Origin of the sequence: Mucilaginibacter rubeus, assembly GCF_014643835.1 — a bacterium.
In the GTDB taxonomy this organism is placed as follows: Bacteria; Bacteroidota; Bacteroidia; order Sphingobacteriales; family Sphingobacteriaceae; genus Mucilaginibacter; species Mucilaginibacter rubeus.
The window spans coordinates 115,343-230,685 of the sequence record NZ_BMKD01000002.1 but is presented as its reverse complement, the minus strand read 5'-3'; the positions used below and the strand labels follow the sequence as shown (position 1 = coordinate 230,685).

General features: G+C 42.6%; 84 protein-coding genes, 1 tRNA gene and 1 riboswitch (2 of these 86 running past the window's edge). Of the genes, 51 read left to right on the top strand and 34 right to left on the bottom strand.

Annotated features, from left to right (window positions below):
- The 14 genes from IEX80_RS07465 to IEX80_RS07400 all read left to right on the top strand — a co-directional run.
- Positions 1–328, top strand: the 3' end of a protein-coding gene (locus tag IEX80_RS07465) for an alpha/beta hydrolase (RefSeq protein WP_176627391.1). It extends 503 nt beyond the left edge of the window; the window shows 328 of its 831 coding nt (coding positions 504–831); its start codon lies off the left edge, out of view; its stop codon occupies positions 326–328.
- 285 nt (positions 329–613) lie between these two features.
- Positions 614–2,365: a RagB/SusD family nutrient uptake outer membrane protein gene (locus IEX80_RS07460; protein ID WP_188832522.1), complete on the top strand. Its 1,752-nt coding sequence runs from the start codon at positions 614–616 to the stop codon at positions 2,363–2,365.
- 25 nt (positions 2,366–2,390) lie between these two features.
- Entirely contained in the window at positions 2,391–2,834 is a 444-nt protein-coding gene (locus IEX80_RS07455; RefSeq protein ID WP_129570902.1) for a DUF5004 domain-containing protein, read from the top strand.
- A 24-nt stretch (positions 2,835–2,858) separates the two neighbouring features.
- Positions 2,859–3,863, top strand: coding sequence for a DUF4961 domain-containing protein (locus IEX80_RS07450; protein WP_188832521.1), 1,005 nt, complete (start codon positions 2,859–2,861; stop codon positions 3,861–3,863).
- 96 nt (positions 3,864–3,959) lie between these two features.
- Entirely contained in the window at positions 3,960–7,058 is a 3,099-nt protein-coding gene (locus IEX80_RS07445; RefSeq protein WP_188832520.1) for a SusC/RagA family TonB-linked outer membrane protein, read from the top strand.
- Positions 7,059–7,086: 28 nt separating this feature from the next.
- Positions 7,087–8,793 carry a RagB/SusD family nutrient uptake outer membrane protein gene (locus IEX80_RS07440; protein ID WP_188832519.1) on the top strand — a complete coding sequence of 569 codons (1,707 nt, stop codon included), beginning with the start codon at positions 7,087–7,089 and terminating at the stop codon, positions 8,791–8,793.
- Positions 8,794–8,834: 41 nt separating this feature from the next.
- On the top strand, positions 8,835–11,927 hold the full coding sequence (locus tag IEX80_RS07435; protein WP_188832518.1) for a SusC/RagA family TonB-linked outer membrane protein: 3,093 nt from the start codon (positions 8,835–8,837) through the stop codon (positions 11,925–11,927).
- Between the two features lie 83 nt (positions 11,928–12,010).
- Entirely contained in the window at positions 12,011–13,186 is a 1,176-nt protein-coding gene (locus IEX80_RS07430; protein WP_188832517.1) for a prolipoprotein diacylglyceryl transferase, read from the top strand.
- 10 nt (positions 13,187–13,196) lie between these two features.
- Positions 13,197–14,396, top strand: coding sequence for a DUF5005 domain-containing protein (locus IEX80_RS07425; protein WP_188832516.1), 1,200 nt, complete (start codon positions 13,197–13,199; stop codon positions 14,394–14,396).
- A gap of 47 nt (positions 14,397–14,443) precedes the next feature.
- Positions 14,444–16,720: a GH92 family glycosyl hydrolase gene (locus IEX80_RS07420; RefSeq protein WP_188832515.1), complete on the top strand. Its 2,277-nt coding sequence runs from the start codon at positions 14,444–14,446 to the stop codon at positions 16,718–16,720.
- Positions 16,721–17,030: 310 nt separating this feature from the next.
- Positions 17,031–19,997 (top strand): discoidin domain-containing protein, encoded by a 2,967-nt coding sequence (locus tag IEX80_RS07415; protein WP_188832514.1) that lies wholly within the window; start codon positions 17,031–17,033, stop codon positions 19,995–19,997.
- Positions 19,998–20,065: 68 nt separating this feature from the next.
- Positions 20,066–21,301 carry an L-fucose:H+ symporter permease gene (fucP, locus tag IEX80_RS07410; RefSeq protein ID WP_090527285.1) on the top strand — a complete coding sequence of 412 codons (1,236 nt, stop codon included), beginning with the start codon at positions 20,066–20,068 and terminating at the stop codon, positions 21,299–21,301.
- A gap of 109 nt (positions 21,302–21,410) precedes the next feature.
- On the top strand, positions 21,411–22,436 hold the full coding sequence (locus IEX80_RS07405) for a LacI family DNA-binding transcriptional regulator (RefSeq protein ID WP_090527686.1): 1,026 nt from the start codon (positions 21,411–21,413) through the stop codon (positions 22,434–22,436).
- Between the two features lie 104 nt (positions 22,437–22,540).
- Entirely contained in the window at positions 22,541–23,149 is a 609-nt protein-coding gene (locus IEX80_RS07400) for an MCP four helix bundle domain-containing protein (RefSeq protein WP_090527287.1), read from the top strand.
- A 229-nt stretch (positions 23,150–23,378) separates the two neighbouring features.
- On the opposite strand, the gene IEX80_RS07395 is transcribed toward IEX80_RS07400, so the two are convergent.
- Positions 23,379–25,745, bottom strand: a complete 2,367-nt coding sequence (locus IEX80_RS07395; protein ID WP_188832513.1) for an alpha-L-rhamnosidase-related protein — start codon at positions 25,743–25,745, stop codon at positions 23,379–23,381.
- Between the two features lie 276 nt (positions 25,746–26,021).
- Here IEX80_RS07395 and IEX80_RS07390 point away from each other — a divergent pair, with 276 nt between their 5' ends.
- The gene (locus tag IEX80_RS07390; RefSeq protein ID WP_090527292.1) at positions 26,022–27,467 is read left to right on the top strand and encodes a TlpA family protein disulfide reductase; all 1,446 of its coding nucleotides are present in this window, start codon (positions 26,022–26,024) and stop codon (positions 27,465–27,467) included.
- A gap of 5 nt (positions 27,468–27,472) precedes the next feature.
- Here IEX80_RS07390 and IEX80_RS07385 read toward each other — a convergent pair whose 3' ends face one another.
- Positions 27,473–28,069 carry a TetR/AcrR family transcriptional regulator gene (locus IEX80_RS07385; protein WP_090527295.1) on the bottom strand — a complete coding sequence of 199 codons (597 nt, stop codon included), beginning with the start codon at positions 28,067–28,069 and terminating at the stop codon, positions 27,473–27,475.
- Positions 28,070–28,417: 348 nt separating this feature from the next.
- On the opposite strand from IEX80_RS07385, the gene IEX80_RS07380 reads away from it, so the two are divergent.
- The 3 genes from IEX80_RS07380 to IEX80_RS07370 all read left to right on the top strand — a co-directional run bounded on the left by IEX80_RS07380 (position 28,418) and on the right by IEX80_RS07370 (position 32,861).
- A complete protein-coding gene (locus IEX80_RS07380; protein WP_090527298.1) occupies positions 28,418–29,656 on the top strand; it encodes an MFS transporter in 1,239 nt (412 codons plus the stop codon).
- A 210-nt stretch (positions 29,657–29,866) separates the two neighbouring features.
- Positions 29,867–30,058, top strand: a riboswitch (cobalamin riboswitch).
- A 174-nt stretch (positions 30,059–30,232) separates the two neighbouring features.
- Positions 30,233–32,557: a 5-methyltetrahydropteroyltriglutamate--homocysteine S-methyltransferase gene (metE, locus tag IEX80_RS07375; RefSeq protein ID WP_090527301.1), complete on the top strand. Its 2,325-nt coding sequence runs from the start codon at positions 30,233–30,235 to the stop codon at positions 32,555–32,557.
- 55 nt (positions 32,558–32,612) lie between these two features.
- The gene (locus tag IEX80_RS07370; RefSeq protein WP_090527304.1) at positions 32,613–32,861 is read left to right on the top strand and encodes a cysteine-rich CWC family protein; all 249 of its coding nucleotides are present in this window, start codon (positions 32,613–32,615) and stop codon (positions 32,859–32,861) included.
- A gap of 61 nt (positions 32,862–32,922) precedes the next feature.
- Here the strand turns inward: IEX80_RS07370 and IEX80_RS07365 are convergent, their stop codons facing one another.
- The 4 genes from IEX80_RS07365 to IEX80_RS07350 form a co-directional block, all read right to left on the bottom strand.
- Entirely contained in the window at positions 32,923–33,423 is a 501-nt protein-coding gene (locus tag IEX80_RS07365; protein ID WP_090527307.1) for an SRPBCC family protein, read from the bottom strand.
- Positions 33,424–33,447: 24 nt separating this feature from the next.
- The gene (locus tag IEX80_RS07360) at positions 33,448–33,936 is read right to left on the bottom strand and encodes a VOC family protein (RefSeq protein ID WP_090527310.1); all 489 of its coding nucleotides are present in this window, start codon (positions 33,934–33,936) and stop codon (positions 33,448–33,450) included.
- 123 nt (positions 33,937–34,059) lie between these two features.
- Positions 34,060–34,479: a VOC family protein gene (locus IEX80_RS07355; RefSeq protein ID WP_090527313.1), complete on the bottom strand. Its 420-nt coding sequence runs from the start codon at positions 34,477–34,479 to the stop codon at positions 34,060–34,062.
- Between the two features lie 6 nt (positions 34,480–34,485).
- Positions 34,486–34,815 (bottom strand): ArsR/SmtB family transcription factor, encoded by a 330-nt coding sequence (locus IEX80_RS07350; RefSeq protein ID WP_188832512.1) that lies wholly within the window; start codon positions 34,813–34,815, stop codon positions 34,486–34,488.
- Positions 34,816–35,153: 338 nt separating this feature from the next.
- Between IEX80_RS07350 and kdsA the strand changes: the two genes are divergently transcribed.
- The 8 genes from kdsA to IEX80_RS07310 all read left to right on the top strand — a co-directional run bounded on the left by kdsA (position 35,154) and on the right by IEX80_RS07310 (position 43,118).
- Positions 35,154–35,930: a 3-deoxy-8-phosphooctulonate synthase gene (gene kdsA / locus IEX80_RS07345; RefSeq protein ID WP_090527319.1), complete on the top strand. Its 777-nt coding sequence runs from the start codon at positions 35,154–35,156 to the stop codon at positions 35,928–35,930.
- Between the two features lie 25 nt (positions 35,931–35,955).
- Positions 35,956–36,891, top strand: a complete 936-nt coding sequence (locus IEX80_RS07340) for a KpsF/GutQ family sugar-phosphate isomerase (RefSeq protein WP_188832511.1) — start codon at positions 35,956–35,958, stop codon at positions 36,889–36,891.
- Between the two features lie 111 nt (positions 36,892–37,002).
- On the top strand, positions 37,003–38,334 hold the full coding sequence (locus IEX80_RS07335) for a nucleotide sugar dehydrogenase (RefSeq protein WP_188832510.1): 1,332 nt from the start codon (positions 37,003–37,005) through the stop codon (positions 38,332–38,334).
- Positions 38,335–38,544: 210 nt separating this feature from the next.
- Positions 38,545–39,948, top strand: a complete 1,404-nt coding sequence (locus IEX80_RS07330; protein ID WP_090527329.1) for an undecaprenyl-phosphate glucose phosphotransferase — start codon at positions 38,545–38,547, stop codon at positions 39,946–39,948.
- A gap of 1 nt (position 39,949) precedes the next feature.
- Positions 39,950–40,738 (top strand): ABC transporter substrate-binding protein, encoded by a 789-nt coding sequence (locus IEX80_RS07325; RefSeq protein ID WP_090527332.1) that lies wholly within the window; start codon positions 39,950–39,952, stop codon positions 40,736–40,738.
- A 93-nt stretch (positions 40,739–40,831) separates the two neighbouring features.
- A tRNA-Leu gene (locus IEX80_RS07320) sits at positions 40,832–40,913 on the top strand.
- A 299-nt stretch (positions 40,914–41,212) separates the two neighbouring features.
- Positions 41,213–42,250: an SDR family NAD(P)-dependent oxidoreductase gene (locus IEX80_RS07315; RefSeq protein WP_188832509.1), complete on the top strand. Its 1,038-nt coding sequence runs from the start codon at positions 41,213–41,215 to the stop codon at positions 42,248–42,250.
- Between the two features lie 52 nt (positions 42,251–42,302).
- Entirely contained in the window at positions 42,303–43,118 is an 816-nt protein-coding gene (locus tag IEX80_RS07310) for a helix-turn-helix domain-containing protein (RefSeq protein ID WP_090527340.1), read from the top strand.
- Between the two features lie 233 nt (positions 43,119–43,351).
- On the opposite strand, the gene IEX80_RS07305 is transcribed toward IEX80_RS07310, so the two are convergent.
- The 19 genes from IEX80_RS07305 to IEX80_RS07215 form a co-directional block, all read right to left on the bottom strand.
- The gene (locus tag IEX80_RS07305) at positions 43,352–43,990 is read right to left on the bottom strand and encodes an MgtC/SapB family protein (RefSeq protein WP_090527343.1); all 639 of its coding nucleotides are present in this window, start codon (positions 43,988–43,990) and stop codon (positions 43,352–43,354) included.
- Positions 43,991–44,103: 113 nt separating this feature from the next.
- Positions 44,104–46,758, bottom strand: coding sequence for a family 78 glycoside hydrolase catalytic domain (locus IEX80_RS07300; protein ID WP_090527347.1), 2,655 nt, complete (start codon positions 46,756–46,758; stop codon positions 44,104–44,106).
- A gap of 134 nt (positions 46,759–46,892) precedes the next feature.
- On the bottom strand, positions 46,893–48,236 hold the full coding sequence (locus tag IEX80_RS07295) for a sugar transferase (protein ID WP_090527350.1): 1,344 nt from the start codon (positions 48,234–48,236) through the stop codon (positions 46,893–46,895).
- A gap of 121 nt (positions 48,237–48,357) precedes the next feature.
- Entirely contained in the window at positions 48,358–49,476 is a 1,119-nt protein-coding gene (locus tag IEX80_RS07290) for a glycosyltransferase family 4 protein (RefSeq protein WP_188832508.1), read from the bottom strand.
- 30 nt (positions 49,477–49,506) lie between these two features.
- Complete coding sequence (locus tag IEX80_RS07285) at positions 49,507–50,613, bottom strand: glycosyltransferase family 4 protein (protein ID WP_188832507.1); 1,107 nt, start codon at positions 50,611–50,613, stop codon at positions 49,507–49,509.
- A gap of 51 nt (positions 50,614–50,664) precedes the next feature.
- Entirely contained in the window at positions 50,665–51,366 is a 702-nt protein-coding gene (locus IEX80_RS07280; RefSeq protein ID WP_262892441.1) for an O-antigen ligase family protein, read from the bottom strand.
- Between the two features lie 670 nt (positions 51,367–52,036).
- Complete coding sequence (locus IEX80_RS07275) at positions 52,037–52,918, bottom strand: glycosyltransferase family 2 protein (protein ID WP_188832505.1); 882 nt, start codon at positions 52,916–52,918, stop codon at positions 52,037–52,039.
- A gap of 3 nt (positions 52,919–52,921) precedes the next feature.
- Entirely contained in the window at positions 52,922–54,061 is a 1,140-nt protein-coding gene (locus IEX80_RS07270; protein ID WP_188832504.1) for an NAD-dependent epimerase/dehydratase family protein, read from the bottom strand.
- Between the two features lie 23 nt (positions 54,062–54,084).
- The gene (locus IEX80_RS07265; protein ID WP_229701555.1) at positions 54,085–54,663 is read right to left on the bottom strand and encodes an acyltransferase; all 579 of its coding nucleotides are present in this window, start codon (positions 54,661–54,663) and stop codon (positions 54,085–54,087) included.
- A gap of 102 nt (positions 54,664–54,765) precedes the next feature.
- Positions 54,766–55,614, bottom strand: a complete 849-nt coding sequence (locus tag IEX80_RS07260) for a glycosyltransferase family 2 protein (RefSeq protein WP_188832502.1) — start codon at positions 55,612–55,614, stop codon at positions 54,766–54,768.
- Positions 55,611–56,858: an O-antigen translocase gene (locus IEX80_RS07255; protein WP_188832501.1), complete on the bottom strand. Its 1,248-nt coding sequence runs from the start codon at positions 56,856–56,858 to the stop codon at positions 55,611–55,613. Before IEX80_RS07255 ends, IEX80_RS07260 begins: the two co-directional genes overlap by 4 nt.
- A gap of 37 nt (positions 56,859–56,895) precedes the next feature.
- Positions 56,896–57,993, bottom strand: coding sequence for a DegT/DnrJ/EryC1/StrS family aminotransferase (locus IEX80_RS07250; RefSeq protein ID WP_188832500.1), 1,098 nt, complete (start codon positions 57,991–57,993; stop codon positions 56,896–56,898).
- Positions 57,990–58,541, bottom strand: a complete 552-nt coding sequence (locus tag IEX80_RS07245; protein ID WP_188832499.1) for an acyltransferase — start codon at positions 58,539–58,541, stop codon at positions 57,990–57,992. Before IEX80_RS07245 ends, IEX80_RS07250 begins: the two co-directional genes overlap by 4 nt.
- On the bottom strand, positions 58,531–58,947 hold the full coding sequence (locus tag IEX80_RS07240) for a sugar 3,4-ketoisomerase (RefSeq protein WP_188832498.1): 417 nt from the start codon (positions 58,945–58,947) through the stop codon (positions 58,531–58,533). Before IEX80_RS07240 ends, IEX80_RS07245 begins: the two co-directional genes overlap by 11 nt.
- Positions 58,944–59,354 (bottom strand): sugar 3,4-ketoisomerase, encoded by a 411-nt coding sequence (locus IEX80_RS07235; RefSeq protein WP_188832497.1) that lies wholly within the window; start codon positions 59,352–59,354, stop codon positions 58,944–58,946. Before IEX80_RS07235 ends, IEX80_RS07240 begins: the two co-directional genes overlap by 4 nt.
- Before the next feature lie 3 nt (positions 59,355–59,357).
- Positions 59,358–60,440, bottom strand: coding sequence for a GumC domain-containing protein (locus IEX80_RS07230; RefSeq protein ID WP_188832496.1), 1,083 nt, complete (start codon positions 60,438–60,440; stop codon positions 59,358–59,360).
- 41 nt (positions 60,441–60,481) lie between these two features.
- Positions 60,482–62,965 carry an SLBB domain-containing protein gene (locus IEX80_RS07225; protein ID WP_188832495.1) on the bottom strand — a complete coding sequence of 828 codons (2,484 nt, stop codon included), beginning with the start codon at positions 62,963–62,965 and terminating at the stop codon, positions 60,482–60,484.
- Between the two features lie 161 nt (positions 62,966–63,126).
- Positions 63,127–64,800, bottom strand: a complete 1,674-nt coding sequence (locus tag IEX80_RS07220) for a capsule assembly Wzi family protein (RefSeq protein WP_188832494.1) — start codon at positions 64,798–64,800, stop codon at positions 63,127–63,129.
- A 376-nt stretch (positions 64,801–65,176) separates the two neighbouring features.
- Complete coding sequence (locus tag IEX80_RS07215; RefSeq protein ID WP_188832493.1) at positions 65,177–66,253, bottom strand: tellurite resistance/C4-dicarboxylate transporter family protein; 1,077 nt, start codon at positions 66,251–66,253, stop codon at positions 65,177–65,179.
- A gap of 270 nt (positions 66,254–66,523) precedes the next feature.
- On the opposite strand from IEX80_RS07215, the gene IEX80_RS07210 reads away from it, so the two are divergent.
- The 20 genes from IEX80_RS07210 to IEX80_RS07115 all read left to right on the top strand — a co-directional run bounded on the left by IEX80_RS07210 (position 66,524) and on the right by IEX80_RS07115 (position 94,096).
- Entirely contained in the window at positions 66,524–67,585 is a 1,062-nt protein-coding gene (locus tag IEX80_RS07210) for an MFS transporter (protein ID WP_229701554.1), read from the top strand.
- A 36-nt stretch (positions 67,586–67,621) separates the two neighbouring features.
- On the top strand, positions 67,622–69,838 hold the full coding sequence (locus IEX80_RS07205; protein ID WP_090527409.1) for a molybdopterin oxidoreductase family protein: 2,217 nt from the start codon (positions 67,622–67,624) through the stop codon (positions 69,836–69,838).
- Between the two features lie 104 nt (positions 69,839–69,942).
- Positions 69,943–70,434, top strand: coding sequence for a 4Fe-4S dicluster domain-containing protein (locus tag IEX80_RS07200; RefSeq protein ID WP_354437211.1), 492 nt, complete (start codon positions 69,943–69,945; stop codon positions 70,432–70,434).
- Between the two features lie 8 nt (positions 70,435–70,442).
- Positions 70,443–70,979 (top strand): Rieske (2Fe-2S) protein, encoded by a 537-nt coding sequence (locus IEX80_RS07195; RefSeq protein WP_188832492.1) that lies wholly within the window; start codon positions 70,443–70,445, stop codon positions 70,977–70,979.
- 34 nt (positions 70,980–71,013) lie between these two features.
- Positions 71,014–71,262 carry a DUF6755 family protein gene (locus IEX80_RS07190; RefSeq protein WP_090527418.1) on the top strand — a complete coding sequence of 83 codons (249 nt, stop codon included), beginning with the start codon at positions 71,014–71,016 and terminating at the stop codon, positions 71,260–71,262.
- Positions 71,263–72,302: 1,040 nt separating this feature from the next.
- Positions 72,303–75,311 carry a SusC/RagA family TonB-linked outer membrane protein gene (locus IEX80_RS07185; protein ID WP_188832491.1) on the top strand — a complete coding sequence of 1,003 codons (3,009 nt, stop codon included), beginning with the start codon at positions 72,303–72,305 and terminating at the stop codon, positions 75,309–75,311.
- A 34-nt stretch (positions 75,312–75,345) separates the two neighbouring features.
- Positions 75,346–76,854: a RagB/SusD family nutrient uptake outer membrane protein gene (locus IEX80_RS07180; RefSeq protein ID WP_188832490.1), complete on the top strand. Its 1,509-nt coding sequence runs from the start codon at positions 75,346–75,348 to the stop codon at positions 76,852–76,854.
- 11 nt (positions 76,855–76,865) lie between these two features.
- The gene (locus IEX80_RS07175) at positions 76,866–77,975 is read left to right on the top strand and encodes a discoidin domain-containing protein (protein WP_090527426.1); all 1,110 of its coding nucleotides are present in this window, start codon (positions 76,866–76,868) and stop codon (positions 77,973–77,975) included.
- A gap of 45 nt (positions 77,976–78,020) precedes the next feature.
- Positions 78,021–79,109 carry a DUF5007 domain-containing protein gene (locus IEX80_RS07170; RefSeq protein WP_229701553.1) on the top strand — a complete coding sequence of 363 codons (1,089 nt, stop codon included), beginning with the start codon at positions 78,021–78,023 and terminating at the stop codon, positions 79,107–79,109.
- A gap of 20 nt (positions 79,110–79,129) precedes the next feature.
- Positions 79,130–82,276: a SusC/RagA family TonB-linked outer membrane protein gene (locus tag IEX80_RS07165; protein ID WP_176627306.1), complete on the top strand. Its 3,147-nt coding sequence runs from the start codon at positions 79,130–79,132 to the stop codon at positions 82,274–82,276.
- An 11-nt stretch (positions 82,277–82,287) separates the two neighbouring features.
- Positions 82,288–83,811, top strand: a complete 1,524-nt coding sequence (locus tag IEX80_RS07160) for a RagB/SusD family nutrient uptake outer membrane protein (RefSeq protein WP_176627304.1) — start codon at positions 82,288–82,290, stop codon at positions 83,809–83,811.
- Positions 83,812–83,840: 29 nt separating this feature from the next.
- Positions 83,841–84,563: a fasciclin domain-containing protein gene (locus IEX80_RS07155; protein ID WP_175489988.1), complete on the top strand. Its 723-nt coding sequence runs from the start codon at positions 83,841–83,843 to the stop codon at positions 84,561–84,563.
- Between the two features lie 41 nt (positions 84,564–84,604).
- On the top strand, positions 84,605–86,215 hold the full coding sequence (locus IEX80_RS07150; protein ID WP_090527440.1) for a DUF5008 domain-containing protein: 1,611 nt from the start codon (positions 84,605–84,607) through the stop codon (positions 86,213–86,215).
- A 30-nt stretch (positions 86,216–86,245) separates the two neighbouring features.
- On the top strand, positions 86,246–87,946 hold the full coding sequence (locus IEX80_RS07145; RefSeq protein WP_090527442.1) for an alkaline phosphatase family protein: 1,701 nt from the start codon (positions 86,246–86,248) through the stop codon (positions 87,944–87,946).
- 33 nt (positions 87,947–87,979) lie between these two features.
- Entirely contained in the window at positions 87,980–89,413 is a 1,434-nt protein-coding gene (locus IEX80_RS07140) for a PA14 domain-containing protein (protein ID WP_175489989.1), read from the top strand.
- A 27-nt stretch (positions 89,414–89,440) separates the two neighbouring features.
- Entirely contained in the window at positions 89,441–90,253 is an 813-nt protein-coding gene (locus tag IEX80_RS07135) for a PKD domain-containing protein (RefSeq protein ID WP_175489990.1), read from the top strand.
- 342 nt (positions 90,254–90,595) lie between these two features.
- On the top strand, positions 90,596–91,414 hold the full coding sequence (locus IEX80_RS07130) for a CPBP family intramembrane glutamic endopeptidase (RefSeq protein WP_188832489.1): 819 nt from the start codon (positions 90,596–90,598) through the stop codon (positions 91,412–91,414).
- A gap of 4 nt (positions 91,415–91,418) precedes the next feature.
- Positions 91,419–92,189 (top strand): CPBP family intramembrane glutamic endopeptidase, encoded by a 771-nt coding sequence (locus IEX80_RS07125; RefSeq protein WP_188832488.1) that lies wholly within the window; start codon positions 91,419–91,421, stop codon positions 92,187–92,189.
- A gap of 108 nt (positions 92,190–92,297) precedes the next feature.
- Complete coding sequence (locus IEX80_RS07120) at positions 92,298–93,401, top strand: sensor histidine kinase (RefSeq protein WP_188832487.1); 1,104 nt, start codon at positions 92,298–92,300, stop codon at positions 93,399–93,401.
- Positions 93,398–94,096, top strand: a complete 699-nt coding sequence (locus IEX80_RS07115; protein WP_188832486.1) for a LytR/AlgR family response regulator transcription factor — start codon at positions 93,398–93,400, stop codon at positions 94,094–94,096. The genes IEX80_RS07120 and IEX80_RS07115 overlap by 4 nt, the downstream gene beginning before the upstream one ends.
- A gap of 88 nt (positions 94,097–94,184) precedes the next feature.
- Here the strand turns inward: IEX80_RS07115 and IEX80_RS07110 are convergent, their stop codons facing one another.
- The 4 genes from IEX80_RS07110 to IEX80_RS07090 form a co-directional block, all read right to left on the bottom strand.
- Positions 94,185–94,589: a VOC family protein gene (locus tag IEX80_RS07110; RefSeq protein ID WP_176627290.1), complete on the bottom strand. Its 405-nt coding sequence runs from the start codon at positions 94,587–94,589 to the stop codon at positions 94,185–94,187.
- A gap of 92 nt (positions 94,590–94,681) precedes the next feature.
- Positions 94,682–95,260 carry a Crp/Fnr family transcriptional regulator gene (locus IEX80_RS07105; RefSeq protein WP_176627288.1) on the bottom strand — a complete coding sequence of 193 codons (579 nt, stop codon included), beginning with the start codon at positions 95,258–95,260 and terminating at the stop codon, positions 94,682–94,684.
- Positions 95,261–95,539: 279 nt separating this feature from the next.
- Positions 95,540–96,127 carry an alpha-ketoglutarate-dependent dioxygenase AlkB family protein gene (locus IEX80_RS07095; RefSeq protein ID WP_188832485.1) on the bottom strand — a complete coding sequence of 196 codons (588 nt, stop codon included), beginning with the start codon at positions 96,125–96,127 and terminating at the stop codon, positions 95,540–95,542.
- A gap of 2 nt (positions 96,128–96,129) precedes the next feature.
- Positions 96,130–96,411 (bottom strand): hypothetical protein, encoded by a 282-nt coding sequence (locus IEX80_RS07090; protein WP_139159971.1) that lies wholly within the window; start codon positions 96,409–96,411, stop codon positions 96,130–96,132.
- Positions 96,412–96,490: 79 nt separating this feature from the next.
- Here IEX80_RS07090 and IEX80_RS07085 point away from each other — a divergent pair, with 79 nt between their 5' ends.
- The 3 genes from IEX80_RS07085 to IEX80_RS07075 are packed head-to-tail and all read left to right on the top strand — an operon-like array spanning position 96,491 to position 101,919.
- Entirely contained in the window at positions 96,491–97,225 is a 735-nt protein-coding gene (locus tag IEX80_RS07085) for an ImuA family protein (protein WP_188832484.1), read from the top strand.
- A gap of 18 nt (positions 97,226–97,243) precedes the next feature.
- On the top strand, positions 97,244–98,728 hold the full coding sequence (locus tag IEX80_RS07080; protein ID WP_229701552.1) for a Y-family DNA polymerase: 1,485 nt from the start codon (positions 97,244–97,246) through the stop codon (positions 98,726–98,728).
- Complete coding sequence (locus IEX80_RS07075; RefSeq protein WP_308421685.1) at positions 98,728–101,919, top strand: error-prone DNA polymerase; 3,192 nt, start codon at positions 98,728–98,730, stop codon at positions 101,917–101,919. The genes IEX80_RS07080 and IEX80_RS07075 overlap by 1 nt, the downstream gene beginning before the upstream one ends.
- A 103-nt stretch (positions 101,920–102,022) precedes the next feature.
- Here IEX80_RS07075 and IEX80_RS07070 read toward each other — a convergent pair whose 3' ends face one another.
- Complete coding sequence (locus tag IEX80_RS07070; protein WP_090527483.1) at positions 102,023–102,310, bottom strand: hypothetical protein; 288 nt, start codon at positions 102,308–102,310, stop codon at positions 102,023–102,025.
- 297 nt (positions 102,311–102,607) lie between these two features.
- Here IEX80_RS07070 and IEX80_RS07065 point away from each other — a divergent pair, with 297 nt between their 5' ends.
- Both IEX80_RS07065 and IEX80_RS07060 read left to right on the top strand, forming a co-directional pair.
- On the top strand, positions 102,608–104,974 hold the full coding sequence (locus IEX80_RS07065; protein WP_176627278.1) for an ABC transporter permease: 2,367 nt from the start codon (positions 102,608–102,610) through the stop codon (positions 104,972–104,974).
- 489 nt (positions 104,975–105,463) lie between these two features.
- Positions 105,464–107,902 (top strand): outer membrane beta-barrel family protein, encoded by a 2,439-nt coding sequence (locus IEX80_RS07060; RefSeq protein ID WP_188832482.1) that lies wholly within the window; start codon positions 105,464–105,466, stop codon positions 107,900–107,902.
- A gap of 78 nt (positions 107,903–107,980) precedes the next feature.
- On the opposite strand, the gene IEX80_RS07055 is transcribed toward IEX80_RS07060, so the two are convergent.
- The 4 genes in view from IEX80_RS07055 to IEX80_RS07040 are tightly spaced (at most 40 nt apart) and all read right to left on the bottom strand, a layout consistent with a single transcriptional unit that may run on beyond the window.
- On the bottom strand, positions 107,981–110,716 hold the full coding sequence (locus IEX80_RS07055; RefSeq protein ID WP_229701551.1) for a DUF8487 domain-containing protein: 2,736 nt from the start codon (positions 110,714–110,716) through the stop codon (positions 107,981–107,983).
- Positions 110,713–112,359: a glycoside hydrolase gene (locus IEX80_RS07050; RefSeq protein WP_229701550.1), complete on the bottom strand. Its 1,647-nt coding sequence runs from the start codon at positions 112,357–112,359 to the stop codon at positions 110,713–110,715. Before IEX80_RS07050 ends, IEX80_RS07055 begins: the two co-directional genes overlap by 4 nt.
- Before the next feature lie 40 nt (positions 112,360–112,399).
- Positions 112,400–113,965: a RagB/SusD family nutrient uptake outer membrane protein gene (locus IEX80_RS07045; protein WP_188832481.1), complete on the bottom strand. Its 1,566-nt coding sequence runs from the start codon at positions 113,963–113,965 to the stop codon at positions 112,400–112,402.
- 19 nt (positions 113,966–113,984) lie between these two features.
- Positions 113,985–115,343: the end of a SusC/RagA family TonB-linked outer membrane protein gene (locus IEX80_RS07040; RefSeq protein WP_090527492.1), read on the bottom strand. It continues 1,758 nt past the right edge of the window; the window shows 1,359 of its 3,117 coding nt (coding positions 1,759–3,117); its start codon lies off the right edge, out of view; its stop codon occupies positions 113,985–113,987.

Genomic DNA, 115,343 nt, shown 5'->3' with positions numbered 1-115,343 from the left:
TGGCGCGGTTGATATCAGGCCTTTTCCGGATAGTTTCGGCATCGAACGCGTATTGGGTAAATACAGCGAACACCCCGACAGGTGGGAACAAAACAGCGTGGTAAACCTCATCTACCTGTTGAAACCCAATTCACTTGCTATTACTTTTGACGTTGGTTATGACGATTTCCTTTACCAGGCCAACCAGGAACTGCATGAAAAGCTGCTTGAACGCAAAGTTCCTCATGATTATACCGTAAGGCCGGGGGGCCATACCTGGGAATTTTGGGGCAATTCCATTAACTACCAGGCACTGTATTTCAGTCGTTTTTTTGAAGGAATAAAATAGATAGCTTTTTATAATAACAATTACAACATTTTCAACCGATTGCAAATGTTGTAATTGTTAAAATTCCGGTATCGAAATTGTGATTTTAAAAATTATAAAAAAATAACTCGAAAAATTTGCTAAATCGTTTTTATAAACTATATTAGTATCAGATTTCAACATCTGAATTATAAACCAATTAACAAACAGCTTTTAAAACGTTTGCTCCGCGGGTTAAAACATGAAATTGCTAAAACGATTTTATATTTTCTCTGTCGAAGCATGATGTTAACTAACCCCTATAGTATGAAAAAACTTTACTTTAAGGTTCTTGCTTATTCGGTTTTCGGGGGCTTCCTTGTTTTCACTTCATGTAAAAAGGAAGGTTTCCTGGGGCAAACACAAACATCAAACCTAACCGGCGAGACAGTGTTTACCGATAGTGCCAATACCGTATCGTTTTTAGCCGGTATTTACAGCAATGTTGGTTTTAGTGCGGCGGCAGGAAGGTTTACCTACGGGCCAATACTTTCGCCTACACCTAACGGCGGTATCGATGCTGCCTCCGACGAAGCCGAAGTATCAGCATCTGCCGGATCAACCGCGCTGGCATTTGAAACCGGCACCATCAATGCTGCCGTAGTTACCGATGATGCGTATAAAACTTGTTATACCAATATCCGCTCGGTAAACCAGTTGCTTAAAAATTTACCTAAGGCACCAATCAATAATTTCGTCAAAACACAAATGAAAGCTGAGGCACGGTTTTTACGGGCCTGGTATTATGCTATATTACTGAAACATTACGGCGGTGTGCATTTACTTGGCGACAGTGTTTACACGTATACGGATAAGATCCCGGCTGCCCGCAATACCTACGCCGATTGTGTGAATTATATCCTTGCCGAGTGTGACGCGGCAGCGCAGGACCTGCCGACTGTGCAATCGGGGGTAAACTACGGCCGTGCATCAAAAGGGGCCTGCCTTGCTTTAAAATCAAGGGTGCTGCTTTATGCCGCAAGCCCTTTGTTCAATGGGCAATCTATTGGTGAGGGTAAAACGCTTGAATTGGTGGGATACCCGGCTTACGATAAAGAACGCTGGAGACTTGCCGAACAAGCGGCTGCTGCCGTTATCTCAACTGGCGTTTATAGCCTCAACGTTGACAATGCCACTGCCCCAGGTTTTGGCTTTCAAAAGCTGTTTACCAAGCGCGTAAATACCGAATATATTTTCCAGTTGATGCGCCCGACCGGCAACGTGGATTTAGAGAATTTATGGCAGCCGCCAACCCGTACAGGCAAAAACGGTGCTTTTCCCCTGCAGGGATTGGTTGATGCTTTCCCGATGAGCAACGGTAAAAATATAACAGACCCTACATCAAACTATAATCCCAATAATCCATATGCTAACCGCGATCCGCGTTTGGATTATAGCATCATCCATGACCAAACACCTCTGCAAATCAGGCTTTCGTCGGGTACATCACCCATAAATATTTTTGTTGGTAAATACAACGGAAATACAACGGGACCTGATGCCGTACATGTTGGCACTACCACCGGATACTACACCAATAAAATGCTCGACCCGGCTGCCGTGGCCAACGATTTTATGCACCGGACAGATCGTTGCCTGCCATTGATCCGCTATGCCGAGATCCTGCTGAACTATGCCGAAGCCGCTAATGAATATGAAGGGCCAACCGCATTAGTTTATTCGGCAGTTGAGGCTATCCGTCAACGGGCGGGCTTAAACCCATACCAGTTGCCCGCGGGTTTGAGCCAGGCTGATATGCGTACAGCCATTCAAAATGAACGCCGTATTGAGCTGGCTTTTGAAGAGCACCGCTTTTGGGATGTGCGCCGCTGGAAAATTGCTGATCAAACTGACAACATCACTACCAAAGGCATGGAGGTTGACCGGGATGGTGCGGCAGTGGCCTATAAACAATTTGATGTGCGCAAACGCAATTTCCGTAAAGCGATGTACCTATGGCCTTTCCCGCAAAGCGAGGTAGCCAAATCGCCCGAACTGATCCAGAACCCGGGCTATTAATCACCGACAGTATAATAGTATTGATATGAAATATAATTACAAAGCAAAATGGTTTTACATGCTGCTGATAGCTGTCTTTATGCTGGCGGCTTCATCATGTAAAACCGAAAAGATAGTTCCCGGAAGCGAGGCTCCCAAAGATATCGCCGGCAACTGGCGGGTGATCAAAGCTACCCGTAATGGAACCGATTTAACCTCCATTATTGATTTTAGCCAGTTCAGGATCAGCTTTACCGATAAAGGGTATACACTGGTGAACAAATTGCCCTTCCTGGTAAGCAAGGATGGCGCTTTTGCACTTGATGATCCGCAGTACCCGTTTAAGATCACCTTTACTGCTACAGGCGATAAGCCGGTTTCAACAGCTTTTACTTACCCTATAGTAAACGGCAAAAGGCAGCTTAGCATAACATTCAGCCCGGGCTGTACCAATAATACTTATGTGTACGTGCTTGAAAAAGCCAATTGATAAACTAAAAGCAACCAATAAATTATGAGATCATATTTACATATAAAAGGTAAAAATTTATGGAAGCTGTGTGCTTTGGTGGTGCTGGGTATTGCTTTAGCCTGCTGTGGCGAACAAATTACCAGTGTTGATCAGCCGGCCACAGCTGCCGTAGGTTCAGTTGTGCCGATAACGGTACACTGTGATATCCCTACCGTGGGAGATGGGGGCCCCGATTACCTCATTTTTGGTTTTTTGGTACCTAAAGGCTGGAAGGCAGCGCAGAATACCACCATAACTTACACCAGCAAACAAGGTAACGGAACCATGTCCCTGATACCCGACGGTACTTTGCCCAAAAAGGGCGACGGCCTTACCTGGTCGGCATACATGAAAAAAACTTTCGGTAACGGTGGTAACCTTATTGATGACATGGAATGGGTGGCTTACCAAACTGATAAAGCCTACAGCCATACTGGTGGGGTAGAGTTTATTGTCGACCTGAATATCAAAACAAAAGTAGGTGCCGATAATAATAACATGTTGGTTAAACTGGGCTATACCATAACCGACAGCGGCAACGGTTTTACCAGCGATGGCAATGGTACTTATTACAGTGTGCTGCTTGGTAATACCTGTTTTGAAGTAACCGGCGGCAGCGGTGACCTGGTTGACTTTTGTAACCCGCAGCTTACCACAATCGATCCGCCAAAATCATTGGATAACGATTTTGTAACCCTGACTTTTGATGGTACAGTTACCGATACACAGTTAAGCGGCGCAAGTGAAGTTTACCTGTGCGCAAAGGCCTACACCAGCGATGGGAAAACCATAAACGTTTGTGAGCAAACCTCTAAAACATTATTGAAACAAACTACTGCCACCAGTAAAAAGTACCAGCTTACGTTTTGGCCGAGATCATTCTTTAATGCAGGGGATACGCAAACCATCACAAGAATGGAGTACTTCCTTACAGATAAAACGGGCAAGGTAAAGGTAGGCTATGGTAATACTGATGCCCCGTTCACCTATACATTTAAATGCGGTTGATCTGTAGATGAAATAAACAAGCAGATGCACCTAACTATACAGGATCTGCTAAAACGATATTTAAATCTTTTGCCAACAATTTTAAACCTGAAAAATATGGCTTATTGCTACATAAATAAATGTTTAACAGGTATCACGCTGTTGATGCTGCTACTGGTTAAAACCAGCTATGCAGCCATGCAGCAGGATACAGCTGCCGTGGCGCCTGCACGGCCCGGTCAGGTAAGCGGTATTGTACTTGATGAGTATGGTAACCCACTGCAGGGTGTTAAAGTAATCAATAAAGGAAAAAATAGTACCCTGACCACCGGTAAAGACGGCATGTTTGCTATCAACGCCATAAAGGGAGATGCCCTGGTATTTACCGCCGCGAATTATAACGCCCGCCAGGTTATTGTTAAAAACACTGCTAAATTAACGGTGAGGCTCATAGATACCTATATTCAGGCACCTAAAACCATTAATGTGCTTTATGATACCATAAGCACATCAAAAAATGTAGGTGCCATATCAACTATCTATACCAATCAGCTTACAAGCACCCCTGCAACTTTATATACCTATGCTTTACCCGGGCAACTCCCCGGTTTATATACCCAGCAGTATAGCGGTTTCGCCGCACCTCAAACCGGCGTGCAGACTGTAAATGACTTTATCGGGGCGGTAGTGCAGCACAATAATTATTCGGCCAATGACAATACCGAGTTCGGCCTTTCATTAAGAGGGCAGGGGCCGATAACGATTATCGATGGTGTTCAGCGAGAGATAGCGTCGCTTGATCCGGAAAGTATCGAATCGGTTTCGGTATTAAAGGATGCGCTTTCAAATATGATGCTGGGCATCAACAGTTCGCGCGGTACTTTACTTATTACTACCAAACGCGGTCAGGTGGGTACGCCGCATATTTCATTCACTGCACAAACAGGCACCCAGCAGCCTTTGGGCTTGCCAAACCCGCTGCCTGCTTATCAATATGCGTATTTATATAATGAAGCGTTACAAAACGATGGTAAGCCGGCACTTTACAGCAGTGCCGATTTTAACGCCTACCGCAACCACACCGACCCTTTACGACATCCGGATGTTAACTGGTTTAAAACCATATTGCGCGATAATTCACCAATGACCAGCTACAAGCTTAATGTTAACGGCGGTACCCAGGTAGCACGGTACAGTGTTTCATTAAACTACCTTGACCAGGCCGGGATGTTCCGCACCGCATCATCTGTACCCTATAACACCAATAATGATCTTAACCGCTATATCATTAACTCCGATCTTGCAGTTAACGTAACCAAAAAATTCACTGTCGATCTGCAGTTATTCGGCCGTATCCAGCAAAGCACACAGCCAGGAGCAGGATATGGAAACATATTGGGCGCTCTTTACAGCACGCCAAACAATGCATATCCGCTTTATAATCCAAATAACACATTTGGCGGTACAACAACATATACCAACAACCTGCTTTCGCAAACCGAGTTTTCAGGCTATCAGCGCACCAGCAGCAATGATGTACTGGCCAACCTCGATCTAAATTATAACCTCAGCAGCATAACACCAGGCTTATCGGCAAAGACAAAAGGCAATCTTGCTTTTTCATCGCAAAGTTTTTTAAATCGCTCATTGCAAAATAATGCCTATTCCTTTAACGCCGACAGTTCTTATTCGGCAGTGGGCTCATCAGTTGCGCAAAACAATTCGTTCAGTACGGTTTCAAGCGCCCGCTACTCGTTTGCCCAGGCATCAGTTAATTACGACAGGACTTTTGGCAAAAGCAATATAACCGGTATGACACTGTATGATGTACGCTCGGTTGTATTAAACTATGACCTTTCGCAGGTAACAACAAACCGTGCATTAAAAGCGGGTTATAATTATGACGGTAAATACTTTATTGAAGCGGCTGTCAACAGCAGCGGTTATAACCGTTATCCTCCGGGCAATCAATATGGCTTGTTTTACGCCGGCGGTATTGGCTGGCAAATGGGTAAAGAGGATTTTATTAATGATAATTTCAGCTGGATAAACTCATGGAAGTGGCGCGCTACCTATGGTAAAACCGGAAACAACAACGTAGATAATTACGGTTACTATAACTTTTTGCAAACCTACGGCCCTTCGCAGGGCTATTCATACAGCACAGGTACCAGCAAAAGCCCGGTACAGGGTTATTTTGAAAACACATTGGCCAACCCATACATCCGTTGGGAAAAAGCCCGCAAGCTGGATGTAGGAGCTGATATTTCCCTGTTTAATAATCATTTTAATATTACTGCCGATTATTACCACGACAGGTATTATGATCTGTTACAGGTACGCGGCAACAGCATAGCCTTGCTGGGTACTGCTTACCCTTATGAAAATTTAGGCATCAACCTTTATAAGGGCGGCGAACTTACTTTAACCTATCAAAACCACATCCAAAATTTCAATTACTTTATCTCTGGTAATGCATCTATCCAATCGTCAAAAATTATTTTTAGCGACGAAGAGCCATATCCTTACCCATGGCTCAGGCACACCGGCCGCTCAACCAATGCTATTTATGGTTACACGGCTATCGGTTATTTCAAGGATGCCCAGGATGCTGCCACCAGTGCAACAACTACCGGTTACGCCGCACAGGCAGGAGATGTAAAATACAAAGACCTTAACGGCGATCATATTATCAACCAGTTTGATGTTTCGGCTATAGGCGGTAACCGGCCGCTGGTTTATTATGGCTTTTCGGCGGGTTTCAATTACAAAGGTTTTAGTCTGAGTTTCCTGTTACAGGGCGTAGCGAACCGTGAGCTGATGTTCAATAACTCGCAGGTGAACGGCTTTGCAGGTGTGGGTTTCCTCGGGCTTACTTACAGCGGGCAGGCGTACAACACCATTTTAGGCCGGTGGACACCCGAAACCGCTGCTACGGCTACTGCGCCAAGGTTATCAATAGGTAACGCCAATAATACCGCCAACTCAACCTTGTACCTGCGCAAGGGCAACTATATAAGGCTTAAAAATGCCGAGGTAGGTTACAACCTGCCTTATGAGTGGGCGCATAAGCTTAGGCTATCGGGCTTGCGAGTGTTTGTGAACGGCGAAAACCTGTATACACTGTATGGCTACAAAGATTTTGATCCGGAGGTATACGGTACTGCTTACCCCATTCAAAGGGTAATAAATGCCGGCGTTAACATTAAGCTTTGATTTTGGCCATCATAAAAATATTACGATCATGAAGAGTTTCAACAAAATAATTTTAGCGGCCGCCGGCATCTTAACCATAATGGCCGGCTGTAAAAAATATGAGCAGTTCCCGGTTGATAAGGTGACTATCAATTACGTGTTTGACAAAAAGGACTCCTTAGGCACCAATGCCCAAATGTTCCTGTATGGGATTTATGCAGCGCTCCAAAATGGGCACAACAGGGTAGGGAACGACTACCTTGACGCGGCCAGTGATGATGCCATGTCATCGGCTTCGGTATCATCAAATGTAGTAACCATACTTTCAACAGCATCTTATAATTCATATACTATCCCCGCCGGTGAAAACCTTTGGGCTTATTACTACGCAGGCATCCGCAAGGCAAATGAGTTTGTGAACAATATTGATGTAGTGCCGGTACTTGCACAATACCATGGTTACTCCATGAAATATGTATGGAAAAGCGAGGCACGTTTTTTAAGGGCGCTATATTACTTTGAACTGGTTAAACGTTACGGTGGCGTTCCCTTATTGGGCAACAAGGTGTTTACTATAACAGATAATGTAGCCTTGCCACGTAATTCCTTTGCCGATTGTATCAAATACATTGTAAGCGAATGCGATGCCATTAAGGATACCCTGATGACCGCGCCGCTGAGCAACCCTAATGCTGATTATCACCGCCCTACCAAAGGTGCCGCCATGGCTTTAAAGGCCAAAGTACTGCTGTATGCGGCAAGCCCATTATTTAACGGGCAGAATATCGATGCCTCAAATCCGCTAACCGGTTACACCGATTTTAGCGCCGACAGGTGGGCACAGGCCGCTGCTGCCGAAAAAGCGGTAATGGACCTGAATGTTTATTCGTTATTGCCCAGCTTTAAAGATGTATTTCTGACTCAAAACAGCTCTGAAAATATATTTATCCGCCAAACAGATAATTCATCCTCGATTGAAACCACTAACGGTCCGGTTGGATTTACCGGGGCGGTAGGCAAGGGGCAAACCAGTCCTACACAGCAATTGGTTGATGCCTTCCCCATGAAAAACGGTTTGGCTATTACTGATCCGGCATCAGGTTATAACCCGGACAACCCTTACCAGAACCGCGACCCGCGCTTAACCTATACCGTGCTCTATAACGGTGCAAGATGGCTTAACTCAGATCTGCAATTGTATGAAGGAGGGGCCAGCAAACCCAACGGTTCATTACAACAAACCAAAACAGGCTATTACATGCGCAAGTTTATGGGCAATTTTGAAAACACCAATGCCTACGCTGCGCATGTCATAGACTGGCAGATCCTGCGCTATGCTGATGTGGTTTTAGGCTATGCCGAAGCACTCAATGAATCGGCAGGTGCAACTCCCGAGGTTTATAATGCTGTTATCAGCATCAGGAAAAGGGCAGGTATAGATGCGGGCACCGGCAATTACGGACTTAAAGCCGGTATGAGCAAAGCGGAGATGCGCGCCATCATCCAAAATGAGCGGCGCCTGGAAATGGCTTTTGAAGAGAACCGCTACTGGGACATCCGCCGCTGGAAAATTGCCGAAACGGTAATGAACCAGCCGCAAAAAGGGATCAGCATTGTGAAGATAGGCTCCAGCCTTACCTATAACGTGGTGAATGCGCTCACTACCAAATTCGAAGCGCCTAAGATGTACCTGTACCCAATACCTTATGACGAGGTTTTGAAGAACCCGAATATGAAACAAAATCCAGGATGGTAATCTCAAAATCTCAGCCAGTTAAACCAAAAAAATTAAGCTTTATGAGAAAAATAATACTTCTCTTCCAGATATTAATGATCCTGCTCCCGGCGGTGTCATTTGCACAAAGCAGGACTGTAACAGGTACTGTACGCGATATTACCGGGGTATTGCCTGGGGTATCGGTAATTGAAAAAGGTGTTCCTAATAACGGTGCTATTACAGATCAGGGTGGTAAGTTCAGGCTTGTTCTTAAAGGGCAGTCAAATACCATCATTGTACGTTTTATTGGTTATATCCCGCGTGAGCTCCGTGTATCTGAATCGGGCAGAATGGATATCATACTGCAAACCAATACCAACGGCTTGGATGAAGTAGCCGTAGTAGCTTACGGAACTAAAAAAAGGATCACCAATACCGGTGCTGTAAGTTCCATTTCGGCCAGTGAGATCCGCACCGTGCCAACAGCCAACGTGCAAAATGCTTTAACCGGTAAATTGCCGGGCTTTTTTTCGCAGCAAGGTTCGGGCCAGCCGGGTAAGGATGCTTCAGATTTTTATATCCGCGGGGTAAGCTCGCTAAACCCATCGGGTAACCAGCCGCTCATTATTGTAGATGACATTGAGTACAGCTATGACCAGTTGCAGCAGATCAACGTGAATGAGATAGAGAGCATCTCGATTTTGAAAGATGCGTCAACAACGGCTATTTATGGTATCAAGGGAGCTAACGGCGTATTGGTGGTAACCACCCGCCGCGGCAAGGCCGGCACCCCTAAAGTGAATCTTCGTGTGGAAAGCGGCATCCAGCAGCCTACTAAAACGCCGCAGTTTTTAGATTCATATAATACAGCGGTATTGATTAATGAGGCCCAGCATAATGACGGCATCCCGCTTAGCTTTACCCAGCAGGACCTTGACCTCTTTAAAAATGGATCCGATCCATACGGCCACCCCAATGTTGATTGGTATAACAAGATATTCAAGAAATACACCTATCAAACCAATGCCAACCTGGATATTTCGGGTGGTACAGCCGGGGTAAAATATTTTATCTCGGGTGGCGCGCTAAACCAAAATGGCCTGGTACGTGATTTTGCCGATCCGCAAAGTTTGGTGAATACCAATTACTATTTTAAACGCTATAACTTTCGCTCAAACCTCGATCTGAAAGCCAATAAAACCCTTGACCTGCGGCTGGACATTACCACCCGTTTCTCCGACCTGAACCAGCCTTATAACCAGAACGCCGTGAGCGAGGTATATAATTTTACCAAGGAAACGCCTTTTACGGCGCCATATCTTAACCCTAACGGAAGTTATTCATACGCCTATTCATCGTTTAATCCCGATCACCTGCCAACGCTTAACGCCAGGCTGGCAACAGGAGGCTATCAACATTCCCGCCGTACCGATTTTAATGTGCTTTTTGGCGCAACCCAAAGACTTGATGCTTTAACCAATGGCCTTTCGGTAACAGGCAGGGTTGCTTATTCAAGCATTGAACAATTTACCAAGCAAATCTTTAACGGAGGCATCCCTGCTTATCATTATGATCCGGCTACTAATCAATATTCCTTAAGGCCGGGTGCTACCTATGTATATCAAACTTATGCGTTAACGGGCAGCACCGATATCAATACCAATAACTACAACCTGCAGCTTTACGCCAATTACGACAGGACATTTCGTGGTTCGCACCATTTTTCGGGATTGTTGTTGTTCAATCAAACTTCGCAAACGTATTTCACCTACCCGCTGCTTGATGGCGCGCAGGTTGGTGTGCCGCAAAAGTTCCGCGGTATATCGGGCAAGGTGGGGTATGACTTTAAACAGAAATTCCTGTTCGACTTTAACGTAGCCTATAACGGCACCGACCGCTTTGCAGCCAATCACCGCTTTGGGATTTTTCCGGCTGTGAGCTTTGGTTATAATATCGCCAAAGAGTCGTTCTTTGAAAAAGCCTTCCCTATGTTCAGTCTTTTGAAAATAAGGGGCAGTTATGGTTTGGTTGGTTCGGATGCAGCGCCGGGTAACCGTTATGTATATAACCAGGTTTACAACCAGGGCGGTGGTTACAATTTTGGCGAAACAGCTCAAAACTATAATTCTATATATGAAGGTTCTTTGGGCAACCCGAACGTAGTTTGGGAACGTGCCAAAAAGGTGGACATTGGGCTGGATGCCAACTTATTTAATGATAAAATATCCATCACGGCCGATTATTTCCACGATATCCGTTACAATCAGCTGATTACACCCGGGAGTATACCGGAGATTTTGGGTGTTGGTTTGCCTGCCGTAAATATCGGTAAAACCCGTAACCAGGGCCTCGACGGGCAGATCAGCTATCATAGCACGCTCGGCAAAGTACAGTACAACGTTGGTTTCGTGTTCTCGTATGCTAAAAACAAGATCCTATATGAAGATGAGGCTACCCCGGCATATCCATGGCTGGCGCAAACCGGTCATTCAATTGGACAGCAATATGGTTATCACTTTTTGGGATACTATACCGCTGCCGATATTGCCGCCATCAATTCGGGAAGCAAATCGGTACCCGTACCTGATAACGGTATCCCACTACAGCCCGGCGATCTGAAATACCAGGACCTGAACGGTGACGGCGTTATTAACGTTTTTGACAAAAGGCCGATCGGAAATCCAAACCTGCCAAATACCATACTCGGTCTTTCATTGCAGGCGGTTTACAAAGGTTTTAGTGTAAGTGTGCTTTTGCAGGGATCGTTTAACTACAGTTTCGCGGTGATTGGTACAGGTATCGAACCGTTTCAAAGCCAGTTTCAGCCCATTCACCAGGAACGCTGGACATCCGAAAACCCGGTTAATGCCGCCTTCCCAAGGTTAACTACCAATCCAACTTCGGTAAACAGCCCTACGGCTTATTTTTCTGATTACTGGTTATTAAACGCGCATTACGTGCGGTTAAAAACGGTTGATATCGGTTACCAATTGCCAACTAAATTGTTGCCCTTCAAGATTAATAATGCCCGCATTTATATGAGCGCATATAACCTGCTCACTTTTGATAACTACAAAAAATATCAGCAGGACCCCGAAATTGCTACCAATACCGCGGGCGATGCGTACATTAACCAGCGGGTGATTAACCTGGGCATCCAGGCAGGTTTTTAAAAACCAATAGATAAACCATAAGGGGCCGGCGTTGCGGTGCCGGCTTCCTTTTTTGATTTGGCAGATAAACTTTAAATTAGGATATGTTTCCAACCATCGGCGATCTGATATATTATCTCTTCCATATCCGGATTGGATTTCCTATCCAAACGCTTGGTTTTTTTATAGCACTCGCCTTTTTATTTGCCTACATAGTGTTTACTTCTGAATTTAAAAGATATGAAGCCATTGGAAAGATCAGTGCATTTAAGCGGAAGGTAATCATCGGAAAACCCGCTTCAGCAGCTGAAATGATCATTAATTTTTTGCCCGGTTTTTTATTTGGCTTTAAACTTTTTGGAGCCGTTTTTAATTACCAGGTTTTTGCTGCAAACCCGCGGGCATATATTCTTTCATTGCAGGGAAATTTAACAGCAGGCGTATTTATTGGCGGTGCATTTGCCTTTTGGATTTACTGCGACCGAAAGAAATTTGCATTGCCTAAACCGCAAACAACCGAATATACTGTACACCCTTATCAATTAATGGGGCTGATTGTTTTCAGTGTTGGACTTTTCGGTTTCATTGGCGCCAAGCTTTTTGATATCGTTGAGCATTTTGGCAGGTTGAGATATGATCCGCTGGGTACTATATTTTCGGCCAACGGATTTGCTTATTACGGCGGCCTGATCTTTGGCGCATTGACTTATTTGTATATCGGCCACCGGCATAACATGAAACTGGTCCACCTTGCCGATATCGGTTCGCCGGGCATGATGCTGGCGTATGGCATTGGCCGTATTGGTTGCCAGCTGGCGGGTGACGGCGATTGGGGTAAGGTTAACCCACATCTAAAACCCGGTTTTTTAAGCTGGCTGCCCGATTGGATGTGGGCGTTCAATTATCCGCATAATGCTGTCAATGCAGGTACACTGATACCCGGTTGCCTGGGCAACTATTGCAATCAACTGGCTAACCCGGTGTACCCCACGCCGTTTTATGAGGCTGTACTTTGCATTGGTATGTTTTTGCTGATGTGGGTTTTTCGTAAACGGATAGTTACACCCGGTTTTATGTTTTTCCTTTACCTTGTGCTCAACGGTACCGAGCGTTTTTTGATAGAGCAGATCCGTATAAATCCGGTTTATCATTTTTTAGGTTTACCGTTTACCCAGGCCGGCTTCATCGGCTTTTTAATGCTGATGGGTGGATTAACAGGTTTTATTGTGCTGTTTGCTAAACACAAAAGCCATCATCATAAACATTTACCTGTATTATAAATATCATTTAATGAAGAAAATTACCCTTGTTTGTTTAGCTTGTTTGAGCTTGGTTTTAACCAACAGAGCCTTTGCGCAAAAAACTGATACCGTTAATCTTACCGATATTAAATTTAAGGTAGAGGCCGCGCCGGAATGGTCGGCCCTGCTAAAGCGTGATTCGGGCTGGTTTGGGGGCGATGGTATTTATACTATCCCTTTGAATGGGAAGGAGACCGGCCAGGCAAAACATAACGATAAAGTGCTTTTTATTTTCAGCGACAGCATGATAGGCGCGGTGCGTGATAACACAACGGCGTCGGGAGCCATCATGATCCACAATGCGGTAGCTGAACTAAAAGGCAACGAGCCTTTGGATAAACAAATGAAATTTTACTGGGATAAAAACGCTAAAGGAAAACCGGAGTCTATTTTTATCCCCCATACACCTAAAACAGGAGCTACAGATTACTACTGGCTTGGCGATGGCTTTGTAAACCAGGCAATGAATAACAGCATCTATATTTTTGGATACAGGGTGCATAACGTAAGCAACGAAGCATTTGGTTTCAGGGAAGTTGGCAACACGCTCATCAAGATCCCGGCAAACAGCAAGCCTCCGTATAAAGACCTGAAGCAAATGGATACGCCGTTTTACCTGGTAGATCAGAAAGGGGAAAGCGGCTCGTTTGGTGCCGGCATTTATGTAAATACCAAAGAAGCCGGCGCGCCAAAGCCCGATGGCTATATTTATGTTTATGGGGTACGTGGCATGGCCAAGCACCTGATGGTTGCCCGGGTACTGCCCGGGGATTTTGAAGATTATAGTAAGTGGACTTTCTATAATGGCAAAGCCTGGGTTGCCGATATGGAACAGGTTGCCAATGTAACAAGCAGCGTATCAAATGAGTTAAGTTTTAGTCCGCTGCCGGATGGTCGTTACGCGCTGATATTCCAGGTAGGGGGGATGACCACATCGGTGGGGATGCGGATAGGCGCAAGCCCGGTAGGTCCGTTTGGCCCGATCATTAAATTATGGGATTGCAAGCCTGATCTTATCGCCAAAACGTTTGTGGTTTATAATGCCAAGGCGCATCCAAGCTTATCAAAGCCCGGTGAACTGCTGATTAGCTACAACATTAACTCCGTTGATTTTTTAAACGATCTGAAAAAATATCCAAACCTGTACCGCCCAAGGTTTATCAGGGTAAAATTTAATGAACACGAATAGGCTCGAATTGAAGGAGCACGAATAGAATTAGTGTTTAATATAACCCAATGAAAATACGTTCGCTTATTTGCGCAGTTGCGCTTATGTATGCCGGAAACCTGTTTGCGCAGGAGGCTAACCTTGTTAAGTATGTGAATACCCGGCAGGGTACTAATACCAAATATGAGTTCTCGTACGGTAACACCTATCCGGCTACTTCGCTGCCTTTCGGCATGAACACCTGGACGGCGCAAACCGGCAAAAACGGCGATGGATGGAAGTACCAGTATTTTGAGCACACCATTCGCGGCTTTCAGCAATCGCACCAGTGCAGTTCGTGGGTAAATGATTATGCAGTGTTTTCGCTCATGCCGGTTGCCGGGAAACTGGTTGTTAATGAAGATGAACGGGCGACATCATTTAGCCACGATAACGAAATCGCTCAACCCAGCTATTACAAGGTAAAGCTTGATAATAATATTACAACCGAAATGTCGCCGACCGAACGGGGAACGCACCTGAGGTTTTCGTTCCCGAAGGGTAAAGCCTCTTATCTTGTTTTAGATGGCTACACTAAAATGAGCGGGGTAAAAATCATCCCGGCCGAGCGGAAAATAACAGGGTACGTAAACAATTGCCGCTGGGCCCCTAAAGATTTCCGGAACTACTTCGTCATTATTTTTGATAAACCCTTTACCGATTACGGCACCTGGAAAAATAAAAAGAATACTCTTTCGGAAAAGAACGGGTCGGCAGAGGGCGAAGGTATCGGGGCCTATATCAAATTTAAAGATGGAGAAACTGTACAAGCGAAAGTAGCTTCGTCCTATATCAGCCCGGAGCAGGCCGAACTTACTTTGACAGCTGAACTGGGTAAATACAAATCATTTGATGATACCCGGAAAGCTGCTGATAAAGTATGGAACCAGTTACTTGGCCGTATGGCCATTGAGGGGGCTACTGAAGATCAGAAGGCAACTTTTTATTCCTGCATGTATCACGCCAATCTATTCTCGCACCAGTTTTTTGAATATAATAAAGATGGAAAGCCATACTATTACAGCCCTTACGATGGCAAGGTACATGAGGGTTATATGTATACCGATAATGGTTTCTGGGATACTTTTCGTGCCCAATTCCCGCTGAATACAGTATTGCACCCCAAAATGGAAGGCCGGCTTGTAAATGCGCTGCTTGATGCACAGCAGCAATGCGGCTGGTTGCCGGCCTGGTCGTTCCCCGGTGAAACGGGAGGAATGCTGGGGAACCATGCCATATCCCTGTTAACCGACGCCTGGGTAAAAGGGATCCGCACCTTCGACCCCAAAAAAGCCCTGGAGGCTTACTATCATGAAGCAACCAACAAAGGTCCGTGGGGCAGTGCCAATGGCCGGCCGGGATGGAAAGAATATTATGCCAATGGTTATGTGCCTTTTACACCGCAAACCCTTGGTTCAACTGCCTGGACGCTGGAGTTTGCATACGATGATTTTTGCGGATATCAACTGGCTAAACTCACCGGCAATAAATTTTATGAAGATGTTTTCGCCCGGCAGATGTACAATTATAAAAACCTGTTTGATGCCAAAACGCGTTTCATGCGCGCGAAAGATGCGCAAGGTAATTGGATTGAACCTTTTGACCCTATGGATTGGGGCGGCCCCTATACCGAAGGTAATGCCTGGCACTGGACCTGGTCGGTTTTTCAGGACACGCAGGGTTTGATCAACCTGATGGGCGGAGAGAAGAACTTTACTGCTAAGATTGATTCGGTATTTACTGAACCGGGAACAATCAAAGTAGGAGGGTACGGACAGGTGATCCACGAAATGACGGAGATGGCCGAATTTAAAATGGGTCAGTACGCCCAGGGTAACGAGCCTATTCACCATTTGCTTTACATGTACAACTATGCCGGCCAGCCATGGAAGGCGCAGCTACATTTGCGCAGTGTGATGGATAAGATGTATAACGCCGGCGAAAATGGTTACCCTGGTGATGAGGATGAAGGACAGATGTCATCTTGGTTTGTGTTGAGCGCCGCTGGCTTTTACAGTGTTTGCCCCGGTACCGATCAGTATGTGATTGGTAGCCCGCTATTTAAAAAGATGACCATCGCTTTGGAAAATGGCAAAAAGTTCGTGATAGAAGCTAACAATAACAACAAGGAGAACGTGTATATCCAGTCGGCGACGCTTAATGGTAAGCCTTATACCCATAACTGGATCACCCAGGCCGATATTATGAACGGTGGCGTATTACACTTTGAAATGGGTAATAAACCAGCTGTGACCCGAGGCGTAGCGCTTGAAGACAGACCGTTTTCGCTATCAAAAGCTCAATAACAAAATTAAGAAGAATATGGAAAACGTCATTGCGAATGTTTAAATCCGGAGGCCTCTGAAGGTGAAATGACATTTACACTACCCGTCATCCCGAATTTATTTCGGGATCCCACGCGCTGAGCGGCTATGCAAGCGGCCTTGCATGTGGGGTGCTGAAACAAGTTCAGCATGACTGTATTTTTTATTATGTCATGGGTAGGAACGAAGCAATCCCAAACTATACAGAGCCGATCTGCAAATCAGGGATTGCGTCGTTCCTCACAATGACGGTTACTTTAAGAATTATTAGAATATCCGCTAAAACGATTTTATGGTCAATATTTACAAAATAAAAAAGTCAATTCTATTACTTACTTCGGTGATGCTGCTGCTCAACCCGGCATCAGCACAGGAAATCTTTTACCTCAACAACACCAATAAACAAATTACATGGAAAGTAAAAGCCCAGACCGACCTGGGAGCCGATAGTCTTGACATCCACAAAAGCGGTTACGCCGCTACTGATTGGGTAAAGGCTATTGTACCTGGTACTGTATTTTCATCATACGTAGCGGCCGGTTTGGAAAAGGATCCCAATTTTGGCGATAATATTTATAAGGTTGATAAAAAGAAGTACGACCGCAATTTCTGGTACCGTACGCAGTTCAGCGTACCTGCAGGTTTCACCAAACAAAAAATCTGGCTTAATTTCAAAGGCATTAACCGCAAAGCTGAGATCTACCTGAACGGGAAGAAGATAGGCAGCCTGGATGGTTTTATGCAGCGGGGAGTGTATGACGTAACGAAACTCGTAAATAAAACAGAGGCAAACACACTGGCTGTTTTGGTTTATTGTCCGCTGAACCCATTGGTAAATTATGCCAGTCCAACATATATCCCCAGCGCCAGCTGGGATTGGATGCCTTATGTACCGGGCCTCAACAGCGGCATTACCGATGATGTTTACCTGAGCAACACAGGTAGCCTTACTATTAATGATCCCTGGATTCGCACGGATGTGCCTACTACCGCCCGGGCTGAAGTATCGGTTTCGGTTGGGGTGAAAAACAGCACAGATACTTTTCAAACAGGAACCTTAACCGGTGTTATTAATCCGGGAAATATCCGGTTTACCCAAAAAGTGTTTGTGGGTGCTAACAGCAATGCCGAAGTAAAGATCGACCCAAAACATTTTTCGCAGCTGGTGATCAACGGCCCAAAACTGTGGTGGCCCAATGGCTATGGCGATGCCAACCTGTACACCTGTAACTTAAGCCTGAAACTGGGAGATGAAGTAGCTGACAGCAAACAGATCCGGTTTGGAATCAAAAAATACAGCTATGATACCGTAGGCCATGTATTGCATTTATATGTAAATGGCACCAAAGTATTTTTAAAGGGCGGCAATTGGGGGATGGCCGAGTACATGCTGCGTTGCCGTGGCGATGAGTATGATACCAAAGTGCGTCTGCATAAGGAAATGAATTTTAACATCATCCGCAACTGGATAGGCTCAACCACGGACGAAGAATTTTATGATGCCTGCGACAAATACGGCATTATGATCTGGGATGATTTCTGGCTTAACTCCATCCCCAACCTGCCTAATGATGTAAATACTTTCAATGCCAATGCTATCGAAAAAATAAAACGGTTCAGGAACCATCCTTCCATTGCCATTTGGTGCGGTGATAATGAGGGCGAGCCTTTACCTCCGCTTAACAACTGGCTTCGCGAAGACATTAGCGCTTACGATGGTAACGAAAGGTATTATCAGCCCAACTCGCATGCCGGTAACCTAACAGGCAGCGGTCCGTGGACTAACTTTGATCCGCGCTGGTATTTCAGCCGTTTTCCTAATGGATTTGGCGGTAACCAGGGTTGGGGTCTTCGCAGCGAGATAGGTACGGCGGTATTTACCAATTTCGACAGCTTTAAAAAGTTTATGCCGAAGGATAAATGGTGGCCCCGCAACGAGATGTGGAACCTGCATTTCTTTGGCCCGTCCGCAGGTAATGCAGGCCCCGACAGGTACGACGATGGAATTAAAAACCGTTACGGAGCCGCTTCGGGTATCGAAGATTATTGCCGTAAAGCACAGCTGCTAAACATCGAAACCAATAAAGCCATGTATGAGGGCTGGGAAGATAACATTTGGGAAGATGCTTCGGGCATTATGACCTGGATGAGCCAGTCGGCCTATCCTTCATTGGTGTGGCAAACCTATGATTACTATTATGACCTCACCGGTGCCTACTGGGGGGCTAAAAAAGCCTGCGAACCGGTGCATATTCAATGGAACCCGGTAAATAATGCTATTAAAGTGATCAACACCACTCGCACCGACGAAAACAGCCTCATTGCTTATGCCGATGTTTATAACAGCGATGGACAGATCGTAAAAGAATACAGCCAGTCAAAAACTATCGATGCGCCATCGAATACAGCGCTGAATTGCTTTACCATGGCTTTTGCTGATAACCGCGAAAACCTGGCACTTAACAAACCCGCATTTGCATCATCAACCACCATGGGGGAGGCCGGTTCTGTAACGGATGGTAATCAGGGAAGCAGGTGGGCCAGTAATTTCAGCGATGCTGAATGGATCTATGTTGATCTTGGCAGGGAGCAAGAGATAAACGGTGTTAAATTGAATTGGGAGGAGGCATATGGTAAAGCTTTCAAGATCCAGGTATCTGACGATGCCAAAAGCTGGAAAGATGTTTATGAAAGCGGCGATGGGCATGTTGGCGTGCAGCAAATCACTTTTGATGAGGTAAAAGGCCGCTACGTGCGTATGTATGGATTACAGCGCGGATCGGGATGGGGCTACTCGCTTTGGGATTTTGAGGTGTACGGCGGCGCGCCGAAAAGCAGCGGTCTTACGGATGTTCATTTCATCAAACTAAGATTGATTGATAAAAACGGAAAACTGGTATCAGATAATTTTTACTGGCGGGGTAATAAACGCACAGATTTTACCGCCCTTAACCAACTGCCAAAGGTTAACCTCAAGGTATCATCAGCCATAAAACTAATTAACGGCAAGTATTATGTGGATGCAAAGATCAGCAACCCATCCTCATCAAAGGCGGCTGCATTTAGCATTCGCGTACAGGCAACAAAAGCCGCCACGGGTGAACAGATACTGCCGGCAATAATGAATGATAACTATTTTTCGCTGATGAAGGGCGAATCAAAAGATATCAGGATTGAATTTGATGCAGCGGTGCTGGGCAAGGATCAGCTGAAACTATTGGTACAGCCTTATAATGATCCGGTAATAACGGAAAAGTAATAATAAGCCTTTGGTACCTTGAAGTTTTAAACTAATTTACCGGTCCAATTAACAAACAAACCTGCACAATGGATACCAAACCCAAATTTACCGAACGTAAGTTCCTTGTCGTACTCATTTTTGTAACCTCCTTATTTATGCTCTGGGGCATAGCCATGACCCTTGGCGATACATTAAACAAGCATTTTCAAAATGTTTTACACGTTTCAAAATCGCGTTCGGCGTATGTACAGTTATCATTATTTGGCGCTTACGCGGTGATGGGCATCCCGGCAGGTATGTTCATGAAAAAGTTCGGTTATAAAAACGGTGTGCTTTTAGGCCTCGGACTTTATGCTGCAGGTGCATTCCTGTTTGTTCCGGCGGCTGATGCTAAATCGTTTGACTTCTTCCGGATTGCCTTGTTTATCCTGGCTTGCGGCCTGGCTACGCTCGAAACCGTTGCCCATCCATTTGTTGCCTCTCTCGGCGATCAGCGTACCAGCGACCAGCGCATTAACTTTTCGCAGGCCTTTAACGGTGTCGGCGGCGTTATTGGTCCGCTGTTGGGCGGCTATTTCGTTTTAAAAGGAGGGCAGGAGCATTCTAACGACCTGATATCTGTCAAACACCTGTATATTGTAATAGGAGCGGTGATTGCATTGGTTGGTGTAGCATTTTCATTTTTAAAAGTGCCGTCATTGCAGGATCCGCATGTTGTAGCAACAGATTCATATGCGGTTGCAGGTGAAGGACATATTCCGGAAAGCCTGTTCAAAAAAAAGCATTTTGTTTTTGCAGCCATAGCCCAACTGTTTAATGTGGCAGCACAAGGCGGCACCTGGGCGTTTTTTATCAATTACGGTCACGAGATCATGCATTTAACCGACGAACGCGCGAGCTACTATTTTTCATTAAGCATGGTGATGATGATGGCCGGCCGTTTTATTGGCACCTTCCTGATGCGTTACATAGCGCCAAACAAGTTGCTGGCGGTATTTGCCCTGGGCAATATCCTGATGTGTGTTATTGTAGCACAGGGCTTTGGCGTGGTGTCATTTGTGGCATTGCTGTTCATCAACTTCTTCTTCAGTATTATGTTCCCAACCATATTTAGCCTGGGGTTGAAAAATTTAGGTTCACAAACGCAAAACGCGTCATCATTTATAGTAATGGGAGTTGTAGGCGGGGGATTGTTTCCGCCGGTTATGGGCCTCATTGCTAATCACAATGTTGCTACAGCTTATTACCTGCCTATCATTTGTTATATGGTGATATTTTTGTTCGGGATCAGTTACCCTAAACTGAATAAAAAAGGAATATGAACAAATTTGCTTAATCGATTTATTTTTATATTTTGGCCAATAATCGCTTAATAAATCATGGTTATTAAGCGATTATATTTTATATTTGATTTTAGCCAATTATAAGCCATTGAAAAAACTATCGATTGTTGATATCGCCAATGAATTAAAAGTTTCTAAAACCACTGTATCGTTTATACTGAACGGGCGTGCAAAGGAAAAACGGATAGGTGAAGACCTGGTAGAGCGTGTTACCAAATATGTAGAAGAAGTGGGCTATAAACCCAATTCCCTGGCTAAAAGCCTGCGTACCGGTAAATCAAATACCATTGGTTTAATGGTTGAAGATATTTCAAACCCCTTTTTTGCCAGCATAGCCCGGCTTATTGAAGATAGGGCTTATAAAAATGGTTACAAAATTATTTATTGCAGTACCGATAATGATACCCAAAAAACCAGGGAACTGATCAATATGTTCCGCGACAGGCATGTGGATGGCTATATTATTGCTCCGCCCGAAGGTATTGAAGACGATGTAGAACAACTGCTTAAGGATGGCTTGCCGGTGGTAATGTTCGACAGGCATTTACCCAAAGTAAATACCGATTATGTAGAGATTGATAACCTTTTCAGCACCTATAATGCCACCAGGCACTTAATACAACAGGGTTACAAAAATATAGGCTTCGTTACTTTCGCTTCGTCACAAACACAAATGCTGGCCCGGATGCAGGGCTATAAGGATGCGCTGAAGGAAAGCCGTTTTGCTCCGGTGGTTAAAGAGATTGTTTTTAACCAGGACGAAGAAATGATCATTAAACCGATGACTGCCTTTTTTAAAAAGCATCAGGATCTCGACGCGGTAGTTTTTGGCACCAACCATGTAGGTACCTGTGGGTTAAAAGTGTTTAACACGCTGGGTATTAAAGTGCCCGGGGATATGGCCGTTATATCGTTTGATGATTATGACGTTTTTAAGCTGTACTCGCCCCCGGTAACCGCCATAGCTCAGCCGGTTGAAGAAATTGCCGATAATGTGATCACCGTGCTACTCAAAAAGCTTAATACAAAAGGAGTTAGTACTGCTTCTCATTCCATAATTCTTAAAACCAACCTCCAGATCAGGGGATCATCATCCGGTTTAAAGATTGATTAATTTTAAAAGAACCATATATTAGCAGATGTAAATGACACACTTGCAGGGGATAGGTTTTCTGTAACCGGGCACTCTTTTATTATCTTTAATAAAAATTTACTGTTATGAAACGGGCTTTTATTATAAAAAATAAAGCAAGAATGGTATTGGCCTTAGCTGTGCTTACCGCTATGCTTTTATTAGCCAACTGGAATGGTCGCGACAATGTTAAAGAATTGGATAAAACGTTGACATCCATTATGAAGGACCGCTTATTGCCGGCTACTTTTGTACATGAAATAAGCAGTCGGCTTTATGAAAATAAACTGGCAGCTGTTTCTGGTGCAGATGTTCAGGTAAAAATTAATGGTAATTATGCAGCTATAGAAGCGTTAGCAAAGAAATATGAGGCCACCCAATTAACACGCGAAGAATCAGCAAAATGGAAGACCTTTCGTGTGCAATTGCGTCATCTGCAGCAGCAGGAAGCTGGCCTGAATAATGCAGAGTATGTTTTTAATCAGGCACTTAAATCGCTTGATCAACTGATAGCGATACAAGTTGGCGAGAGCAACCGCCTGCTACAAAACGGACAAAGAAATGTAAGTTCAAGTATACTTACAGCCAATTTTGGTGTGGTTGTTTGTATTTTACTTGGATTATTTATTATGGTGCTACTAAGCGCCAGGGAACAAATGATTTTAAGGCAGGACGAAAGGCATTTGCTCAATTAAAAGATCTTAATAAAAACCAGACTTACGAAGTTTTTAAAACTTCGTAAGTCTTAGAAGCTGTTTAAAAACGAATAAAATAAATGTTTTTTGTAGAGACGCATCACATGCGTCTCTCGTAGGACAAGCCACATTCAATAGGGGCGAGCATGCGTAAATTGCATGCGGGAGACGCATGTGATGCGTCTCTACATTTGGAAATTATCGTTTTTAAATAGCTTCTTAGAGTTTCTTAAATAACCATCACATTTTCACCGCCTTTAAGCGGGTATGATTTTGCTTTCCAAACCAATACGCCGGATGTACGCTGCGGTAAACTGACCTTTATTTTCCACCTGTTATTTTCTAAAACATAAGCTACTGCAACCTTACCGTTAGGGTGTGGGATCTCGCCGCTCACATTGGTCATTGTTCCCAAATGAGGTTCGATCTTGATCTTGCTGAATCCGGGCGAATAGCTGTCAATACCCAAAACTGTCCTGAAGAATTCAATATTGGGGCTGCTTCCCCAGGCATGGCAATCTGAACGGCTATATTTAAGGTCGGAATATTCGGCCCAGGTGGTTAAGCCCATTTTAATATTCTCGCGCCAGATACCCAGCCAGTTCATATAATCGTTACCTAAACCACCTTTTACCAATGCCTGGTGCAGGTAATATTTAAAATAAATGGTGCATTGGGTCAATGAGGTATCGCTTAATAATCGTTTGGATAACATAGGCAGATCTGTGTTTTTCACCATGCCTGTAAGTATGGCTAATGAATTGGCATGCTGCGAAAATTGTTTCTTGTCCCATGTATCGGCATACAGCATTTTTGCCGGGTCCCAATATTTGCGTTGAATAGTTTGCTTAAGCTTAGCAGCTTCTTTGTGGTATAAAGTGGCATAACCGGGCATGCCAATTTTTGTTTCCATAGCGGCAGCCCACTCATAAGCCCAAAGTAATTGCAAATCAATAATGGCCGAACTGCCGTCGGTGCCTTTTGGCGGCGAGCCTATATCCCAGTTTTTGCCGCTGGCCCAATCCACAAAAGTCCAGTAAGGGGTGTTTTTTAATGAGCCATCAGCTTGTTGGTATTGGCTGAAAAACTTTAATACTGCCCGTTCGCCATCCAGCTTATCCTTAATAAAATTACTGTCATTGCGGTACATCCAGTAATCATACAGCATGCCTATGTACCATAATGAAAAAGTTGAAATAATTTGGGTATCATGAGTAGGGTAACGGCTTTGGGTAACGCCCTCTGTTAAACGGGAATGGTCCATCAGGTTAATGGCATTGCGGGCCAGCCGGTCATCGCCGCTATAGTAATAGGATATCATGGCCTGGATACGGGTATCGCCGATGTATTGCAGTTGCTCATAATAAGGGCAATCTGTATAGGTTTCAAATGCATTAAGACGGGCCGTACGCCAGCCAATATCGAGCATCTGTTTTATTTCCTTATTATCGGTATTGAAAACGGCACGTTGCTTAAATGGATAACCGGTAAAGGTGCCATACAGGTCATTAATAACCAAAGGCTCGTTTTGTGTATGCACAATTAAGCGGATGTACCTAAAAGTACGGAAGTTGAGCGTAGTATATGATTGCCCTTTGCTGCCATTGGAGATCAAACTATCATTTCTGCCCGAAAAATCCTTGCCCTCCACATCGTTACGGTTGCCCTTGCGCATTCCATATTTGCTTAAATTATCAAAAAGCGATTCGGCATAGCTTAAAGAGATCCCCGCATCTTTCCCACCGCTGAAATTAATAGTAGGATAGGCGTTGGTAAGATGCGTTTGATCAAGCAGTATGGTAACTGTAGTATTTGCAGGAATAGTAAGCGGTGCTTTAGTGCCCGGAAAAGCCGGGGGAACATCCATCCCGGAGGCTTTACGTACAACAGGTATCCGCTCATAAATTAATTCCTGGTGCGGAATGGAGGATGGAACCAATTGCCATCCGAACCCATCCCACCGGCCCTTTAATTGCCCGCCGAAGAGGTTAGCTGCCTTTGGCCAGCTGCTATCATCAAAGTTAGGCGAGTACCAGTTCATAATGCTTTTATTCAGATCCACCATTTCGCCGGTGCTGGCAGCGAAATAGCCCCAGATGGGCTGATAGCCTTTGTCCTGAATGCTTTTCCAGGTGTTATTGGTATTGAGGATCTCTTCGGCTGTCGAATTGCCTTGTATAATAAAGGCGGTACGGACACTAATCTGCGCTTCAGGGCGGTATTGAGCCTCGTTCCACACTAAAGCAGCCACGGTATTTTTACCGGTTACGAGATAGGACGCAAGGTCGACGGTTTCATAGTTCCAGTAAAAAGTATCGCCCCTTGCCGGGCCTAATGATACCAATGTGCCGTTTACGTACAGTTTATACCGGTTATCTGCCGATACATGAATAACAAAGCTGGCCGGTTTGTTGGTCAGCTCAATGTTTTTACGGAAATAATAAATACCGTATTCATTTCCGGTGATGTTGGGCACGGAGATCCATTGTGCATTCCATGTCTTTTCCTCTGCGGTTTTATGAACAGACCGGGCATTACTGTTTTGTGATGAGAGAAGGGTACTTACAGATAAAATTAAAATCAGAAAGTGTTTCATGTAGATTTCATTGATTAATTGGTGATGGTCAGGTTGGTTTTCCCTGCTTGCATTAAGTAGATAAATTGGTTTGACTAATATAATAAATCGATTTAGCATTTTATAATAATTTTTAATTTTTTATGATCGGCAAGGCTGATGGAACTATGTTTTCATTTTTGAACCATCGTTGGTCCGGTCTGCCTCCGGGTTGGGATAACATGCAAACTAAATCCCGAAGTTGTATTGAAATAAGCTGCTGAGCTTTATATTTGTTTAAACCTACCAATTACATCTATGAAAAAAATGATCCTGTTCCTGCTTTCATTTTATTTTATCGGCAGGGGGGTAGCTCAAAACCCGGTTCAGCCACTTGTTATACAGGGAAAGCTCAGCAATTCGGCCGAAAAAATGTTGAAGGTCTTTTTTGAAGATGCCAACGGTAAACTTCTTATGGATACCATCAGGCTTAATGATTCGGGCGAGTTTTATTTAAAAACGTACAAAATAGCCAAGCCTCAACGCACCAGCATCCAGCAAAACAACACTCAAATCAACCGGATCTATGTGGCACCGGGTTATGATCTCCATATAACCGGTGACGCTATTGATTATGTCAACCTGTCGAAAACTAAAAAGATAACCGGTATAGGTGCCGAAACCAATCAATACCGTGTAAAATTAGATTCAATCCTGGTTGCCCGGAACGACAAGACAGCGTGGTATGAACTAAAGACCGATGAGTTAATCCAATTCCTTAAAAAAAGCAAAACGTTGGAAGACTCGTTACTAAGTGTTGTGTTTAACAAGCCGGCAAAGCAAGATCAATATTTCAATACGTTTAAGAAAATGATTGATTTAGATAATCAAAGCTTAAATTTTTACATGCTGCTTCAACACCTTGATTTGAGTAAATACAATGTGGCGCAGATGAGGGAGCTGGTATCAAAAAATACCCCTTCAGCATTTTCAAAAGGTATATCGCATGACGAATATTTAGTATCAGAAGACTATAAATCATGGGTTTTGCCCCTTTATTATGCCTATGAACAGCGGCTGGATCTGCTGCGCGATTCTGCATCGGTGAAGCAGCCCGGGTACACACTTGGCAAAATCAAACAGCTTTTTACCGGCAAGGTAAGGGACTATTATCTAAACCGGTACGTTGAAAAAAGAATTGGTAGTGCTAACTCTCTTGAAAAATTGAATATAGCCCAAAAGGAGATGCGCGTATTCATTGACGCAATTAATAACCCGGCTTTAAAAAATAACGTCGCCGGGAATTTTACCGAAAAAAAGCTCCAGCTGATGCAGGTACAAATTGGGAAACCGGCCCCGGCTTTTACTTTGCCCAGCGACCGTGGCAAGGTTTTTAACCTGGCCGATTTTAAAGGAAAAGTTATTTATATTGACCTTTGGGCCAGCTGGTGCGGGCCCTGCCGCCAGGAAATGCCCGCATATAAAAAACTAAGCGACAAGTTTAAAACTAATCCGCAGGTTGCTTTTGTCAGTATTGCCGTACATGACGGAGAAAAGGAATGGCGAAATGCACTCAAAGAAGAAAAGCCGGACTGGCTGCAGCTTTATGACAAAGACGGTACAGTTGCACAATCATACATAGCCTATGCAATTCCAAAATATATACTGATTGATAAAGAAGGCAAAATGCTCAGTTTTGACGCTCCCGGCCCAGGGAGTGCGCAGGCCGAACAATTGATCAATGAAGCAATCGCGAAGCCGTAGTGTGTTTATGCTTTTTCCAGGGCATATGATGCCAGTTCAGTTTTCAGGCTATTGATCATGATCTGCATTGGTTTTGTGCTGTTTAATACCCTGCAGATCGCGTTGCCTCCTTCTATCGAAAGCATCATCCGGGTTGCAAATTCAACGGGGTTTATGGCGTTTGAGAGTTCTCCATTACTAATTCCGTCCTGAATAATATTGGCATAGGTTGTTATAGCGGTATCAACCATGTCTTTTAACTTTTTTTTGATGGCCGGGTTAGTATCATCCGTCTCTGTCGAAAAATTAACTATCGGGCAGCCGCCTTCAATATAGCTTTTCAATGGATTTTTGCTGTTGTCTAAAGCGGCATTGATCTTGGCAATGGCAGTTTTATGTTTGCTTACTGTGTTGTTCCTCCTGTCGTTTAGTTTTCCTAAAAGGTAATCAACAGCGGCTTGTGCCAGTTCGTCTTTGCTTTCAAAATGGCCATAAAAACATCCCTTACTGGTATTGGCAACTTCAAGTATCTCATCAACCGAAGTGCCGGCAATTCCCCTCTCATTAAATAAAATCGCTGCCTGCTCAATAATGAATTGCCTTTTTTGCTCGCCTTTGCTCATCTTCAGTTATTTACTATGCAAATATAGACTAAATGGTTTAAAAAAATAAAGGCCGTTGATTGGCTGGTTGAAATTAACTGAGTGTTTTATTATTTGTAAATAGCTGTTAGTTAGTGTTTTATTTTCAGGTTTGGTTTGTGAATGTATAACTTTAGGTTGATTTTTTTACACTTATCTTATGAATGCCTGTATTTATAAGCCGGCTAAGCAGTGATTGACATAGTAATGTAAACATGGTTAAAAGCAGACCAAATGGTTTTATTTAATAAACCAATTAGTCTACTTTTGTTTTAAATAAAAACGCACAGCATACTGTTTTTACGATTTGTTAAATTTTAACATTAAGCTATGAAACTTATAAAAGAACATCACAGGGGCATCAGCACAATTTTAGCGTTCGCGCTGATCCCGCTTTCGGGTTTTGCAACTGATATTTATATACCTTCCCTACCTTCTATGGCCAGGGAATTAGCTGTCAATAATTCGGCCGTTCAGCTTTCGCTCATCGCGTTTATGATCAGTTCGGGCGTTAGTCAGTTGTTTGTTGGCAGCTTGCTCGATAGCTTTGGCCGGTACCGTATCGGTACTGTCTCTTTACTGGTGTTTGCATTTGCAAGTTTTGTCATAGCTATCTGTCATAATATCGAGCTTATTTATGCAATGCGTATTTTGCAGGGCATCACGGTAGCGCTTATTGTAGTAGGGAAGAGGGCATACTTTGTAGATATGTATTCGGGCGAGCAGCTTAAACATTATACCAGCCTTTTTTCTATCATCTGGGCAACCGCGCCTATTGTAGCGCCTTTTATCGGAGGTTACCTTGAAGCTGCCTTTGGCTGGGAATCCAATTTCCTTTTCCTGGGAATAGCCACTCTTTCGCTACTTGTTTTAGAGCTGGTATACGGTGGCGAATCATTAAAAAATTATCACCCGTTCAAAGCTAAAAGTATTCTGCAGGTTTACCTGGCTACCATTAAAACCCGCGATTTTTCCCTGGGCCTCATCCTGATCTCCCTGAGCTATGCCATGCTGGTGGTGTATGGTATGAGCAGCCCTTTTATAATTGAGCATGTATTTCATTTGTCGCCTGTGGTAACCGGTTATTGTTCGCTGCTTTCGGGGGTATCATTGATGGCGGGCGGTATTATTTCAAAAACCCTCATCAGGAAACCGCTTATCAAAAAAGTATCGATAGCGCTTGCACTGCAATTAGGCTTTGCAGCTTTAATGGTGTTTACAGCAGGGATTAAAACAAATTTATTTACGCTGATGGCATTTACAGCATTGGTCCACCTATTATCTGGCTTTATATTCAATAATATATTTGCTTACTGTTTAGGCCGGTTTTCAAAAAATGCGGGTATCGCAAGCGGCGTGACCGGCGGCTCACTTTATATTATCACTTCATTTTTTAGCTACGGCATTGTAAATATTATGGCCATCAAAAATCAGCAGTTATTAGGAACCGCTTATTTATCGTTCGCGATACTGGCTGTTGTTACACTGGTGCTTTTCATCAAAGCGAGGGCTTCGCACCAAAAACAAGAAGAAGCGGCTGTTATTTTAAATGCTGAGGTAGCTGTATAAGCTGAATGACATCGCCTTAAATAATAGGTGAAGCCGGTAATTAATTATCGGCTTCACCTGTTTTACAATGATACATAAGAATGGTACAATTCAACGCTTTATTAGGCTGATCTGTTTGTTGACCATTGTGCGGGTTACAATTTAACCAAGAAATAACCTGAATATTCAGCCGGCAGATCCTTATATTTGCCCCGATAAGTTCTTTACTTTACTTCATCAACCGGTATAGGTTTTACTTAATTGTAGATTAATAGGGAATCGTGTGTAAATCACGAACTGTCGCGCAACTGTAAGTAACACAAAGGTTTTTGCCAGTAATGTCCACTGTCCTGATGAATGGGGATGGGAAGGACGGCAAAAATGTTACAAGTCAGGAGACCTGCCTAATACTGAATTGACAATGCTTTCGCGGTATGAAGCTTGGTCTGGGTTATGATTACTTGCCTGTTTGGGTCTATGGCCCGTTATGACGGGCTGTGACCATATATTCTCTCCATATTTTACATATCATAAAACATTACGAAGCTTAGCTGAAAGGGCTTTTAACCGATTTATTCATTTAATCAATTAAAAGAAATGCTAACGCAAAATTTAGGTTACCCGCGTATTGGTAGCCGGCGCGAATTGAAAAAAGTCTGCGAAAACTATTGGGCAGGCAAAACGGGCTTAAAAAATGTGCTTACCGTGGGTAAATACATCAGGGAAGAAAACTGGCTGCTGCAAAAAGAAGCCGGGATCGACGTGATCCCATCAAATGATTTTTCATTTTATGACCAGGTGCTTGATCATTCACTGATGTTTGGCGCTATTCCTAAACGCTATCATGAAGTGATCAGTCAAAAAGGCAATACCGAGCTCGATCTGTATTTTGCTATGGCCCGCGGCTATCAAAAAGATGGATTGGATGTGGTAGCCATGGAAATGACCAAATGGTTTGATACCAATTACCATTACATAGTACCCGAGTTTTATAAAGACCAGCAGTTTAAACTTTTCTCCACCAAAGTTATCGATGAGTTTTATGAGGCTAAACAATTGGGCATCGTTAGCAAGCCGGTGTTGATCGGGCCTGTATCGTACCTGTTGTTGGGCAAAGAGAAAGAGGCTGGTTTCGATAGGATAGACCTGATCAAAAATCTGCTGCCTGTTTATTTTGATATCCTGAATAAGCTTAAAGCTTTGGGTGCCGAATGGGTCCAGTTTGATGAGCCGTTTTTAGCGCTTGATTTAAGCGAAAAACAACAGGAGGTATTTAAAGATACCTATAAGCAATTGAGGAAAGAATTTCCTTTCCTGAAGATAGTTTTGGCAACTTATTTTGAACGCCTGGGCGATAACACTCAATTAGCGGCAACTTTACCTGTTGATGTTTTACATGTCGATTTAGTGCGGGCGCCTCAGCAATTGAATGAAGTAATAGAGCATCTGCCCCAAAAAACTATCCTTTCTTTAGGTGTTGTTGACGGGCGCAATATCTGGAAAAATGATTTTGTTAACTCGCTGGTCATTATAAAGAATGCGAAGGATAAATTAGGTGCCGACCGCGTTTGGATAGCCCCTTCATGCTCATTGATCCATTCGCCATGCGATCTGCAAAATGAAACCAACGATGAAGTGCTTACTCCTGAAATTAAACAGTGGCTGGCTTTTGCGCGGCAGAAAATAAACGAAGTGGTATTGCTCAGCAAGTTATCGGAAGATGTGGTGAGCGATAGCAGCCTGCATCAACTGGCAAAAAACCGGCAGGCAAACGAGGCCCGCCGAACATCTGCACTGATCCATAACCCAGCAGTTAAACAGCGTGTAAGCGCCATCACCGAAAATGATGCAAAGCGTATAAGTGCTTTTCCTGCACGGAAAGAACAGCAGCAGCAACTGCTTGACCTGCCGCTTTTTGCTACCACAACTATTGGTTCGTTCCCGCAAACAACCGAAGTACGAAGCTGGCGTGCCCAATTAAAAAAAGGTGCGATAACCCTGGGGGAGTATAACAAACTGATAGCTACCGAAACTGAAAAGGCTATAAAATGGCAGGAAGAAATAGGGTTGGATGTGCTGGTACATGGCGAGTTTGAACGTAATGATATGGTTGAGTACTTTGGCGAACAACTGGCCGGTTTTACCTTTACACAAAATGGCTGGGTGCAAAGCTATGGCAGCCGCTGTGTTAAGCCACCGGTTATTTATGGCGATGTATCAAGGCCACAGCCTATGACGGTAAAATGGTCGGCTTATGCGCAATCGTTAACCTCAAAATGGATGAAGGGTATGTTAACCGGCCCGGTGACTATTTTGCAATGGTCGTTTGTGCGCAATGACCAGCCCCGTTCCGAAACCTGTACGCAGATAGCATTGGCCATTCGTGACGAAGTTTGTGACCTGGAAAGCGCCGGTATCAAGATCATCCAGATAGATGAACCGGCCATTCGTGAAGGATTACCGCTTCGCAGGGATGACAGGGCAAATTACCTCGACTGGGCAGTTAAAGCTTTCCGGATTTCGGCGAGCGGCGTTCAGGACAGTACACAGATCCACACGCACATGTGCTATTCGGAGTTTAATGACATTATTAAAAGCATAGCCGATATGGATGCCGATGTGATCACGATAGAAACATCGCGTTCGCAAATGGAGCTGCTGGATGTTTTTGCCGATTTTAAGTATCCTAATGAAATTGGCCCCGGTGTATATGATATCCATTCGCCCCGCGTACCCAACAGGGAGGAAATGATCCGTTTGCTTAAACGCGCCCAGGCCGTAATACCCGATGCCCAGCTTTGGGTAAATCCCGATTGTGGCTTAAAAACACGGGGCTGGGATGAAACCCAAAAAGCCTTAATAGAAATGGTTGAAGCCGCGAAAGCTGTCCGCGAAAATGTTATCAGCAATGTAACTGCTTAAATAAAAAAAACTACTGTGTACCGTAACAGGTGCACAGCAGTTTTATATACCTAATATGACAAAGCATGAAAATAAATACTGCCCCCGGTGTAAAGAGCCGTTTGAATGCAAAGTAGGCAGCATCCTGTTGTGCCAGTGCCAGGGCATCAGCTTCACCGACCAGGAGCGCGACTATATCCGCTTAACCTACCCGGATTGCCTTTGCCGCAAATGCCTGATGGCGATGAAGCATGAGATCAGCACAACTGCTGTCCGGGAAAAAATGAGAACGATACTTGAAGCAATCAAAAAGGGTACGCAATAACAGGATATTATGAATTGCGTTAAAAATTAGCTTTAAGCTTTGTGCTTTCTGCTTTTAGCTTTCAAATAATTTCCCCTGCTTCAAACAGTTCATCCAAACGGCTGTGCGAATCATTTACGCCCCGTTCCATACCCGATTGCAGCATGCCATCCCGATCTGCCGCGGATTGAAAAACCGACTGAACGGTTACTTTTGTTCTATTATCAGGAAGGGCTTCAAATCGGGTAGTTTCTAAGGTAACATGACCACTTTCGGGCAATCCTTCAAACTCAAATGTTTGGATGATACGCTCAGGCGCGGTTACATCATGGATAACACCATGAAAGCCATAATCATTACCAGCAGGGTCGGTATGGATATAACGGTAAGCGCCTCCGCTGCGGCAGTCAAACTTATCTATGCGCATTTTAAGTTCGCGCGGCCCCAGCCATCTAACAATAAGCTCAGGATCGGTAAAAGCTCTGAAAACAAGCTCGCGTGGTGCTTCAAATTCGCGGGTTATAAAAAGCTCCTGTTTGCCGGGTTCGGCCTTAATTTCTGTTTGATTTTTTGTGGTGATCATGGTGTTTTTTATTTAGGTGATTGATTAATCGTTATCGTTAGCTTCCTGCAAAAGCTTGATATCCATTTTGGTCATCTTCATCATGGCAGCCATAACTTTTTTGGCTTTTTCAGGGTTTTCGTTGTTATAAAGTAATTCGCTCATAACTTCAGGAACAATTTGCCAGGTAACGCCGAATTTATCGTCGAGCCAGCCGCACTGACTGGTTTTGCCACCCCCTGCAGGCAGTGCTTCCCACAGGTAATCAATTTCCTCCTGGGTTTTGCAGTTTATATAAAAGGAAGTAGCCGGCGAAAAGTTAAACATCGGTCCTCCATCCAGCGCTAAAAACTGCTGGTCTTCGATACGAAATGTTCCAACTAACATTTTACGACCATTGCCGGGATCGGTAAGCGAGCTTACTTCGCTTTCGGAGTTTTTGAATACCGAAGTATAAAATTTCAATGCTTCTTCAAGGTTGCCGTTAAACCATAAAAAAGGGGTTACTTTCTGGGTTGCTTTAAATGTTGCCATGGTTTCTGTTTTTTATTGATTAAAAATTTGTTGCTTTTGATATCTCAAAGTTACCTGCCCTGGCAAGGGCTAATAGTGTCCAAAAACGACGAGATAAGGGGGCATTAGCGACAAAATGATTTTTTATCTCCCTGGCATTTTGCTCATATCCATGTGCAGCACATTCCAGCTATGGCCATCAGGATCGGTAAACAGGCAGCCGTACATCCAGCCATCCATTTCCCTGGGCTTGTGATTGCTTTTGCCACCGGCTTCGATAGCCTTTTGAGCCAGCTCATCAACTTCTTCCTTGCTTTCCGCGTCGATAGACAGCAGAACTTCAACTCCCTTGGCCGTATCCGCAAGACCGCAGTTTTCAACAAAGCCTTTAAAGGTGCTTTCGTCAAAAAGCATTACTGTAACATCCTTTTCGCCAACCTGCATGGCTGCAGAATTTGGGCCGTTACCAAATTGCGAGTTAAACCGAAAGCCGAGTTTGCTGAAAAACTCCTTTGATACATTTACATTTTTTACAGGCAGATTGATCCAGAATTGCTTCGTCATAATTGATTATTTTAAAGGTTTATCATTGTTTTTTAATTCTTCGAGCAGATTGTCGAGCGCATCAAATTTTTCATCCCAACCCTTGCGGTAGCGCTCAACCCATTGAGCTACCTCATCAAGCTGTTTTAGGCGGGGTTCGCAATACCGTTCCCGGCCCTGTTTCTTAATGGCTATAAGACCGCATTCGGTTAAAATTTTTATATGCTGGGATATAGCGGGGCGGCTCACATCAAAGTTATCCGCTATGGCATTCAGGTTCATGGGTTTAAAGGCTATCAGGTTAATGATATCCCTGCGGGTTGGATCGGCAATGGCCTGGAAAACATCTCGTCTCATCTAGATTAAATATAATATGTAAGTGATTGCTTACAAAATTATATGTAAGCAATCACTTACGCAAATTTTTTAATATTTTTATTTTTAGATAAAAAGGGGGAGAAGTACAGGGCCAACATTTAAATATTCGGACTTGCCTAAGCACTCAAAAACATTAGCGTAGTGTAACCCCTCAAAAGAATAAATATTTGATTATGAATATCTTGTAAATAATATTTTAAAAAAGTGTTAACCCTGTTAACCCTATTTATGTGCGTTTGCCCGGGAGTGAAATGGCCCTTCTGTACGATTCTCAAAAAAATCATCATCTTTGTGGCTGATAAATATATCCTAACAATATGCTGTTTGAACAAATAAGCCAAAAGCCGTTCTTTATTCTTGGCCCCTGTGTAATGGAAAGCCAGGAGTTATTATATACTGTTGCCGAAAAAGTAGCCGAAGCCGGGCAGAAATACAATGTGCCGGTAATCTTTAAATCGTCATTTGATAAAGCCAATCGCACATCTATTCATTCATACCGCGGCCCTGGATTAGAGAAAGGCATGGAAATGCTAATGAATGTTAAGCAGCGTTTTGGTTTACCGGTTACTACTGATATTCATGAGCCATTCCAGGCAGCTATTGTAGCCGAGGTTGCCGATATATTGCAGATCCCTGCGTTTTTATGCCGGCAAACAGATCTGCTGGTTGCGGCTGCTCAAACCGGTAAAATTGTCAACGTAAAAAAAGCCCAGTTCCTTTCGGGGCATGATATGTTTTATCCGGCTCAAAAAGTTATTGAAGCTGGCAATAACCAGGTGATATTAACCGAGCGGGGCAATATGTATGGTTATAATAATTTAGCTGTCGATTTCAGGAATATTTACGATATGAAAGCTTTTGGCCACCCGGTTTGTATGGATTGTACCCATTCGGTTCAGCGCCCGGGCGGAGCAGGAGGAAAAACCGGCGGCGACCGTACTTTTGTGCCCATGATGGCGCTGGCAGCAAAGGCTTTTGGAGCAGATGGCTATTTTTTGGAAACGCATCCCGACCCTGATAATGCCCTGAGCGATGGCCCTAACATGGTTAAGCTGCACGAACTGGATAAGGTTTTAGCACCATTAGTAGGATAAGTTTTTGTTCTGAATGTCCGGATCCATGAAAGATATTGCAAAAAGGGTTTTTGATATTGAAATAGAGTCGCTGCAGCAGGTAGCCGGCTCAATTGATGATGAGTTTGCAAGGGTTGTTGATGCCATATTACAATCAACAGGAAAGCTGGTTGTTATTGGCATTGGCAAATCGGGGCTTATCGGTAAAAAGATAGCTGCCACATTGGCCAGTACGGGTACACCGAGCTTTTTTTTGCATCCGGGAGAGGCTTTTCACGGCGATTTAGGGATGGTAAGCCCCAATGATATTGTTTTATTGATATCCTATTCGGGCGAAACCGACGAAGTGCTGAAACTTATTCCTTATTTAAAATGGAATAAAAATGTGATGATTGGTATAACAGGTAATCCTATATCAACCGTTGCCAAAAACTGCAGTTATCACCTTAATATAAAAGTTGAAAGGGAGGCTTGCCCGCTCGAACTGGCGCCAACCTCGTCAACTACGGCGGCGTTGGTTATGGGCGATGCCCTGGCTATAGCGTTAATGGAGTCGCGAAACTTTCAGCAGCATGATTTTGCACGTTTTCATCCGGGCGGTAGCCTTGGGCGCAAACTGCTGGTAAAAGTTAAAGACCTCATGCGTACCGATAAGCTTCCTTTTATTAATGAGGAAGCTTCATTTATGGACCTGTTACTGCGCATGTCCGAGGGTAGGTTAGGTATGGTTATAGTAGGTGACGCGTCCCGGATTAAGGGGGTGGTTACAGATGGTGACCTTCGCCGAGCTTTGCTTAAACACCCTGATACCTCAACCTTAACCATAGCCGAAATCATGACCGTTAACCCGGTTATTATTGATGAGCATGAATTTGTAGGCTATGCCGAGCAGTTAATGCTTGAAAAAAAGATCACTACCTTACTGGTAGGTTCTGCACAAAACCGATCAATAACAGGTGTTTACCAGATATATACGGCCTGACACAGTTTTGATTAGCCCAAGTCGCCAATTCTTTAGATAGGGGGGCAGCTGATTTTGGTAATATTTGATTATCTTTACCGGTATCTATCATATTCTACCGTGTTAAATTAAATGTCTGATCAATCAAATTCGATCACTAATAAATTTCAGGCTCCTGCAAATATTCATATTGCAATAATAGGTCTTGGCTATGTGGGATTGCCCCTTGCCGTTGAATTTGCCAAAAAATATCCTGTAAAAGGTTTCGATATTAAACAAAGCCGGGTAGATGAGCTGAATAACGCGTTTGATCGTACCCTTGAAACCAGTAGCGACGAACTATCGGCAGTTTTAAATTTAAAGGATGAAAGCAAGGGACTTACTTTCACATCGCAGATAACAGACATTGCTTCCTGTAACGTTTATATTGTTTCGGTACCCACACCTACCGACCAGCACAACCGGCCCGATCTGAGCCTGCTTATCCGGGCAAGTAAATCAATAGCAGGTGTATTGAAGAGGGGGGATGTAGTTATTTATGAATCAACAGTTTATCCCGGCGTAACTGAGGATGTTTGTGTGCCTGTTTTACAAAAAGAATCGGGTTTGCATTACAACAGTGATTTTTTTGCAGGATATTCGCCCGAGCGTATAAATCCGGGGGATAAAGTTCATACGCTGACCAATATTTTAAAAGTAACATCGGGCTCAACGCCCGAGGCTGCTGATTTTATTGACAACTTATACCGGTCAATAGTAAAAGCAGGAACGCATAAAGCCCCCGCCATTAAAGTTGCGGAAGCCTGTAAGGTGATCGAAAATTCACAGCGGGATATCAATATCGCTTTTGTAAACGAACTTGCCAAAATATTCAACATCATGGATATTGACACCCATGCGGTTTTGGCAGCGGCAGGTACCAAGTGGAATTTCCTGAATTTTAAACCAGGCCTTGTAGGCGGCCACTGCACCGGAGTTGATCCGTATTACCTTGCAGCAAAAGCCCAGCAAATGGGTTACCATCCCGAAATTATCCTGGCCGGGCGAAGGCTTAATGATGGTATGGGTACGTACGTTGCCCTTGAAGTCATTAAACTGATGGTGAAGAATGATATTTCGGTAAAAAACTCAAAGATCCTGGTGCTCGGTTTTACTTTCAAGGAAAATTGCCCGGACGTTCGTAACACCAGGGTAATTGATATTATTAAGGGATTTGATGGTTTTGACGCAACCTGTGAAATATATGATCCATGGGCTGACCCGGATGAAGTAAAAAGAGAATATGGTATCTCTACATTAAAAAATTACGGGCAACTAAGCGGCGCTTACGATGCTATTGTTATGGCTGTGGCACATCGCGAGTTTTATGATTTAGACTATGCAAGCTTAAAACATAAATCATCATCGGTAATTTATGATATAAAAGGTATTTTAAACAAGGATGTTGTAAGCGGACGGTTGTAAGTGTTGGTTTTACAATTATTTTTTCACATAGAAAATCATTTTTTTCTCACTGTTAACAGAGAATTCATTTTGAATAAATTTCTTAATTTTTAATTTTGTGGCTGTGGAAATAATACATTTGTAACCGTGTCTCCATTTAATTATGACATTGTTATTAGTAAATAATTATAGTAATTTTAGCAGGGTTGCATACTACATAAGCACATATACATGATTCACAGATACGCTACTTTTATTAAAGCAGTGAACCTTACCATTGATTATATTATACTTAATATGAGCATGGTAATTTCTTACTTCATTGAAGACCGGTCATATATTTTTTGGATTAACAACAGGCAGTACCTGCCTATTGTGTTAGTTTTTAATCTAATTTGGCTGCTGTCAGCTAATATTACCGGGCTTTATGAACATGTTCTGAATAAAGATTCAATTAAAACCTATCGCGGCGTAATTAAAACTTACCTGCTGTTTGTAAGCTTTATTTGCTTCACTATCATTATATTAATAGGCACTAAGGCGTATTTTATAACACGCGAGTATCTTTTTTATTCGTTGGCCTTATTCGGCTTCCTGCTTGGTTTATGGAAGTTAATATTCCTGAGCATCCGTAAAAGCGACCGCGCAACGCTTATTGATATACGTACTGTTATCATTATAGGCGGGGGCCGCATCGGGTCAGACCTGCATAGCTTTTTTAAACAAAACCCAGAGCGTGGGTATAAGCTTGTTGGCTTTTTTGATGATGCATCAGACAGCGTACTTGATCAAAGCCTTTATTTGGGCGGTACTAATGATTGTATAAGCTATGTGCTTAACAATAAAGTGGATGAAATATTTTGTACCCTACCAAACTCTGAAGCCGAGAAAATAGAGCAGTTGATGCTTGATGCGGATAAAAATCTGATCAGGTTTAAATTTGTGCCAGAATATTACGACTACGCTAAAAAGCCAACTTTTATACAAAGCTTCGGTCATATCCCGGTTATATCCGTAAGGCCCGAACCTTTGGAGAACATGCTGAACCGCTCCATTAAACGCTTGTTTGATATCTGTTTTTCAATATTTGTGATCCTGTTTATTTTTAGCTGGTTATTCCCCATTTTGGCCATCATTATAAAGCTTGAGTCAAAAGGGCCGATATTCTTTGTGCAGGAGCGTTCAGGCAGGGACAATAAGCCGTTTAAATGCTATAAATTCCGTAGCATGCGGGTAAATCACGATTCGGATAAAAAACAAGCTACACGCGGCGATTCACGTATAACCAAATCCGGGGCATTTATCCGTAAAACAAGTATCGACGAATTGCCACAGTTCTTTAACGTAATATTGGGCAATATGTCTGTAGTAGGCCCGAGGCCGCACATGATAAGCCACACGCAACAATATTCGCAGCTAATTGATACTTTCATGGTAAGGCATTTTCTTAAACCTGGTATTACGGGTTGGGCCCAGGTGTCGGGCCTGAGGGGCGAAACTCAAACCACACAGGCTATGCTTGAGCGTGTGGAGGCCGACGTTTGGTATCTTGAAAACTGGTCGTTCCTGCTGGATATGAAGATTATCTTCCTAACGGTATGGAACGTGTTTAGGGGCGAAAAGAACGCGTTTTAATATGCCGGTATTCCGGGACCAGCTAAGCCGAAGGGTTGAACTTTCCGGAATCCCTAAGCGGATCATATCCATTGTCCCTTCACAAACAGAATTGCTTTTTTACCTTGGCTTAAACGTTGAGGTGATAGGCATTACTAAATTTTGTATCCATCCGGCAGATAGGTTTAATTCAACAACGAAAGTAGGAGGGACTAAACAGCTTGATGTCGAAAAAATCCGATTGCTGAACCCGGATTTGATTATCGCCAATAAAGAGGAGAACGACCGTCTTCAGGTAGAAGAGTTAATGAATATATGCCCGGTTTGGATCAGTGATATTTTTGATCTGGAATCGGCTTTGCAAATGATTGTTTGCATTGGTGATATGATAGGTAAGCCCGGGCAGGCAAACGTGCTTTGCACGGAAATTAATGGTCGTTTTAAGGGTATTAAGCTTCCTGTAACAGGGCTGAGAGTTGCCTATCTCATCTGGCGTAAACCCTATATGCTTGCCGGCAGGGGAACTTTCATTGATAGTATGCTGCAAACATGTGGACTAAACAATGTAACAGAGGGGGAGCGTTACCCGGAGATTGATGCAGATGCTTTAGTCGCGGCTAATCCGGATCTTGTTTTTCTATCATCAGAGCCATATCCATTCGCTAAAAAACATATAGAGGAGTTTAGGTCGCTTTTACCAAATGCAAAGATAGTTTTGGTAGATGGTGAAATGTTTTCATGGTATGGCAGCAGGCTTTTATACGCACCGGCATACTTCAAACGGCTGATAAATGGGCTTGTGAAAAATTAATTCCTACTAAATGAGCATGATAGCAAAAAAATGAAAATTATGTTTTTAAGTATAATTTTAAACGCTATCTTTGCAGCCTGTTAAATCAGAAACGCGGAAGTGGCGTAATTGGTAGCCGCACCAGACTTAGGATCTGGCGCTTCACGGCGTGGGGGTTCGAGTCCCTTCTTCCGCACAAAAAGATAAAAGCCTTCAAAGTCATTGATTTTGAAGGCTTTTTTGGTTCGATAAATAGGCTATTAATCTACTTACTCTTTTAAGTATTTGTATTTTAGTGATTTAGCAGTTCGAGTCCAGACGTCAATCCAACTGCTGAAAGTTCAAAAAATCTTTGTTATACATGCTAATTCATTGCCTGGCTGACCTAAAAATCGCATTAGATTCTATGGCCTTATAAACAAAGTTTTTCGGCCTTAAAAACAAAACATCTGAATAGGCTACCTTCTAATTTTGCATTCATAAATTTCAATTAAAATGGAACAAAATAATTTTAATGGAGCTTTGCAAAAACCGGTAGGTTCAGGCTTCAACGCAGCATCCACGACATCTGACGTTATAAAGGGAGTGGATATTAATGGAAAAATTGCTATTGTCACAGGCGGCGACGGAGGTCTTGGCCTGGAAATCACCAAAACGTTGTCTAAGGCAGGTGCGACAGTAATTGTACCTGCCAGGGATATTGAAAAAGCAAAATTAAATCTTCAAGGAATTGCCAATGTAGAAGTGGAGCCGATGAACCTAACGGAACCTGCCTCTATTACTTCGTTTGCTGAAAAATTCCTGGCATCAGATAGGCAATTGCATATGTTAATCAATAATGCGGGCATCATGTGGACACCTTTACAACGTGACAGCCGAGGTTATGAGGCACAGTTTTCTACGAACCACTTAGGACATTTTCAACTGACAGCAAAACTTTGGGAAGCCCTTAAGAAGACAGAAGGAGCAAGGGTCGTGACGGTTTCCTCTTCGGCACACCATTATTCTCCTGTACTTTTTGATGATGTTAATTATCATACGAGAGAATACAACAAATTTGAGGCCTACGGCCAGTCTAAAACAGCTAACGTGTTATTTACCGTAGAATTCAATAAAAAGGCACGTCCGTTCGGTGTCCGCGCTTATTCACTGCATCCAGGTCTAATATTGGATACCAATTTGGGCAGGCACCTAACCTTTGAAGATTTTATTACTTTGGGTGCTGTAAATGCTAACGGTACACCCAATGAAGAAGCCCAGGCAGCGATGCAGAAAATGTCTAAGACTAAAGAGCAAGGCGCCGCCACAACAGTATGGGCCGCAACAAGTCCGCAATTGCAAAATATAGGCGGTGTTTATCTGCAAGATGTCGAAGTTGCCAGTTACAATCCCGATGCCTACGATAGTAACGCAGGGAAGCGCAACCCTGGCGGGACATTCGGTGTGGCCCCATTTGCCCTGGAGCCGAATGCGGCACAAAGGCTCTGGGTTTTGAGCGAGGAACTTACTGATACAAAATTTGATGTTCAATAAACAAAACAAATAGGGCCCAAGCTGTTGGGCTTTATTTGCTTATTTTTGTATAATGGCAATACGGCAAATAAATAATTATGCAGAGATTGTATTTACCTGCAGTGAAGCGGTTCACCAAAATAGTGAACTGGTTGCTGAGGAGCATTCTGTAGTCCGGGTATTGTCAGGCAAATTGAAAGTTATTGAATCTAATAAAGCTTATTTTTTTGAGGCTGGGGAAACTTTTTTATTTCCTAAGAACCGGTTAGCCCGGCTCATTAAAACGGGAAAAAACGATTTGCCCTACAGAGCGATTATTGTAAAACTAACCCAAGATGTGCTGAAAGCATTTTACGAGCATAAAAAAAATGAAGTCTTTACGGTATTTAAAACTGATGCCATAATTCCTTTATCTAAAGGGCCGTTACTGGACAGTTTTTTTGCCTCAATGCTTCCTTATTTTGATCTGGAATACAAATTACCGCGCGAACTTTCGGCGTTGAAAATACAGGAAGCGATAGCCATATTGCGATCTATAAATGATAGTATGGACCATATTTTATCCGATTTTTCAGAGCCGCATAAAATTAACCTTGTCGAGTTTATGGAACGTAACTATATGTTTAACATGCCCATAGAAAAATTCGGTTATCTGACAGGACGAAGTTTAACAACCTTTAAGCGTGATTTTAAGAAAGTGTATGGTACAACGCCTCAGAAATGGCTCACGCAAAAAAGGCTTGAACTCGCCCGATACCAATTGGCTGAAAAGAATCGCAAACCTTCTGAAATTTATTTGGAAACGGGTTTTGAAAACCTCTCGCACTTTTCATATGCCTTTAAAAAACAATTTGGTTTTACGCCAAGTGAATTGTCAAAAGCTAAATAAATTGAAACAACTGTTCTTAGGACACTTTGTGTTATTAAAAGTTCTTAAACGGCAGATAACCCGCATAGGATAGCCAAATCCTTTAAAAAATGGTTCGAATTCTGTACCGTTAGGTGCACCATATAGGAACTTTGTCTAAGTTCTGAAAGGGTCACTTTAAAAGAGTGACCCTTTTTAATTCTAAAAAGCCGCTATTTTTCGATTTCCAAACTGCTCTAAAGCTTCAATTGGTATCACGAAAACTCAAAATGTTCGATAACGGGAATATCGTTAATTGAGTTGATGAACAGATCCATTTTAACTGAAGGCCCGTGAAGCTGCCATGTTAAAAGCATATAGTCGCCATCTCTGACTCTCCTAATCATCCTGAATTTCAGTTTGTGAGCTGTCATCATATCTTCGCACAACATGATACCATTTGCCGAGACCGGGCATTTAATATAAAATGTTTTGGATTGGTTATAATAATCTATTTTCTTTTGAAAGAAAGGAAGTACGGAAAGTATAAACAGGATCATTATACTGGCGAACCCGGCAGCTAAGTAGTAACCGGCCCCAATACCCATGCCTACTGCCGCAACGGCCCAGATGGTAGCTGCGGTAGTGATGCCATTAACCCGGTTTTCGCCTCTGAAAATAACGCCGGCACCAAGGAACCCAATCCCCGTAACCACATTTGAAGCGATCCTGTCTGCATTATCGGGTGCTCCAATAGCTGTTGACATAAGCGTGAAAAAACAGGCGCCAAAAGATATCATGATGGTAGTACGGAAGCCGGCCGCTTTACCATGGTATTCTCTTTCGGCGCCTACAAGTCCGCCCCACAACAGGGCCAGTAAAAACCTGACCAGGATTTCTATATCGAAAGCCATAAATTCAATTTTATTTGATTATAACCGAATATATGATTTTTATAGATACTTGAACCTGCCGGGTTTCATCATTTATGTAGCGGGAGTGCCCGGTTTTCAGAGATAGATTGCTGTCATCTGCTGTAATGATAATTGCCGGGGCCCACAGTGAATTTTTTGTAATTATTTCCTGAAAAATCGGGAACAAAAATATCAGCTGTTGTATTTTGCGGAACAGTTACCATCATATCTAATTTCTTATCTGTGATTTGCCATTTACTATAGATGGTTCCGTACGGGCAGTCGTATTTTCCTTCGGCCCATGATAGCCCACCGCCAATTACCGGTTTGATTGTTATTTTTTTATAGGCTGGTGCGGCAGGCGTAATACCTGTAATATAGCGATACATCCAATCGCCGATAGCCCCGTAAGCGTAATGATTATAAGAATTCATAGATGACTCTTCAAAACTGCCGTCGGTCCTGATACCATCCCATCTTTCCCAAATAGTAGTAGCCCCCTGTTTAATTGGGTATAGCCAGGAAGGATAAGTATCCTGCAATAATAACTTGTACGCCACGTCGGCGTAACCGAACCTGGTCAGGGCATCACAAAGATAAGGAGTGCCTAAAAAACCCGTTGTCAGGTGATCCCGGTATAGCCCGATGTTTTTAACAAGGCGCGCTGCAGCCTGCTGCCTCAAGTTTACCGGCAGCATATCAAATTCCAAAGCTAATATGTATGCTGTTTGGGTATCTGATGAGATCAGGCCATTAGCGGTAACATATTCGTTTACAAAGGCCCGTTTTATTTTGAGCAATAACTTTGAATAATATTGCTCGTCGGTTGTTTTGTTTAAAACTTTGGCGCTGTTGATCAGTATTTGGGTTGAATATGCATAGAAGCATTGTGCGATAAGATATTTATTGGTTATCGCAGATGTACCATCCCTGTCGTTATTCACACTATAAAACAACCAGTCGCCAAAATGATTACCCGTTACCCATAAATTGTTCCTGGTTTGCTTTTGGATATAATTAACCCAGGCTTTCATGCTTTGAAACTGGTTTTCTAAAATCTTTTTGTCTCCATATGCAAAATACATATTCCATGGGATGATGGTTGCCACGTCTCCCCATCCTGAACTGCCGCCCACCTCATTTGTGCCATTTGTAAACACATCCGGAACCACAAAAGGGATACTACCGCCTGGATACTGATCGGCAGCTACATCCCTGAGCCATTTGGTAAAGAAATTGTGAACATCCATATTAAATGCTGCAGTACGTGAAAATACCTGCGCGTCTCCTGTCCAGCCCAAGCGCTCGTCGCGTTGCGGGCAATCTGTTGGTACATCAAGAAAGTTACCTTTCTGCCCCCATTGGATATTGTGTTGCAATTGATTAAGTAAGGGGTTGGAGCATAAAAAGCTTCCGGTAGCTTTCATATCCGAATAAACAGCTACAGCGGTAAAGTCATCTGGATTTAATGTACCTTTTATACCGCTAACCTTAATGTACCTGAAACCCTGCCAGCTAAATTGCGGCTCAAAGGTACGTTTTACGGTATCTTTTAGTATATAAGTGTTTTCGGCCTTTGCCGCCCGTAAATTCTCTGTATAAAATTCGCCTGCTTTATCCAGTACTTCTGCGTGAGTAATTTTAATTGAGTCTCCCGGACGGCCTTTCAGTGTAACTTTTACCCAGCCCACCAGATTTTGACCAAAATCAATCACCTTTTCACCGCGTGGCGTAGTTATGACCTTTATTGGCTTAAATGTTTCATGTTGCTTAACGGGTTCGTTATAAGTAGCAATAAGGGTGTTTTTAGTGTATGGCATTATGCGCACAGGATGCCAGTCATGGTCATCAAAAGCGGGTCCTGCCCATCCTGGTTTTTCTAACCTCGTATCAATAATACAACCGTTGTAGATCTCGGCAAATTGTAAAACTCCTGTAGATGATCTCCAGCTTTGATCTGACGATATGATTTTCTCTGAGCCATCGGTAAAGATGATCCTCATCTCCATTAAAACCGCTGTTTTATCGCCATAAGAATTAGCTCTGGGTGTATATGGGCCCAGCGGACTACGATACCAACCGCTGCCAAGTGTAATTCCCATGGCATTTTCTCCCTGGGCTAACAGAGCTGTAACATCATAGGCCTGATATTGTAACCTTTTATTATAACTTGTCCATCCTGGTGTAAGGAAGCTATCGCCTACTTTATGCCCGTTTAGTTGTGCTTCATAGAAGCCATGCGAAGTTATATAAGCTGTGGCCTCCCGTATTTTTTTGTTTAATGAAAAATTAGTCCTCAACAAAGGAGCGGGAGCGTTAACTGTATCAATTAAGGCAGGCCTAATCCATTGGGCATGCCAGTCAGAAGCAGATAGCAGGCCCATTTTCCAAAATGCCTGATCACTCCAAGCTGAACGTAATCCGTTGGTATCCCAGATTCTTACCCGCCAAAAATATTTATGGCATGATAGCAGCGTTTTGCCGCGGTAAGGTATGTACACTGATTGATTTGATATTATTTTTCCGCTCGACCATAGCGGGGTTGTATTATTTTCGCTGAACGAGGCTGAGTCTACTTGTATTTCATAAGCTTGTTGGCCGACGGCTCTATTATTTTTTTCTGCAAGTTGCCAGCTAAAACGCGGATTGTGTGCATCAATACAAATTGGGTTTTTCAGGTTTTCGGTTAAAAGATTTTTTAAAACCACTTGTGCCGAGGTAGTGAGCCATGAAAATAAAAAACATCCAATAAGAAATGGTGTTCTCATAATTTAATGTGTAGGGTAACCGGTAAATTGATTTATAAAAATAAAGCAGGATGGTTTCATTACCATCCTGCTCTGTCTTTTGAATACTTATTATATCTTCGAGAAGATCGTTGTGCCGGGTTTTAGAATAATGTTTACTTTCCCTTAAGTTGCACCATCACTTTTATAGTTTGGAAAATTATACTTAAGTCGTTATTAAAGTTGACGTTTTTTAAATATATAAGATCATAACGAACCCGGTGACGCATCTCCTGAACATTTTCGGCATATCCATAATTTACCTGCCCTATAGAAGTGAGGCCGGGTTTAAGTTTTAATAATTTTTTGTAATTGGGCGATTCTTCTATGAGTTGTTCAATAAAATACTGCCGCTCCGGTCTGGGGCCAACGATAGACATATCGCCCTTTAAAACATTCCAAAACTGGGGTAATTCATCCAGCCTGGATTTGCGTAAAAATACACCCCATTTCGTAATCCGCGGATCTTTATCTTTTGATAGCATCGGCACGGATTGCTCTGAGTTTACGTACATGCTCCTGAACTTGTACATTCTGAAAGGTTTATGATTTCTGCCAATTCTTTCCTGGCGATAAAAAACCGGGCCTTTTGAAGTTAATTTAGTTACTATAGCTAACGCAATAAACACAGGAAGCCCTGGGATCATTACCAAAAGGGAAAACATAATGTCGAAACAACGCTTGAAGAAAATAATCTTCAGGCTGAGCTCAATAGAAGAGGAGAGCTGTATTACAGGAAGATTTTCATAATTAACGATGCTGGCATAGCTGTTGTCAAGTACAAGGTCCGAAACCAGTTTAATTTTAATGGAATGCTGATCGCCCAGGTCAACCAGTTTATTTAATAAAAGCTGATCCATAAATTTGTAGCATATAAATGCTTCATCCGGCCTGGCTTCAAGGATTTTCTCAAATAATATTTCATGGGGCAGGCTTTCAATCATTTCTTCGGGTATGGTGGTAATAAAATTATACCCGTACTCCGGATGCCTTGAAAATGATTTTTTTACCCGGTTAACGATATCCACATTGCCAATTATGATGACATGTTTAATATTATAGCCTTTTTTACGAATATAATCGAGTGTGAAAAAGATTAGAGAGCGCTGAACAACTATGAAGATAAAAAACAAAAGATATGTGCAAAACATCACCATTCTGCTTATCTCATACAGCTTAAAGAAATAAACAATCCCCAGAACCATTACCAGGTGGTACACCATAGAGGACATGAATTTGCTTAAATTGTCACTTAATATCAGGGGCCTCTTTATGATATAGTTTTTAGTTACCGAAGCAATGGTAATCCAGGTTAAGTTAACTAATAGTAAAAAATCAGTCGACTGTATTTCTGACGAATAGAATGCAAATATAAATAGGTGAGCACATTGCAGCGCAATATTTAATAAGATTAAATCACAAAAAAACGTGAATGGCTGAAGTAGTTTAGAGTAGCGCATTTGCGATCAGGGTTAAGTTGTGCAAATATAACAATTTTACTAAAACGAATCGTTTTTAAATAAAACCAATGTTTGTTAAACTTAATTACGGGGTATTCATCAAGAACGCTACAATTAAAAACTAATTATTCTTTATTTTATTTTGTGTTTTATTATTAATTTGGACAAATAGCTCATTTTTAAATATATCTGTTGAAAAAGAAGAAGCGTGCCGGGTAATTTCTTTATAATTAAATAATGATTCGTTAACCTCGAAACGCTCCACGGCCTCTTTAATGGCTTCGGCAGACTGTTCATAGAAGAATATGCCTGTTTTATTTTCGATAACACTTTCCAACGCGCCCCCTTTACCAAAGGCAATTACAGGAGTGCCACAGGCTTGGGCTTCAACAGGTAAAATGCCAAAGTCTTCTTCAGCTGCAAACACAAACGCCTTACCTTCGGCCAGGTATTTTTTAAGCACATCAAATGGTTGATAGCCAAGTAAGGTAGTATTTGAGGTAGTTAATTTGCTCACCTTTTTAAAATCAGGACCTTCGCCAATAACAAATAATTTTTTATCAGGCATCTGGGCAAAAGCCTGTACAATCAAATCAATTTTTTTATAAGGAACAAACCGTGAACAGGTAACGTAGTAATCCTTTTTTTCATAAACAGGTAAAAAATCTTCTGTTGCCACGTTGGGGTATATAACTGTACTTTCACGGCCATAGATCTTTTTAATTCGCCTGGCTATGTAATTTGAATTAGCGATAAAATGATCGACCCGGTTGGTGCTTATGATATCCCACTGCCGGATGCGGTGCAGTAAATATTTTGCTATGAAACCCTTTAAGCCTTTGTCCAGCCCTGATTCTTTTAAATATTGATGGTGCAAGTCCCAGGCATAGCGTATTGGCGAATGACAATAACAGATATGTATTTGGTTTGAATTGGTTAAAGCTCCTTTAGCTACAGCATGTGAGGATGATATAATCAGATCATAACCTGATAAATCAAACTGCTCAATAGCCAAAGGAAATAAAGGCAGATAGGCCCGGTATTTAGTTTTTGCAAATGGCAGTTTTTGAATAAAAGAAGTGTTTATCTTATGCCCGGAAAGGCCAAGCTTAACAATGGTTTCCTTGCGGGCTACAAGCGTATAAATATCCGCATCGGGATATAATGCGGCAATTTCTTTAAAAACGTTTTCGGAGCCCCCAATTACGGTAAGCCATTCATGTACTAATGCAACTTTCAAGGTGATGTAATTAATTGGTGGTTATTAGGTTTAAGCTGATAGCAGATTTTTTAATTTTTCGGTAAATACTGCCGAATTATATGATTTTTTAGTATTGCTATATTGTTTAAAAGCTAAATTGCTTTTCGATTCATTCAACGAAGTTACTATTTCTGCTATTGCCGTTATTAATGTATCCCGGTCTTCAAACAGAATTGCTCCTGTGTTAACTGATATTTCTTTTAACCCTCCGCGGTTTCTTACGAAAGTAATGCATGAACACATCATTAATTCGGTTGCTACAATGCCAAATGCCTCGTTAAGATCTGAAGGAACCACAGCAAAATGAATATTGTATTCCTTAACCAATTGAGGGATATCATCTGATGCCTTTATAAAATGTACGTTTGCCGGAGCATCGTTTTTTAAAGATCCATAGTAAGCTAATGAATCCTCAACTGGATTTCCTATGATATAGAATTGATAATCATTGTAGATTTTTGCGGCTTCAACAATCAAATCAAAACCCTTACCCGGATAAACCCTACCTATGGAGACGAAATTAAATTGATGCCTACTGCTGCTAAGTCTGTCATTAAATTTAAGCGCCTCATATTTTTCGGTCAGGCCTGGTTCAATCACATGTAGTTTTTTGTTGGCTGCAGTATTGCTTAAGCCTATGTAATTTGAAAATCCGCTTGATAAAAAATGGGAAGTAAATACTAATGCAAAAGTGTTGGACTGATTACACAATAATTTTAAAACAAATTTCCCAACGTTGGAAAAATCAAGATGGACGTGATAGATAAACTTACGTCGGATAAAAAACGAAATAAAATAAAAAAAGATAAAATAACGGGGCCCGTTAACATAAATAATATCTGATTCCCGTACCTTTTTAACCATACCTAAGATGCCCGCATAGTGAAAAAACAACTTTAAAGAATCGAATACGGTTTTCTTTTTATTAGTTAATTTAAGATCGGGGAGATAATGAAAGTTCAAATTATTTACCTGGCTTTCAATGTACCCTCCTTGGGGAATAGCCACCGTACAATCAAAGCCTAAATGGTTAAAAGAATTGATGAGATTGATCAAAACACTTTGCCCTCCTCCAATTTTGTTATATTGATCAACCAATAAAATCTTTTCCTTCATTTTTTTCTATAATTCATTTAACCGTGGACTATTATTTAGCTGCCTGATAGCTTAGGTCAGTTTGCTGGCCATTCCGCTTATGTTACTTTGTTCTACGTTGAAATACTTTATAAAACACAACCCCAGGGCAATAAAAACCCACAAATACAGGGAATAGGTGGGCGCTATGGAAAGCATCGCTAAAAAATTAAAAAGCGTACCGAGTAAAAACATTTGGTTATAACGGCTTTTGTTTTTATTGATCCAAAATTTCCTTAAAGCTCCACCTAAAAATGCTAAAAATGACAGCCCGCCAACAATACCCTGATCAGCCAAAACACTCGAGAAGGAATTTTGGGGAAATATACCGGGGCTAAGCATTTCTCCAAACTCTCTGATGCCCATTTTAAATTCATATATATACATGTAATATATACTATTGCCAACGCCGACGCCTGTAAGCCAATGATCTTTGAAAATCCGGATACCTATTGATGAAGTGTAGCTTCTATAGCTGCCACTGTCAGTGGTGGTTTCTGGTATTGAAAAAAAACCCGATAGTTTGGATACAAATATGTATTCAAAAACAGGATAGAGATCAAAATAAAGTAATGCTATATACCCCAGCAATAATAAAACTGCTATAACGAAAATTATTCCCAGTTTAATTCTAATTGGAGATTTAAAAAGAAAAACGGAGCTGCCCAAAATAAGTGCAAAGCCAAACATTGCAGTTGAGAATGTTAGCAATAATGACGAAACATTAATGGCCATGATCAAATACCAGCTATAGGTTTTAAAAAGAGGCTTTGTATACCAACCTATCAAACAAATCCAAGCCTGGTATAAAATATAAAAGCTTGGCTCCTGCGAAAAGCCCGAGCTACGGAAATCGTAATAAGTTTTGTTTTGAATAAAAGAAGGCAACAATATGATGATATCTTTAACAAATAGTGCAAATAGCGAACAAAAAGCAATAAACGTACCTATTAACACAATTCTTTTTAAGATTACTTCAAAGTGATCATAAATATATTTTGAAATTGAAATGGCATTAAATGCCGTGAAATTGAAAAACATATAAATGAGCTGAAGGAAAGGAAATACATAGTAGTTAAACTTGAACGATGCTGCATCCGGATATTTATAATAAAAGCCGCTTGGATATCCCAGAAATAAATTGGAACAGATATAACTAATAATTGGCGACAATACAAAAAAACAGCAAGCCGCCAATGATACGCTATTAGCAAATTTAAATTTCTCGATGAAAGCTATTTCTGTGAAAAGAAGTATTAAAGCCAATAACTCATATATTTTAAACACACCACCCACTTTAATGATAGGAAACGATTGGAAGCCTATCAGGAGCACTATCAGTACAATAACGCTATCCTTAAAACTACGGTCCTTTATTGCAGTGGTCATTTTAATATTAAAAAAATTATAACTTAAATCCTTCGCGCAGCCCTTTTAAAAGCTGGCCCCTTTGACCAGCATTAAATTGAATGTACCGCAGTGCCCTTGTTGTCAGTGTATAGGATAATGAACTTAAAAACTGTAACCCTTTAAAGTTTTTTCTTATGAAATAAATCCTGTTTCGTGTACCATAAAATATGGAGAACAAAGTTCTGTCGCCGCCTGTAGATGAGCTTTCTTTATGATAGATATGTAACTGTGGTAATAGTTTGATCTTATATCCGTACAAATAGTGAGCCCTGTACATAAAATCTGTATCGTCGTAATAAACAAAATACTTTTCGTCCATCAGCCCAACAGTTTCAAATACTTCATTATTAAACAGGGCGAAACAGGTTGGAGCAAAATCAACATATTTTTCAACGCAATATTGTGGTGCGTCATCGGCTCCTTCACCAATACCAACGGTTGTGCCCTTGTATAATAGGAACTTAGCTCCGGCCACCTGCACTTTTTTGTTATCAAAGAAAAAGATCTTGGGGATAACGATAGCGTCGTTCTTTTGTACCGAATGGTTTAATAAATCCAGTAACAGATTTGGCTGATAAAATTCAATATCATTATTAAGTAACAATGTATGGGTCGATCCGTCTTTTATAGATAATTCAATGCCCTGGTTATTACCTTTTGCCACGCCTACATTTGCGTTGTTTTTGATGTAGGTAAATGCTGTAACATTATTGTTTTTTGCAAGTGATTGTATCAAGGCATCAGATTGCTCGTTAGGGTTATTATCTATGAGATATAAATGGTAATCGGTAAAAGATTGCCCTCCAATACTTTTAAAAAAGCCAGGTAATACTTTTTCGCTGTTAAACAGCACAGTTACTAAACCAAGTTTTGCCATAATTTATTTAAAAAGACCTTTCTCTTTCATTTCGGCAATCGAATCTTCGTATTTACCTGCGTTTACCTGCTGCCCGTTAACCCATTTAACAAACCTGGCAATGCCAGTTTCAAAATTAACGGAAGGAACAAACCCAAGCGTTTTGTTAATCTTAGTTAAATCAGCATAATTATGCCTGATATCGCCAAGGCGATAGTTGCCTGATATATTAAGCGGTACTTCAATGCTGTATTGCTTTATTAATGTTTTGGCAACTGTAAGCACATCTGTTGCCACGCCAGCACCAACATTAAAAACATGTCCATCGGCTTTATCATTTATAATACCTAAATAAGTGGCATTAACAACGTCATCAATAAATACAAAATCTCTACTCTCTTTTCCATCTTCAAAAACATTTATCCCTTTGTTGTTTTTTATAAGTGTAGAAAATATCGAAAGAATGCCTGTATAAGGATTTGATAATGACTGGCCGGGTCCGTATACATTTTGATACCTGAAAGCTACCGGAGCAATGCCGATAGTTGGGCAAACTGTCATGATCATTTGTTCCTGGTTTTGTTTGGTAATACCGTATACCGATGATGGATGGATCTTTGAATTTTCGTCAGTAGCTACAAGCTTTAACGCTTTTGAATAACCAGGATGTTTTACTTCAAAATCTCCGCCATCCATATAGGCCGATGTACGGTGCTCCGGGTAAACATATCGATCCAGATCTTCGGCATAGTATTTACCCTCTCCATAAATAGATCGGGAGGATGCTATAACGACCTTTTTAACCTGGTGGGTGCTGTTGGCCAAGATATCAAGCATCAAGGCAGTACCTTGAATATTAACCTCGGTATATCGTGCAATTTCATACATAGACTGGCCTGTGCCGGTTTCAGCCGCGTAGTGCACAATAACGTTGTGCCCTGCAATAACCTTTTCCCAGTCTGCTCTTGAAGTTACACTACCCTTTATAAAGTTAACTTTATCTTTAATAGCCAAATATAACGGCGACTCATTCTCCGCATTATCGCCATGGATCTGGGGCGATAGATTATCAAGAACAGTAACCTCAAAACCTTTGCTTAATAACAATAATGCAAGGTTACTTCCAATAAAACCTGCTCCGCCTGTAATTAGTACTTTATTCATATTTATATTAGTTTAAAGCCGTTTCAATTAATGAAACTCCCATCGGGGGCTGTTTTTAGCCATTCATTTAACTCAAAGTTGTACCGCTTAATTATTTTAGCGGGCGCACCTACCGCCACGCAGTAATCAGGAATGTCTTTTGTTACCACGCTATTAGCACCTATAACGCAACCTTTTCCAATACTTGCGCCAATAATACATGCGTTTTCACCAATCCAGGCTCCTTCGCCTATTTCAACTTCGTTTATCTGCTGAATTGGCTGATCCATTATGGCCTTGGTGACATCCTTATAAGAATGGAGATTATCGGTAATATAAACCCTATCAGCAGTTAGTACCTTTTTGCCGATGCGAATTTTTGACGTCGCATAGAGGTGATTGAAGTGCCCGATGCTTGCGCCATCTTCAATAATTAAAACGCAGGTTGGCGAATTGGTATGCGCGACTGCGGCAAGCCAGGTTTTGTATTCAATGTTAACCCTGTTCCCGATAGAAATGTTTGAATAGCCATCGATTTTAAGCGGTGAGATAATTTTGGAACGATGACCTATGCGTTTAAATACCACTTTATAATATGGATAAACAAATAGGTAATAAATCAAATATTTAAATTTCGTGTATAATTTCACCCAACGTCAAATGTTAGTTATAATATAATCTATTTACCGAATATCAACTTACAAGCTCTTTTGAAGCAGCGAAAGCTATTTCAGAAGAGCCTTTATTTTTAATCTATTGTAAATAATAACAAATTTTAAAAGCTGAATTAAAGCCTGTATTTTAAACTTACTTTGTGGAAACTTGCTGTAATTACGATAGTATGTTTTTATTACACTTTTATGTAGGGCTAATTGCTTCCCTATAGGTGTTGCTAATCCTGATGTATTTGCTGAATGGACACGGTACAAAGAAACCGGCTGGTTCCAAAATAATACGGCTTTATTTGCAGCAGCTCTCTGATAAAAATACCAATCCTCCGCTTTCAAATCTTCTGGGTAATAACCAACTATGTCAAATATCTTTCTATTAAGCAAACTTGTTGCACCGGAGATTGAAGGATTTTTTATAACCTCTTCCATTATCCCTTCTTCCGTTTCATACTTTGATTTATTTCCTGAGTTGTATTCAGCCATAGAACTTTGCAGGATAACTTTATTATCCCCATCAATTACTAAAGCGTCACTAACCAACACCAGCTTTCCTGTGCTTTCATTTTCTTCTAATATTTCAACTCTCTTAGTAATTGTATCACCATATAATGCGTCATCGCTTGCAAGAGGCAATATATATTTACCTTTTGATAATCGTAATAATTCATTAAGCGTGGCACAAAGTCCCTTATTTTCGCGATTTATATACTTTATCGATACAATAGCTTCATGCCTGTTTATCCACTGGTTTATTACATTATTTGAATTATCAGTGGAGCCATCATTAATAACAACAATTTCTTTGTTGGGATAAGTGTCATCCGCGATACTATTTAAAGCCCCAAACACATATTTTTCGTGATTATAGCAAGGAACGATGATGGATACTAAAGGATACTTCATTTGAACAATAATTTTCTGAAAAGTGCAATCATAATTATTAAATAAATAAAATAATTAATTGCAAATGCTATAGTGATACCGTTTAGGTTAAACAAATGTATGCAAACATATCCTAACAAAACATAACTTACGCTGAATACGACTTCTGTTATTATGAATGCCTTAGTCATGGCTTTGGCTAACATCAAGTAAGCCAGTATCCACGCTGCCATTTTAAAAAAATCGCCAATTAACTGAAATGCAAATAATTGGGTCATGGCTTCAAATTCTTTGGAGTATAACATATGGGTTATAAAGAAGCGCAGCCAGTAAATGAGCAAACAACTTGTAAAAACGACGGGAAGTATAATTTTATACCCGTGGTATATTTCTTTACGCAGATCGTCGTCATTATTCAATGATGATAACTTAGGCAAGTAATAGGTGCTTAAAGAGGTAGTAACCAATAGCAGATAACCATCAGAAATACGCATTATACCCTGCCAATAACCGGCATCGTTCATCCCCAATTTATTAATTACCATATTACGCAGAATAATCTGCGAAACAGGTACAGTTAAAGCCGAAACTATAGCCATTAAGCTAAATCCTGATAGTTTGCGTGCTGTTTCTTTGTTAAAAGACTGGTTAAAATAAGATTTCGAAAACCAGCTACTTTTTACAATCATTGTTAAGGTGACAAAGAATACAATGGATTGGGCTAAAACCAAAGCGTAAAGTGCACCGGTAATTTTATAAAAATAAACTAATACAACTGTAAAAACTAAACCAACAATACTACCTATCGTATTGACCAAGGTGTATTTTTTTATTTCCTTTTTTCCGTTTAAAATCGAGATCAATAACGAATTAAGGGCATATAAAATAATAGTAACACCCAAAACACGTAGCGGATTTATATAGAGTGATGAATGAAATAACCATTGAGAAATATAAGTTGCTATGCAAAGTAACACTAAGCCAAATATGGCCGAGCAAGCTACACTTATTTTAAACGCTGTACTAAATAGTGTTTTTAATTGCTGTTCATCCCCCTCAAATTCTGCAGTATATTTTATTACACCCGTATTAATTGCGCCATTAGCAAATGTTAAAGCGATGGTTATAAAATTAGAAAATTGTCCAATTAGCGCTATACCAGCCGGACCGGTAAATAAAGCCACAACTTTGCTTGCGACAAAGCCTGAAGCGATGCGAATAAAAGTAATTATAGCCGAAAAAAAAGAAGTCTTTATAAGTTTCAAGTGCTCTGATTAAATGATGTTTTCCTTTAAAACTTCTTTAATATTCATTTATGCTTTCTATAATGTAATCAACCTCTTCGGGCTTTAATACGGGGCTTAAAGGCAAACTTAAAACTTCACGATGAATCATTTCGCTTATTGGATAACTCAAGTGGTTCCACTCTTTATAAGCCTCTTGCTGATGAGGGGGTATAGGATAATGAATAACTGTTTGAATGCCTTTATCTGTAAGATACTGCTGTAAATGCCCACGCGCATCTGTTCTTACCACAAATAAATGCCAAACATGTGCACTTTGTTCAGCCACTTTTGGTAAAATAATTTTACCATTGTTTATTTCCGCCAGGTAACGATTTGCTATTGCTCTTTTAGTTGCTGTTTCCTGATCAAGTGTTTTTAATTTAATGCTTAATAAAGCAGCCTGTAACTCATCTAAACGGCTGTTAACTCCTTTATATAGGTTTTCATACTTTTTATGTGAGCCATAATTTAGTAAAGCCCGTATAGATCCATTTAATGAATCATCATTAGTGGTGATAGCACCTGCATCCCCTAAGGCACCTAAGTTTTTACCCGGATAAAAACTAAAGCCAGTGGCATCACCAAAATTGCCCGCTCGTTTGCCATCGCTTGTTGCGCCGTGAGCTTGTGCACTATCTTCAATTACTTTTAACTGATGTTTTTGGGCAATAGCATTTATTGACTTCATATCACACAGTTGGCCATATAGATGAACCGGCAAAATAGCTTTTGTTTTTGCTGTTATGTGAGATTCAATTAGTGCAGGGTCAATATTATAAGTATCGATATTAGGCTCAACCAACACAGGAACTAAATTATTAGCAGATATGGCCAAAATACTGGCTATATAGGTATTGGCAGGTACAATAATTTCATCACCGTCCTGAAATATCCCCATCTCTTTATAGGCCCTGATAATTAAAATTAATGCATCCAGCCCGTTGGCCACGCCTATTGCGTGCTTAGCTCCGCAATACGTTGCAAACTCGGTTTCGAATTTCTTTAATTCATTGCCCATTATATACCAGCCCGAATCCAAAACACGCTCAAACGCTTTCTTCAATTCCTCTTTATGTTGTTTATTAATTGCCAGCAGATCTAAAAACTTAATCATTTTATAACAGGTTTATATCCATCAAAAACATATTGAATATTGCTTTCTTTATCCAATAAATTTATATCTAAAATTTTTGCATTTTGGGTAATGTAGCCTTTGTGAACAGCCGGATTACCGTACCAAACTGTATAAGGTGGGATAGATTTAGTAACAACACTACCTGCTCCGATAAATGAAAACTCGCCTATCTCGATACCGGCAACAATAGTGGCATTTGCACCAATAGAAGCACCTTTTTTTATAAGTGTTCTTTTAAATTCTTCAGGATAGATTTTTGAGCGAGGTATCAGATCATTAGTAAATGTAGCATTGGGGCCAATAAATACATTATCTTCTATTGTTATCCCGTCCCATATTTGCACGCCAGATTTAATCGTAACATTATTACCAATTATTACATCATTCTCTAAAAAACAATTACAATTAATATTAACATTTGAACCAATTACGGCGTCTTTCAGTATCACACAAAACTGCCATATTGAAGTATTGTTACCTATATTATTGGACTGAACATCAGCCAAGCGATGAATATTAAAGGCCATTTTTTTGATTTAAGTATTCTTGGTAATCCCTGATATAATCTTTTTCATCATATTTATTGGATGCCAAAACTAGAAGCACCGCTCCAGATGAAAAATTGACAAGATCGCGCCAAATGCCAGGCGTTATATATAATCCAAAATTAGGCCTGTTAAGCGTAATTGTTTTTTTCATATGGCCATCATCAATCACCACGTCAAAGCTTCCACTGGCTGCTACAATTAGTTGTTGCAATCCATAATGGGCATGCCCGCCGCGTATTTCGCCGCCAGGAACATCATATAGGTAATAAACCCTTTGAATATCAAACGGTATTTCTGATAAGCCATGAATAGATGTAATATTTCCTGCTCTATTATGAATTTTTTTCAATTCAATTACATTGCAATTGTATACCGAAGCTCTCATGATTTATTTTGCTTAAATACCTCGTAATCTCTTATATAGTCATCTTCCTGATAAGCCGTGGACGCGGCAATAAAAGCCAATGAATTAGTCGAAAAATTTTCCATATGCCTCCAAATTCCTTCAGGTACATATAAACCATAGTATGACCTGTTTAATGAGTAGCTTTTTATTTCTTTTCCATTATCTAATATCACATCAAAGCTTCCGGATAAGGCGATAATAAATTCTCTGTTTTCTTTATAGGCATGCCCGCCGCGTTCTTCACCACCCGGCACGTCGTATATCCAATAAACCCGTTCGATTTTAAACGGGATATGGTTGTGTTCCTCCAAAAACGAAAGGTTACCTCTCTCATCCAATATCTGAGGAAGTTTTATTATTTGGGGGGCATTAAAATTATCAACCATCTGTTAATTTATTATTTTAGTGGAAATTTTCCTTACAGTAGCTCCCATGCAGGCCAAAAAAACACCGGCCATAAAACCTAATATTGAGGCTTTGATTTTACCCAGTTTGCTTACCATTAAAGGCAATACCGGTGTATCGATGGCTTGAATAAGCGGCGTTTCCTTTCTGAGTTGAATTTTAGATAATTCAAGATTTTTTACTATTTCAGCATAAACGGCGGTGCTTGTTTGAACATCAATCTGCCTGCGTTGCGAAGGGACCCTTAAAATTGATAATGCCGGGTTTGCATTTGGTGAAGCATCTGCCGCGGAAGCAACACCTACAATAGAGCTGTTAAGTATCGATTTGACACTATCCGCCTGCTTTTGAAGTATAGTTACATTTTGAAGCTGCTTTTTAGTTTTTGTTAACACATAAAAACTGTTTACTGTATTAACTATATTATTGGCAAATTCTTTTGCAAATAACTCATCTTTTGAAAATACGTCAACTTCTATAATACTAAGTTTTTTGTCTGGTTTGTCAACGTTAAGTGCGCTTTTGTTTATAGTTTTAGTTAAATCAATGATAATACTATCCTGCAATCGGTTAAATGAATCGGGATTTCCATTGAAGCTGATATTTTTCAATGTGGACTTATCTTCCCATTTTTTCCTAAGGTTATTAAATTCAATATATCTGTCGATAAGTTTTTGTGGTTTGCCGTTAAATATGGCCGTGCTTAACAAAGTTTTACTAATCATGTTACGTGATTTGTAAAGTTCAAGGATGTTATCGCCATGAAAAATGCCGCCGCCACCACTGCTTACATCAATGCCTGCCAATGACGCCAAACCTGCATATTGGCCAAGTCCACCCTTTTCTTCTTCCTCAAGTACAAAGGTATAAACCGCCCTGTACTCGGGCTTTTTGAATATGCTATATACAAGACCTAAGATTAAGCCCAGGAACCCGGTCAAAACTATCATTAATAATTTACTGCGAAGATATTGCGTAAAGCTTTTAATTTTTTTAACAAGATCGGCAAGTGAAATATCGTTCGCTGATTGACTTGAAACTGTACTATTATGTGGGTTAGTTTCCATTAATTAACATAATTAAGCCGAAAAATTTCTGTTGATATTAATTATTTATTCAAACTTAAGATCCCCAAAATAATAGCACCTAATGAAGCCAGCCCTGTAGTAAATCCTAAAATTGTTTGGGCAGTATTGCCTTTACCCTCAGATTTCTTAGGAACATATATTTCGCTACCCGGTTTCACCGAAGGATGGTTATTAAAAAACAGGAATTTACGTGTGCCTTTTACAGTTCCGTTTGGATAAACCACATAGGCACCACGTCTTAACGCATCGGGACCGTAACCACCAGCATTTGAAACAAAATCATTAAATGATTTTGATTTGTCAAACACCACGGCACTTGGATAAAGTACCTGGCCATTAACACGCACAACCTGCTGCTGTTTCGGAACCCTTATAACGTCGCCATTCTCCAGAAGCAGGTCGGTTTTTGATCCTGGTGATTTCAGGATCTTATCCAATTCAATACCTACATAGTTATTTCTTAGTTGTGTAGTATCGGTCGCGATGTTTGTCGAATCTTTGTATGATTGTTTTAACCTGTTGATCCGGGCCGAGCGTTCAGCATTTACTGATGCAGTATCTGCTTTGTTTTTATCGATACCCAGTATTGCAAAATTATCGCGTTTTAGCGAACCACCCGCTGCATCGGCCGAGGCGGTAAGACCGCCAGCCCTGGCAATCAGGTCGGATATTTTTTCGTTTTTACTTTTGATGGTATAGGAGCCAGGGTATAAAACTTCGCCCTCAACCTTTACTGTTTTTTGCTTTTCATATCCGGGCAGGCTATATACCGAAACAATATCAAAGGGGGTAAGCACAAAGTTAGCGTCTGCCGGTTTTAGTTTACCGTCAATATTAACGCTAAAAACCTGCGATACTGAACTGTTTTTAGATGAAGGATCGGCATCGGTTATCCTCCGGGCTACTTCAATACGGTTTGTACTTGCGCCTTCGGCAAAACCGCCGGCTTTTAAAATCAGGTCTTCTACTTTCATGTTTTCTGAAAAAGCAAACTTTCCTGGTTTCCTTACATTACCATTAATAGTAACGGTGTATTTATCCCTTAAATCAAATATGGATGAGATGTTAACAATATCTTCACGCTGCAAGGGGATATTTACAGATTTATTGATAACGTCCTTAACATTAAATCCCATTATTTCGGTACTGTTATCCGGCTTTAGGCGGGTAATTGTACCGCGTTCGGTAAAAGCGTCTTCTTTTAATCCCGCAGCTTTGTCAATTAGCTGCAGTAGTGTTAACCCGCTTTGCAGTTCATAATCACCAGGCCGGAAAACCGCTCCTTTTATTACTACCCGGTTTTCAAACCGGTATATAATAGATTCAATAGTATACTTATCGCCCCTTAACGGAATGTAGTTTTTATAATCGGCTTCCAACACATCCGTTATTTTGCGCTGCTGATCACTTACCTGCGATACTTTGATCCTGGCAGTATATGCGCTATCAGTAAAACCACCGGCATAAGTTATAATGTTATCCAGGCTTTCTCCCGGCAAAACTTCAAACAAGGCAGGTATTTTAATCTCACCAACAAGCTGCACCCTGGTCCGGTACGTTGGTACGCGTACAATGTCCTGATCCTGTAGGGTAATGTTGTTTTTCTGATCGCCTTTTAACAAAAAATCATAAACATCCAGGTGCCTGATAATGCGGTTATTCCTGATCACCTCTATCTGCCTTAAACTACCATTATCGTTGGGGCCGCCTGCCATATATAATGCATTAAAAACGGTAGCGAGAGAGGGCAGGGTATAAGTGCCTGGTTTAGCTACCTGCCCTATGATAATTACCTGGATACTCCGGATATTACCGAGGGTAACCTGTACGCTTGTACCGCGGCCAACCGCATAGTTGTTAGCTGCAAGCCTGCTTTTTATCAAGGCCGTAGCTTGTTCAATAGTTTTACTTCCAACATTTAAAATGCCAACCCCCGGAATGTTTATATTTCCTTCGGGGGATACTTCCAGTTTCCAGTTCACCAACGAGCTGCCGTAAACATTTATGTTAAGCTGGTCATTAGGCCCAACAATATAATTTAGAGGGGTAGCCAGTTTAAGGTTGGGTTCAAATGAACTGTTTTTATTTTTAAAAATATCGGCGCCAAAAATTTTGGGCTTTAAGCTTTCAAATAAATCTTTATTGGTGTAAAGGGTATCAGTAGTATCTGGTTTATAATTAAGTTGCCTTCCTTGCTGTGTAAGTGTCGAATCGGGTCTGGTATTGGATGATTCGTTGCTTTTGGTCCTTAATTTTTTTATACGAAGTTCTAACTTTTGAACCTGTGCGGCTGACATTCCCCGGCTTTGAGCTTGCTGTAGTAACTCAGCGTCGGTTAATCCTGATTTTTGAGCTTGCTGTAACAGCTGAATCAGTTGCTGATCTGAAATATCGTCGACATTAATTGAGGAAATGTTTTGTAAGTTGGTTTGGGCGGTAATATTAGTAACTGCTCCGAAACTGAGTACAGCAATTAAAAATATAAGAAAGCGAAGTCTGTTCATGTGTGAAAGTCATCAGAGTATAAAATAGCACTCCAATAAATGATAATATTTTCTGCAAAAGTAAACCAATTTCCCATTTCAGGGGGTAAAGTGATTTTTTTAATTTGTAGTATAACTGGTGTGTTGATCGATAAACTAAAAAAATGGGCTAAAATTGTTCATTAATTAAAAAAATAAGTAAGGTTAATCTTGGCATGTAAATTAAAGCTCGAACCATTTCTGTATTCATAGTTCAATGTGTAAACAGGCGTAGCTTCGGCCGAGAGCAGGTAGTTTTTAAATTTATGATTAGCATAAAATGTACCTGCAAGATCTACCCAGTGAAGATTGCTTATTCTGGCTTCAGTAAAAGCCTGGTAATACAGATCGTTGTTATGTAACTGTCTTTCCAGCATAAGGCCATATGAGTTGTAATTTTTGAGGTAACTTATATCAAAAATAAAACTGTTTCCACCCGGCCCGATTCCGGCACCTATGTATCTGCCATAATTGGTATAACCGTCTCTCGGGCTTTGCGAATGGATATACCATGAAGGTTCGTCGCGCAGCAAATAGGTTGGCGCTCTTTGCAACTGTGTTATTTCCGATTTAATTTGGATAAAGCCTCCCCGGCTAAGTTCAAACAGTTTGCGTCCGCCAAAGGTATATGCTGATGAATGCTCGGGTTCCTGTAAAAAGTCAGAAATACTTCCGGTGCGGTCGTTACGAGCCCATTCAAAGTAAATTTCAGCTTTGTATAAAGGTAGCAGCTGCCTGATATTGAGTGCGTAAGCAAAATCCTGTTGGTCGCCGTTTTGTCCGTTGTTGATGTCATTCGCCTTAAGTGAAGAGCCGGTAATAACCGGAATTACTTTACGGATAATGTTTTTATTATGATAAAGAGAGTCTTTGTCAAGATAGTCATAAGCGGAAAGGCCAAGGTATAAACCCTTTAGCCATTTAGGCTGCCAGTTCACACTGTAGGCCGAAATATACCTTGTAACTTTAGGTTTGGGGCTATATAAATTGCTGCCGTATATAAGTTTGCTTACATCGTCTGGTGCAAAGCCCGATTGTTTTAGGTTGCCTCCTATGATCTGCCACTCAAATGAGCCAACCAGTGTTTTAACGGGTTTGGTTGAATTAAAGGTCCAATGGAAAAAGCCAGGGGCCGAATTGCTCATCATGATTGAATTTCTTATTCCTGGTCCCCACCACAAGTTTTCTGTAGATACGCCGGCTTCAATGCTTTTATACGTCAAAGTGATTTTTGATTGCCCGGGATAAAGATGTTTTAGAGAAGATGTACCAAATCGTTCGGGTGCATCAATACCATTGATTTGGCCAAAATAAGCACCCATGAGTGCCGGCGAATTGTTTCGGGCCTGTACATCTGCAAAAGTTGAAAAGTTTTTATTTTGCGCGTAAACCAGCTCAGGTCTTATCTGTACGTTGAGAATTCCGGCTTTTAACCAAAAGCCGCCACTAAGCATGCTTTGATAGCCTGCATTGGGATACAATGAGGAATTATTGTAGCCAAAGGGACGGTTCACGTTGTATTCATTTAACCAGTTAAACGGAAGGATGCGTAAACCCGATGGCATGCCCATGAAATTGAATTTTATATACTCATGGCTCGAAATTAATGGCTGAAGCGCAGGATCAGCAATAGTTGAAGCTAATGGCCTGATAACAAGTGATGATGTACTGTTTGTATTTCCTGCTACCTGATCCCTGCGTAATAGCTCCTCAGCATAGCTTCCAACTGGTATGGTTTGACTATAGCCTTTTAACGCAGCAGTGAAGGATAGTAAAATTACAATATATAAGGATCGGATAGTTATACGGATGCTCATCAAAAAGAAAGGTTTAGGAAACTAATAAATTAACCAAATGGTAATATTAAAATATCTTTCTGTTAATATTGACCGGTGCATCGTATCCAGATGCGAATCTTTAATCAATAGCTCGGGTTTTCTGATATTTCGATGGCAATTATCGGCTTTTTTTTGAAATTTCAAAACCTTTTTTAAAGTTTAATAAAAAAAATACAATTTGATTACCAATACGGTTAATTATGCCAAAACATTACAATGACCTTTAAATAAAAAACTCCGGACAATCTTAGCCGCTTTTTCCAAAACAGATTTTAACTATTATTGATTGTTTACCTTTCCGTTGCTTTTGAGTTTAGAATAAAGCAATGCCTTTATACTTAAGTTTTTGAAATATTTAAAGGCTCTTTTCTGAATACAAAAAACGGATGAACTCTCTTAACATTCCTGCAAAAACAATCACCCATGCTGTAATTGAAAAATAAATAAAGATATTGGAAATGGGCAGGATAAACGGGAGATCAAGCGCCTTGGAAAAATTAAAGGTAGCGACGGCGTACATACCGGCCGGAAAAACGAGCGACCAATATTGGGGATCATATTTCACAGGAACCTTTTGTATGATATGCCGCCATATAGGTAGTAAAAACAGGATCGGGATCCACCAGGTGGCAAACGCCCAGAAAAAAACCGTGAGCCCGGGTAAAAAATAGCTAATGCCGCTTATCCATTCATTATTATGTGAATACATCAATAAACGAGAACCCGCCAGCGTGGTGATGGCTACGGCACCCATATTTATCCAATATGGAGGGGTTAGCAATTCCGCTTTCATGCTTATAAAAAGCCAGCGGTATATAATTAACGATATAAATACCATATAGTGCATTGCACCAATGAGGAAAGCGCAAAACGATATAAAAATAATAACATCCTTATGAACCATTTCACCGGCAATAATAGCCCCCAGCACAGCTACAGATTCGGTGGCTACGACAATGAGCAGCCAGGCACCGCTTAAACTCGCTTCCACTCCTTGTTTAGGTTCTTTGGCGGTGATCACAATAAAAAAGGTGTAAGTAATCATCACCCAGAGTACGATGCCAAATTCCCATAAAAAAATGGCTACATCTTTATAGGAGGTCATTAAGCCAAACTGGTTCCCTAAAACATTATTCGCGGCAACAATGGTTAAAAAAGTAACTCCACGCGAGGAACTGCTTATATCTTTCCATACATCTGTAGGGTATTTAATTGCCCTGAATATGAGCACAGCCCAAAGCACAATATAAAAAATAACGTTAGCACATAACAAGATGTTGGCAACCTGTTTCATATTATATAAAAAGGCACCAACCGAAACTATCCCGGTTGCCATTACCAAAGCAAAGTAACCCGGAAAAAAAGTTTGGAGTGAGTGGCCCGTAATCGGTTCGCCTGGTTTAGGTGGTAGTGCTGTATGCTGAGCTTCCATATTTTCGTAATAAGTTTATGATAACAGGAGATAAAGAGGCATTAATAAAAGGTAATTATTGAAGAATATAGTCTAATGTAATTAAAACCGATACAAGAACCTGTTTTTTTTGTATTTTTAAATGTTTTATAATAGCCACGGCATATTATAATAACAAACAGAAACCAGGAAAACCCGCATCAGAAATAGCTGTATATTTTTGGTGAAAATCTAATCCGGCTTAGTGAAACCGGCAATTATCATACTTCGTAATACAATTAGCAGATGGATATGTCTCTTAATAAAAAGGCCCTATTTATAGCTACAGGAGTTTCCTTATTGTTAATCTCGTTCGTTTTTTATGGCTCACGTAAGCTTCAAAATTTCGACCCCGCATTAATTATTTATTTATTCGGAACTGTGTTCGCTTTTTTCGGAATAGTTTACCGTTATACCGTATGGTTGCAACGGCCACCTACCTGGATGTATTTTAAGCGCACCTTTCAGTTTTTTTTTACCGGGAAGATATTTTTACATGTTATTTCATTTGCAAAAGAGTTTATACAAAATATTGGCTTCCAAAAGTTTATTTATCCCCGCGGGCGGAGCCGGTGGATAGGCCATTTTTTAATGGCAACAGGTTGCACAATGGCTTTCTGCGTTACTTTTCCGTTAACCTTTGGTTGGATAAATTTTACCATGAACCCCGCCACGAGTATAAACCCCTCAAGTGTGCACATGTATGAAGCCCATTTCTTCGGATTCAAAATGTTTGAATTTGCACTTGGTTCATTTGTGGCTTTTGTGATTTTTAAGGCCCTTTACTGGTGCTCGTGGTTAGTTATTGCCGGCGTATTGATATTTATGCGTCGTCGCCTCACTAATGCCGGTTTAGTTGCTACGCAAACTTTTGAGGGTGATTTGCTGCCGTTAATACTGCTTTTAGCTATCGCTGTTACCGGCCTGGGCTTGAGCTATGGTTATGAATATATGAAAGGCATTGCATATGATTATATGGCCGTAACCCATGCTATAACAGTTATTATGTTTCTTATCTGGATTCCGTTTGGTAAGTTTTTTCATATTATACAACGGCCGGCCCAGATAGGCGCTCATATTTACAAAAAGGAAGGCATAAAAAGGGGTATGGCGATATGCCCTCATACCCACAAGGAATTTGCTACTCAGTTGCATATAAACGACTTGAAAATTGTAACCAAAGAATTAGGCTTTGACTTTACACTTGAGGATGGAACATCGCACCTTGATCTGAGCCCCGAGGGGAAGCGCTCAAGGTTGGCAATGGCTCATCTTAAGGCCAGGCAGCAAAATGGAGGTAACCTTTTCGGTTAATTGACGCAGTAGTAATTTAACATAGAATACAAATTTATGGCCCATTTACCAGTTTCGCCCGAAAAGCTTATAGAACAGTTTGGCCCGCATTTAAATTATCCTCCCCGTGAAGGTTTTGCCGGCCGTGATGAGCCGGATAAAGCGGTAAAAACACACTGCTGTTTCTGCGGAATGCAGTGTGGTATAAAGCTATTGGTTAAAAATGATAAAGTGGTTGGTTTTGATCCCTGGGAGGAGTTCCCTTTTAACCAGGGACGTTTATGCCCAAAAGGCGTACAACGATATATGCAGAACAATCATCCAGACAGGATTTTACAGCCCTTGCAACGCAATGAAGGCGTAGGCTTTACTCCGGTTTCGTGGGATGAAGCGATGGATAAAACCGTGGCTGAAATAAAACGGATACAGGAAAAATACGGAAAGAACGCTTTTTCTGTGCTGTCGGGAGTTTCGCTTACCAATGAAAAAAGCTACCTGATGGGTAAGTTTGCGCGGGTAGCATTAAAAACCGCCAATTTAGATTATAATGGTCGTTTATGTATGGTTAGCGCGGGAGCCGGCAATAAAAAAGCTTTCGGACTCGACCGTACCTCAAATACGTATGCCGACCTGGAGAAGGCAGAAGTGATTATTGTAGCGGGCGCTAACATCAGCGAAACCTTTCCGACTTTAACACACTGGGTTTGGCGTGCGCGGGACCATGGGGCAAAATTAATCGTGGTTGACCCCAGGGTAATTCCACTGGCCAGGACCGCCGACCTGCATTTACCGGTCAGGCCCGGAACCGACTCCGCTTTGTACGGCGCAATACTTAAATACCTGGCCGATCATGATATGCTCGATCATGATTTTATTGACAACCATACCACAGATTTTGATAAGGCATTGGCAGCTGTTAAGGATTACACGCTGGAATGGGCCGAAGAAATTACCGGTATTGAAAAAGCGAAAATTGAACTGGCAGCACAATGGTGGGGCAAAGCAAAAACAAGCTTTTTGTTACACGCCAGAGGTATTGAACATCATTCAAAAGGTGTAGATAATGTGCTTGGCTGTATCAATATTGTCCTGGCAACCGGCCGTATTGGTAAGCCATATTGCGGCTATGGTACTATTACAGGCCAGGGAAACGGACAGGGGGGGAGAGAGCATGGCCACAAATGTGATCAGCTGCCGGGAAATCGTGATATTACCAATCCTGAACACCGAAAGTATATAGCCGGGGTTTGGGGGATTGATGAAAAAGATATGCCCGGCAAAGGTTACACCGCCTACGAACTTATTGAGGCCATTCACCGGGGCGAAGTAAAAGGGCTGCTATCTATTTGTTTTAATCCGTTGGTTTCTCTGCCTAATAATAATTATGTGCGCGAAGCGCTGGAGAAACTGGAGTTTTATGTTTGCATTGATTTTTTTATGAATGAAACCGCCCGTCATGCTGATATTATTCTGGCGGGATCGTTACAGGAAGAAGAGGAAGGAACGGTTACTACCGCCGAAGGCCGTGTAGTTCGAATCCGCAAAGCCGTGAACCCGCCGGGACATGCACGCAGCGATACATCCATCATATTGGAATTGGCAAAAAGACTTGGTGCCGAAGATAAATTCACTTATCGTAACAGCGAAGAGTTATTCAATGAGTTAAGGGTTGCTTCAAAAGGCGGCACTGCGGATTATTATGGTATTACTTACCAAAAAATTGAAGACACAATGGGCGTTTTCTGGCCTTGCCCTACTTTGGATCATCCGGGTACACCGCGCTTATGGGAAGATAAAAAATTTGCGACTCCCGACGGTAAAGCCCACTTTAACCCGGTGACTTACCGGGATCCCGGTGAAATTACAGATGAAGAATACCCGATAATATTAACAACCGGCAGGGTTGTATCTCAATACCTGAGCGGAACGCAAACCCGCAGGATAGGTAAACTGGTTGATTTGTATCCTGAACCTAAATTAGAAATACACCCGGAACTTGCCCGGAAATATGGAATTAAACAAAATGAACTGGTGCAGGTATCTACCCGTCGAGGCACAGATGAGTTTCCTGCCAATATTGTAGAGACTATCCGCACCGACACTGTTTTTTTGCCTTACCATTGGCCTGGCAAAAAGTCGGCAAATCAGTTTACCCCGGCAACACTTGATCCGGTATCAAAAATCCCGGAGTTTAAAGTTTGTGCCTGTAACCTGAAGCCTTTGGGTGTTATATCGCCGCCATCAACGGCGTCAGGCGCGTATGCGAGTATTTAATAAATTGTAACCCGAAATTATAAGATATGCCCGTAACCAATTACAGAACAGAACAGGAATTCTTTGTAGATATGCAAAGATGTATTGGATGCAAAGCTTGTGAAATGGCTTGTTCAGAGTGTGAAACAAACGGTCACGAATCTATGATCCATGTCAATTATATTGATCGCGCCGTTACCGTACAAACCACCGTACAGGTTTGTATGCATTGTGACGATCCTGTTTGCGCTAACGTTTGTCCGGCAGATGCTATAACGAAAGATGAGTTTGGCGTAGTGCACACCGCCAATACAGCACGGTGTATAGGCTGTTCAAACTGCGTAATGGCATGCCCTTTCGGCGTCCCTAAAAAAGATGAGGCTTATGACCTGATGATGAAATGTAATATGTGTTACGACAGAACCAGCGCCGGAAAAAAACCGATGTGTGCCACCGTTTGCCCAACACAGGCACTGTATTATGGTACAAGAGAAGAAATTGCAAAGATGCGCCCAAACAGTACTCCTGTTAACAATTTTATTTTCGGAAAAGAAAGTGTGAGCACCAAAGTAAACATCATGATGCCCAAAGGAAGTACTTCATTAATTATAGACTGACATTATTTATGGCCACAGATAAAAAGGATAATCACTGGAAAGAAGATTTTCCGGTCTATCAGCTTGAATCTACCCAGGTAAGCCGACGTGATTTTGCAAAATTTTTATGCCTCGTATCTGGTGGGTTGGCCGTTGGAAGCGGGTATGTTGCCATAAAAGCTAATTTTTTTCCACCGGATAAAATGGTGGGTGAACACTTTGTTTGTAAGAAGCACGAGCTTCCGGTAGGGGGGACCCGCTCGTTTGTGATCAATGGCAGTACTATTCCTTATATCCTTATTCGTATGGAAAATGATGAGTTTAGGGCTTACGAACAAAAATGCACCCATTTATCCTGCGCGGTTTTTTATAAACCCGGCAGCGGAAAAATTGAATGCCCTTGTCATAATGGTTTGTTCGACGCTTTTACCGGCGAAGTGCTTGCCGGCCCACCACCCCGGCCGTTACCCCGTTTAACTGTAGTGATTAAAGGGGAAGAAGTATACGTCAAAGATTTTAAACCTGATAACGACAAACCAGATCCGAATCGTCAATCCAGATCATAAGGTCATTAACCTTTACAAACATTATAATTAAGTTATGAGTAATTTCCGCGAAGCCCAAAATCAGGCACATCCTAATAAAACCAACACACTCATGCTGGCATTGATCATGATCCTGATATTAAATGTGAGTATCCAGGTATGGCTATTGTACACCGCGCTAAATAACGCATTGGAAAAAAATACAGATATAGCCTTCCCATCTTTTATCGCCTCATCAATTCTTTTCTTAATCGGTTTTGGCTGGTTGTATTTTTTGCCTTCGGGCCCAAGAGTAACAAAATAAGATGCTATAACCCCATTACAATAATTTTATCTTTTGCCCGGTTTTTATTTAATTTTTCGGTATGCTATTCCGGCGGCTATAAATTTTTCAATCTTATCAATATATACATGATTGGTTTACCGGTGGATGTCCGTCTGTCCGGCCTAATTTCCCCGCGTTTTAATATTTCCAAAGGTGAATGATGGCGACGCCGGGAAGCGGTGTGCAGCTTATATCCTGATGACTTAACTCGCAGAAAGTGAACAAGCAACATGGAAATAAAGAAAGGAAAAGACCGATTGCCGGGGGCAAGAATATGAAGTGCGGGTTGCAGTACCTAATTAAAAATGTAATTCTTACATTTTATGGCTGATTTTAATTGGTTGGCACATGATTTTTTAACATTTTATCAGGATTTTACCGGCTGCATTATTGATATTTTGTAAAAAAACTTAAAATTTTTGTTACTTTTTTTGTCATTTTTTCAATAGGGATCGATTGTTACTATTTGAAATAATAAAAGTTTATTATTTTTTTGATATTACTTGGTAAAACGTTTTTCTTAATTATATTTGTTAAAACCAATTGTGAAAAATACTTTATTACTTAATCGTTTAAGCTACCTGAACTGCTTGTTTTGAGATTTATGTAATCATTAAATTAACCAATATCACTGACATGAAAAACATGATTTACCTGTACCACATCTTTCAGAAGCCCATCATCTGACAGGGTTGATCCTTCGAAAAAATCTCTTGTTGAGATTTTAGGTATCAAAAATTTTATTAATTAACCTAATCACCAAAAGTGAAAAGAACGCTTGGGTATGGTCATTTTTGATGGCAAACCCGGGGGTGTATAACTATGCGCCGCTATCAAAAATATTCCTGCCGGTTATTTTTGATTTCTGTTCTTTTCGCTTGTAAATCAGCGCTATGGAAAAAGAATTACATTCTACTTAATCTAAAGGTGCATGTCATCTGCATAACTCGTTTGCAGGCATAAAAGCACATGGCCCGTTAAATCAAAAATTATTTTACAATCTAAAAGATCCATTCATTATGCGATACTTATGGCTGTGCTTTGTGGTTTTCGCAGCAATAACCACAAATGCACTTACAGGCTTAGCTAAGGGGAATGAGGGTAAAAAAAGCAAAGTAAAACGTTCTGTTTTTTATAAAACCTATATCCGTAAGGATACAACGGCAAAAGATTCATTATTAAAAGACAGCATAAATATTATTATAAAGCATACCCTTTATAATAAGCTGGCAGATAGTGTTACCAAAAAGCCTTATGATCTATCCAAATTCCCGGCTGTTTCCCTGCAGCAATTGTTAAAAGGGCAATTTGCAGGGCTGTATATACAGGAACCTTCGGGCGAACCCGGTACCGTTCAAAATATGTTTATGAGAGGGGCGCCCATGCCGCTTCTTTCTCCAAGAGATGTTTACCAATCGCAGCCACTGGTTGTACTGGATGGTATTCCGCTTGTAACAGAACACCCGTTTGCATATGATATACAGCTATATAACTATAACAGGATGGGAACAGCCACCAACCCATTTGCTGGTATTGATATGAATAATATAGCCTCGGTTGAAGTGTTAAAAGATCTGTCGGCCACGGCGGTTTATGGGCCCCGCGCTGTTAATGGAGTTATTGTATTAACCTCTAAAACTCCTATCGCTGCCAAAAGCATCACTTTTGATTCGTATATAGGTTTGGCACAGCGGCCGCATGTAACCACTATAAACGGTAAGTATGAAAATGCTTTCAGACAGCGTTTTTACGACCTTTATACTACCAATGGCAGATACTCTGATGATGAGAACTATCCCATCTACCTAAGCGATTCATTAAACAATGTTTATAGCGGGAAATCAGACTGGAGCGATCTTTACTATCGTAATGCTGCAGTTTATGGTATTAACTTCGGTATTTCCGGGGGTACAGATCGTGCTAACTTCCGTTTCTCATTGGGGGATCTGAAGAATAATGGTGTTGCTGATGGAACAGTGCTAAACCGATATAGCGCCATGTTCAACATTAATATGAAACCTATCAAATGGCTTCTTTTTTCGGCTATGGTAAACGCCAACCGGATTGAGCGGCAACGAAACAGATATCTACGCGACAGATTTGCCCAGATCAACTATTTTCCAGATCTCAGCGCCCCGCTACCACCAAACAAAGAATTTTATGCCGACTACCTGGCGCAGTACAAAAAAGGCTTCGATAACAACAAAACAAATATTGTTGACGGCTATGCCAAAATAGGTATCGATCTCGGAAAATTTAAATTCGTAACCACCTTCAATTTAGATTATAATGAAGGCTACCGCGATGTGTTTTATGCGCGCACGCTTTTGCAGGGCAACAGCTATGCTTCCAATTATTTTGGCTTTAGCCAAAGGATAATGGCAGATAACAGGGCAACCTATGATCTGACAGTAAATAAAGTAAACGATTTCCATTTTGAGCTTGGTCAATCAACCCAATGGGACATTTATAAATATAGCAACGCCTATGCCTACAAAGGTGTAAATGACTATATTAAGATAGATCTGCTGGATTCGAACCCAAAAAACCCAGACGGATCTGACAACGATAATTATCTCAACCCAACAGCCTTTCCACGCGAGTTAACATTCCGTTTTCTGGATAAGATCAAGCATAACCTGGTTTCGTTTTATGCCAAGACCGATTATTCATTCAAAGAAAAATACTTCCTCTCGGCAACAGTACGCGCAGATGGATCATCAAACGCTCAGCCTACCAGCCGGTGGTTCTATTCGCCGGTATTATCTGCAGCCTGGAACATTAAGAAGGAGGTATTAGATAATAGCACTATTATAAACGACCTTATTTTGCGTGCAAGCGCAGGGAGGATCGGTCGTCTTAATGCCTTTGACAACTATGCACAGGGGCCTCAGTATACAGCATCGGTAGGGTATACTGGTAACTTAACCGTGCCTGGCTATAACGCTTTTGGTGTGCTTACCAGGCCTTACTCTACCGGTTGGATAGGTTATGGCATACCATGGTCATATTCTAATCAGCTTAATATAGGCGCAGATGCCGGTTTTCTTAATAACCGTTTGCACCTTTCGGTTGATTGGTACCTGAAACAGGAAAAGAATTTGCTGATAGGTATTCCCGCTTTTGCGGAGTATGGGTATAAGCAGTCGATTGAGAGCGGTATGGCTGTAAACAATACCGGTATAGATGTATCTGTATCTGCCAATATCATCCGAAATACAAAATTTGGATGGACATCTTCCCTGAATTTAAATCATAATGCCAATAAGCTCAAAGCATTGCCAAGGGGCTTAAATCAAATCATTGTTAACGACAGGCTTTTAAAAGTAGGCAGCCCGGTTGATCAGTATTGGTTACTGGTAAATGATGGCATTTATAAATCGGAAAGCGAAATACCAGTTGTAAATGGGCAGCCACTTAAGTACAATGGCCTCGCCCTGCATGCCGGCGATCCCAGATGGCGTGATATCAATGGCGACAACGTAATTGATAATAACGATAAAGTATTAAAGGGACATGCTTTACCAAAAATTTCAGGTGGATATGATAATAATTTCAGATATGGCAACTGGAATTTAAATGTCAATCTCTATTTCAACCTGGGGCGCGACCTTATACACCAGGAAATGGCCAACCGCTTTGATTTTATTAACCGGGAAGGTAACAGCGATGTAAACTCTGTTAAGGAGATCACCTTCTGGGAAAAACGAGGCGACTACAACAAATATCAATTGTATAACCCATGGAGTACCGTTATCCCATATCGCGTTGATCAGGACCTTTTTCTTGAAAATGCTTCATTCCTGAAATTAAGAACCGTTTCCATTGGGTATGACCTAACCAAAGCAATGCGCTTAAAGAAAATCAAGCTAACCAGGTTTTATGTATATGCCACGGCAAATAATGTGTTCACCATAACCCCTTATACCGGTCAGGACCCTGAATTGGTGAATTATGATGGCTATGATACCGGTTACGGCCTGCCTATACCACGAACATATACCCTGGGTGTAAAAATGGAATTATGATATGAAAAACGATCACAAAAATCATGTTGTAAAAATGAAAAAGACATTATGTATCGTCCTGATCCTGTTTACTGCGGCAATAACAAGCTGTAATAAAACCCTGGATATTGATTCAACAAGGGTTGTGGGCGAAAAAAACATGTGGAATAAGCTTGAAGATGCACGTGCAGGCTTATTAGGAGTGTATGCACTTACCCGAGCAGCCTTATCTGACAACGATGGTCACTGGCTTTATGGCGATGTACGTACAGGCGAATTTATTAGTCCGAACCGGCAGGACCTGAAAGCAATTGCAAGTAATCAGCTCAACGCCTCATATCCAACTGTTGAGGCCTTGAGCGACTGGACAAGATTTTACGCCATAATTAATGCTGCGAATATCTTCCTTGAACGTATTGGCGATGTAAAAGCTGCCGATAAGCGCTATACAGAAAACTATTTGATAGTTGATGTTGCCCAGGTACGTTTTTTAAGGGCCTTTACCTATTTCTATATGGTAAGGATTTGGGGAGATGTACCATTCATTACCTCATCCCACGATGGCAAGTTTGAAAATCAACCCCGCGAAAGTGGCAGCAAAATATTAGTATGGGCGCAGCAGGAAATGCTTAAGGCCGCAGCCGACCTGCCGTTTGTATACAGTAACAACGATGTGCAGCAGCCCGGCAATTATTATAATGAAGATGCTACCCGCTGGGGAGGTGCTTTAGCCACGAAGAACTCAGCCTATGCGGTCCTGGCTCATTTGGCTGCCTGGCAAGGTAACTATACCGATGTAGCTACCTATACCAAGTTTGTTGAAGATAATTATGGTAAAAGCGGCATCAATTTTCAAAGCACAGAAGATCTGACCAAATCAAACGGGTTCTTTTTCAATAAAAACACCAGCCAGATGTTTGGTTTTAACTCTGACTGGGGCCATATTGACGGATCGGTAACAGGCCACCTGGAAGAGTTAACCCTGGCCGAACCTGTGGTGAATAAAAAAGTGCCGGATATCTACATGCCTAAGGATACTATCCTGAAAATATTTGACATGCCCAAGGATGAGCGCTTTAGTATAGATACGCTTGGTCAGCCCCGTACCGAAAGATACTTCACCAATATCAATGGCAAGTACCCCATTTTTAGCAAAATAAAAGTGATACTGGGGGGCGTTTCTGATCCTAACTTCCGATACTTCACCAGTGCTTTGATCTTTACAAGGATAGAGGATATCGTATTACTCCGGGCCGAGGCATTGGCTGTTTTAGGGGATGTGAACGGGGCCGAAAATGAAGTTTTTAATATCATGACCCGCCGGGGGATGGGAGATCTTACGATAGACAGCGACCAGGACATTATTGATTTGATATTTAAGGAGCGCCATCGCGAATTGATGGGAGAGGGACATCGCTGGTATGACCTGGTACGCTATAATAAAATCAAGCAAAACAACCCGGCATTCATGAAACTCATCAATTCGCAGGGGATATACTGGCCTGTTTCGCGTAAGCTCATCGCTCAAAACAATCTGTTAACCCAAAACCCATTCTGGAAATAAACTGACCATATATGAAAAAGTTAAAAAAATATATGAGTGCCTTAACGCCGGTGTTGATTGCAGCCCTGTTGCAAACTGCCTGCAAAAAGGATGGCGGCTACCATGACGCTACAGGCACCAACTCAAAATTTGCGGGTAATACTTATGAGTATTTAAAAAGCAAACCCGGTGTATATGATTCATTATTGGCGGTAGTCAACCGGATGGGACTTCAGCAAACGCTCATGGACAGCAATGTTACCCTTTTTGCGGTTACTAATCCAAGTTTTCAGCTGGCAATTAATAACCTGAATACATTAAGAAGGCAAAGCGACAAAGATCCGCTGTTTTTGGCAAAAATTGATGGCGTGCAGTTGGACACCATGGTTTCATATTATATTATCAGGGGTAAACGTACAACTGATTCCCTGCTGCTGCAGGACGGGCTTGATCTTTTCAGCGTACGTTTCGGATATCCTATGCATGGCAAGGTTTCCAAAATATCAGCTTCCGGCCTTACCGGTGGCGGCCCGGATCTTATAGAGTTTAGCAATACCAAACGCAGCAAGTTTATCAGAAACTGGTCAACCACTACTACCGGCTCCAATAATATCAGCACCAAAAATGGTATTGTTCATGTGGTAAGTCCCGATCACATTTTCGGTTTTGATGAATTTGTATCCCGATTAACCTTTGTTCCGCCACCGCCAAACCTAATGACCCTGATAGGTGGCAAGCTTACCGTTTTGAGAGATAACAATGGCGGTCCGGATAATGGCGAAGGCTCTAAAAAAGTAATTGACGGCGATGATCACACCAAGTTCCTGGCCGAACTTCAGGGACGGTTATGGATGCAGTTTGAGCTAAATGAGCCTGCCGTATCAGGGGTGTATACGCTCACATCTGCCAATGATGCACCTGAACGCGACCCCAGGGCCTGGACTTATGAAGGCTCAAATGACGGCAAAACCTGGACGGAGTTAGATCGCCGGAGTAACTTCTTCTTCGAAGAACGATACCAGACCAAAGTTTTCAGGTGCCCTAACACCACCGCTTATAAGTTCTACCGGGTGGATATTTCCGAGCTGCGTGACGGGGGCCTTTTCCAACTGGCCGAATGGACCATCAATAAAGTAAAATAAGGCATGGAAGATCAAAATATCAATACATTAAAAAAACGAAAAGAGATGCAAACATTCATAAAAATGGGATCTGTAGCTCTACTATTTGCTGCAGTCGCGTTCAGTAGTTGCAAGAAGATGTATGGCATTCCCGATGAAAAAGATTATCTGAGTTCGAATGTAAACTACAGCAATAAAGTTTTTGAACCGATTTTAGGCCGAACCACTTTGATGGGCGGGTTTAATGGAGATAACTCAACCCAGCCGTTAAAGTTTGAGATCATCAACGCGCGTTTTGGCGACGGTAAGCCTGTTACAGATCTTTTTCAAAAAAGACCAACCTATGTATGGACAGCGCCCTATAACGGGCTTGAAAAGAGCCTGGCCGAGATAGAGGCAAAACGCAAGCTGGAAGATCACCCCTTATTTGAAGTGCGCTCATCGGGCGAGTTTATTATGTGGGCTTCTTCCAATAATGAGCTGATCAAGCCCAGGCCGTCTGATAGTACCAATTTTCCGCAGGATACGCGCTATTTTGACATAAAGATAACCAACACGGGTGGCAGTACTATAATTCGCGACCTGCAGGTACGCCCTTTCCGCGAGCGCCCTTATGAACCTTCTGACGACTTTAACATTTACTCCGGCCTGCCTGCGCCTCATCCCAAAACGCCTTATAATCCGGCCAGCCGAAACTACCTCAGGCCATTTTTAAACGGGGTAATAGGCCAGGTAACCGACATTCCGCTGCAGAGTAATGACGAAAAAAAGGATGTGGTGGTTTATATCCGTCCGTTTACCGGCGGTACGGGAAATTCGTTAAGGTTCAAGTTTCTGAACAAAGACTCAGTAGAGATGAATCCGGCCCTGTTTAACGAAACTACCTGGGATAAAATAGTACATGGCTTTAACATGCAAAAAACTGCAACATATGTACAATACGATGTTGCCTATCCTATTCCTTTAGTGGAAATACCAACTGTATATGCCCCAGGAGGAACCAGGGACCATGCCGAATTTAAATATTCGCGAATTGGTTTTGGCGGCAGTAGGGTAGTGGCAAGCTTCGGGATAGATTTCGCTATATACAAAAAAGGCGACTGGGAGATAGTGTTCCATTTTTTGAAGGACAATCCAAAGTTTGAAGACGAATAACCGAATTAAAACTTATCACCATGAGAAAACACATACTATTTTATATAGTGCTTGCTGTTTGCACGATCTTATTCTGTGCAGATGTTCATGCACAAGCACAAAATATAACGGTTACCGGTACGGTAGTTGAAAAAGCTACCAATAAAATTTTACCCGGTGTAAATATCTATATGGGCAGTAAAGGCCTGATACAAACTGATTATAAGGGAAAGTTTACCGTTTCTGTACCGGCTAACAGCACACTTACTTTTACGTTTGTAGGTTTTGTTACGGAAAAAGTAAAACTTGAACCCGGGCAAAAAAACATAACTGTAACGCTGACTGAAGACAAAAAAGGCCTTAATGAAGTAATTATTGTGGCCTACCAAAACAGGAATAAAGAATCATCACCAGGCGCTGCGGTTACCTTAACCCAAAAGGACATCCAGGATGTGCCGGCATCAAACGTCGAAAACCTGCTGCAAGGAAAAGTAGCTGGTTTAAACGTTCAGAACAATACTGGTGCTCCAGGTTTCAGGGGCTCCGTTCAGGTGCGTGGTTTATCAGCCCTGAGTGTATCAGGCAGTGGCAGTGAATCGTTCCTGCAACCTACATCCCCCCTGTATATTATTGATGGGGTACCTTTAGATGCGGATAAGGCTGCTGAGTTTGGTTTTCAAACGCAGGGGCCGGGGGTAAGCCCGTTATCATTGATCCCGGTAGAGGATATCCAAAGCATACAGATCATGAAGGATGCGCAGGCAACTTCCATGTACGGATCAAGGGGGGCTTATGGCGTAATCATCATAACTACCAAGCGAGGAAATTCTAAAGTACCCCGGGTAAGGTATACGGGCAACTTCTTCGTTAACGCCGTCCCACAGCTGCGCGCAACACTGGGTGGTAATTCCGAACGCCGGGCAAAAATTCAGCAGATATTATCCAATGCAACAATTATTGATGAGTTAAGGAAATTGGGGCAAACCGGTTTCCTGGCTGATAGTTTGAACGCATATTGGAATAACTCAACAAACTGGCAGTCCATTTTTTATGGCACAACACATAACCAAAGCCATAACGTAGCCTTAGACGGTGGCAACGACCGCTTTAACTACAAAGTGAACATGGGGCTTTATTCGGAAAAAGGCGTGATCAAAAACACCGGTTTCGACAGGTATAACCTGAATATGAATATGGAGTTTAAGCCAAATGACAAATTCAGGTTCTTTGGTTCATTGTTCGGCTCGTTGGGAAGCCAGGCTAAGGGTAATGGTGTGGGCTTACTGCAACAAGGAGTGGCCTCGAACGGTCAGGCATCTACACTGCTGCCGCCTCCTTCATTTTATCTTTCACCAGATGGCGTAACATCAGCTTTACAAACCCAAAACAGTAACAGTACAAGAAATATCCGTACCAATATTGATGGTCGTTATGAGTTTATACCGGGATTGGCGCTATCCTCAAGCATCAGTTATGATTATACCTCAGATGCCGAATCAACCTTCACGCCCGCAGCTGCAAATGCTCAGTTTGCGCAGGTATATGATTATGAGGGCCGTAATTTCACATTATACAACCGTAACGCACTTACTTATGCCAAAACATTCAGCGCCGACCACACCATATTCATTAATACGTTTAATGAAATATATAAACAAGGCGGCCAAAGCGGTATCATCAGGCAAAACCGTATACCTAATGATCAATTGCAGGGGCCAGTAGGGTCCGACCCATATAACTCAAGAGGCGGAGGTGTATTGTCAAACTTTAAAAATGCCACCATCGCTTCATTCGCAGGCTCCTTTAACTACGATTATAAAAAGAAGTATGTACTGGAGTTATCATACCGCTTAGATGGTACATCCTCAAACGGCTTAGAGAATCCGTATTCCAAAAATCCTGCAGCCGGTTTCAGGTGGAATTACTACAAGGAAAACTGGTTTAAAAATTGGGATTGGCTCACTTCAGGAGGTTTAAGGTTAACCTGGGGCCAAAATATCGTACCAACCGGCAGTTTGCAAAGTATTTATGGTTTGTATAACCTTAATGGTAATTTCAACAACAATCCAACCATTGGTATTAATTATGAATTTGTGCCTAACCCGGCATTAAAGCCTACTACAACTACGCAGTACAACCTTGGGTTTGACATGACGATTTTGCAGGGTAAAGTCGACCTGACTTTTGACACTTATTACAAAAAGGTTGATAACTTGTTGTTTGACAGGCTTTTACCTAATAGTACAGGTTTTCAGAAAAAATCCAGCAATGACGTATCCATTGCCGATTATGGGTATGAGCTGATGGTAACGGTAAGGCCTTTAACCGCCAAGGATTTTAACTGGACGGTATCATTTAACGGCGCCATTAACCGCGATTACCTATTGAGGTTACCTGCCGAATACAACGGACAATACATCAAATTTGATTATAATAACTATCAGCACATTGTTTTCAGGGTAGGTAAAAATACATTGTCAAACTACCTGCTGATTAACCAGGGTGTTTATTCAACCGATGGTGATGTACCGGTAGACCCTGTAACCGGTAAAAAATATCAAACCGGTGGGCTTGCCTTTAAAGGCGGCGACCCGAGGTTTAAAGATGTTAACGGCGATTACATCCTCGATGACCGGGATTATGAGATAACCGGTAACTCACAACCTTTAATTACCGGTGGTATATCGACAAATATCAACTACAAAAATTTTGGATTAAATATTTATGCCTCCTATACCGCCAAGAGAACGATATTAAATAACGCGTTATCAGACAGGTTGTCGATCATGAAAGATCCTTATGCCCTGCTGGCAGCAGTTCCATTGGACGATCTGGATATATGGCGAAAACCGGGTGATCAATCCAAGTATCCTAATCCCTATGCGTTTTCGAGGTTCAATCAGATAAAGCCACTTCGTTCCGATCAAAATTTGTGGCAGGAAGAAGGCTCATACCTGAAGATCAACACGGTTACTCTATCCTACATGTTTGACAAAAAGTTTGTACGAAGGTTCGGGTTCAATAACGTTAGGGTTTATTTCTCAACCAATAACCTGATCACATTTTCGGGATATAATGGCCCCAACCCCGAAAACGTAACTTCTCTGGGCCGGGATATATCAAGCGGGTACCCGGTACCGCGTACATATAATTTAGGTTTAAATATTGAACTCAATACAAGTAAATAAAACTCAAGATCATGAAAAAAAGTGTTATATACATTTTAGCAGCGGCAGCAAGCTTGTGTTTACCAGCCTGTAAAAAGTTTCTGAACGTACAACCCATTGATAAACTAACAGGGAATAACTTTTACCAATCGAAAGATGACGTTGTGGCCAATATTTATGATATGTCAAGAACATTTTTTGGCAAGATCAATGAAACGCATTTTATTGGTGCTACGGGCGAATACCGTTCGGGAGAGGTTTTATCTGAACCTCAGGCAGATAACGGGCCCGCACGAGCATATGTAGAGGTGTTAGGCCGGAATGACCTGCTTGGGCTTATCAACGGAAATCCGCCCTGGAATTTTTACAATTTTTATCGCATCACCGATTGGACAGGTTATTACCAGGTAATACAAAGTGCCAACATCCTCATCTCGAAACTGGAAGCAGGTGTGCCTGGCGTATCAGACAGCGAAAAAAAACAGTTTGAGGGCGAAGCGGCTTTTATACGCGGGCTTGCATACTTCTTTATGGTAAGGCTTTATGGCGACGTTCCTTATTATACCGATGCTTACCATTCAACAGCTTTACCGCGCGAAAACATGGTATCTGTTTTAAACAAAAGCATCGCCGACCTTAAAAAATATAAGGACGGTTTGCCTTGGACTTATTCTGACCCGGCTTTAAAAGGGGTACGTGCAAGCAGGGGCAGCGTTATCGCGCTTATCATGAACATGAACATGTGGAATGCTGGTTTCGACAAACCCAATGCAACCAAGTACTACCAGGAGACTGCAGACCTTGGGCAGGAATTGATTAAGAGCAATGCTTACAGGCTGTTACCCATCAATGAATGGGCCACGGTTATCAAAGGCCGGTCGGACGAGAGTTTGTTTGAGTTTTATCGCAGTATAAACTATGGCGATCAAAACACCAATGTTGCCCCTATTGGCGATATGTTTCTGCATTATCCATATAAAAGGCCGGAATATACGCACCGTATAAGCTTCGCCTATTTCAGGGCCGAGTATATGCAAAAACTATATTCAGGTACGGCTGACAAGCGCGCTACAACCTGGTTTAATTCAGACATCTACGCCGATAACGGAAAGTTCATGATGCTCAAATTTGCTCAAAATTCATTTGCAACCGGCGAAGAGGACGCCAATCCTGACAACACCTTTATGATATTCAGATATGCCGGTGAAATACTGCTCTGCGCAGAAGCACTGGCCGAACTTGGTCAGGATGACCAGGCTATTGCCCTGCTGAATAAAGTGAGGGACAGGGCCGAAGCTTCGCGCTATACCGGTGGCGGCGGACAAGACCTTAAGGATTTTATTTTCCTGGAGAGATCGCGGGAACTGATGGGCGAGGGGCACCATTACTTTGACCTGGTGCGTACCCGCAGGATTATGAACAGTGAGTGGTCATATAACGTATTGACGCTGGACAAATTTAACCGTGGTGCCTGGACATGGCCAATTAGTAGTAACGCGTTGGCCAATAACCCATTTATGTCATTAAACATGTACTGGGTTAACGGAGGTAATTAACCTATTCCTAAAAAGTAATGATAAGAAATATGAAAAATATAATTATTGTTTTTGCCGGGTTTTTACTGGTGCTTACCGGTTGTAAACGCGATGAGTATTATAAAGACGGAGGTAAAGCTAAGGCCGATTACCCTGCCGATATGCTTCAATACCTGCAGGATAAAGCAGTACCGTTTGATACCATTGCCCAGATCGTAAAACTGGCCGGTATGGAAGAAACATTCCGTAAAAGTGATTTTACCTTTTTTGCACCAGACGATGATGTTATAAAAAGAACGATAGGTGACTACAAAACCAGGGGCTCTTTAAATCAATTTTTGTACGAGGCCGGCCGTGATACCGTGAAAAAGCTGTCGGACATCGACTCTGCCATATGGAAAAAATATCTGCAACGGTATATGTTCAAGGGGATCAACCGGCTTAAAGATTATCCGCAAATAGATTTTAACCTGCAAAATCAGTATCCCGGAGCGCTTTATTATTCATACAGCGGCGATGTGGTGAACATTGGTGTGATATATGACGACGCGAATAACATCAAATACATTGGTTCGCGTACATTGGTAATCAGTTATATCTATGACATCAATAATGCGCAAAACGTGGTTTTCGGGAATAAGGTTTCGTCGTCTGATATCAAACCTACGAACGGGATAGTACATACCCTGCAATATGACGGAGCCTATTTCGGGTTTAACCGGTACGACTTTTATGAGGAAATATACTTTGCAGGCCTTCACCATTCTGAGTAAAACATTATTAATAATATTCTTTCAATGATAATAAATTGAATATGAGAAGATTTAACTATATCATCACGTTTATCCTGCTGGTGCTCATAATTGCAGCTTGCAAAAAGGATAAAACAGTTTATTCTGACCCCTATGGGGAAGGAAAGCCGCCGTTGGGCGTCATCCTTAGCCGTGACGCAATACCTGCACCGGCAAATGGGACGGTGGGTACCGAGGTAACATTCAAAGCCACCGGACTTATTCCTTATAAAGGCAAAATAAAGTTCATGTTTAATGGCGAACCCGGTCAGGTTACCGAGGTAACAGAATCAACTATTAAGGTAAAAGTTCCGCCATTTGGCAGCACAGGTATTACGTCAATAGCAATTGACGATCAGTTAGTACTTGGGCCGCTATTTAAGGTATCCGGATTAATTAATATCGATCCTTCTTTCCGGGCAACTGCCGGAGCAAATGGCAATGTAAACCAGGTGTATCCTCTTGCCGATGGCCGGAACCTGGTGCTGGGTTGGTTTACCAATTATGATAATAAAGGGATCATTACCCCGCTTAACCGCATTGTAAGAACATCGGCTGATGGTGAATTTGACCGCACGTTCCGGACAGGTAAGGCAGCAAACGGATTATTATCGAGAGTAATAGAACTCGGCGGAAAATATGTGATAGCCGGAGGATTTAGCGGCTACAATCAGCGCACAGAAAACATCAGTAATATTACCACATTAAATGTTGATGGCAGTATTGATACCATTGGCGTAAAAACCTACAGGCGCCCATCCCAAACAGATACAACCAAATATTTTCCGAAGTTTAACGGCGGTACTAACGACTATATATCTAAAATATACAAGCATCAGAACAAAATACTGGCAACAGGGAGTTTCAGATATTATGTAAGACGGGTTTATACTGAACATAATCATGATTTTACCCGCGATACGGTGATTCTTGACAGTACGGAGATCCGGCAAATAGCCCGTTTTAACCTGGATGGGACACTTGACAAAACCTATCGTTTTAACATAGCGACAAACAAAGGCCTGCCTTCGGCAAATGGCCCTGTTGACTCGTACATGCATACCGATGCTGATCAACTGGAAAAACTGGTGCTGTTTGGAAGTTTTACCACGTTTGACCAAAAAACAGCGGGGCGGCTGGTTCGTTTGAGCCCCAATGGCACCATTGATGATTCATTTAAAACCGGAACAGGTACCGATAATAGCATCTCATCTTTAACGTACAACCCTGTAACCAAAAAATACCTGATAACAGGGATCTTCAGAACATACGATGGTAAACCGGCCGTCAGCATGGCGCTGGTTAACCTGGATGGTAGTCTTGATCAAACTTTCGTAGCTAAAACATTTGAGGGAGGCTATCCTGGTTTTGCCCGCCAGCTTAATGATGGACTGGTAGTAGTTAGCGGCAGCTTTAAAAAGTATAATAATGTTACCCGCAATGGTTTCATGGTACTAAATACCAAAGGTGAACTGGCCGGGAATTACAATACTACCGGACCATTTTCAGGTACATTGTCTGATATTATTGAAACCAAATCGACTGATGGTAAGCGGGCATTATTGCTGATTGGTGGCTTTGACCGTTTTGATAATACCCAGGTTAGCAATATCATACGCGTTACCATCGAATAAATTTTAATTGAACTTATAATCTATAAAGAAATGCAGAACAGGAAAAAATACAAACAGATCATTTTTTCAATTATTTGTGCATTGGCTGTCGCAACAATATCATGTAATAAGGATTTTGTGCGCACGCTGCCCGATAAAAATTATACTGACACGGCCAAAGCAACATCCGGCGAACGTAAGGTTTTGTACCTGATTGTTGACGGGGCACGGGGCTCATCAGTAAATAGCGCCAATGTGCCTAATATTAAAGCATTACTGCCCAGTTCAATTTACAGTTGGGTTGCATTGAGCGATCCGGACTCGACCCGCGATGTAAGCAACTGGGCCAATATGCTAACCGGCGTAAAAAAAGAAAAGCACAAGATCTTGTCGGATGATTTTGCCGGCAATAATCTGGCAACTTATCCTGTGTTTTTTGAAAGGATAAAAGAAGAAAGACCAAATGCCAAAATCGTTTCTTTTTCTTCCTCGGCTATTTTTAAAAATAAGTTAACACAGGGTGCTGCAGTAAGCGAGTTGTATAGTACTGATGAGCAAATTAAAACGGCTGTAGTTAATGACCTGAATACCGACACGGCACAATTGATAGTTGGCCATTTTAATGATATTAAAGAAGCAGGTGCCAAATACGGATTCGACAATTCATCGTCGCAGTACAAAGCTTCTATCGAAAAATTTGACGGTTATGTAGGTGAGATTGTTAATGCCCTGAAAAAAAGGAAAAATTATGCCAATGAAGATTGGCTGGTAGTGATTGCGTCGAGCGGTGGTGGTAAATTTAATATCCCGGCTAACGAGAACGATAATACAGTTTTCAGTAACACCGCCGCCAATACATTTACTATCTATTACAATCCAAAATATAAACAAAGAGTAATAGGTAAACCATTTACCGGCAACAGGTATTTGGGGCGCACAGTACGTTTGAAAGATACGGGGGTGAGAGCCGAGATAGATACAGCTGATATCTTTAACATCGATGATACTACCAAGTTCACCATCGAGCTAAAAGTTAAGAAGAATGAGGATAAATTCTTTTGGCCAAGTATCCTGGGTAAAAGACCGGAGTGGTCAGCAGGTCACCCGGGAGTTGGCTGGGTAATTTACCTCGAAGACGCCTACTGGTATTTCGAATACCGGGGCACTAAGGATGGTGATTATCATCAATGCCGTGGCGGCGACCTTCAAAAAGGCAGATGGCAAAACCTTTCGGTTAAATGTGAGATACGCGCAGGCAAGCGATATATCAGAACCTACACCGACGGGGTTTTCAATAATGAATTGGAGATAACCGCATCGGGAAGTTTAAGCAACCACAGCCCGTTGAAGTTGGGCTATTTAAACGGTAACGGGCATGGTACACCTGATGTGTATGTAACCGACATCAGATTTTTCAAGGTCGACGTACCCGATGCCGTGATTGGAAATTATGCCTGCGAAACATCCATTAGCGAAGGTCATCCTTATTATACCTTTTTGGCAGCATACTGGCCGGGCACAGATGGCCAGGGCGACAAGATCAGGGATATTGGCCCGCAGGCCCGCGACTTTCAATTAAAAGGCCCTTATCAATGGGAAGATTTTAATGATCTGATCTGCCCGCCGCCGGCAGGGGCACTGGCCATATTTGTTCCGCAAACGGCAGATATCCCGGCGCAAATAATAAACTGGTTCAGAATACCTAACAGGCAGGCCTGGGGGCTTGACGGCCGCGTTTGGCTTGACCAGTAAAAAGCTAACCATTATAAACTAAATTATTTGATGATGAAAAAATACAGATATATCTTGTTTATCGGGTTAATTGTCCTGATAGCGGGAGCCTGCAAGCAAAATGATCTTGATGAGCTGAAGCCAATTCAAAACACCGACAGAAACGTTTCCGGCGCAGGAGCCAATACTGGTGATGCAACTGCCGGTAACGAAATAGTTAAAGTTCCATTTAAAATATCCTTATCAGGACCGGCAACCAAAGCATTCCAGGTTGGTATAACATTTAATAATGATACGGTAACCAAACTAATAGCAAATGGTACACTTAAAAATACTGTAATATTACCTGCGGGTGCAATTGATTATCCCGGCGTAATCAACGTAGCATTTGGGTCAGATACCGCCACTGCCGTTGCCAGCGTCAGGTTATCGGCCATTGAGGCTAATTATGGTAAAAACGTAGCTTTTGCATTTAAACTTACTGATCCCGGCAAGGGCAATCAAATCAAAGGGTCGCAATCAAATATCCTGGTGGTGCTTGATACCAAAAAGTTTATTAAAGAAAGTGATATTCATTATGTGTCGCTTTTGAATGGCGGTGGTATTATGGATGTTGATTATCAAAAAAACTATACAACATCACCGGCAGGTATCACCATTCCATTAACCATAAACATGGCGGGTGTACCGGCCGGCGCGTTTAATGTTCATGTAAAATTAAACATGGATACCATTACAACTTTGGTAAGTAAAAAAGTGCTGCCTGATAACACTATAGCACTTAACCCCGATCAATTTTCTATTGATACCCTGATTAGGGTAAATTCCAACGCCAGTACAGCGGTGGTGCGCTTATCAATAGGATGGCCTGTTTTTGATGCCAATATAGTTGCCAATAAACGTTTTGGTTTTGTGGTGAGTTTGGTTAATCCGTCAAAACACATCTTGCATCCAACAAAAAGCAAGTTGATCGTTTTGGTACAGCCAGAGGTTAATCTTGATAATAACTCTTACATAACCGGAAACGGAACGGGCTTAAAAGCGGAATACTTTTCAAACAATCAATTGCTTGATTTTGATGGCAGAAAGCCCGATCTTGTACAAATAGAACCTACTATTGATTGGCCTAATGACGGGGTTTGGCAAGCCGCTATACCAGGTATAAGTCATGATAATTTCTCCACCAGGTGGACTGGCGAGTTCCTTGCCCCCGTTCGGGGTGAATACGTGTTCTGGCAGAACGAATGGGACGACGGATCAAGATTATATATAGACGGCAAGGCCATTATTAATGATTTCACTACCGAGTGGGATAAGGATAGCCGTACTGCCAAAATTTTCTTGGAACGCGGTAAACGCTATAAAATAGAAGCAGATCATCGCGAAAACGTGGGTGGCCAGCGCGCCCGTTTAACTTTTGAAGTTCCATCGGCCGGCATCAACGGCAGAAGAATAGTACCACAAAGCCAATTATTCCCCGCCCCTTAAGCCAATTGATCAATGAAAATTAAGGACATGAAAAAAATATTGCATATTATCTCGGTATTTTCAACAGTAGCCCTGTTGTTTGCCGGGTGTAAAAAAGATAAGCCTGCGCCCCAACCCGAACCGGATGAGCCCAGACCCATCGCAGGTTTCACAGTGGCACGAACAGATAGCGTTGATTTTTTAAGCTATCAGTTCACCAGTACATCCATCAATTATAAAGATATCCTGTGGCAATTCGGCGACGATAGCACGTCGGCAGAAAAAGCACCGAAGCATAGGTATGCCTTTGATGGCTTATATCACGTAACATTAACGGCCAGAAATTCACAGGGATATTCAGCTGCGCGGGAAATAATATTGAACGTTGCCGACCCTAATTTTGACCGCACCAAGGTTGGTGAAAGTTACTTTGCTACCATAGGCGGTACATTGACTGTATCACGCGACAATGGGGGCGGCCCAAATGCAAACGAGGGGTCACTAAAAGTGGTTGACGGTGATCCGAATACCAAGTTTTTCCAATCGGGGTTCTCCGGCGACCTGGTGATGAAATATGAGCTTAAAACACCTGCCGTTGCAGGAGCCTATACCATGACATCTGCAAATGATTCGCCCACCCGTGACCCGAAAGGATGGATCCTCCAGGGTTCTGAGGACGGTATACGCTGGATAAACCTGCACAGCAAGAACAACGAAGTTTTTGCCAACCGCTTTCAGCGCATCCTATATCACTTTAATAACAATGTGGCTTATAAGTTTTATAGGATAAGCATTAAGACTAATAATGGCAGTCGTGACTTCCAGATGGCTGAGTGGACGGTTAATAAAAAGCAGCCGTAAAATTGGTTGTTTGTAAGAACGATCCATGGAATGTTCGATCTGATGTTACGTAAGTTCATTCGCCCGGTCAACAGTTTTTAAGGAATAAGGCCCGGAAGTATAGTATCCGGGCTTATTCCTTAGGTATTCGGTCATAAAGTGTAATAGCATAACTTATCCGACAATTATCAGCACTTATGCTAAGTTGCTTTTACTAATTGTATCACTAGCCGGTAAATCAATTTAGAAAAAAATCCAGGTGTCGTTCATTGCCAGGAATGTAGCATTTGCCGAAAAAAAGAACTACTTGGTCGATATTTTTTCCTTACAGGTGACTTTTCATGCTATTTGCCTAAAAAAAACATGAAAACCATCATTTGTAATCTCCCGGCATGGCTAAAAGTATTTCTTTATTTTGTTTTGCTTACCGCCGCCAGGTTCGTCGCAGACGCTGTTCCCGCGTTAAATGATCTGTCCTTTTATATGGCCGTCTCATTGCTAATAAGCTGGCTGTTGCTATGGGCAGAAGGGAAAACACTAAAGACGCTAAATTTTATTCCGGTGTGTAGCAGTAATTGGCTTCAGTTACTATGCGGAACCGTGGGCGGCATTTTAATGTTAATCGTCACGGCGATGATAACCGTTTATCTCACCGGCGACAAATGGCATTTCAACTCGTCGCCTGACATCATGTTCCTGCTGATGTGCTTTCTGGCAAACCTGTGGTCGGTGTTTGTGCAGGAATTTGCTTTTCGCGGATATCCTTTCCAGACGCTGAACAGTCACTATGGAGCCTGGAAAGCACAGCTCATCATTGCGATACCTTTTGGTTTGATGCATGTAAACAGTACAATGGACATGCAAACTATTTTGATGGCTATGTTGACGACAGGGTTGGGATCGGTTTTGTTCGGGATGGCTTATCTATATACCCGCAACTTAGCGCTGCCAATAGGTTTGCACGTGGGATGGAACTATGCTCAGGCGTTGATCCCCCGAACAGCAGGCGCTGCAGGGAGGACGATTATCACGGTGGATGGTGATCCTAAACATTATAGTTCGCTATACATAATCGGCCCATATTTGGGTGTTGTCTTATGTACAATGGCAGTCTTGTGGTTACTTAAACAAAGAATGAGGATAAGCACGGTACCCTTAACTTCATCTCCTCAATCCATTTAGCACCATGAAGGTTATCTTGCAAACTTTACTGTTCTACGTTTTGACAGTATGCGTATTTATCTTATCCGATCTTTGGGCTAAAGGTTTTGGAGAGAAATATGCCTCGCATATCGCAATGGCAACCGCCGCGCTTTTTACCTTTTTATTGGTGATCATATTTTGCAGGCTGCGGGCCATACCGCTAACCGAAGCAGGTACTATTCCTGACAAAGGAAGCCCGGGCCGTATAATTACCGGATTTCTCGCCGGGCTGCTGATGTCATGCCTGCAACCGGGCATACTGATGATTATGGGTTACGTGAAGCTTCAATTTAACGCCTTTGATCCGCATGTTATCGGTCTGCATATGCTGCTTTTTACGTTGATCTCCTGCCGCGAAGAACTTGTGTTCAGGTCTTATGCTTTACGTAGTCTTGCCGACCGCTTTGGAGCAGGCTCAGCGCAATTGTTTATTGCCGCCTTGTTTGTTTTTGAGCACATCTGGGGAGGAATGAACTGGTGGATGGCGTTGATCGGTTCAGGAACCGGGGCCTTGCTATTTGGCTATGCGGCTCTTAAAAGTAAAGGAATTGGACTTCCGCTTGGCCTGCATACAGCGTGGAATATGGGACAGTGGTGCTGGGGAGGCAAAGGTGATGCTGGCATCTTTACCCAAAGGATCACGGCGGGCAGGGAAGCGTTATCTGAAGTTATAGGCTTGTCCGTTTTTGTCGGTGCCGCGTTATTTGCCGGTTTGGCCATCGCTTATTATTACAAACGATCGGTTCAATCATGATAGCATAATTGATCTTTTGTTGCCCCGCAACCCTGCTCGTTGACTAAAAACACCGCTCTGTTGATTTATGTTGTGTAATTGACAAAGATAAGCCAACTTTAAATAACAATGTTTCAAAGCTTTGCTCTATACACCTCCCGGCCCGGGTACCGCAAAATGGTGCACCTTTTATTCTGGCTTGTACTGCTTATAGTTAGGCTATACCTCACGCTGATTACCTTCAACGTTTATAGCGGCTTATCTTTTAGTATTGTTTTCCTGCTGAACCTAAGCAGTACCTTGCTTATCGCGGCTGTATTTTATCTGATGACAGGTCCGCTATGGAAGCTGTTGCAACGTAAGCAATATTTTCATTTTACTTTCTCATTTTTAGGTTTGTTATGCGGATACACATTGATCGAGGCGGTAGCAGAGCAGGCTTTGCTCAGGACCTGTTCCGGCTGCTTGCTCAGTTTGCAGAAAGATCAGCCGCAATATTTTGTCCTGGTACAATCCGGTCTCATTAACATTGTACTGAAGCGCCTGCTTAGCCTGGGCACCCCATTTGGCCTTTTGCTGACACTGAGTATTCCGTTATGCCTGAAGCTGGCGGTTAACGCCTGGCGATCGCAACTAAAAGCTTTACAGCTTGCAAAAGACAACCTGGAGCTGGAATTTAACTTTCTTAAAGCGCAGCTCAATCCCCACTTTTTATTCAATTCGATGAATAACATTTACGGCTTGATACTGCAAGGTAACCAGGAACGGTCTGCCGGGTTGGTCGCTCGCTTGTCTGAGATGCTGCGCTATATGCTTTATGAATCCAATGAAGCATTTATGCCTTTGCAAAGCGAGATCAAGCTGATACAAAATTACATAGAACTGGAAAAAGTACGCCTGAATGACACCGGGGTCATAGTGGATATTGCTGTGGATTCCAAGACATATGAAATACCGCCGCTTTTACTCATGCCGCTGGTTGAAAACGCGTTCAAGTTTTCTCCTGATGAACCGGGAGCTCGTATTCATTTCTTTCTGGATGTCACTGACGGTCGTTTGCGTTTTACATCTGACAATGTTGTGGACCATCGGGAACGGATGCAGCAAAACGGAGGTATAGGGCTGGGCAACCTTAAAAAACGTTTAGAAATGTATTACCCCGGCAAGTATTGGTACGAAGATAATTTTGCTGACGGCGTTTATAACGCCATCTTATCTATTGAGCTGACATGAAAAAACTGAGTTGCCTCATCGTTGAAGATGAACCCATTGCAAGAAGTATATTGGAAACGTATATCGAGCGCCTGTCGGAAATTGCTTTGATAAAAAGCTGCCGCAATGCGAATGAGGCTTACGAGGCGCTTTATGAACATGTTGTCGATCTGATTTTCCTGGACATCAAAATGCCCGTAATTACCGGAATAGAGTTTTTTCGTTCATTACCTAATCCGCCGCTGGTTATTTTTACCACTGCTTATTCCAGTTATGCTGTCGAGGGTTTTGAACTGAATTCTGTGGACTATCTGATGAAGCCGATCACTTTTGAACGGTTTAACCAGGCCGTGCGGCGGGCGCAGGAGCGGTTGGTCTCGCATCAACCAGAATTGGATCCGCCGCCGTATATCTTTCTCAGGCAGGATACCCGCCTGGTAAAAGTGAATTTTGATGAAATCAGTTATGTGCAGGCAGAACGTGACTTTTGCTCTGTTTATTTGTGTGGCGGTAAACGGCTACTTGCAGGTATGCATCTGAAAATCCTGGAAGAAAGATTGCCGGCTAAACGATTTATACGGGTACATCGTTCCTATATCATTAATCTGGACAAGATCACCAGTATTAAAGGTAATGTAATAGAATTCGGCACTACGGAAGTTCCGATAGGGAACAGTTATAGGGAGCTGGTATTTAAAGTATTGCGGTTATCATAAAGCATTTTGGTTATAAACTTATTTTAAGCTAAATTCAAAAAATCCCCTCTATGGTAAAATTAGCCACAGAGAGGATCAGGCCTCAATCTCAATTCGGCATATTCGCTGCGTCCATGTAAACAATTTCCCATTGGTGCCCATCCGGATCTGCAAAGCTATGCTGGTACATCCATCCGTAATCTTGAGGTTCGGCATAAATGGAGCCTCCAAGCCCGGTTGCTTTTGTTATGGTTTGCTGCACTTCCTCGCGCGAGGCTGCATCAAGCGCCAGCAATACTTCAGTTGCCAGGTGTGCGTCGTTTACTTCTTTTTTGGTGAAGGTTTTAAAATAGCTTTCTACAAGCATCATTACATAAATATGCTCGCTTACCACCATGCAGGCCGCCTTGTCGTCGGTAAATTGTGGATTAAAGCTGTAGCCAAGACCGCTGAAAAATGCCTTTGACCGCTCCAGGTCTTTAACAGGCAGGTTGATGAAAATTTTTGTTGCCATGATTTTAAATTTTTTAATTGTTATTGATGGCACAAAGTTGCGGCAACCGTTTTTTTTTTAAATTTACATATGTTGAGAAAAGCGAAAAATCTTCACTTATTCGCAAAAAATATGCGGCTTAGCTGCGTTGGGGTAATGCCGAGATAGGCGGCAATGTGCTGTTTCTTTAGCCTTTTCACTAAACCAGGATATTTGCGGAGGAAATTATCGTAATTGGTTTTAGCCGATTCATATCGCAGCGACACTTCATAAGGTTCCTTTTCAATTATCCAATGCTGTTCCATGTAGCGGATATAAAAAGCGGCAATATCGGGATAAATGGTAACGAGTTTCTTAAATTCCATAAAATTGTATTCGAGCACATCTGTATCCTCAAGGGCTTTTATGGTAAAATTACCCGCCGACTGTGTGAGCGTTGCTGTCATGGAACCGGCAATCCGGTTTTCGGGGAAGAAATATTTAACCACCATATCGCCGTTTTCGGCAGCGTAGTATTGATACATTAATCCATTTACAACAAAAGCCACCTTTTTAGGTACCTGGCCCTCGGTAACAAAATAATCGCCCTTGTTGTAAGTATTTTCGCGGAGCAAAGCCGTCCATGCCGCTTCGGCCTGCGGTGAGAGTTCAGCGTACGTTTTTATTTTTTGGAAGAAAGCATCGTGGCTCATTGGCTAAAGATATGAATCTTATTTGCCGTTGCGATGAAGATATGTGAAGATATCAAACTGCTCAAATGCGGTTCTATAATTAATTGATCATCTGATAGGGGGTGAAAATTACAGGATATTTGGAAAGAAAGATGACCGCTATAATCGTCAAATTGAAGCCTGCCTGTATAAGAACGTTCCTGAAAGTGTTTATAAGGAACTGAGATCCTCACGGGTGAAAAGCCGCTATCTGCACTTTTTCGTAAAGAATAAATATGAGTTTGAGCAAATATCAACGGGCTAAATCACCAAACGAAAGGTGAGGTTTACCCTCGCTTTCATTAATTTGTTAGACTTGGCAATCCGGTGTTCCCAATACTCCTGCAATCCTGATTTCATCAGCAGGAATGAACCATGCCCGAGCCTGACGGAGTAATGTTCTTTGTGATTAACTTTATTGCGGATGTCAAAACTGCGCACCTGCCCCAGGCTTACCGAAACAATAATTGGCTGACTGCCCATAATGCTTTCTTTGTCACTATGCCAGGTTACGGAATCATTTCCATCACGATAGTAGTTCAGTAATACGCTGTTGAAGGTAATACCCGCTAAAGGTTCTACCATGCCCCGGATAGTTTGCAGTTCCGGTGTCCAGGGGAGTGTTCCTGCGATCCGGTCTGTGTCTCCATACCAGCAGGTGAGCCTCGGTGTCAGGTATTCCTTATCCCAAAGTTTTTGTGTTGTTTGTTTCCAGGGTGTTTCCCTGATCAGTTTTTCTAACAGCCAGTCACCCGTTGCCGGATCAATTAAACCGGGCTGGTATTCCAGCAAATCCTTAGGCAATCCTTTACTTTGCCCGGTTTCGGCAAATAATGTCAATTGTTCCATCACTAAATCCTTTCCACATAAGTTGTGATAAAATGGGCCAATTGTTCCTGTTCTTCTGGTTGCAGTACATCGCCGTCGTATATCCAATAGCCCTTCGCGTCAAATAAAATACGGCCCATGTAAACGGGTGGCTGATCATAAGCCGTATAGATCTCATAGCATTGTACAGCGTGCTTTTGCGCTGTATCCGGTACAATTTTCACCACTTCACGTGAACCATCGCGGTATTTAAGCCAGGCTTTAGCCTCGCTTTTTAAATACGTTTTGACCAACAATTCCTGCATTTGAAATTTTTTCTCAAAGATATATAAAATACTAATATTTTTAGCATTAAATTTGTACTCCCTATTTGGTACAAACACGATGGAAACGGCACACGACCGAAAAGCGCTGATTAACAGTCTGCAAAAGAATATTTTGCAATGGGAGGGCTATAGGCCGCCGCCTGCAGGTACGCAGGGATTGGTAGGCTTGGGGGCAGTGGAAACGGCTTTCCCCAACGGCGTTTTTCCTTTAGGTGCAGTGCATGAACTGGTTTGCAGTACCACCGAACAGGCTACTGCTTCCAGCGGATTGATTAGCGGCCTGCTCTCCGTGTTTATGCAAAATGGCGGGGCCTGCTTATGGATCAGCCTCACCGGAAACATCTTCCCACCGGCATTAAGCGGCTTTGGTATAGAACCCAGCCGTTTGATCTTTATCCGGGTGACCAAAGACCAGGAAGCTTTATGGGTAATGGAAGAAGCGCTGAAATGCGCAGGGCTTGCCGCGGTTGTGGCAGAAGCGCGGGAATTGGATTTTAAACAATCGCGCAGACTTCAGCTGGTTGTTGAGCAAAGTCATGTTACCGGGTTTGTGCTGCGTAATGCCGTTAAAAAGGTCGGTTCAACAGCTTGCGCTGCCCGGTGGCAGGTGAAACCTTTGCCGAGCGAGCCGGTAGACGGTTTGCCTGGTCTTGGTTTTCCGCGCTGGGAGGTAGAACTATTACGTGTCCGTAACGGGCATCCGGGTACCTGGATCATAGAATGGGCAGAAGGTAAATTCAAACAGGTGGAAAAAGAGCAAACAGCTAAACCATTTAAACGGAAAGCGGGGTGAGTTATGCAGCACAGGTATATGGCTATTTGGTTTCGTCACCTGGTGACAGACTGGCTGACACTCCGGCAGCCGGAATTAAAAGATCAGCCCTTTGTGCTGGTTGTGCCCGAACATAACCGTATGATCGTCAGGGCAGCTAATCCCGAAGCCGAAGCACAAGGTGTTCGTACAGGAATGCCGGCAGCAGATGCCAAAGCGATTACCACCAATTTACAGGTTATTGATTTTCCGTTAGGTCAGGAAAGTAAGCTGCTCCGGCATTTGGGTTTGTGGTGCATCCGCTATACACCGGTTGTGGCTATTGACCTGCCCGATGGTTTGACCCTTGATATTTCCGGCTGTGCACACCTATGGGGTGGTGAAAAAGGATATTTAAAAACTGTTGTACTTAAATTAAGGGGTATGGGCTACGATGCACGGGCCGCTATTGCCGATACTGTTGGCGCAGCCTGGGCCATTGCCCGGTATGGTAAGATCAGGCCCATTATTGAAAGCGGCGGGCAGGCGGAAGCCATTGCCGGTCTTTCTCCGGCCGCCCTCCGGTTGGAACCGGAAATACTGGACAAACTGTATAAACTCGGCTTCCGGTATGTTAAAAATTTTATGATCATGCCGCGTACTGTGCTGCGCAGGCGTTTTGGTGAAGGCTTTTTGTTAAGGCTTGCCCAGGCTTTGGGTACTACTGATGAATACCTGACCCCGATTATCCCGCCCGTGCCTTATGTTGAGCGGCTGCCCTGCCTGGAGCCGGTACGAACGGACAAAGCCATAGAAATTGGCATTGAAAAACTATTGCAAGGCCTATGTAGCCGCTTGCAAGCTGAAGGAAAAGGTGTGCGTAAGGCCGTGCTGAAATGTTTCCGGATTGATGGTAAAATGGTACAAGCGGAGATAACAACCACGCGTGGCTCACATAGTGTTTCCCATTTATTCAAGCTCTTTGGTTTACAGATCAGCAAGATTGAACCTGCTTTGGGTATTGAGCTGTTTCTGCTGGAAGCACAAAAAGTAGAAGATATCGACCCCTTGCAGGAAAAGCTATGGGTGGATGATCCGGGCTTGCAGGATACCGCACTGGCCGAGCTGCTTGACCGGATTGCCGGAAAGATCGGCCCCGAAAGGATTATGCGCTACCTGCCTGCCGAGCATTACTGGCCCGAACGTTCCATCCGGCCCGCTCTTTCACTCAAAGATATCTCGCTGGCCGGCTGGCGGGCTGACAAGCCAAGACCAATACGCTTGCTCAGCAAACCGGAAGCCATTGAAGTTATGGCTTTATTGCCGGATTATCCGCCAAAAATATTTATCTATAAGGGTAAGCGCCATGTTGTGGATAAAGCAGACGGCCCGGAACGTATTGAACGGGAATGGTGGCTGGACAAAGGTGAGCACCGCGACTATTATATGGTGGAGGATGAGCATGGGGGCCGTTATTGGCTGTTCCGATCAGGGCATTATGATGGCGGAGGTGCCCAATGGTATTTACACGGATTTTTTGCCTGATGATGAAATACGCGGAATTATATTGTACCTCCAATTTCAGCTTCCTGCGCGGTGGATCTCACCCGGAGGAACTGGTTGAGCAGGCTGTGGTTCATGGTTATACGGCCATAGCGGTTACCGACCGGAATAGCCTGGCCTGTATTGTCCGGGCGCATATTGCCGCAAAAAAACTACCTGTACAATTTATTCCCGCTTGTCGCCTGGACTTGCTGGATGGGCCGGGTCTGCTGGCTTATCCTACTGATCTTGCTGCTTATGGCCGGCTTTCGGCCTTGCTCACCAGGGGTAATCTGCGCGCTGAAAAAGGTGAATGCTATTTATATAAAGCAGATGTGTATGAACACCGGGAAGGCATCCTGTTTATCATAATTCCGCCCGATGAGCTCAACGCGCGGTTTGATTTTGCAGATGAGTTTAAAACAGCAGTAGCAGAATATAAACAAGCTTTCGGGAATGCCTTATACTTGGCTGCCCTACGTTCTTACAACGGCGATGATGCCAAACGGCTGCACAGGTTAGCCGGTATGGGTATACCTTTGGTTGCTGCCGGTGATGTGCATTATCATGAACCGAACAGGAGGGAACTACAGGATGTATTGACCTGTATCCGGGAGAAATGCACTATCCACAACGCGGGATACCGGCTGCATCAGAATGCGGAACGCTACCTGAAACCTATTGAAGAAATACACCGGATCTTCAGGCAATATCCGGAATCCATTGAAAATGCACTTGCTATTGCCGAAGCCTGTACTTTTTCGCTGGACGAATTAAAATACATTGAGCCGGAAGAAAAGATCTTTGACGGATTAACACCACAGGAAAGGTTAAAAAAATACACGTGGGAAGGTGCACATGAACGTTATGGTGAGCATATACCGCCTAAAATAGGTAAGCAGATTGATTTTGAACTGGCCTTTATCGAAAAGCGCAGGCTGGCGCCTTATTTTCTCCGTGTATATAAATACACCCGGAAAGCAGAAGAACTCGAAATCTTGCACCAGGGCAGGGGTTCTGCAGCCAACTCAACGGTATGTTATTGTTTGCGCATTACGGCGGTCGACCCGATGAAGTCACGTTTGCTTTTTTCCCGTTTTATGTCGGATGCACGCGAGGAATGGCCTGACATCGATGTGGATTTCGAGCATGAACGCCGCGAGGAAATCATCCAGTATATTTATGAGGATTATGGCCGGGAACACGCGGCTATTGTAGCTACCGTTACGCAGGAGCGGCATAAAGGAGCAATTCGTGATGTGGGCAAAGCGATGGGCTTATCTGAAGATACAATTAAACGTATCGGTGGTACGATATGGGATTTCAGTGAAGAAGGTTTTGATGAAAAGCGTTTGCAGGAACAGGGGCTTAACCCGGGCGATCCGTTGATATACAAAGTACTGGAATTGACGACACTGCTGATGGGTTTCCCGCGGCAATTGGGTCAGCATACCGGTGGCTTTGTTATTACCGATAACAAACTATCCGACCTGTGCCCTGTGCTCAATGCCCGCATGGAGAACCGAACCCAACTGGAATGGAACAAAGATGACCTGGAAGCGTTGGGCATTTTGAAAGTGGATGTTTTAGGATTGGGTATGCTGACCATGATCCGCAAAGCATTTGACCTGATAAAACAACATTATGGCCGAAAGCTTACCTTAGCCAATATCCCGCAGGACGACCCCAAAGTTTATGAAATGATAGGTCATGCGGATACACTTGGGGTATTCCAGATTGAGAGCCGGGCGCAAATGTCTATGCTGCCAAGACTGAGGCCTCAATGTTTTTATGACCTCGTGATCGAGGTGGCTATCGTGCGACCCGGTCCAATACAGGGTGATATGGTGCATCCTTACCTGCGCAGGCGTAATGGCGAAGAACAGGTAGTGTATCCATCAACGGAACTGGAAGATATTTTAGGCCGGACGTTAGGCGTTCCGCTTTTTCAGGAACAAGCGATGGAGATCGCTATTGTTGCTGCAGGCTTTACACCGGCCGAGGCTGATGAGCTGCGCCGGAGCATGGCGACTTTTAAAGCGAATGGCAAGTTATACCTGTACGAAAAGAAACTGGTGGAGGGTATGGTAGCGCGTGGTTATGAGGAAGATTTTTCGAGGCGGGTATTTAAGCAGTTACAAGGTTTTGAGGGTTATGGTTTCCCCGAAAGCCATGCCGCTTCTTTTGCGCTGCTGGTTTATATATCTTCCTGGCTGAAGTATTATTATCCGGATGCTTTTGCCGCCGCTTTGCTCAATAGCCAGCCGATGGGCTTTTATCAGCCCGCTGAGATCGTGGACGATGCACGCGGGCATGGTGTTTTTGTTCGTGGCGTGGATATTAATTATTCGGCCTGGGATCATTCGCTGGAAGAACAGGCCGGAAAATATAAGATATTACGCTTGGGTTTCCGGTTGGTGAAAGGGCTAAAAGAAGAAGAAATGAATATCCTGGTTGAGAATGCACCTTATCAACATATTATCGATTTGTCAAATGTTGGGATTTCGCAGGCAGCTTTGGAGAAACTGGCTGATGCGGATGCATTCCGCTCTATCGGCCTCGACCGCAGGCAGGCGCTTTGGGAAGTAGCCGCTTTAGGCGACCGCCCCGTGGCCTTGCTGGAAAGTTTGCCTTCGGCCAGCGCAGGTGAGCAAATTGAATTACCGCTAATGACCGCGGGTGAGCACGTGGTACAGGATTTCGCTTCTACCGGCTTATCCATTAAAGCGCACCCGGTAAGTTTTGTGCGGGAAGATTTAAACCGGCTGCAGGTTATACCGCTCAATCGGATCCAATCGTTAAAAAATGGCGAAAAAATTCGTGTTGCCGGGATGATCACCGTGCGGCAGCGGCCGGGGACGGCCAAAGGCGTGGTATTCGTAACTATCAAAGATGAAACCGGCTTTGCCAATCTTGTGGTTTGGGGTAAGTTTTTTGACAAATACCGCAAAGAGATCGTTCAGTCGCAACTGCTCCTGGTAGATGGGCATTTACAGGTTGAGGGCGAAGTGATCCATGTGGTGGTACGCCGCTGTTATAATCTCAATTCTTTATTGGGCAAACTGACGGCTGTGCCAGATGAACAGCCTTCTTTGCTGAGCCTGTCCAGGGGGGATGAAACCTCGATGCCTTCACCTGGTCCGCGAAATATCCCCAATAAGAGCGCCTTTCATAAGGGCAGGAATTTTCATTGATGAAGAGCTTATCATTAATAAGGCTTTTAATAAACTCAATGGCAACTATTGTTATATAATTGTCTTGCTGTGCCTGTAAAAGGGATATGGTAAGTTTTATCGATCAAAGGAATTGCAATACCAATTGCTCCCATTCCTCTTCCAAAGAAAGGTTGGGGCGCACCTGCCGCGCTTTGCTATACCAGTAGTCAGCATTTCCAATATCACCTTCTTTACGGTGCAAATAGGCATGGACCCAAGCCGATGCCTGATCCGTCAGATGATCAACCTGTGCATGCGCCTGATGCCAGTCGCCTTTACCATCAAACCAAAGGCTTTTTAGCTGTGCAGAGAGCCCGTTAACAGGCTGTTCTAAATTTAATGATGCTTTAAATTCTGTTAAAGTTGTCATTGGTATTAGTTTTTTACAATAAGCGTAATTGGTACATCGGACTTTTATCAATACATAGTTCGATTCGTTACCGGCATCAATTATTACTGTATTGGTAAATATCCTAAATTAATCGGAAATTAATGGGGAAATATTATTTAATCAAACATAGGCCGGTTTATAATTTCTGATGTAAACATTATAAACAATGTATTACGATGTTGTGCAATACCGCGATTTTTGTTTTAGCAGAAAAAAGAAAAACAGTGCAACTAAAATCTTAATGCCGGCGTCTTATGGTTATTAAAGCCTGATCATATGTTAAAAAACTACTTAAAGATTACCTGGCGCAACCTCTTACGTCAAAAAACATTCTCCCTGATCAATATCCTCGGATTGACCATCGGCATGGCCAGCGCAGCGCTGATTTTGTTGTGGATCCAGAATGAGGTTAGCTATGATCAGTTCCATGAAAAACGGGATCGGCTTTATTCTGTATATAACCGCTCGAAATTTGACGGTAAATTATGGAGCTGGGAAACCACGCCTAAAATCATGGGTAAGGTGATGAAAGCAGAGTTACCGCAACTGGAAAAAGTAGCCAGGGTAACTGATGCCAGTTTTTTGTTTAGCATTGGCGACAAACGTTTGACTGCAACCGGCGATTTTACTGATCCGGATTTTCTTTCCATGTTCAGTTTTCCATTAATCAATGGAGACCCCAAAACCGCTTTGAACGACCTTCATAGCATAGTTATCACTGAAAAATTTTCAAAGAAACTTTTCGGAGAGGAAAATGCGCTCGGCAAAACGGTTAAAATAGATAGTAACGCTTATTTTAAAGTGACGGGTGTGATGAAAAGCCTCCCGAATAATACCCGATTTGATTTTGAATACCTTATTCCCTGGTCATATCTAAAAAAGATAGGGCAGGATGATGAATACTGGGGCAATAACTCCATTCAAACGTTTGTTCTTTTAAAACCCGGCGTAACGGAAGCTCATGCTGATGCCGCCGTGCTGAACTTTACCAGGAACCATTCCGATACCAAAGATATTCAGCAGTTTTTGCACCCCGCAGCCAAATGGCACCTGTATTCGCAGTTTAAGGATGGGGTGATAGTCGGTGGGAGAATTGAACGGGTCAGGGTATTTTCACTGATCGCTGTTCTGATCCTCGTCATTGCTTGTATAAATTTCATGAATTTAAGTACGGCCAGGAGCGAGACACGTGCAAGGGAGGTGGGCATCCGTAAAACAGTAGGCGCATTAAGGGGGTCGTTAATCTGGCAGTTTTTAGGTGAATCTGTTTTGATTGCACTTATTGCCGGTATTTTTGCCATCGTCATCGTACAAATCAGTATGTCGGGTTTCAACCAGCTTACCCAAAAGCAACTATATGTACCATATAGCAATCCCTATTTTTGGCTCACCGCAATTGGATTTATACTGGTTACCGGTGTTATTTCGGGAAGCTATCCTGCATTGTACCTGTCTTCATTCAAGCCCGTAGCTGTACTGAAAGGTACTTTTAAGGCGGCAAATGCTTTGGTTACACCACGTAAATTGCTGGTGGTTATTCAGTTTACTTTTGCGGTGGTATTGATCATTTGTACCATCATTATCCGCCAGCAATTACAATACGCCCAGGACAGGGATACGGGGTATAAAAAAGATAACCTTGTTTACACATTTATGTCCGGCGAAATCGCGAAGCACTATCAATCCATCAGAAATGAATTGCTTTCCAGTGGCGCCGCGACTTCGGTGTCCAGAACAAATTCGCCTATAACCCAGCGATACAGCGATAGCTGGGGTTTTAACTGGCCAGGTTCACAGCCCAAGAACAAGGTTGATTTTATTATTTACACTTCGGACGGAAGCCTTATTAAAACCATGGGCCTTAAGCTTGTTGCAGGCAGGGATATCGACCCGGTAAACTATCCGACGGATTCAACAGCCATGCTGGTGAATGAAGCTTCGGTGAAGGTCATGAACCTGAAAGATCCTGTTGGTAAATTAGTTACCCAGGGCGAAGGTAAAGACATCAAAACATGGCATATTGTTGGAGTTATCAAAGACTTTATCATCAGTTCGCCTTATGAACCTGTACAACATATGCTGATTGAAGGCCCCAGTTCCTGGTTCAATATCATTCACTACAAGCTTAATAACGCTAATTCGACAAAAGAAAACCTGCGCCGCGCCGAAGCTGTATTTAAGAAATACAACCCGGATTACCCGTTTGAATATAGTTTTGTTGACCAGGAGTACGCCAAGAAGTTTGGCGATGAGCAGCGTATCGGGACTTTGGCCAGCCTGTTTGCCGGATTGACAATCGTTATATCCTGTCTCGGACTTTTTGGCCTGGCGGCTTACATGGCGCAGAACCGTATCAAAGAAATTGGCATCAGAAAAGTGCTTGGCGCATCAGTTGCCAGTGTGACCACACTGCTTTCCAGGGATTTTCTGAAGCTGGTCGCAATCTCATTTTGCATTGCGGCGCCAATAGCCTGGTATTTAATGTTCCAATGGTTGAAAGGATATAGTTACCGGATCTCTATTAATATCTGGGTATTTGTAATCGCCGCCGCGCTGACATTGCTGATCTCTGTTTTGACAGTAAGCTACCAGGCAATCAAGGCTGCATTAACAAATCCGGTAAAAAGTTTGAAAGGAGAATAACACCCTCATTACAGGGTGTTGCATTCTCATTACCATAAAAGGCAAAGTAACAGCCCGGTGAAGGGCCCGTTTTAAATTTACTGCCCCCAAAAAGTTAGACACTATTTGGGGGCATTTTATGCATAAAACAGAAGTGATCGCTTCTGTTACGCCCAAAACGTTAGTTGGATCCTGAACTTCATAAGCAATCCCAATCAATAACGAAATCTCCACGATTAAGCCGGTACGGTGAATAATATGGGCTTAGGTTACTGGTTTTTTTTAATAAAACTTGGCTAATGCACCCGTTTTAAGGCAGGCATATATATGCCGGTACGTCAGCCCGACAGCATTATTAAAATTTTTTATTTCAAATAGGTGTAACAAATTCGTTCGGGGGGTAGTCCTATGGTTATAGTACTATGTATTGCATGGTATTATAGGATTTGTAGCCTGGTTAAGATTGGCTCAAAAAGATTAATGGTCAAACAGTTCACCTATCACATCAGCATGAAACTAAAGCTCTTACTCCTCATCTTATTTTCAATCGTTATGGCCCCGGCCTTCGGGCAGGCGGGGCAGGCGTTATTCGCGGTAAACGGCATCGCAACGGATTCACTATCGAAACAACCGCTTGCCTATGTAACCGTAAACCTGCGCAACGAAGCAAAGCAGTTAGTCCGCACCACGGTGACTAAAACCGACGGCACGTTCCGGTTTGAAAAGCTGCCATCAGGACAATACCTTCTCTCGATGATCAGTGTTGGTTTTAAGACGAAAATACTTCCTGTTGATTTTACAGATAATAATAAACCCTCTATAAATCTGGGGAGCATTGCCCTGGGCACACAAACTACACAGCTTAAAACGGTGGCTATTACGGCCGACAGGCCTATCATTAAGCAGGAGGTTGATAAACTCATCTACGACTTAAAGGCTGACCCTGACAGCAAAAGCAGCAGTGTACTGGAGATGATGCGCAAAGTGCCTTTGTTAACAGTAGACGGTGACGATAACATCCTTTTAAAGGGAAATAGCGGCTACCGGATATTTGTTAACGGTAAACCATCAAGTATGATGGAGCGCGATCCGAAGAATATCCTCAAAAGTATGCCTGCGTCAACCATTCAAAGCATCGAGGTAATTACCAACCCTTCGTCGAAGTATGATGCCGAGGGAATGGCGGGGATTATTAATATAGTGACCAATAAAAAAATAAGTAACGGGTACAATGGCACGCTAAACCTTAGCCATGTATTCCCGGTAGGCGGCCCACGATTGGGCGGGTCATTTTCGTCTAAACAAGGCAAGCTGGAACTATCAGGCTATTTTGGCGGGAATATCTCCAATTCGCCCGAAGTGCTCAGTTCCATTTCGAGACTTACCACCGGGAGCAACCCTACGAGCCTTAACCAGAATAACACCGCGAAATGGGATGGCAAAAATGGCTATACGGAAGTTGGCATCAGTTACGAAATTGACAGTCTTAACCTTATTTCGGGACAATTCAATATTAACGGAAATAACCAGGACGGCATCAACACGCAAAGTTCTGTTTTGAACGAAGCCGGCAACATGGTTGAAGGGTACGACCTGTACAATAACAATACGGCAGGCGGCAGGGGCCTGAATGTCGGTTTAAATTACCAGCTGGGTTTTAAAAGCAATAAGCAAAGGCTGCTCACCTTTTCGTACCAGTACTATACATTCAACAACAGGCAAGATGCGTCGCTGACGGCATCTAATCGCGTGAACTATACGACGCCCGATTACCTGCAACACAATGAAGGTGAATCTTCCGAACAGACTGTCCAGGTAGATTACGTTCAGCCTGTAAAGAAGTTGAATATTGAAATGGGGGTGAAAGCAATTATTCGTGATAACAAAAGTGACTTTCAATATCTCGGATTTAATGCGTCAACCGGTAATTTCGAGGCCGACCCATCGCGAAGCAATAAATTCGATAATAACCAAAATGTACTGGGTGCATACAACAGCTATACCTATACCCTGCAAAACTGGAGCTTTAAGGCAGGCGCCAGGGTAGAGGAGACGCTGATTGATGCTGATTTTATTTCTACCTCATCGCAGCTGAACAAAAATTTCTTTAATATAGTGCCTTCGGTAAGTATTAATAAGCGGTTTAAAAACTCCAGTACGCTGAACTTCGGGTTTTCGCAAAGGATACAGCGTCCGGGTATATATCAGCTAAACCCCTTTGTAGATCGCTCGAACCCAAACTTCGAATCGTCGGGAAACCCCAACCTCAGGCCCGCGGTTTCCAATAGTATCCAGTTGGGTTATAGCAGAACGAAAAAGGCATCCTTAAACCTGATGCTTGGCTATAATTATTTTAACGACCTGATCATGCCCGTTGTGATTTTCGATCCGGCTACGAATATTACCCGCAGCACTTTTGATAACACCGGCAAAGCCCGCCTGTTCACCTTTAACGCTAATATCAATTACCCCATCACCAAAAAATGGAGCACATCGTTCAACGGTAGGATTGCGCATGGCCGTGTGCAGGGCATAGTGAATGGCCAGCTGGTGAAAAATCAGGGCTTTATGTATGGCGCATCACTAAACAGCGGTTATAATTTAGAGAAGGGCTGGCGGGTTAGTACCAACGTGTTTCTGAATGGGCCTAACCTTTCTATCCAGGGTACATCGAATCCTTACGCCAGTGTATCCTTTACAGTTAATAAAGATGTAGTGAAGGATAAACTTTCGTTCTCGGCCACGGTGAATAACCCTTTCAGTAAATACAGGAATAATATCAGGAGTTCATTCGGGCCCGATTTTACCCAAACAAATATTAACCGCGCCTATTTCCGGGGCTTTACCGTCAGCCTTAATTACCGTTTCGGCAAACTGAAGGAAGCGGTTAAGAAAAACAAACGGGGTATCAGTAATGACGATGTTCAGGGAGCGCCTTCGGGGAACTAAGAGCATTTAACAAATAACAAACAGGCGGAGGGGACCGCCTGTTTGTTATTAACCTTTTTCGATATTCCAGGTTTGGTTTTAGTTATCTAATAACCTGCGCAGATCACCCGTACTGATCTCCTGTACCGGCCGGAATGCACCCCCGGCCGCATAATGTAACAAGCTGTATCGGAGCTGCCTTGCCGCTGCCCGTTCCGTTAATTGGCTATGAAGATCCATTGTACAAAGAATTAAGGTCCCGGAACCAACCTTGAATTCAACCAGCGTTGCCAGGTTACGGTTCCTGAAAAAGTTATCGATCACCCGGACTATCGGCGTTGCAGGAGCTCTCAATTTATCAAGTATCAGCGACCGGGAACGGGTCACCAGGTCCCACCATTGCCAATCCGTATAAAAGTCAGTAGGGAAATCAGCCAGCGCGTTATTTTTCTTGTCAATGAGCAGGCCCATACTGCCTGGTTGGTCGGGGAAATGGACCGGGCTCCAGAAAACAGGAGCGAAACGGCCGTCGATACCTTTAACGTTGGCAGTATCCGGATTAAGCAACACTTTTCGCCCCGCTTGCAGATAACTAAGGGCACTGTCGATGGATGTAGTAAAGATCACGTTATTAAAAGATTCCGGATTTTTATTTGGGTAAACCCAAATTTTCCAGTGATTAGTATAACCGGTATTGGCTATGCTTACAGTGATCAGTAATTCACAAGCCCGGTCGATTTTGCTGAGATCTATCGAGAAACTTCCCGCAGAAGCGTTGCCAATAGCAATAGACTGCCGGCCAAGCGAACCACGAAGATTAAAGTGCTTATCTGCTGAAATTGCCGACCAAAGAATTTCGCCATTTATTTGCCGGTCGCTATAGTTGGCAATTTCGGCAGCCGCAGCAAAACGCTCACGATTGCTGTAAGCCGCCTTTTCAAAACGGATCAATGGCACCACCGGGCCACAGAATTTGCTAAAATCAGCCGGCGAAATCAAGCCTTTACTATCCCAGAAAGCATTTAAAATCCCAACAAGTGCTGTTCCCTGTCCCGGAAAGTCATGAAGGTCAAGCAATTGAAACCCGCCAACACCCTTGGTTTTCAATGCGCGTTCAATTTCTTCTTTGTAAAGCTGAACAGCGAGTGTTCCGCTTGCTTTAAGGTAATCAGGAGCCAATCCAAGCATCCCTTTTTTGCGAAGGTTGTTCCGTACCGCCTCAAAGTTAGATGGCCGCAGAACCCCGGTATACTTTTTTATTTCTTCAAGGTCCGGATAAACAGAATACTGGCCCACCTCGTGAATAATAAGGGGAACTGTTGTCCCTTCCAGCGCTTTACTGTAATCTGTCTTAAAATCGGGCGGGTTGGTGTTGAAAATACCCTGTCCCCGTACCCATCCTTTTTCCGTGTATTGGGTAATAAAATAATCATCGGCAGGATCCGGACTTTTGCCATGCCCTTTTTGAAAGCTGAAGGTGGTTGTGGTGTATAAATGCCGGTTGTCTTCCTGCTTTAACTTACGCACCAGCTTCTCCAGCCATCCAAAATCGCCCTCCAGTTCATTGCCCATGCTCCAAAAACAAAATGAAGGATGGTTGCCATAATTCCGGATAATATTTTCGGCTTCCTGTTCCAGGTAAATCAATGTTTTTGGGTCTTTGCCCACGGTTAGTGCCCATAGCGGCAGTTCAACATGCAGATAAAAACCTAGGGAGTCGGCCACCTGAAATGCTGCTTCGGGCGGGCACCATGAATGAAAGCGAAGATGGTTCAGCCCGTAAGCTTTAGCGGTCTTAAACACCTTCAGCCAGCCGGCTGTATTCATTGGTGGATGGCCTTCCAGCGGAAAAATATTGCATTCAAGCGTACCGCGCAGAAAAAGCGGACGACCATTGATATGAAGCTCGTTCCCGGTCGCGTTAATATCCCTGAAGCCAAAACTTTGAGTTCTGGCATCCAAAACTCGTCCCTTGCTGTCAATTACTTCCGTGCGAAGGCTGTATAGCTGCGGATGGAATTCGTCCCATGATTGCACCTGCGGAACCTGGAGGTTAATTTCCTGCTGATCATGCTGAATAACGGTTGGGCTGGTTTGTTTAACGACCTTTTTTCCGGAAAGGAGGGAAGCCCGCAGATAAGTATCGCCACGATGGGAACCGCCCAGGCTGATAGCTGCCTTTACGCTGTGATTGGCCAGCGAGGAGTATACCTGTACCTGGTTAATAACTTGTTTGCCTATGTCGATCAGCTGCATCTTTCCGATAACGCCGTTCCAAATGATCTGTGTACCGTCGGTGTAGGCATGGGCAAAGTCATTTACGCTGATGTCATGCTGCTTGCGATTGTCTACGCGAATGGTGATCACATGTTTGCCTGCTGCCAGAGGGCCTAATTTGAAAACTTGTGGTGCAATCAGGCTTTCCTGTGTCCCGGCTGGTTTGCCGTCTATCCAACAATCGGTTTTCCAGATCACCCTTTCAAGCGACAGCAGGGCGTTGGCCATCCGGCTGGTTAGATTTATGCTGCGCTGATACCAAACGGCACCGGTGTACCTGTGTTTTCTGGACAGATGCAGCATGATGTCCTTGCTCAGCACAGTTGTATCCACCTTTACAGGCGCTCCGATACCGGCGTCATCTAAGGTGCCAGGCAGCCATATGCTATTAGTAAATTGCTGTTGCTGCCATTTCTGATCCAAACCTTTGTCGAGCGAATCGAGTCTGTACAGCCATTTGCCGGCAACCGGTATTGGTTTAACCTGCGCCGAAATGGTAGAACTTGCTACCAGTGCCGCGAGCAAGAAAAATGTTTTTTTTAAAGAATACTGCATCATTGATAGTGAGCGGTTAAAGTAGTAACAGAACGGGGCTCAAGTGTTATTGTCCCGACGGGAGTTGTTGATTTTTTAAGATTTTTGAGAGCTGTTGTGGTGTACATATCAAATGTATTTCCGGCCAATTGTGAACCACCCGGATCAACCGTGTATTGTTTGCTTTCGGTACTCATATTTATCAGCACAATAACCAATTGTTTTGAAGCGGGATCTTTGTATGCGGAAACCATTTGTGTTCCTGTTGCCAGCACGGGATCGTTAACATCACTTAATGCTGCATTTACGCGGATCATCCCCGGCCTGATAAACCGTGAATAATTTCCCAAACACCACAATTGTTTTGAATCACTAACCAGGCCATTGGTTTTCATGCTGTTCAGGTCATATCCACCAGATGGGTCGTTAATGTATACAAGCCCGTCACTATAATTATAAGTATCAACGGCAAGCCACCACTGCCATGAAGTTACATTGGCCACCGTAAGGTCATGATGAATAACTTTGGCCACATACAAGCCGTAATCAATACCGGTATTTTTCGGGTAACCATTTAATTGACCACAAATATCGCCTAATATACCAAACTCTGACTGCCAAAGATGAAGACTTGGGTCAACAGCCTTTTGCTTATCTACTGCATGTTGCCGGTAACTGATCAAATCGGCGCCCGGGCAGGTAGTAAAATAACTGTGTGCTGATAGTAAGTGCTCCATCGAAGGGACATCGCCTATATAATTAGCGGAGCTTTTGTTAAAGAATTGGTTGAGCTGATCGCCGCGACCATCGCTGTTGTTAGCATCCAGCGAATTCCATTGATTGGCTTCACCAAGACATATCGTAGTTACTAAGCCGGCAGCTTTCATCTTCGGGCCCAACAGGCGTATAAAGTCTGCAATTTCAGCATTGGTAGCACCAGTGCCTTCCTGCGATGGATTTTCTCCCCAATTCCACTGGGGTTCATTAAAGGGGCTGAGATAATTAAAAGGGGTACTGCTTGATTCAAAATGCTTTAAAACGCTAACCAGAAAATCTGCAAAAGCATTTTTTTTGCTTTCTGTTAGGTTCAGATGACTGTTAGCCAAACCATAAGCTTTATTATTTTGCGTGAACTGTACCGGTGGCGAAACAGAAAATGCCAGGAAGTTTTTTACACCACGTGCTTTCGCCGCCGACAGGAACCATTGCTGGCCTGCTTGTTTGTTCCAGTTATAATTATTATTTGCATCCAGAAAGCATTCTTCCCGGCGAAACTCATCCGGTATTCCGCTATCCGCACCTTGTTCATAGCTCCCGGCGCCGATGTTGAAGCGCCAAAGTGTAAGGCCAATACCTTTGGGATTGCCCTGCTGGTCGGCTTCCATGCTGAACAGGTAATCAGCAATCTGATTCTTTTTGGTAACATCATTCCACTTTCCGATGAATTTGGTTGTCCAGCAATCAGAGGCACCAAAGCTTTGCATCGTTTGCTGCTCATTTCCCAAATTGATAGTGATGCGGGCCGGGCCGGTATTGCATATATTAACGCCATTAACGATGCAACCGTCGTCTCCTTTTTTAATTCCTGTTTTTTTAGCGCAGCTGAATGAGTTTGATACACCCAGCATTACCATGAACAGCAGTGCTGATCGCAAATTTATTTTCATAATAGTTATTTAAAGCCGCCGGCATGCCGGCGGCTATTTGCTAATATCCCGGGTTTTGTGTAATCTTTCCGTTCGAGGCAATAATTTCCTTTGATGGGATAGGCCATAGATTATGTGTTCCTGCAATAAAATTAGCACCCTTATTTTGAGGTTCGTTCAGGTTCTTAGTTTCATATGGGTCTTTGCTTTGTTGCGTATTGTATTTAACAAAACTTCCGTTCGGTCCTAAAATGCTGTTGATCACCGGTTGTCCGCTTTGATCTTTCCATCGCCTGATGTCATACAAACGATCTCCTTCCAGGGCCATTTCGAGCCTGCGCTCCAATCGCACAGCGTTGATGAGGTTCCAGCCGGTAAGTGTCATATCGGTAGTGAGGCCAACGCGGTTCCTAACCGTACGCATCGACTGTAAAGCCTGGGCCGACTGCTGCTGCATAGCGGCAGCTTCAGCATTCATCAGGTAAACATCTGCCAGCCTCAGGTAAATATGATCTTTTGAAAAGCGGCCGTTCGGTGTTCTTTCACCGCGAGGTACATAAACTTTTCGGTTGTACCTGGCAGATTTACATTGTGCCGGATTGGCATTGAATGAGGTATTGGCCGGATCGCCGGCAACCGGGAAGCCCTGGCGCATGATCGTCCAGTTTAACCTTACACTGTCTGCCTGAGATTTAAAGGCATTTTCAAGATCGCTGGTTGGCGTAAAATATCCCCATCCGCCTTCGGTCCCGGGCATGGAGGTTGTAGGAAAAATGTTGCCCAGGTTTGGGTATTGGGTAGAATACTGATATTGTATTTCAAAAATAGACTCAGGTCCGTTATGATTAGTTGTTTGCCATATATTACCAAAAAACGTTTCCAGGTTGTATTCACCAGAGCTGATGATCTGGCTGGTCAGATTTTGAGCTCCTGCCCAATCTTCGGTATACAGGTCGATCTTGGCCAGCAGTGCTTGCGCCGCTCCTTTTGATACGCGGAACTTATCTGTGGCGCTATACTGTGATTTATTCGGTAAAATGCCAATACCACTATTAAGATCTTGTTTAATGAAATTGTACACATCGGCGGCGCTGGTCCTGCTGTAGGTATTTTCCTGAGGGCCCAGTGTCTTAGAGATCAGCGGAATCCCGCCCCAGTTTCTTACCAGCTCAAAATATTGGAAAGCCCGCAGAAACTTGATCTCGGCGATAAGCTTCTGTTTGGTAGGATCGTCAATCTGCGATTTCTGAATGCCTTCAATGGTAGCATTAAAAATATAAATGCTTTTGTAGATTTCGATCCAATGTGCCTCAATACGATCATTTTCGGCATTTAATGTGTAATGCGCGGCCTGTACCGCCGTGCCTTGCCCACCGTTGATACCGATCCACTCATTGTCGGAGGCGGCCTCGCCGCCTACTTGCTTCCACCATTGCGTCTGCCACCAGTCGTCAAAGTCAATGTATTTGTAGCAAGCAATCGTTGCGCCACTGGCTTCATCAACTGTATTATAAAAAGTATTGGCCTGTATAGCGTTACCATAAGGTTCCTGATCCAGGAAAGTCTTTTTGCAAGCGCTCATGCCGGCAATAACCAGTACGAGCAATATATATTTCAAGTGTTTCATTGTTGTTTACTGCTAAGTCTTAAAAATTCGCGTTAAATCCGATATTGAAGAATTTGGGGATCGGGTTCTGTCCGTTGTCAATGCCATACCTCAGTACACCCGCAAATGGTACTTCAGGGTTTAATCCGTCATATTTGGTAATGGTGAAGAGGTTTTGAGCAGATACGTAAATCCGCACTTTTGCCCGGCCGCCCAACGCTTTTTCAGGCACGGTGTAACCCAGTTGCAATAACTTATTGCGTACATAGGTGCCATCTTTGATAAAGAAACTGGAGTTTTTAGAGAAATTGCCGTTTGGATCACTCAAACTCAACACAGGATAACTGTTCGTGCTGCCCGGACCTGTCCAAAATTTATTTTCTTTACCGCTGATGAAGTTATACCCGTAGATGGGGTTCATCCTTACCAGGTAATCATCAGCTACCTTATTGCCAAAGGACCCATAAAATTCCATACGGAAATCAAAGCCATGGTAAGAAGCCTGAAGGTTTAAGCCCGATGATAATTTAGGATATGGATTTCCGATCGATGTCCGGTCGTTCAAATCAATGGTATTATCGCCGTTAACGTTCGCGTACATAAAATCGCCGGGCCTCGCATTAGGCTGCAATACAGTGCCGTTAGGGCTTTTATAGTTCTGTACGTCCTGGGCTGTTTGGAAAACACCGAGTACCTTATAACCGTAATAACCGCCTAAAATATCACCTGCAGCGGTTTTGGTCCTCCGGGTAGACTGAAATACGTCATTGGATATTTCGTCATACAGGATCTGTCCCTTCAGGTCAACCGCTTTGGAAATGAAATGCTGTACTGTAAGACCGATACCGAAAGAAACACCACCGATTTTGTCTTTATAATTGATGGCTGCTTCCCAACCGCTGGTACGCATGGTACCCACGTTAGTATAAACTGTTGGGATATATCCCTGCGGATAGCCCAGCGAGGGTTGTACCGGGAGGTAAAGCAACATATCTTTAGGCGAGCGCCAGTATTTATCAGCAGTTATGGATAATTTATTATTGAAGAAGTCCGCATCAAAGCCGATGGTCACGTCCTGTGTTGTTTCCCATTTGATATTTGGGTCTGGTACATTAGAGGGAACATAACCATAAACCCGGCTGTTTGCGCCATTGATATAATCTGATAAGCCCAGAGTACTTTCGTATGCGCCTGGCGAGCCTGGCAAATTGCCTCCCACACGGCCAAATGATCCGCGCAATTTGAGGTAGTTCAGCCATTTGATGTTCTTCATAAATGACTCGTTTGAAATCACATAAGCACCTGAAACGGTTGGAAAATAACCCCAGCGGTTGGCGGGTGATAACATTGATGAACCATCTGCCCGGAAAGAGCCGGCAATGAAATAGGTTTCATTAAA

Coding starts and splice junctions, on each gene's coding strand:
- IEX80_RS07390 (WP_090527292.1), top strand. CDS start 26,022: ATGAAAAAAATGATCCTGTTCCTGCTTTCATTTTATTTTATCGGCAGG.
- IEX80_RS07335 (WP_188832510.1), top strand. CDS start 37,003: ATGTCTGATCAATCAAATTCGATCACTAATAAATTTCAGGCTCCTGCA.
- metE (WP_090527301.1), top strand. CDS start 30,233: ATGCTAACGCAAAATTTAGGTTACCCGCGTATTGGTAGCCGGCGCGAA.
- kdsA (WP_090527319.1), top strand. CDS start 35,154: ATGCTGTTTGAACAAATAAGCCAAAAGCCGTTCTTTATTCTTGGCCCC.
- fucP (WP_090527285.1), top strand. CDS start 20,066: ATGGATACCAAACCCAAATTTACCGAACGTAAGTTCCTTGTCGTACTC.
- IEX80_RS07095 (WP_188832485.1), bottom strand. CDS start 96,127: ATGGAACAATTGACATTATTTGCCGAAACCGGGCAAAGTAAAGGATTG.
- IEX80_RS07445 (WP_188832520.1), top strand. CDS start 3,960: ATGGCTTATTGCTACATAAATAAATGTTTAACAGGTATCACGCTGTTG.
- IEX80_RS07110 (WP_176627290.1), bottom strand. CDS start 94,589: ATGGCAACAAAAATTTTCATCAACCTGCCTGTTAAAGACCTGGAGCGG.
- IEX80_RS07050 (WP_229701550.1), bottom strand. CDS start 112,359: ATGAAAATAAATTTGCGATCAGCACTGCTGTTCATGGTAATGCTGGGT.
- IEX80_RS07260 (WP_188832502.1), bottom strand. CDS start 55,614: ATGAAGTATCCTTTAGTATCCATCATCGTTCCTTGCTATAATCACGAA.
- IEX80_RS07105 (WP_176627288.1), bottom strand. CDS start 95,260: ATGAGCCACGATGCTTTCTTCCAAAAAATAAAAACGTACGCTGAACTC.
- IEX80_RS07120 (WP_188832487.1), top strand. CDS start 92,298: ATGTTTCAAAGCTTTGCTCTATACACCTCCCGGCCCGGGTACCGCAAA.
- IEX80_RS07055 (WP_229701551.1), bottom strand. CDS start 110,716: ATGATGCAGTATTCTTTAAAAAAAACATTTTTCTTGCTCGCGGCACTG.
- IEX80_RS07300 (WP_090527347.1), bottom strand. CDS start 46,758: ATGAGAACACCATTTCTTATTGGATGTTTTTTATTTTCATGGCTCACT.
- IEX80_RS07135 (WP_175489990.1), top strand. CDS start 89,441: ATGAAAAAAATATTGCATATTATCTCGGTATTTTCAACAGTAGCCCTG.
- IEX80_RS07395 (WP_188832513.1), bottom strand. CDS start 25,745: ATGAAACACTTTCTGATTTTAATTTTATCTGTAAGTACCCTTCTCTCA.
- IEX80_RS07280 (WP_262892441.1), bottom strand. CDS start 51,366: ATGGCCATTAATGTTTCGTCATTATTGCTAACATTCTCAACTGCAATG.
- IEX80_RS07185 (WP_188832491.1), top strand. CDS start 72,303: ATGCGATACTTATGGCTGTGCTTTGTGGTTTTCGCAGCAATAACCACA.
- IEX80_RS07295 (WP_090527350.1), bottom strand. CDS start 48,236: ATGCGCTACTCTAAACTACTTCAGCCATTCACGTTTTTTTGTGATTTA.
- IEX80_RS07165 (WP_176627306.1), top strand. CDS start 79,130: ATGAGAAAACACATACTATTTTATATAGTGCTTGCTGTTTGCACGATC.
- IEX80_RS07145 (WP_090527442.1), top strand. CDS start 86,246: ATGCAGAACAGGAAAAAATACAAACAGATCATTTTTTCAATTATTTGT.
- IEX80_RS07240 (WP_188832498.1), bottom strand. CDS start 58,947: ATGAGAGCTTCGGTATACAATTGCAATGTAATTGAATTGAAAAAAATT.
- IEX80_RS07140 (WP_175489989.1), top strand. CDS start 87,980: ATGAAAAAATACAGATATATCTTGTTTATCGGGTTAATTGTCCTGATA.
- IEX80_RS07450 (WP_188832521.1), top strand. CDS start 2,859: ATGAGATCATATTTACATATAAAAGGTAAAAATTTATGGAAGCTGTGT.
- IEX80_RS07460 (WP_188832522.1), top strand. CDS start 614: ATGAAAAAACTTTACTTTAAGGTTCTTGCTTATTCGGTTTTCGGGGGC.
- IEX80_RS07350 (WP_188832512.1), bottom strand. CDS start 34,815: ATGAGACGAGATGTTTTCCAGGCCATTGCCGATCCAACCCGCAGGGAT.
- IEX80_RS07070 (WP_090527483.1), bottom strand. CDS start 102,310: ATGACAACTTTAACAGAATTTAAAGCATCATTAAATTTAGAACAGCCT.
- IEX80_RS07370 (WP_090527304.1), top strand. CDS start 32,613: ATGACAAAGCATGAAAATAAATACTGCCCCCGGTGTAAAGAGCCGTTT.
- IEX80_RS07355 (WP_090527313.1), bottom strand. CDS start 34,479: ATGACGAAGCAATTCTGGATCAATCTGCCTGTAAAAAATGTAAATGTA.
- IEX80_RS07205 (WP_090527409.1), top strand. CDS start 67,622: ATGGCCCATTTACCAGTTTCGCCCGAAAAGCTTATAGAACAGTTTGGC.
- IEX80_RS07325 (WP_090527332.1), top strand. CDS start 39,950: ATGCCGGTATTCCGGGACCAGCTAAGCCGAAGGGTTGAACTTTCCGGA.
- IEX80_RS07310 (WP_090527340.1), top strand. CDS start 42,303: ATGGCAATACGGCAAATAAATAATTATGCAGAGATTGTATTTACCTGC.
- IEX80_RS07250 (WP_188832500.1), bottom strand. CDS start 57,993: ATGATTAAGTTTTTAGATCTGCTGGCAATTAATAAACAACATAAAGAG.
- IEX80_RS07365 (WP_090527307.1), bottom strand. CDS start 33,423: ATGATCACCACAAAAAATCAAACAGAAATTAAGGCCGAACCCGGCAAA.
- IEX80_RS07085 (WP_188832484.1), top strand. CDS start 96,491: ATGGAAACGGCACACGACCGAAAAGCGCTGATTAACAGTCTGCAAAAG.
- IEX80_RS07400 (WP_090527287.1), top strand. CDS start 22,541: ATGAAACGGGCTTTTATTATAAAAAATAAAGCAAGAATGGTATTGGCC.
- IEX80_RS07155 (WP_175489988.1), top strand. CDS start 83,841: ATGAAAAATATAATTATTGTTTTTGCCGGGTTTTTACTGGTGCTTACC.
- IEX80_RS07090 (WP_139159971.1), bottom strand. CDS start 96,411: ATGCAGGAATTGTTGGTCAAAACGTATTTAAAAAGCGAGGCTAAAGCC.
- IEX80_RS07440 (WP_188832519.1), top strand. CDS start 7,087: ATGAAGAGTTTCAACAAAATAATTTTAGCGGCCGCCGGCATCTTAACC.
- IEX80_RS07115 (WP_188832486.1), top strand. CDS start 93,398: ATGAAAAAACTGAGTTGCCTCATCGTTGAAGATGAACCCATTGCAAGA.
- IEX80_RS07220 (WP_188832494.1), bottom strand. CDS start 64,800: ATGAGCATCCGTATAACTATCCGATCCTTATATATTGTAATTTTACTA.
- IEX80_RS07285 (WP_188832507.1), bottom strand. CDS start 50,613: ATGAAGGAAAAGATTTTATTGGTTGATCAATATAACAAAATTGGAGGA.
- IEX80_RS07455 (WP_129570902.1), top strand. CDS start 2,391: ATGAAATATAATTACAAAGCAAAATGGTTTTACATGCTGCTGATAGCT.
- IEX80_RS07415 (WP_188832514.1), top strand. CDS start 17,031: ATGGTCAATATTTACAAAATAAAAAAGTCAATTCTATTACTTACTTCG.
- IEX80_RS07060 (WP_188832482.1), top strand. CDS start 105,464: ATGAAACTAAAGCTCTTACTCCTCATCTTATTTTCAATCGTTATGGCC.
- IEX80_RS07315 (WP_188832509.1), top strand. CDS start 41,213: ATGGAACAAAATAATTTTAATGGAGCTTTGCAAAAACCGGTAGGTTCA.
- IEX80_RS07175 (WP_090527426.1), top strand. CDS start 76,866: ATGAAAAAGTTAAAAAAATATATGAGTGCCTTAACGCCGGTGTTGATT.
- IEX80_RS07245 (WP_188832499.1), bottom strand. CDS start 58,541: ATGGCCTTTAATATTCATCGCTTGGCTGATGTTCAGTCCAATAATATA.
- IEX80_RS07340 (WP_188832511.1), top strand. CDS start 35,956: ATGAAAGATATTGCAAAAAGGGTTTTTGATATTGAAATAGAGTCGCTG.
- IEX80_RS07275 (WP_188832505.1), bottom strand. CDS start 52,918: ATGGCAAAACTTGGTTTAGTAACTGTGCTGTTTAACAGCGAAAAAGTA.
- IEX80_RS07170 (WP_229701553.1), top strand. CDS start 78,021: ATGCAAACATTCATAAAAATGGGATCTGTAGCTCTACTATTTGCTGCA.
- IEX80_RS07420 (WP_188832515.1), top strand. CDS start 14,444: ATGAAAATACGTTCGCTTATTTGCGCAGTTGCGCTTATGTATGCCGGA.
- IEX80_RS07225 (WP_188832495.1), bottom strand. CDS start 62,965: ATGAACAGACTTCGCTTTCTTATATTTTTAATTGCTGTACTCAGTTTC.
- IEX80_RS07425 (WP_188832516.1), top strand. CDS start 13,197: ATGAAGAAAATTACCCTTGTTTGTTTAGCTTGTTTGAGCTTGGTTTTA.
- IEX80_RS07270 (WP_188832504.1), bottom strand. CDS start 54,061: ATGAATAAAGTACTAATTACAGGCGGAGCAGGTTTTATTGGAAGTAAC.
- IEX80_RS07305 (WP_090527343.1), bottom strand. CDS start 43,990: ATGGCTTTCGATATAGAAATCCTGGTCAGGTTTTTACTGGCCCTGTTG.
- IEX80_RS07200 (WP_354437211.1), top strand. CDS start 69,943: ATGGCTTGTTCAGAGTGTGAAACAAACGGTCACGAATCTATGATCCAT.
- IEX80_RS07385 (WP_090527295.1), bottom strand. CDS start 28,069: ATGAGCAAAGGCGAGCAAAAAAGGCAATTCATTATTGAGCAGGCAGCG.
- IEX80_RS07230 (WP_188832496.1), bottom strand. CDS start 60,440: ATGGAAACTAACCCACATAATAGTACAGTTTCAAGTCAATCAGCGAAC.
- IEX80_RS07080 (WP_229701552.1), top strand. CDS start 97,244: ATGGCTATTTGGTTTCGTCACCTGGTGACAGACTGGCTGACACTCCGG.
- IEX80_RS07150 (WP_090527440.1), top strand. CDS start 84,605: ATGAGAAGATTTAACTATATCATCACGTTTATCCTGCTGGTGCTCATA.
- IEX80_RS07160 (WP_176627304.1), top strand. CDS start 82,288: ATGAAAAAAAGTGTTATATACATTTTAGCAGCGGCAGCAAGCTTGTGT.
- IEX80_RS07435 (WP_188832518.1), top strand. CDS start 8,835: ATGAGAAAAATAATACTTCTCTTCCAGATATTAATGATCCTGCTCCCG.
- IEX80_RS07180 (WP_188832490.1), top strand. CDS start 75,346: ATGAAAAAGACATTATGTATCGTCCTGATCCTGTTTACTGCGGCAATA.
- IEX80_RS07065 (WP_176627278.1), top strand. CDS start 102,608: ATGTTAAAAAACTACTTAAAGATTACCTGGCGCAACCTCTTACGTCAA.
- IEX80_RS07195 (WP_188832492.1), top strand. CDS start 70,443: ATGGCCACAGATAAAAAGGATAATCACTGGAAAGAAGATTTTCCGGTC.
- IEX80_RS07360 (WP_090527310.1), bottom strand. CDS start 33,936: ATGGCAACATTTAAAGCAACCCAGAAAGTAACCCCTTTTTTATGGTTT.
- IEX80_RS07075 (WP_308421685.1), top strand. CDS start 98,728: ATGATGAAATACGCGGAATTATATTGTACCTCCAATTTCAGCTTCCTG.
- IEX80_RS07430 (WP_188832517.1), top strand. CDS start 12,011: ATGTTTCCAACCATCGGCGATCTGATATATTATCTCTTCCATATCCGG.
- IEX80_RS07235 (WP_188832497.1), bottom strand. CDS start 59,354: ATGGTTGATAATTTTAATGCCCCCCAAATAATAAAACTTCCTCAGATA.
- IEX80_RS07210 (WP_229701554.1), top strand. CDS start 66,524: ATGTCTCTTAATAAAAAGGCCCTATTTATAGCTACAGGAGTTTCCTTA.
- IEX80_RS07130 (WP_188832489.1), top strand. CDS start 90,596: ATGAAAACCATCATTTGTAATCTCCCGGCATGGCTAAAAGTATTTCTT.
- IEX80_RS07215 (WP_188832493.1), bottom strand. CDS start 66,253: ATGGAAGCTCAGCATACAGCACTACCACCTAAACCAGGCGAACCGATT.
- IEX80_RS07330 (WP_090527329.1), top strand. CDS start 38,545: ATGATTCACAGATACGCTACTTTTATTAAAGCAGTGAACCTTACCATT.
- IEX80_RS07045 (WP_188832481.1), bottom strand. CDS start 113,965: ATGAAACACTTGAAATATATATTGCTCGTACTGGTTATTGCCGGCATG.
- IEX80_RS07125 (WP_188832488.1), top strand. CDS start 91,419: ATGAAGGTTATCTTGCAAACTTTACTGTTCTACGTTTTGACAGTATGC.
- IEX80_RS07190 (WP_090527418.1), top strand. CDS start 71,014: ATGAGTAATTTCCGCGAAGCCCAAAATCAGGCACATCCTAATAAAACC.
- IEX80_RS07380 (WP_090527298.1), top strand. CDS start 28,418: ATGAAACTTATAAAAGAACATCACAGGGGCATCAGCACAATTTTAGCG.